The following is a 106,465-nucleotide window of genomic DNA, read 5'->3' as shown; positions in this document are numbered from 1 at the left end:
ATGCGGACCCACCAGGCGACGTTCTGGCAGTGCCACCAGTAGGGTTCGCCGGTGTACTTCCGGACCTGACCGATCCCGTTGTGGGCGCCGATCGCGAAGGCGCGGGCTTTCTCAATCGTCATAGGTAAGCCTCATCGGAACGACCTCCATCTCCTCGGCCTTCCGGTCGGGGGCGGGTTTGGTGTGCCAATCCTCGTTGTAGTCGTCGTACGAGCCGACGTAGGACACGTGGGTGATCCCCTTCAGCCACCACCTCAGGGCGTTCTTAGCGTCCCCCTTCCGACGGAAGAGGCGAGGCGGAACCTTCAAAGGATCCTTCGGCTTGTCGTTGGTATACCCGCGGCGCTTCCGGTTGGACGCCGGCAGGAAATGGCCGGTCGGCTTGTGCTGGATGGCGTAGAGAGTGATCATGCCTGCAGGCTCCACCAGAGGATGGCGGCCATCGCGCTCGCACCGCACATGCAGCCGAGGGCGAAGCGGGTGATGTAGAAGACCAGGACGAGCCAGGGTGGTCGGTGAAGCCGGCCATCGGTGACCAGGTAGACGCCGTTGCAAGGCCGGCGAGAGGCACTCACCATGGCGGGCCAGGACCGCTTCAGTGGATCCTCGAACATGTCGAAGCTGGTGTAACCCTCGGCCTCCGACCCAGCCGCGATCATATCGTTGGAGGGGCGCTCCTGAACCACGACGAACATCACTCGACGTCCTGCTCGCGGTTGAAGTGCATGTAGGCGACAGCGCCAGACACGGCGCCCACGATGAAGATCCAGCCGACGCACTCAGCGACGAGGCGCACAGAGTTCCATAAGGCGGTCAACATTGGTCCCTCTCAGGGATGGTTGTTAAAAAGGAAAATGCCGCCTCGGGGGCGGCATTGCAAATGAGGTAGATATTAACTGCCGAGAATTAGAGGTCGCCTAGTATCTGGCGATGGTTTTCTGATTACGCCTCTCTCAAAATTTCGACCGGTCGTTGGCGGATGTATGCTGCACGTAACACCATTTCCGCACTCTTGACATCGTAGTTTGTCAACCAGATCGATTACCGTGAGAGCTCTCCCACGAATCTTCGCAATGCCAGAGAGATCGAGCGCACCGCGGCGCCCACAATCCCGGCCTTTGCAGTAGACGTAGAGGTCGTGATCGCTGTCGACCAGGTCGCCGATCGTGTTGAGGGTGAGCACGTTCTCCTCCATGCCGGATGAGAACATTATAGGAACATCAGGTCGAATGTCGAGTCGCGAGCTCCAAAACCCGCTTCCGTGCCTTCTCGACGGCGTCCTCATACCGCAAGTGAGGATTTTGCTGGACCACCTTCACCTCCTCCTCGAGGAACCGCTCCGCTCGATCTTCGGAAACACCGAGAGCGATCGCGAACATGTAGAATGCCTCCAGATCGATCCCAGCCTTGTACATCAGCTGGGAGATGGAACTGAGGGATCTTGTCATCGTCTTCTCGCCTTCTCCGCCATATAGGCTCTCCGGCCCTCAGCCGTGGGCTCGAACCACTCGGCCTCGGCAGTGGCCTTCACGTACTTGATCCAGCCGTTGCGGAGGAGGGCGCGCTTGGTGGCGGCGGACACCTTGTGCAGCGGACCAATCCGCCACCCAGCCGAGTCTGAACCCCACAGTTGCGGCTTGAAGCCGCTGGTGTAGAGGTAGTTCAGAGCCTGGAACTGGGGGTCGGTCATGCCTATCCGTACACCACCTCTCCCAGTACCACGAGCTGCATGAAGGTGTCGGCGGTGATCGCGTCGTCGTTGTCCGAAAGGAAGTTGCCGAACTGATAGGGCTCCTCCTTAGCCATCAGCTCGAGGCCCTTGCGGAGGTCCTCGAGCGTGATCGTCTTCTGGCTGGCGAAGGAGCCCTCGTCATCGTCCGGGCCGTCGTAGGTGACGACGATGCCGAACCGCGGCTGCTCGTACAGGAGCGGCTGGGCCCAGAAGACGAGCCCGGGTATCGCGTGCTCGCCGGGCGCCAGGTTGGCGCTGCCGATCCAGGGCGAGTAACTGCCCTCGAAGCAGTTGCAGACGAGGTCGGCGATCCGGCTGATCGGGATGTCGATGCTGATGTTGACGTTCACAGCGCGTATGCTCCTGCAAGAATAGCCAAAACGGTGCCGGCACTGGTAAAGATTGAGAAGCGAAGGTTGGTGGGTTGTTGCACGCCGTGGCATAGAAGCATCACGGCGCCAAAGATCATCAGTCCGCAGCCAAAATAGTTCACAGCTTGCCTTCCTTGATCTCGCTGAGGGAAAAGTCGGTGCCGCTGATGTCGCTGCCGATCCTCTCGGTTTTGCCGGACCAGATGTTGACGACCTGCAGCACGGCCTGATCGGTTTGGGGAGGGAACTTGCCCATCCCGAGCGCGTCACAGACCTGGTCGAGGGTGGGCTTCTCGCTCCACCACGCGACCAGGTTGTTCGGGGGCTGATCGTAGAGGTTGGCGACCGAGGTGAGGGCCCAGATGGTTTTCATGGCCGGATCCTCAGCAGGCGCACGAATACGGCGCTCCGCCGTAAATGTGCTCCGGCTTGGTTCGACCAGTCACCTGCTCCCAGTGAGGCCAGAACTCTTCCCAGTCCCGGTCTTTGTATTTCTCGCTGTTGTCGTAGGTGTAGTCCCACTCATCGTCGGCGAGATCATTGGCCGCCGTCATCACCTCATCGTAGGTGTAGCCCATGCTCGAGGCGAACTCCTCGATCCACTGCCGGGACTCGGTCGCCTTGACCGGGTTCTGCGGGGCGATCTCGCCCAGCTGCTCGTCGGGGAAGGCCGGGTGGGCCCAGGCGTGGCGCAGGCTGGTGATGGTGTTCGGCATCAGGAACAGGAAGAAGCGGTCGCCCTTCTTGACGTTCTCGTCGAGGAAAGGATCGACGATGCCGATCACCTTGTCGGTGGCATTGGTGGCCGTGCCGTCGTCGCGCAACTGGACCCGGTCGCCGGGCCGCAGATGGTGCGCCGCGGTGACGGGAGCCACGGCGAAGTGGATGGCGTCGCGCTTGGCGTCGGGGTTGGTGATGATCTCACCGATCTTGGGGTCATGCATCACATTTGTCCCTTGTGGGATGAGGCCCCCAGCGGAAATACTCCGCTGGATCGATGCCTCTACCGTTGCAGGTCCAGCACTGGACATAGGTCCCGTGGTGCTTGACCCGATGTCGAAACTCGGCGTCTTCCTTGGCTTTAGCGGCGGTTTTCCGCTCGTCCCGGCCGGTGCCGCCGCAGTCGGAGCAGAGGTGCCTCATGCCGCCCCCTCCCTCAACCGGGCGTAGGTGGCGGCTCGATCCTGCTCGAGGCCGGCGATCCGGATCAGGTTGGGGATCCAGAGCTGGGGCTGGAGCTCCATCTCGGCACGCAGACGCTGCTGCTCGGCCTCGATGGCGATGACGCGGTCGTAGTCACTCATCGTCGGGCTCGTACTCCACCTTTACGCTCTCGGCGCCGTTGATCACCGAGAGCAGGGATCGGGTGTCCGCCGCCTGGCGCTCGAACTGCTGGGCCATCGAGACGGCGGCACGGGGGCGGATGAAGTCGTTGCCACCGCCCTCGGCGAGCTCGGTGAACAGCTTGACGTGCTCATCGAAGCGCTCGGCCGCGACCTGGAGGGCGTTGGTGAGGGTCGACTGCTCTGCGTCGGTGAGGTGCTTGCGCTTCATCACACGTACCTCACGAGCTCCGGCCCGACGATCCGGGCGAGGATCTGGCTCGTGTCGACGACGGTGAAGTCCGGAGCCGGCACCCAGATTTCCTCGACCTCACCATCGTCGTTGGTGAACCAATCGAGCTCCGCCTCGGGCTCGCTGATCTGCCAGCACCCGTCCTCAGTGAGGTAGATCGGCCCGACCAGGTCCCGGAGCGCCGTGGAGATCTGGTCGGTGGCCGCCGAGAAGTCGAAGCGCTTCACGTAGGGGTCGAAGCAGGAGCAGGGCTCGCCGCCGGCGTCGAGGTAGACGGGCCCATTGGTCAGGTCCATCCGGGCGAGGGAGATCATGTCCTTAATGTTGGACGGGATCTCGAGCCCGGCGATGTACTCGTCGATGGCTTGGGTCAGCATTGGTCCCTCTCAGGGATGTGGTGGAAAGACTACTCGCCTTCTTCTTCTTCTTCTTCTTCTTCTTCTTCTTCTCGCCGGATCTCGTCGATCAGTTTCTTCGCCAGTTCGGTGGCGTAGGGTGACGGTGGGAAGATCCTGTTCTGCGAAGCGATCAGAGTGGCGCGCATGCCGTGGTCGTGGCCGCAGAGCTCGAGGTCGTAGAGCATGGGGATCGCGATGTCGAAGACCTCGCGGGCGCCGCGTCGGAACGACTCCTCGGCGTTGTCCGGCACCAGGAAGATCGGGCTGTACCGGGTCGAAATGGTCCGCACGATGCCGTGCGGGTTGTCCCATGAGCCGGTCAGATAGAGACGATCTTCGACGGTGATCATGTCGAGGTTGTCGAACTGGAACCGCCGGCGCTGGCGACGCAATTCGAGGTTGACTCGCCGGCGCTCATACAGGTCTTGCAGGAAATCAGGAATTCCCCGATCGACCGCTGCCTGATGCTCGGCCGCGTCTTCGTTAATGTCCCGGAAGAACCTGGAGCGGGCCGTCTCTTCGTCGTCCTCCTTGAAGATGTTGCTCAGCTCGCCGTCGATCCACTCGTAGCCGTGGCCAAAGCCGAGATAGAGGTTCCGCAGAACGTCCCACCTGGTCGCATAGAGGGTCGGATAGCGAAGAAGGCTCATCCGAACCAAGCTGTCGAGCTTGTTCATAGCGAGAACGGGAAGATGAACACCGCATACTCGCGGTGCGCGATGAACACGGTCTCGAGCCAGCCCTGGCTGCCGGTAGCGGCGTGGAGCTCGTTGAACTCGTCGGTGAATTCCGGCTCGACCGAGACGATGTCAGCCATATCGGGCGCGTCCTCGTCCGGCATCTGGCGGGTGATGATGTCTCCATACTCCGTCAGGTAGCCGACCTGAATCAGCTCGACGTGGTGCATGGCGGTGAGGATCTGGATCTGGCCCTTCAGCTTGGCATGAGGGGCGCCATCCGGCCCGATGGGGCGGAGTTCGGGCAGGTTCACCATGCCCCCTCCTCAAGCGCCTGGCCGGCGATGACGCCGTTGTTGCGGATGGCTTCGAGCCGGGCCTCTGCGTCGGCCTGGTTGTAGGCCCAGATGTCGGCGGTCCAGGTGCGGTTCGGCAGGTGATCGTACGAGATCGCGAACCGGTACATCGGCCGCCCCCACTGGTCCTGGGAGACGTGCTCGACCGCAGGCTGATCCTGGGCCGGGAAGGTGAGAACGTTCGACATTGGTCCCTCTCAGGGATGGTGTTTGGTAAAGATGCTCGGGCCGGATGGTCTGGTCAAAGCAAGTTGATATCAACTCTCCGAATTGTAGTGTTCACGGAGCGCGGCGATCACGCGCTCTGCTTCTTCGGCGTAGGCGCGGAGCACCAACGCGACGACGCCTGGCGCCAGAGGTCGGCCGAGCACCTCCCCAACTTGGTTGATCGCCAGCGTCAGAGCACCGCCGAGGACCTCGGCGTCTCGACGGGTCTCGTCGGAGAGTTCGGGGTTCTGGGCAAGCAACTCCAGCGTTTTTACGCGTTCTCTCCTGGCGATCTCTGAGGGTGTCATTCTGCCAGCTCCCACGACGTCGGGTTGCCGATCACGACACGCCTGACCTTCCCGTCCTTCTCCAGTTTCACCAGGATCTTCCGGATGAAAGGTGTGGACTCTCGCAGGCCGTAGGCGATGTCGGCCGTCCACATGGCGCCGATCTCCTTCTTATATCGGCTGAGGTAGGTGAGGATCCGGCGTTCGATGTCACTCATCTCTTCCTCCGCGACTGCTTTGTGGTTCGGTCTTGCCGACGCCGGTGCCCCGGTAGGCGATAGCACATTCGGCGTGCTGGGTAAGCCAGCCTCGGCCCCACTTCTCGAAGTGGCCCTCGCCGGCGAGGACGACCTCGCCGCAGCGGTAGCAGGGACCTGGGTGGCGGTTACGCATGGCGCATCAGCAGCCAGTGGACGAGGTCGACCAGGGCGTACTTCGAACGCTTGGCCGAGACCATCCGGAGCGCTTCGGCGTAGACACCATGGACGTTCGGTGCCTCGGAGATCATCGGATGGGCGGCCTCGATCTGGGCGTCCTCGGGAATGGGTTGATCGTCTTCGGCCCACTCCATCTTTGGGCGCCAGCCGGTGGGGGTTGCATGCTTGAGAACGAACTCAGCTGTTTCCTTCCAGAGATCTCGTGATCGCTGGAGCGCGTCGCCCTCGTTGAACCGGGCTTCGATCAGCTTCGCCCGGCGCTCGTCGGCCTCGGGATCCTCGCTGGTGAGGACGATCGCGACGATGCTGGTCTCACCCGGCTTGCACCACTGGTCATGGCAAAGCTGCCACCGGCCGAGGCGCTTGTTGTGGACGGCCTTGAGTTTCATTTCAGAACCGCCTCGAGCTTCCGGATGGTCTCCCGGGCGACGAACCCGCCGCCCGTCTCCGGGAAGTTGTCGTAGATGTAGCGGAGATCCCGAAGGGCATCCTTCGCGAGATCCTCGAGCTGCTTCCCCCGTTCCGCGAGTGACTGCACTAGGCCGGCGTCGATGTCGGCCTGGAGCGCCGTGCTGCGGAAGAAGTCGGCAGCGTCGGGGTTGTCACACCGATCAGCTGTGTGGCGGTAGCTCTTGGCCTTGTCTTCCAGCCGATCGAGGAGGAGATCGATATCTTCTCGCAGAGGCGCCCGAGCGGCGAGAGCCGCTCGGATCACCGTGACGCGCGGGTCGTAGTTGGGGAGCCCGCCGGACAGGGCGATCAGCAGCTTGCCGTCTCGGCGCTCGTGGACCTCGCCACAGACCTGCTCGAGGAGCTGGAGGGGGGTGGGGGTCATGGAACGGGCCTTGTGTTGAAGACTGCGTGCCGAATTTCATCCGCCTTGGCCTGGCGTCCCGCCTCGTAGGCACGTTCGAGGAGGCTGAGAAGACTGCGAGACGTGCCGTCTTTCACGGGCACGACCACGCGGTCGTACACACCGTGCCGACTGAACTCTGCACGATCGACGTCAGCACAAGCTTCGCTGGCGGGTTCGTCTCCGATGAAGTAGCGCAACTGCCAGGGTTTGCTCACGGAAGCACCCCCGTCTCCACGTACCGCTCGATCACGTCGGCGACGGTCTCGGGGCGGTGAGGCCGGGGCCCGTAGAGGTCGTCGTCGGGGTAGAAGATGCGCTCGGCATGATCGATCGGGATTTCGAAGAACTCAGCCCCGGCATCGTAGCTGTTCGAGTTCTCGAAGTAGACGTTCCCGCCGGACAGGTGGAGGCCAGCGGTCTGAAACTCGGGGTCGAGGGCAGCCAGACCCAGCGCGCAGCAGACCGTGCCGCAATTGAACCCAGGGCGCCACACTGCGTTGTCCGCGCCGAAGTCGTTCAGGTCCACGTTGGTCCTGAAGAAACTCATTGAGAACCCGCTGAGCTCGTCGGGCAGCGGGGCGCGCAGCAGCTGGACGAGGCGGAGGAGGCGGGGCTTGTTCACGGCAGGCTCCCGTCGACGATGTAGCGCTCGATGACATTGGCGACCTGTTCGGGGCTGGGGTCGCTGGTGCCGTAGAGGCTGTAGTGCGCGTCAAAGATCGCTAGTGCGTCATCGAACGGGATGTCGAAGAAGATCGCGGCAGCATCGAAGCCGTTGGACCGGCGCCCATCGACGGCGAAAATGGCCCTCTCCGGGTCGTAGGTGAGGCCTTGGTCCTGAAAGGACTTGTGCAGCCCGGCCAGGCCCATCGCGCAACACGTCGTGCCGCAGTTGTTCTCCTCGTCGTAGGCTTCGGCGTTGACGACGTGCTCGACGCCTGAAAACTGCTCGTACCAGGTACCCATCCAGAACCCCCACACGCCGGGGACCTGGGAAGGCTCGCGCAGCAGGCGCACGAGCTCGGTGAGACGTTCGACGTTCATTGGTTCCTCGCGGGAATGTGGGAGAGAGCGACCTTGCCGCCCTCGATTAGGTCGGCGATGTCGCCGAACGAGTATTTGGCGCTGTCGTTCAGGTCGGTGAGGTCTCTGGCGACCCGGATGCTGTTGTAGTCGATCTCCTCGGTCAGGCGGCCGAGCGAGGACGAGAGGCCGAGCCATTCGGCGACGGGATCGGGGAGGGCAGTGCTGCTGTCATAGTCGCCGACGACGAAGTAGTCGTCGCAGTCCCACTCGCCTCGGCCCTCGAGCTTCAGGAACACGTCGCAGGCGACGCCGAGGCAACAGAAGCTGCTCTTCTCGGTGTGGTAGTTGACGTCACGCAGGGCGCCCTGGCTCTGCTGATAGGCGTCGGAGCGCAGGGCGGCGACCCAGGCCGCACGCGCCTGTTCGGGGGTGTGCTTGAAGTCAGGCATTGGCCTGGCCCTGCTCAATGACCTTCGCCAGATCGGCGAAAGAGGCTCCGCGATCGTTCATGCCGGCAAGAGAGGTCTCGTCACTGAACAACTCCCCGTTCACCGTCCGGAAGTTGAGCCAGCGGCGAACGGTGTCCGGCAGTAGAGCGTCACCCCATCCGCCATCGGCGGTCCGGAAGATTTCCTCGTCCTCGGGATCCCAGTGGCCTGTCTCCTCCAGTTTGGCGAACAGGTCGCACGCGACGCCAAGGCAGCAGAAACGATCGCCTCTGCGCAGTTGACCTTCGGCCTGCTTGTAGTCGCCGGAACGCAGCGCGGTGACAAGCGCGGATCTCGCCTGCTCAGGGGTGTGCTTGAAATCGGACATGGATTGGTCCCTCTCAGGGATGTGGATGGATCAGGTGGGCAGGCTCTCGATCACGGCCCGGTAGTGGTCGAGCTCGATGGGCTCGCCGATGAAGGGGGTGAGGACGGGGAAGGCCGCGGCGTGCTCGGACGCGATCATGTCGCCGCGGGCGAGGGCGTCGTGGACGCTCTGCAGCCGGCAGGCGAGGGCGACGTCCTCGACCTGGAGGAGGTCGGGCTCCTCGAGCAGGATGACGAGACGGGTGGCGTCGAGCAGATCGTTGGTGATCTTCTGGCGCGTCTCATCGTTGAGAGCGCACCCGATGGCACATCCTCGGATGTAACTGCAGCCGTCCTTGCCCGGGTGGGCGATCGCGGCGAGGGTGCCTTCCTCGATGGCACGAAGGTTGGCGGCCCGGATCTGGGCGGTGGTCAGGTGTTGCACTGGACCTTCCCTCCCTCGATCAGGTCGGCGATGAAGTTGAAGTCGCCGATGCCGCGGTCGTTGACAGCGATCAGGTCTTCGGCGGGGTCGTCATCTTCGCTGCTGGCGGCGATCACCTCGACGAGATCCCCGCCCTCGCTGGTCAGGCCGAGCCAGCGCATGACGGAGCGTGGCAGAATGGTGCCCGCGCTGTCACCGCTGACATCGAACACGGTATCGAGCCACTCGCCCCGTTCCTCAAGCTTGAGGAACACATCGCAGGCCACGCCGAGGCAGCAATAGGAGGGCGCGTGGTAGCTTCGCAGCCTCCCCTTGCCCTGCTTGTATTCGCCCGAGCGGAGAGCGGCGACCCAGGCCGCACGGGCCTGGTCGGGAGTGTGCTTGAACTCAACCACGGAGCACCACTCCCTTGTTCTCGATCACGTCCGCCAGCTGGGCGAACGTGAAGCCCTTGTCGTCGTTGAGATTGGCGAGAGAGGCGGCGCACGTCGCCAGGGTGGCCTCACGCGTCAGGGGACCACTGAAGCCGTCGAGGCCGAGCCAATTGCGCACGAGGGTGGGCAGGGTGGCGTCGTTCTGGTCGTCGTCGTGGTTGGGGGTGACAAAGGTGTCGCCGTCCCAACTGGCACCGGTTTCCGGCTCCAGCTTGGCGTAGACGTCGCACGCGACGCCGAGACAGCAGAAACCGTAGTCGTCCTTGAGGGTGTCGGTGGTCTGTTTGTACTGGCCGGAACGCAGGGCCGCGACCCAGGCCGCTCGGGCCTGCTCGGGGGTGTGCTTGAACATTGATTCCTCGCGGGAATGAGGGAGGGTTAGGGATTGGTCCTGGCGACCAGGACGTTGGGATTGATGGCTCTGGCGATCGACGGAAGCACGATGCCGTCGATGGCGATCTGGCCGAGGATCTCGATGGCGCGGTCGCGGGAGAGCCGAACACCGGTGATCATGCGCTCGGGACGGATGCTCAAGGTGTGGAGAGCGTCCCAGTGCTTGTCGTGATCCATATGGAGAACGACGTCGGTGGGATGCTCATCGCTCCTATCGACTTCGTAGTGCTCGAACTGGTCGTGGACCGGCTCGCCGATGCGGATCCGGTTGGGGAAGGCGACCAGGAGCTCATTGAGCTGGGTGACCGAGAGGATGACGTCGTAGGCGACGCCCTCGATCATGTCCTTGGAGTGCTTGAGGCCGAAGCCCGTGATCTCCCGCAGCGTCTTGATGTCGGGAATCCTCTGGGCCATAGGATCCGGGTTGACGAGGATGGTCAGGTGGATCTGCATTGGTCCCTCTCAGGGATGTGTCGAAGTGGAAGATGACCGGAGTCCGGCCACGGGGCAAACGGGGTAGATATCAACCGGCCAGAATTTTCGCGGCCTGGTTGCGCAAGGCCCGGACGTCGTTGAAGAGGGTGTGGTTCCGGGTGGTGAGGGCGAGGTCCTTCAGGACCTGGGCACGGCGGATCAGCCGCCGCGCCAGGGTGCGGCGCTCGGTGCGAGACATTGGTTCCTCTCGGGAATGGGGTTGTCGAACACGAAGTTGTTCGTGCTAGATTTAGGGCATGGCTACGAAGTACACCTTCGACGTGACATGCTTGATTTGTGGGAAGCAGGTGCAGTTTATCCAACATTGGACGCGCCCAAAGAAAACCTGCGGGCGTCGTGCCTGCATAAACGAGCTCAAACGGCGTTCACGAGTGTCGACTCCGAACGATCAGAAGCGTCTCGAGGCCGTCCACTGCTCGCCGATCGCAGGTCCTTTCGAGACACACTTCGCTGCTCGTGAGTGGTCCCTGCTCAGTCCAGATGGAACCGTCTATAGGTTCAAGAATCTGTCTCTGTTCATCCGCAAGCACGCCGATCTCTTTGATCCGGCTGACGTAATAGTTAGAGGGCGCGGGTCGTGCAACGCGAACGTTTACTTGGGCAAGCTCCGACCACGGTTTGATGCACCGTATTGGAAGCAGTGGCAAGGTTGGCGCTGGTATGATGGTCGCTAGTGGTTGGCTCGTGCTGGTGGGGCTGACCGGCGTTCGCCGGCATCAAACTGCCCAGACGGTCCCCGCCGCGGCTCCCGTGTTTGTTCGAGAGTGGTTCCGCGTCGTCGCGATGGGAGACGAGTCAACACCCCGCCCAGGGTGAGGTTGTGGATCAGGGCGGGGACTTGACTGGTCTTAGGGGTCCTGTTCGATGATCACGTCGGCAGTGACGCCGAACAGCTCCGCTGCCAGGTCAACGGAACCGGAGATCGTCACCAGAATGTGGGTGTCGCCGCGGAGCTTCGCGGCATAGAGACGGTGGTTGCCGTCCTCGATCGGCCATCGTGGTGTGAAGCCGAGGGAAGGGACACCGACATCAACGTGGATCGGCTGGTGCCATCCGTTGACGATGAACCAGGCGATTCGACGGGCGTGAACCTGCAACGTCGCGGCTCCGGGCTCGACCAACTGGTCGAGCAAATCTCCATCCGCTGCCAGCATCCGGGGCAGGCCGGGGTCGAGGCTGTGACACCCTGACCAGGGTGGTGTCTGGACGGGGTCGGCGAGTTGCAGCACGCGCGGGAGTTCAACCCGAAGTGGCATTGTCGTCCCCGACCAGGTGGATGCGGTAATCGTCGATGATCCGATGGGCGACGGCGATCGGCAAGGTGTTGAGCAGCCGGCCCATCATCTTGGTGAGCTGCTCGACCTCGAACTCGAGGGGATCACCCTCGTATCTCGGGCCAGGCGAGATAGCTTCCTCGACTGCTTCCTGGACGCTGATGTCGCGGCCCTCATATTTGAGCTTCATTTTGTGTTGGCCCAGTTCACGATCTGATCGGCAACATCGAGATCCAGCCTCAAGCCCTCAGTGGCATCGACCACGACATGATCGATGCAGTAGGGCGCGTCTTCGACGTAGGCGGCATCCACAATGGCTGGAGGGTTCTCATTGTGGATGTTCTCGGTGAACCACCGACGATACTCGTCCGTGACACGCCAAGGGCGGGGATGCTTCTCGAAGATGTCCGACATGTTGTTCTCCCGCCCCACCCAGGCACTGGTTGTGAGCCTGGGTGGGGCACTGTGTTCGCTCATACCCAGTTGTCCCATCCGCGCCGGCGCAGGGCAACGGACGGGGGAGGTGGTACATCGCCATGTCTGCTTGCGGCAGAGCCGGACGAGGTCGTTGGGGCGACCGACCCCCTGCGCCGGGGTCCGGTCCGGAGTAGGGCTAGGACCTACTCGGCGAAAGGCTGGCGATCCACCACACACTCGGTGACCACGTACTGGTCCCCCGGGAGCGCGAGGTAGGTCAGGTGCGGGACGCAGTCCTCGAAGGTGAGGCCCGTGTCGACGACCTCGACGGTGGAGGGGCCGGCGCCGAGGTGGGTGACGAGGACGAGGGCGTAGAGGATGTTCACGGCGTGACCTCCGTGATGCTGTCGATCTCGTCGCCGAACACGTCCGGCTCGGGCCAGTTGGGTTCGATGATATGCAGCGCCTGATATCGGGCGTCGTGCTCGTCCCGTGCCTCGACGTCGATGGTCGCGGTCGAGTAGTACATCCGGCGGACGTCGACCCGATAGGTCTTGAGCACGGGTGTCTGGGTGGGGGCAGGCTCCTCGAACGGCTTGAGGGCCTCTCTCAGAGGGTCGAATTTCTCCCCGATGTAGGGAAAATCATCGAGGATCTCGCGCACGGCGCCGACGAGGATCTTGATCTGGTCGGGAGTGGGGGCGGTCATGCGTCGCGATCCCTCAGTCCAACGATGAGTCGGACATCCCCGTCGGAACCGACGTCGGACCAGTCGAGACCGCGGATCCACTGCGCCGCGAACTGGGCCGCTTGCTCGATGGTGTCGAAGGTGTCACCGCCGCCGTTGCCGTTGAACTCGGTGCCGATATCGATAACGCAGTTGGAGGGGATGTCGTCGGGGTTTGCTCGGCCCGGGGGTATTCCCCCGAGCTTGATGATCGCATCGACCATCGCTTGATGGAGCGGAAGGTTGGCTGCATGAGGTTCGGTTCGATGCAGCTCTCGAGCCGCGGTGAGTGCGGCGTTGAGATCATCACGAGTGAGCATGATAGGCCGCCTTTGTCCGCTTCCGGCCGCCGGGGATGATCCGGATCCGGTAGAGGGCGTCGGGGGTGTCGAAGCGCATGTCGAACACCGTGCCCGGGCACCGGGTGAAGTCGGGGTTGTCGGGCTCGTAGATGTTGACGATGCCGGCCTTGATGTCGGCGTCGTGTTGGAAGATCGGGATGTGTTCGGGGGCGTTCATGCGATCAGGTCTCCCGGCTTCTCCTCGATCACGTCGGCGAGCTCCGCGAAGGAGTAGCCGCGGTCGTTGAGGGAGGTGAGGCACTTGGTCGGGTTGATGTCCCCGGTGTTGCTCTGGAGGCCGAGCCAGGTGCGCACGGGCGTGAGCAGGACGCCGAATTCGCGCTCGTGCTGGATCTTGAAGTGGCCGTTGTCCCACTCGCCGATCCCCTCGAGTTTGGCGAACAGATCGCAGGCCACGCCGAGGCAGCAGAAACCGTCGCCGTCGCGCAGCTGGTGCTTGCCCTGCTGGTATTCGCCGGAGCGGAGGGCCTCGACCCACTTGGTGCGGGCCTCTTCGGGAGTGTGCTTGAACTGGGTCATTGGTTCCTCGCGGGAATTAGATCGTGGCCCTGTGTATGAAACTGGGCCAGGACGTGGGCGGGTAGTCGCTGATGATGAATTTGCCCGACGGCGTCTCGTAGACGTACCAGGTGTAAGGCGCTGGATGGGCCTTGGCGTGGTTGATGGCGTCGTCGAGGGTGTCACGCATTCAGAGCGCCTCGATCACGGACCGGTAGTGCTCGATCGTGATGCGCTGGCCCTCGTAGGGGGCAAGGGCGCGGAACCACGCGATGGTCCAGTCGTCGATGAACCCGCTGAGGGCGAGCTTGTCGTGGAGGCCCTGCAGCCGGTAGGCGAGCGTGGTGTCCTCGACGGACACGACGCCCATATCAACGAGCTCACGAATGTTCTCGCCGTCGGAGCGCTCCTCGCGGATGACCGAGAGGGTCTCGGGTGACATGGCGACACTGATGGCGCAGCCGGCGAGGTAGCTGCACCGGCCGGTGTTGTCGAAGTTGGGCTTGATGGCCGCGAGAGTCTGGTTCTCGATGGCGGCCAGGTTCGCCGCCTTGATCTGGGCGGTGGTGATCAGCTGGGTCATTTGTCCCTCTCAGGGATGGGTTGCAGGGTGGGTCCACTGCTCCTCGATCGAGAAGCCGCCGTAGTAGCCGTTGTGCTCGTTGTGGTTGGCGACGGTGAAGGAGCCCTGGGAGGTGTTCACGACCAGGAACTGGATCTCGTGAACGTCGTAGTCGTCACCATCGTAGGTGACGTCGCGGATCTCCCACCCGAGCAGGGTGGCGCCGATGATGGGCTTGAGGTCGTCGTCACAGGTCATGTAGCGGGATTCGCAGCACGACTGACCGGTGTCCCGCAGTTCCAATGTGGAACCGTTGGTGAAGGAGAAACGAAGCACATCGTTGTCGAGGCCGCTGATGCTGGCGATTTGCATTTGTCCCTCTCAGGGATGGGTTGTGGTCTCGGGGGGAGTGTGGGCGGGGGCGGGGTTGAGTGCAAATGTGGTTGGTATCAACCTCGGCAATAGTGTTTCTGCTTGCGCGCCTCTATCGCGTTTAGAAGCCCGCTGAGGGCGGGGGAGGCGGCTGGGCTACGCAGGTAGCGGGGAGGGTCGGCGAGTCACGCAGCGTCGCCGCAGACGTCCTCCAGGGCCCGGATGAGGGCGGGGATGGCGTTCCGGGGGATGATGGTGCCGTGGGAGGCTATCCTACCGTCGCTGTAAGTGGGCCTGAGGGTGTACTCGCCGTTGCCGACATATTCGATTGCCACCCCCGCAGGGTGGAAGTAGCCACCTTCGGCGAAGCCCTCTTCCTTGGTGGGCTGATCGAACGAGATTCTGATGGTCATCTCACGTCCTCAGGCAGGATGACGCCGGTCTTCCGGAGGTGAGTGAGGGCGGCGCGCAGAACCTGGGTGTGGCGATCCTCGGGGCGCTGCTCGACGAAACACCTGGCCGCGGCTCTGTCCATGTGGATGGTGCGATCGTGGGGGTCGTAGTGCGGGCCGAAGATCGCGCGGAGGGCGGCGTCGACGTCGCCCATGGTGTAGGTGATCATCGGATGTTCCTCAGGATGCGTTCCACGGCCTGGATGAGGTCCCGGTCCTGGATGTGGGCGAGGGCGGCGTGATGCTCGGGGATGTCGCTGGGTCGGAGGCGGTTCGTCAACCACGCGGAGAACTGGTCCGGGGTGAACGAGTTCCAGTAGGAGACCAGCTCCTCGGCGGTTTCCTCGGCGAGTTCCTCGTCGGAGAAGACGGGGACTCCGTCCTCATCCAGGTCGTGGGCCTGAACGATCTCCCGCTGCAGCTCGGCGAGCAGAGACCGAGGGCGCAGCTTCATGCAGAAGGGGTTGATGCAGTCGGCATCGTGCCCGTGATACTTGATGCGCCGGATGGCGAGGTGGGCGGGGATGGGGCCGACGAACTGCTCGTAGAGCACGCGTGACGCGGCGCGGTAGGTGCCGTCGATGTAGAATTGCTCGCGCTTGAACCGACCACCCACGTAGGTGACCAACTCCTCATACTGGTTGAAGGTCCGGCGCTTCTTGAGCCCGGACTTCTCGACAGGGCCGACCCATAGCCAGTCGGTGTCCTCGAGGCCCAAAGGCCAATCTGGGCGGGGACGGAGCAGGTGCTCGACGTCGTAGTTAGGGATTTCGAGGCACTTCAGCAACCTGTTGATAATAGGGAGTTTTGGTCGACCACGTTTGGTCTTGACCAGGGGGGCGTCATGGGGCATTAATTCAGGCATTCTCACGCCTCAGGATCATCAATGTTTACTTCCCGTCCTCCTAACACGTTGTTTCCATATTTCTAACCTCTTTTTCTATACTTTATATATACCTACCTAGACGTTTAAACGTATAGAAAATAGTCACTAGAGGGGAAGGAAGTAAATTCAAGGCCCAAAAAAGCCAAGCGATTTCAACCGCTTGGCCACCCCCACCCGGAATCACGTCCACTTCTCACAACCCCGTGCGGTTCGACCCAAATTCGGGGTCCTCTCCGTCTGCCGCTCATTCTCGCTGGTATCTCGGGTTCGGGGTCCTCACCCTCTCCCACTAACCCACCACCAGAAGCGACATGATCACTCCGAGCGCGAGGGTCAGCATCACCATTCCATAAGCGATCACATACATTGGTTCCTCCTCGGGAATCGTATTGCCATCCAGGCCCAGAGCGGCACTCTGGGCCTGGATGGCAACGCGAAAACCCCGGCTGGAGCGACCAGCCGGGGTAAACCACGCGTGTTCATGTCAAGCCTTGGGCAGGCCCCGTCGGTCTAGCTCGCGACGGGGCGGTGGGTAATAAGAGTCGCCTAGAGAACCTAGCTCACCTCCTTTCAGGTCGCGGACCACACCTTGCGGCGCCGCGTGTCGGCGGTCACCGGCGGTTCCCAGCGCGTGCCGGGCTTGTCCGCGTTGAAGAAAATTCTTCGGTTGTGCGACCGGACCACCGCATCGGCCCGCCGCTGTTCCCGAATTTGCATGCCGGCGCGCATCAATTGGCCATGCCCGGCCTTCGGGTTGCTGCACCAGTCAGAGAACATCGCACGCCTCCCTGCGCGAACGGGTGAACGCCTCCGGCCCCGCCCGGAAGCCGGGCGGGGTCGTGAGTGTGGGTGTGGACGGGCGCGGGTCAGGCGGCCTGACGCTGTTCCTCGTCTTCGGCGTCAAGTTCCGCGGCCAGACGCTCCGCGTCGCCTTGCGCCACGGTCGCCGCGCGCCGCGCCACGATACGATCGATGATGCCGGGATCGACATTGTCGATCAGGGTGGACAGGGCCGTTTCCAGGTCGGCCAATTCCTCCCCCGACGGCCCGCCGTCTTCGGCCAGCTTCTCGACGCGGGTGACCATCGCTTTCGCGAGGCGGACCCACGGCGACTCCGGCGCCTTCGCCGCCTTCGCCGGGAACAGCACACCATCCAGGTCCGCGACCGTGGCGATATGGCGGGCGGGGTGCTCGGCGTCCAGCGACGTCATGAGCAACGCCATGCCGTCCTGCACGCTGGCCGACTGTGCCAGGGTGGCACGGAATGTCGCGTCCGCCTTCACAACGCGGCTGGCGACGGCCTTCGCACGCTTGAACGTCGCCTTGTCGGTGCCGGACATCTCGGCCTTGTCCTGACCGGTGATGTACGCCCGGGCCCGTTCCACCGCCTCGACCAGACCGACCGACTTTCCGTCGACCCATCCGGCGGCGGTTGCCACGATCGCGAAACCGATCGCGGTGCATGCCAGCACCTGTGACCGGCGGGAACCGGTGAACGAAGCCGTGGCCACGTCCATGACGGCCGCGAAAGTGTCGATCCTCTTGTCGGCTGCGGCTTCCGCCGCCTGCCGGTCCAGCGCGTCGGCCTTCGCCTTCGCCTTGTCGGCCGCTTCCTTCGCCTTCGCGGCCCGTTCTGCAATCGTCTGCGCCATTGTCTTGCCTTTCCGTGTCTAGCGGCCGTTTCGGCCGGGTTTCCGGTTTCCGGTCGCACCTGTGGCGTTGAGCCCCGAAGGTCTCTTGCGGCGGTGGTCTGCCCGGTCCCCGAAGGGAGTTTCATCAAGCGCGTTTCGGACGATAAACTCAATAAGTACATATTCCTAACAAGAAGTGAGTGAATACAGATAGTTAGCAGATGTTCCTTATTTGTTCTCTTTTCCCGCGAGAGGGAAGGAACGCGCGCGTAGGGTGGTGCCCTTTTCTGGCCGGGAAAGGGACGGCCTGGGGCGATGATGTCGGAAATGCCTCGGGAAAATTTTCAGAATTTCAGGTACTAGTATTCATGCTAGCAAATAAAAAAGGCGGCCGAAGCCGCCCCCAAACCCATCCAGACCTTCGCTCTAACCCTCATCGCGAACAAAATCCGCAGCATCATCCAGGTTCTTGAAGGTTCTGCCCTTCGACGTCTTCCACTGGTTCCGGGACTTGTCCCAACGAACGTCCTTCACGCCGGACGACCCGATCCGGTTGCGTTTCCGTCCAGATCGGTCACCACCGACCCCTTGCAGGTTGCTGCTTGTGCAGTTGAAGGGGTCACCATCAACAAATTTCGCCCGTTTCCGGCCGTATAGACCGAAATTCACCATCCCACCCTCATTGATGACCTGGCCGGCGACCCAGCGCCAACGCATGCGATCAGCCTGGTCGGCGACCTCATCGTCGACCAGCATCACCCGGTCAGTGCCGGCAACAGGAATCTCAATCACGATCCCACCAAAACTTAGCTATCCACATGAATATCACGAAGAAGATGAGAAAGCCGATCACCCACAGGAAGTCTTGCGGAGAGCCGGCCCCTGGATCCCCTCCGATATCGTACTGGGGATTGTACATTTCACCCCTCTATCTCAGGCGAAAAATCACCAGTAGGTCTCCAACATCCTCGCCGGCGATGTCCTGGTCGTCCACCTTAGCATAAACCCTATCGACCTGGTCACCAAAGAGCGCGAGGATCTCCTCCGCCGATCTTAGTCTGGTGGCGGAGCCGACGATGTATCCGGTCCTCTCCGCGGCCACCTCCTCAGGACTCTTGCGACCCCACTCCACACCGACGGCGACGATCCCACCCGGCTTGGTCACCCGAGCAATCTCGGCCGCGGCGGTCTTCTTCCGGTCTGAGTACGAAAGCACCCAGCCGGCGAGCACAACGTCGAAGCTGGCGTCGGGGTAGGCCATGGCGTGCATGTCACCGAGGTCAACGATGGGCGAGTAGGAGATCAGATCGAGCCCGGTGATGTTCCGCCGGCGGAAACCGTGCGCTACCAGGGTGTATATCTCGCCCTCGGTTCGAGGACCCACCGTCAGAACCTTGAGGTTGGCAAGAGACACTCTGCGGGCCGCGGCCCACATGGCGATCGGGTAGATCAAGCGGGTGGAACGCTCCGCATGGAGATCGAACATGCCTCTAAGGTTGTGCTTCAGGGTCGTCTTCGCGACCCCCTCTCCTCCGCTCGTAACGCGCAGCCGTCGCAGTGCGAGCACGAACCAAGCGTATCGAGCAGAACAGAGAGCGAAGCGAGCGAACCGAACCCGCAGTAGCTCACGCGGCATCTCCGAAAACATCGGAAATAGCCAGTTCTGAAGCGCTCTCCTCAGAGAGCGTCGGTGTTTGGTCTTCGAGGCATCAGCGAACTCGTTGATCATGATCGCCTTTCTGCTAGGAGGCCCGGTGCAGAGAGAACATCGTTGATGGCCTTCGCCCAGAGGAGATACGCGGGAGCGCGCAGGTGCGTCCCGTCGCTAGTGAGGTCATCCGCCAATACCCCATCCGGCGCGATGGTCTCGTTGAGATCGAGGAACACCAGGCCGCGCTTCTCCGCGATGGCGCGGATCCGCGCGTTGACGTCGCTGATTGCATCGTTCCGCCGATTGTACCAGAAACGCTGTATACCAACCGTATTGCGATCCTTGGCAACGTGCAGAACCGGCTGAACCACCACCTTCGCACCTGTACTTTGCAGGCGATCGAGGATAAGTCTGTAGGACTCGGCGACCTCATTAGGCGTCTGGCCGACCATCAGATCGTTCGTTCCGGCCATCAGAAACACGACGCGGGGGTGGAGTCGGCCCACGGCATCCACCCGGGCTGAAATTTCCCTGATGGTCTCACCCGCAACTCCTCGGTTCACGACGTCCCAATTCGGCAGAAGCTCTCTCCAATCGGCGGCAGCCGTCAGGCTGTCCCCCAACATCACGATGTCGGCTTTGCGAGTTGGGTAGACCTCTTGGAGCTCGGCGGCAGCTTCGTCCACATACCGCGCCGGCCCCATCACCTCTGGCCACCACCCAAACCGGGCCGCGATCCGCTGTGGCAACTGGCTTTCAAGGGCGACTCCGCACAGTGCCAGTGCGAGGACGCCACAAAACACATAGCTGAAACGGATCATGAAAATTGCCTAGGAAAACTGACGCTCGGGAGGCTCCATAATAGGAAGGGTGGACCTAGCGGTCCACCCTCGTATCAGCCCAGTTCCAGTCCGAAACACCCTTCTCGACCCTTCGATCGAGCTCGCGCACGAGCTCTTCGGGGATCAGAGTCGAGCCTGGCCGGCCACATCCTTGACTGTGAGGCCACTCCACCCACCCGGGACCTCCTTGAACCCCAGGTCGCCCGCCAAGTCCCGAACTCGACGAGTGAATTTCGTCGTAGTGACAGGCCGCGCACCCACCCCCGAGATGCAGAAGGACCAGTAGGCGGCGTAGAGTTTCTTTTCGGAGGTCACGTCCGTGATCGTAGGATCGACCGTCACGCGACCCCCCGTCATAAAAAAATGGCGCACGCTATTATTCCCTGCCGCCATCTCGTCGATCATCTTCTTGTGGGACTCCGGGAGAGTGAAATCAGGGATCTGACGGACCCGAGGCAAGGCCTCAATCACCCATGAGACGATCGCCTCACGCTCCTCGGCGGCGACGATGTCGCCGAAATCCAGGATCCGCTCGGAATTGTCGATCGGGCTGTTGAACGTCAGCACCAGCCAGCGCCGGTTGAAGCCCCCTGAGGTGTCGTCGGTCTTCGGCATGTGGTTCGAGGCGAACCAGTGCATGCAGCGCGGTCGGAAGTGGAAGATTTGCTGGCCCTTGTACTGGCCCGCCATCTCCTCGCCGTCGATCGTCTGCTTGAACCGCTGTCCGTCGACGTTCTTCGTTTCCGATAGCTCGCCGCAGACGTTGATCAGCTTGCCGTACATGGTCGCCGGCGCGAACTTGTCACCCCACATGTCCGGAGGGCAGGCCGATCGGGCCTCCGACGGCATCAGGTTCTTGACGATCGTCAGCAGCTGGGACTTGCCGGTCTTCGCGACCCCGTAGCAGAGCACCGCGCGCTGGAATCGGGGCCCCATGCCGAACATCGTCGCACACATGGCCTCCTGGAGGGCTCGGACCTTGTCCTCGTAGTCCTCGTCGGCGCCCCAGACGCGCTCCAGGAAGGCGTGCCAGCGCGTCGCCTCGCGGCCGATGTTCGGCACGAAGCGGTAGGGCAGGGTGTACTGCATGCCGAAGGCCGGGTTGTGCTCCACCACCGCGCCGTTTTCGAGAAGCACGCCATTGGCGAAGTTGATGCCGCGGACGTCATCGGTGGTCAGCTGCTGGGGCAGCAGCGATCCGAGAATGTCGAGCACACCCTTATGGTCGCCGGCACGCTTGGCCGCGATGTAGTTGCCATAGCGCTCGGCGACGATGCGCAGCAGCTCGCTGCGGTCGACGATCTCCCAGTGGGAGCCACCATAGCGCCAGAAATTTCCCCCAACATGGGCGTGGGGGGTGATCTCCTCGAGCTCCTTCTTGATCTGGGCTGCGATCTCGGTGTGGTTGATGCCCTGGAAGTCGCCCTTCTGCAGCTCGACCACACGCCGACGCAGGTTCGATAGGTTGAGCCGCATGCCGCCGACGTCGACGATGTACCGGAAGATCCGGTCAGCATCGAGCGAGGTGATGCGATCGCTGGAAGAGATCTTGCGCAGCACGTACTCGACCGCGTTCATGCGGCCCTGCGTGTCCGGCTCGAACTTCTCGAACTCCTCCTTGAGGTAGTCCCGGATCCGCTCGTAGTCCCACTCCTCGTTGTCGACGGTGAACTCGAGCCCCATCGCCTTCTTGTCGACGTCCGACAGGCCGGCGTCCCACCCGATCGGCAGCATCTTGCCCTTGTCGAGCACGTCGCCGATCAGGAACTTGATGAGGTTGTTGACGCCCTTCTCGATGTCGACGTCATCGCCGGCGATCTTCTCGGTGCAGGTGCTGTGCCAGGCGCGCATCCGCTCCATGGCCTCGAGCACGGTCATCTCACCTCGGGTCACACCCTGGGCGAAGAAGCCGGCGACCGATGTCATCTTCACGTCCCGGCTGCCGACCGAGACATAGTCGGTCACCCGGGTCCAGCCCGAGTGACTGAGCTCGATTCCGCGGTCCTTGAACAAGCCGCGGAGGAGGCTCTCCACCTGGCTCGGCAGCTCGACCAAGTCGCCGACCACGTCGAAGAGGTTGCAGTTGGCCTCGTATGGCCGCTTTGTGTCCGGGTGGATCGACGGGGGCAGGACGATCTGGGTCTTGCTGCTCAGGCACTCGACCAGCATCTTGCCCGACGCTTCCTTGATACGGAACGTCTGGATGCCGGAGAATTTGTAGGCGAGCATGACGCCCTTGCGCCCCTTTCGGTGCCAGGGCGAGGGGGGCAGGATCTCGAGGATGTCCTTGATCAGACCCTCATCCTCGGTGTCGATGTCGATCATCGTCAGACCGGATTGGGGGCCCAGGACGATGCCGATGTTGTTGTCAAAATACCGCCTCGTCCACTCCTCCTGTTCCTGATCGGTCGGGAAAACCTCGGAAAAGCGAGACCAATCCTGAATGATCGGCCGCTTGTCCTGGTACATCAGCGGGATCGCGGGAAGGCCGTTGGCCCAGTAAATCGGCGCGTAGTCACCAAAAATGCGCTGGGTCATCGTGCCACCTCGATTTCAGCCGCCAGACGATTGTCGAACTCGATCCTCTGTTCGTCGTCGAGGACGTCCTCAATGAACTGGAGGATCTTCTTCTTCCAGGCGACGTTCTCCTTGAGGTTGTGAGCCCGCTCGCGGATGTTGAGCAGCTTTTCCAGCAGAGAGTTGGCCACACGCAGGGCCGCGGCCTGGTCACCGACCTCGCCGCTGCTCTGGGCGCGGGCCCGGAACTCCTTGGTCTCCTGGTAGAGCGCGATCGCCTCGCTCTCGATGTCGAGCTTCTCGACCTCTGCGTCCGTTACCCCGATCGGATGGTGGTTCACATTCGTGACAAGACCCCGCAGTGCAGCCTTCGTCACCTCGTCATAGGGGCAGTTCGGTCCCTCCAGATACCCAACCGGGTCGTCACCGACGAACCCGAGCACAATGTTCAGCCCGTCCAGCTTCGGATAGTAGTCGTATGGCTGCATTAGATCCTCATGGGATGAATTTGTTGGGGCATATGTAGGGGGTGGATCGAAATTCAGAAAGACCGAATTTGGTAGGTTGATATGTACTCATCAGGCCGCAGATCTAGTTCGCATGTACTGTAGAAATACCTTCAAAACAGTGGCTGACCACCGTATATAGGACGTCTCACTCCTGCGTGGAGCAAATGCATGTCCAATGTCGCGTCGCTGCGAACCCCCCTGGCCATCGCTCAGGATTCGATCGTCAAGGGTCTGGAGACCCTCCTAGCCGAGGCCAAAGAGGGGAAGATCGAAGGGGTTCTGGCCTTCGTCTTCAACAAGGAAGGCGACTACGACGTCTTCGAGATCACCCCCACCATCCCAGAAACCAACCTCGTCGGCGTCCTCGAGGTCCACAAGACCCAGATCGCCATCTCCGCGGCGTCGGACGAAGAGTGAGCTTCGGCACGGACTTCCAGTCGGATTTCCGGTCCAGGTTCACCCTGGACAGTGCTGCCGTATCAATGACCGACTGGGTCGAGAAGAACACCACGATCAAGGGTCGCCCATTCTCGATCAAGGGGTACGAGTTCCAGCGGGCCATCCTTGACGACATGCACCCCAACCTGGACGTCATCAAGTGCTCCCAGGTGGGGCTGACCGAGGTGCAGATCCGGAAGATGCTCGGCTTCCTGGTGCGCAACCAGGGCCTGTCCGCGTTGTTCACCCTGCCTGAGGAGAAGCTCTACAAGCGCGTCAGCCAAACCCGCGTGAAGCCGATCGTCGACGCCGATGCCATCTTCAACCGGGAGCACGACCAGGGCGCCGTCCGGTCGATGAACATCATGCAGTTCGGCCGGTCGTTCCTCTACCTGACCGGCTGCACCGAGGCGGACGCGACCTCGACATCGGCCGACGCGATCTTCAACGACGAGGTGGACCTATCCCCGCAGGACATGCTCGTGCTGTTCAACAGCCGCCTGCAGAACTCCATCCACCGCATCTCGCAGCGCTTCTCGACCCCAACCTTTCCTGGGTTCGGGATCGATCTGAGTTACCAGGCCTCGGACCAGTTGCACTACATGGTCCGCTGCTCCCGCTGTAACCACTGGTCCTGGCCGCAGTTCAACAGGGATTTCTGCCTCATCCCGGGGCTCTCCGACAACATCGAGAAGCTCTCCGACATCACGCAGTCGATCGCCGACGAGATCGACATCATGGAGTCCTACATCTGGTGTCCGAAATGTCATCGGGCGCTGGATCTCACCGATCCCTCGTTTCGCCAGTGGGTCGCCAAGCACCCGAGCCGGAAGCACGCTCGGGGTTACTACGTCACGCCGTTTTCCACCGGCAAGCTCGATCTGCCCTACATCCTCGGCCAGCTGCTGAAGTACCGCCAGCGCGACTACCTCCGAGGCTTCTTCAACACGGTGCTCGGCGAGACCTACTCGGACGGCAACATCCGGCTCGAGGAGGAGGTGATCCGTGCCTGCTTCCGCGATGAGCAGCCCGGTGTACCGGACGTCGGCCCGGATGTGCCCGTGTCGATCGGCATCGATATGGGCCTTGTCGCCCACGTGACATTGGCGACAGGTCCGGTCGAGCAGCTCGAGGTCTTTCGGTTCGAGGCCGTTCCAGTTCAGGAGCTGCCCGACTTCGTTCGTGCTCTCTGCAAGCAGTACAACATCGTCGCCGGCGGCATCGACCGTCATCCCTATACCCCCACGGCCGAGGAGATCCGTGACATCTCCGAAGGGAAGATCCTGCCGCTGGAATACCGCGGCACCAAGGAGTTCAACCCGGTCAAGGATCAGTACGACAACATCACCCACGGTCAGATCAACCGGACCATGGCGCTGGACGCGGTCGCCAAGGACATCCGTCGACGCAGCATTCGGATGTCCGGGTATGGCCATTACAGGCAGACCATCATCGAGCACCTGCGGGATCAGGTTCGTGACGAGCAACCGGAGAAGCCCGCTGAGTGGAAGAAGCTGACGGGTCAAGACCACTTCCATCACAGCCTCGCGTTCCTCAAAGCCGGGCTTCAACTTCGGAACCTGATCATTGCTCTCAGCAACACCGAGGTCAGGACGAACTTCGGCATTCTGACCGCTACTGTGCCTATGCACAATTCGCCGCTGATAGGGTCAAGCAAAAGAAGGGTTGAAAACGGGTTGTACTTTCCATATTAGTAGCCTTAATCCTGCGAGGATCTAATGTATGGCCGGCGGCATTCTTAGCGTCATCTTCCCAAAGAAGAGGACGAGTGATAAGGGCAGTTCGTTCACTTCGACCTATAATGCGTCGTCGAACACCGCCGTTCTGTCGAAGCCAGCCTACCGCGACCACCTCGACGACATCTACACGACCCGCCTGGCCGGCAACAGCCAGTCCCTCATTCAGCAGCTCGCCAAGGTCGACCCGGATCTCAGCGCGGCACTAAACGCCTACCTGACGTCCGCCGACACCGAGCCCTACTTCTACGTTCGCGACCTCGAAGGGAACATCGATCGCGAGGGTCACAAGACCCTCCAGCAGATCCTCCTCTCGCTGACGACCCGCACCGACTACACCAAGCCGGCCAACTTCCTCATCAAGAAGTCTCTGGTCGCCTTGTGCGAGCAGCTGCGGTGGTTCGCCCTGATCCGCGGCGCGTGCGCGGCCGAGCTGGTGGTCGACAAGACCCTGCTGCCGACCGAGCTCCGCCTGGTGGATCCCGGCACCCTCGAGTTCACCGAAAAGTCGCCCGGCGTGTATTTCCCGGAGCAGGTGCCGACCGGGTCCTCGGAGCGCATCTCGCTCGACCTCCCGAGCTTCTTCCTGACCTTCTACCGGCAGGACCCGACCACGATCTACTCGACCAGTCCCTTCACCGCCGCGATCAACACCATCGCCGCGCGTCAGGCTGTCATCAACACCCTCTACCGGATCATGCAGGTGACGGGCTTCCCTCGCCTGGAAATCTCGGTGCTGGAGGAGGTGCTTCGGAAGAATGCCCCTCCGGAGTGCAAGACCAACGAAACCAAGATGAAGGAGTTCCTGGACGCCCGGCTGTCCGAGCTCCAGGGCGTCATCTCCGGCCTGAGCCGTCCGGATCAGGCCTTCATCCACTACGACTCCGTCGAAGCGAAGATCCTCAACGACAAGAACCCTGGCGCGAGCCTCCAGATCAAGGAGGTGATCGAGACCCTCAACGCTCAGAACCAGGCGGCCCTGAAGACCATGTCCTCGGTCATCGGCCGCGGCGAGAGTGGTGTTAACACCGCCTCCGTCGAAGCCCTGATCTTCAGCCGGAATGCCGAGCAGCTGAACGGTCCGGTCGCCGACCTGCTGAGCCAGGCCTTTACCTTCGCCCTGCGCCTGACTGGATCCGAGAGCATCGTCACCGTGGGGTTTGATAACGTCGAGCTGCGTCCTGACCTCGAGCTCGAGACCCACCTCACCCAGAAGCAGGCCCGCTACCTGACGCTCCTGTCCTACGGCCTGATCTCGGACGACGACTTCCACATCGAGATGTTCAACCGGATCCGCCCGGACGCCGTCCCTGAGCTGTCTGGCACTGGTTTCATGAGCCCAGCTCCGGCCGACGGCGCCACTGACGGACCGTCCAGAATATCGTCGATGGATCGGGCGCTCGCTCCGAAAGACAAGAACGCCTCCAAATCAAATGCTGTGAAGAAGTGATTCTTCAAGAGTCTGAGAATAGTGGATGTGTCAATGTTAAACACAGCATCGGATATTTGAGGCAGGGCCAGATGGCGAAGTCGATCGAGATCACTCCCAAGGTTGAGCAGCGGATCAAGGCCGTTGCCGGGGATGATATCGACGTCTCGAAGCTGACTGTCTTCGAAGCCGCCGCCGTGGCGACCAAGCCGCTGAACAAGCGAGGCTCGATCTTCGAAGGCGCCCGGTTCACTCGGTCCACTCTGGTTGAAATGGCCTCGCAGCTGAACGCCGGCACGATGTCGGTTCCGCTCCATACCCTGCACCAGCAGGGTATGGAGCTGCCAGTCGGCCGGGTGTTCTACGCCGAGGTGTTCGACCTCCCGAACAGCAACGATTCCGAGCTCCGGGCCCAATTCTACATCCCGAACGAGGAGGGCAAGGACCTAATCGCCAGCATCAACAACGCGGTGCTGGACGAGGTCAGCGTCGGTGTCCTGGGCAAGCATCTTCTCTGCTCGGAGTGCGGATACGACTACCGCGCGGGCGATTACTTCCACATCTGGGAGCGCACCTGCGCCGAGGGCCACGAGGTCGGCAAGGATGGCGTCTACGTCACCATCGCCGGCCTCGAGAACTGGTCAGAGATGTCCTTGGTGAGCCGCGGTGCTTCCAAGGATCCCAAGATCGTTTCCCGTGCCAAGGCCAAGCTGGCCGAGGGCTCGCGGGAGCGACTAGCCGCCTCGGGCATCCCGTTCGAGGCCCAGATGCTCATCGCATCGTACAAAGAGGACCCTTCCATGGACCTGTCTGAACTCGTCGCCGGGCTGACCGAGGCCACCACGGCCAAGGCCACGCTCACCGTCGAGCTCAAGACGGCCACTGCCGAAATCGAGCGCCTGAAGGCGGAGCTTGCCGAGGTCACCACCGAGCGTGATGGCCTGAAGGCCGCTGCGGGTACCTCCACCACCGAGGTGCAGGCGAAACTCGATGCGGCCGAGGCCGAGCTGGAGCTCGCCCGCCCCTTCCTGGCGGACCACGCCAAGAAGGCTCTCATCGCCGCCGGGACCAAGGACCCGGAGGAGCCCAAGGACATCGCCGCGAGCATCGAGGCGATCAAGGCCAGCCAGCTGAACCTGGTGAACCTGCTTCCCGAGGGCGGAGCGTCCAAGCCCGCCACCACCGTCGAAAAGCCGGAGGTCAAGCTGACCGCCAGCTACGACGGCTTCAAGTCGCGCCGCTAAGGAGGATCAATCATGGCGTCGGTTTCTTTTGGGGTCAGCCTTCGCGGCTTCAAGTTCAATGACTGGAACCTGACCTTCAATCTGGCAGCGGGCATCACCGCCGCCGACATCGGTAAGGCCGTCTCGCTCGATGAGTCGGCCCCCAACCAGGTCAAGCTGGCTGTCGCGGATGAGTTCGTCCTGGGCCGCCTCGAGGTGGTCGAGAACCGCAGCGCTTCCGGTGGCCTGGTCGGCACCGTCGCGCTGAAGTTCATCGACAAGCTGCCGACGACCGGAGCCATCGCCATCGGCGATCGCATCACCGGCAGCGCCACCGCCGGCGTGGTCAAGAAGGCCACCACGGAGGCGGACACCATGCCCATCGTCGTCGAAGTCGGCACCGGCTTTGCCGTCGTGCTCAAGCAGTAAGGAGCCCCTGAACTATGTCGCATATCCGTTCCCTCACCGAGATCAAGCGGGAAGGCGTCGAGTTCCTCGGCTCGCTGCGCTCGGACAGCCCCCACGCTTCCAAGGAAGCTGGGCTGAAGCTCGTCGCGGAGGCCTCCAGTTTCGGCCTCAACCTGCGCGACTACCTGACGGTCAAGATCGACCCTCGGCTGTCGGCCGACGAAGGCATCAAGGCTTCCGGCCTGAGCGGCTATGAGGCCGCCCTGGCCCACCTCGGCCTGCCGGTCAAGGACGACCTGAAGCAGGGGGTGTTCCTGCAGGCCGCGGCGGAGACCTTCCAGACCTTCCCGGGAGTGCGTGCGCTCTTCCCGGAGGTCATCGACGATGTGGTCCAGTGGAAGTACAAGCAGACCAACTTCGAGCAGGTCGCTCCGATGCTGGCCGGCTCCCGGACCATTTCGGGTATCGAGCTGCTGTCGACCGTGGTCGATGACGCCGCCGGTGACTATGACATCACCCGCGAGATCGCCGAAGGCGCCCGCATCCCGGTGTGGTCGATCCGTGCCTCCGAGAAGACCGTGAAGTTCTACAAGCACGGCGTCGGCTTCCGGACCACCTACGAGTTCAATCGCCGGGTGTCGCTGGACATCATGACCCCCTATATCAACCGGGCCCTGCGCCAGGCGGATATCAGCAAGGTCAAATGGGCCACCAGCGTCCTGCTGAACGGCGACGGCCTGAACGCGGCTGCGACCGAGGTGGACCAGTCCTCGTTCAACAGCACCCTGATCGGCAATGCCACCAACGGCCTGCTGAGCTACAAGCACCTGCTGGCGTGGCTGGTGGCACGGGCCAAGACAGGTTACCCGATCGACACCGTGGTCGGCAACTACGACTCCTACCTGCAGTGGCTGATGCTGTTCGCGGTACCGACCAGCAACAACACCCGCACGGATGCCGAGAACCTGGCCGCCACCGGCTTCCGGATGCAGGGCGTGCCGATGCTGACCGGCACGGTGGACTTCGTGCTCTCCACCACGGCGCCCGCCAACAAGCTGGTCGGCTTCAGCCGCGGCGATACCCTGGAGGAGCTGATCGAGAGCGGCTCGCTGATCCAGGAGTCGGAGCGCTCGGTGCAGAACCAGACGGTCGACGTCTACCGGACCCAGAACTCGGGCTACCGGATCGTCTTCCCGGGAACCCGCGAGGTCTTCGACTACAGCGCCTAACGAAGGGACGGGGGGCTCCGGCCCCCCGAACTGCTCATGCTCATTGTGAAAACCACCGGCCCGTTCACGCTCTACGACCCGGCTGGTCAGATCATTCAGCGCCGGCGCCCTTCGGTCGTTCGCAACACCCGTTTCATCAACGACCGTTGTGCAACCCAACAGGTCGAGATCCTCAGAACCGACCTCCCCGAAGCGGCCAACGACGCCGACTTCGCCAAGTACTGGGAGGAGGCTCCGGAGATTGCGATCGAGGCCTACGTGGCATCGTTTGCGCCTGAGGCCGAAGCACCGGCGCCGACGCCCGCTCCTGCACCCAAGGCTCGAGGCCGTTCCAAATGAAGCGCTTCCCCGCTGACCAGAACGTCACGCTGCGGTTCGACCTGATGGTCGGCGGGGAATTCGTCGTGCCCGAGATCGGGTCGGTGGTCTGGAGCCTAAACGGAACCTCCACGCCGATCGGCACGGATGCCACGACCACCTTCGTCACCGTCACCGTGCCGGCGTCCGAGAACGCCAAGACCGATGCGGTCGAGAAGCGGACGATAACTGTCTCCTTCACCTATGCCGGCTTCGGCTACAGCCAGAGGCAGACCTACCTCCTCGTCGACGAGCCTCCGCTGTTGGTCGGGCCCGACGAGGTTCGTGCTTTCCTCGGCTTCTCCGCCGACGAGCTGGCCGATGGGGACATCGATCTCCTCGGCGCGTACTACGCTGTTCCGGAAGAGATCCGCACGGCGCTGGCCAGCGCCGACGCTCACATCCTGCTGCAGGCCAATAACGCTGTCCTGTACCGGTCGATCATGAGCTTCAGCGCCGAGGCCCTGAAGCTGCGGGTGAACCAGATCGAGAAGTCGGACCAATCCAGCTTCCAGCGCTTCGCCGACATCGACTTCCGGGCGCTGATCGACACCGCCACCTCCGCCTACAACGATATCATCGACGACCTGGTGCCCGGTGACAGCACCGGCGACCGCTCCTACTTCCTGCTCTCGACCCCGGCCGACGTGTTCACAGGGGTGTAACCATGCGCCTGAAGAACGTGATGAAGCGCTACCGCAGCACCTTCGTTCGAGACGACGGGCTGCGGTTCCTCGGCGAGCTCACCAGCCCGGCGCCGGACAAGGTCTTCCTCAAGGTCGATCCGGCCTCAATGGTCGCCGCGGGGAACGTGTTCGGCACCGAGGTCGGCCGCCATTACCTGGTCCTGTCGAGAGGGGAGAGTGATCTCGCCACCACAATCTACCGGCTGTTCGAGCTGGTCGAGGTCGACCGCAAGCTGGCCTGGAGCCGCATGCAGAAGATCGTGGATCCGGTGACCGGGCTCGAGACCGACACCGTTCCGGTCGCTCTCGGTGATGTTTGGGTTCACATCGAGAAGCAGGATCTGATCACCGACATCACTCATATCGACGAGCGTCGGTATACGGTGACCACACCGGTGACTCTCCAGGTCAACGACAAGTTGGGGGACTACACCGTGGTCGAGGTCTTCTTCGCCTACGGTGTCTGCCAGGCGCTCGTGAAGTGATCCGCGCCAAGCTCACTCAGCGAGGCAATTTCGGCAACGTGTTCAGCCGGGTGCTCGAGCACACCCGTGACATGGCGACCCTAATCGGGCTGCAGGCGGCGATCGCCGTGGAGAAGGCCAACAAGGACTTCTTCCGGGTTTTGTCGTCGAAGATCATCGGTTCGAGCGGGCAGCCGTCGCTGGATGGCGTGCCGGTGCCTCGTTGGCGTCCCCTGACGGAACGATACCTCCGCCGAAAGCAGAAGCGACGCAATCCGGGCTTCTATCGGTATGAGGGCAAGCTGAAGCAGGCCCTCGATCATATGAACGCGACGACCTTCCTCGGCACCGTCGCCGTCCAGACCAACTTCCAAGGCACACGGGCTCCATTCACGCTCGACAACGGGACCAAGGAACTCCGACAGGGTTATCGCGTCACGCTCCGCCTTACCGGGCTCCAGCGGATTGCCGACAACGATCCGGAGGGGACGCTGCCCTCGAGGCTCGCTGCCTACCGCCTGACCAATTGGAGAGGTCAGCGGAACCGCAGCATTCTCGGGCCCTACATGCGCTGGTGGACGAGGGTGCGGCTGAAGAAAATCATCGATGAGGTGCTGCAATGACCGACCTGTATGAAAGCGCACAGGCGTCCGTGCTCAATATTTGTAAGAATTTCGCTACCGAAACCGGCGGCGGCATGGCCGTATTCAAATTCGATGCCCACGCCGAGACCAACAGCTGGCCCAATAACGACGTAATCGGGCCTGCCGAGTTTCAGGTCGAAGTCAACGTCGGCATCCTGGAGATCGAGACCCTGATTGGGATCAGCACACTCAACGACACGAACATCGTTCGTCTCGACAAGCTGATCAGTCGCCTCTTCACCAAGCTGCAGCCGGACAAAATGTTTCCGTTCCTGGACGCCGGCAACGGAGCCCCAATGGGAATGATGAAGGTGAAGAGCCCCGTGGTTGTTCTTCCGGTCGCCCGGACGGAGACCCGTCCGGTGAAGTTTATTGGACTTTCGCTTGGAACCGATCGTGCATTTGGCGCATGAGCTCGATGTCCTTCCGAGCTTGCTCGTCAATGTAGCTCTCAACGATGTAGGTAATTTCCTTATTCACGTCCCTTCGATTCACGGTTGCTCTATCCTTCACCTGATCAAATAGAGACTGAGGAAGTCTAAGAGTGAATTGACGAACCGGTTCCATTGGTAAGAGTCCCATAGATTCTTAGAATCCAAGTTATGTCACGACTAAAAGAGAACAGCAAGTGCTTTCTCTTTTAGGAGTGCCGATTAATGGCCGGTGAAGCCCGTACTGACAACTTTATGCTCGGAACCGCGACGGTCATGATTGGCGCGCAGGATGCGCTCTTCGATCTGAACGCGACCGACCACTCGATTGGACTGGTGAAGAACTTCACGATCACCAGCCAGCCGACCTACACCAACCTGACCCAGGGCGTGAAGAACCAGAACGTCGCGAGTGTGATGACCGGCAATACCGTCAGCGCAACGATGGAGGCCTATGAATACACCTCGAAGAACATCTCCTACGCGCTGGGGCTGGAGGGGTCCACGCTGGCTCCGATCACGACCGAGACCACGACCTCGGCCGTCATCGCCGGCACCGACGTGGCTCCGGAAGACGAGGTCACCGTGACGTCGGCTACCGGCATCACCGCCGGCAGCTACATCATGATCCAGGTCGGCAACGACGACCAGGTCACGATCCGCAAGGTGTCGTCCGTCGCTTCGAACGTGCTGACCGTTTCGCCGGGGATCAAGCAGAACATCGCCGTCGGCGCCCGCGTGTCGAAGGTGAACGTGGTCGATATCGGTTCGCTGGCCGATCAGCCGTACCTATCGGCCAAGGTCGTCGGCACGATCGCGAACGGCAAGGAGATCACCCTCCTGCTGCCGAAGATCCGCGTGACCGCGGGCTTCAGCCTGGCCTTCACGAGCTCCGATTTCGGCAACATGCCGATCGAGTTCACGCTGTACAATCTGGTGTCGACGGATCCGAACTACTCCGAATTCCAGAACGCCCAGGCGAAGCTGTTCTCGAGGGCGTAATAACCCTTGTATTAGATAACTCCCGGGGTAATACTCCGGGAGTTTTTCATTGGGGTTCCCAATCAATGCCAAGCGATAAGCTCCTCGTTACGATCAATGGACAGCCACACGAGCTGTTCATGTCCTTCGCTCTTCTCAATCGACTTGTGGCGATCGTCGGTGAGATCAACGGGGTCTCCTCGGCCGAGATGGATCCGGTGGTTCGTGACGTGATCCTCAAGGAGGTCCTCGTCAAGCGGGGTAAGAGCGGTCTGGTCGAGGACGAAAACTTCGACCTGGACAACTACGACATGTCGATCGACGACGGCATCGCCATTCTCGACTGGGTGTCGGATCACTGCCTCGATTTTTTTATCAGGCAGATCGAGAAGGCAAAGGCGACAGCCGAGGCGATCGCGCCGAGACTCAAGAGCTTGTCGCCTTCCGAAACTGGTTCACAGGCCTGAGTTTTGAGGAGTCGGTCTGCTGGGTCTTGAAGTGTAAGCCGAGCTCCATCTCCGAAGTCTACTGGAGCCATTCTCTTCGAGACCTGCGGACGCTCACCAAGATCACCTACGGCTTCCATGCCGCACAGGTGGTCCAGCAATACGAGACCTTCGCCAGCGTGGTGTCTGCTGCACTGGGAGGGAAGAAAAAGAAGACCGAGGCGCCGCAGTACAACAGCGTTCAGGAAGCCCAATTGGCGCTTGCTCGAGTGCTGGGAGGGTAGAGTTTGAATGGCCGACGATACCGTCTACAACATTGACGTCACCACCGGGAACTCGACAGCTCAGGTCGATAAGCTCGCGAAATCGTTCGAGCTTCTGGCGGCGAAGATCGAGGACGTCACTCAGGCCTTCACCGGCCAGATGCGTCGGTCCACCAACGCGGACGGGATCACCAGCCAGAACCCTCGGTTCAACCAAATCCTGAAGGAGCGGGTGGAGCTTCTCCGCGAACTGTCCGTCGTCACGCGGACTTTGAGCAGCGGAAGCCCGAACGCCACGGTGAACCGGGCCCGGCTGCAGGGGCAGGGCATCGACCAGGCCTTCACCGGTACCGGCCTCGCTGCCCGCGAGATCGAACAAGTCCAGAAGCAGATCCGGGACTTCCAGAAGGCGAGTGCCTCTGCCGAAGCGGTGACCGCTGCCCGTCGCAAAACCGACTTGAAGGCGGTCACCGACGCCAGCCAGGCCGAGCTCGCTATCCAGGCCCAGATCCTGAAGATCATCAGGCAGAAGGGTGACATCGAGACCAAGGGAGCGACGAAGTCGCGCCAGGCCACCCTGGACCGGTATCAGGACGAACTCCGCCAACTGGTCAACCTCCAGACCCAGTTCCGGAAGCAGGACGACACCGCACGTCGAAACCTGCTGTCTTCCCGCGGCAACGTCTCCGCGGCGAATAGCCAGGTGGGCCTGCAACGTTCAGCACTGACCGGTGACATCTCGGCGTTCCGCTCGCAGATCTCCCAGATGAACCTCCTGGACGAGGCCACTCGGAAGTCAGCGCAGGACCAGATCTCCCAGTTCAAGCAGGTCGCCGAGGCCGCCGGCCTCTACTATGGCCGCACCGAAGCGACGATCCGGAACGTCGAGAACTACCTCAACAACCAGTCTCGCCGGCAGATGCGCGGCACGGGGCCGAGCTCCTTCGACAAGCGTCAGGACTGGTTCGGTCAGGCGATCTCGGCCGCGCCTGACGACAGCCAGAAGCTCGATCTGCAGATCCGTCAGGTCCGCGATCGCCTGAAGAACGAGCAGATGACCACCGCAGAAATGCGGGAACAGCTCCGGGTCCTTAACCAGCTCACCGATCAGCGCCAGAAGCTCAATCTCAGGGACGTGCGGGATCCAGCCAAGATCACCGAGCGGAACCAGACGGCCAGCGCCTACCGAAACGACATGGTGTTCGGAAGCGGTGCTTCGGACTTCTTCCGGTTCCAGGGCGGTCTGATGCTCAACTACGCCATCCTGAGCAAGGCTCAGCAGGGTGTGTCGGCGCTCTCTGGTTCGGTCGTGAGCCTTGATGAGGCAATGCACGACCTGGCTGCGATCACCGGCTCGAACGACGAGCAGATGGGGCTGCTGGGTGCCGTTATTCTCGACGTCTCGACGAAGACCAAGTTCCTCTCCACTGAGACGGCTGAGGGGGCGAAGATCCTCGCCCAGGCGGGTCAGTCCGTTGAGGAGATCAAGGAGTCCCTCGGCGGTGTGGCGCTGTTCGCCTCTGCAACCGGGACGGCGTTCAAGGATTCCGCCGATCTGATGACGTCGACCCTGTCCGTCTTCAACATGCGGGCAAGTGAGAGCCTCAACCTCGCCAACCTGTTCACCGCGGCCCTCAACCAGACGAAGCTCAACTCGGAGCAGCTCAGCCTGGCAATCCAATATGTCGCCAACACGGCGGCTCAGGCCAACATCCCGATCGAGGAGCTCGTCGCCGACGTCGGTTCGCTGGCGAATGCCGGCATTCGGTCGGGCTCGACCATTGGTACCGGTCTTCGAGCCCTGTTCATCGATCTGATGAACCCGACCCAGAAGCTCCAGGCGGAGATGAAGAAGCTCGGCCTGACCTTCGCCGACATTGACATCCAGACCCGTGGCCTCAACCCTGTCATTCAGACGCTGACCGAGAAGGGCTTCGGCGTGTCGGAGGCATTCCGGTCCATGGAAACCCGGGCCGCGGCTGCCTTCGTGGCCCTCCAGGGCCAGAAGGACATCTACAACGATCTTCTCGCCAGCATCGTGGGAACCAACGCCGCTGTCGACGCGAACCAGAAGCAGATGGAGGCCCTATCCAATACCGCCCGGAACACGGCATCCGTTTTCACGGCGTTGGCGTCCGAGGCTTTCGCGCCCGTCGTGTCGATCCTTCAGAAGGCACTGGCCGGTTTCAACGAGTTGGCGGGATCTCTCACCGGGCTCGGGCCTGTGCTCGGTTACATTGGGGTGGCCGCTGCTGGTTTGACGACCGCGCTTGGCGTCACGCTCCTTGCCCGTCTGCTGGGTGTCGGAGCCGCCGTCGCCGGCGTGGGCGCATACTTCACGAACGCCCTCGCCGCGCTCGGAGCGTTCCGCGCGGGCATCACCACCTTGGGCACCACGATGGCGGCTGTCATCGGCCCGACCGGATGGATCGCGCTTGCCGTCATCGGTGTGATGGGCCTGGTGACGTGGCTAGGCAGCATGAAGTCGGCGGGTGAAGAGGCCGCGGAAGCGGTCGACCATATTCAAGCCTCCCTGGCGTCGGCGAAGGCCAAGTACGACGACAATCAGAAAGCGCTCCAGAACGTCAACGAAGAGCTCGAGCGGATGTCCCGCCAGGAGAAAACCCTCCGCGGTGACAAGGACGCTCTCGGCAACATGGTCTCCCGGCTGAACGACCGGTTCGGAGACCTGGGGCTTTCCATCGACGGAACGGCGGACACCTTCGACAAGGTGCAGGAGCGTCTTGAGAATTTCCGCAAGGAGATCCAGGGGCAGACCATTCTCGCAATTCGCGAGCTCCAGGTCGAACTCGACAAACTCAATCGCGCCCAGCAAAGGCAGCTCCAGGTCGACAATCCCCTGTTGCAGGGGCTGCGCCAAGGCTTCTCGCCTCGAGGATTTCTCGGCTTTGGTAGCAATCCGTTCACGGGCCTCGATAAGGAGCAGCAGTACCTCTACAGCACCGGCGGGCGAGACGCTGTGATCACTCGTCAGATCGAGGGATTGGCCGGGATCGGGTTGCCTGCCTCTGTTGTCCAGGCATTGCGTGACTCCCAACGGTTCCGGGAAGGCCTGGGCAGCGGTGATCTGCAGGCCATGCGGAACACGACGCTGCAGGCGCGTTCCTCACTGGTCGACATGCTCAACAACCCGGAAGGGTTGCAGAAGATGGCCGACGATCTCGGCATGTCTGTAGAGGATCTCACGGGTGCGTTCGAAAACCTTCTCGCGTCCATGAAGGCACAGAGCGACAAGATTGCCGAGAACCTCAAGACGCAGAAGGCCCAGGAGGATCAGAAGGCCAATGAGCGCATCGAGCGGATGTCGCAAAACCCCTACAACCCAGCATTCTGGCTCGGTCGGACGGCTGTTGGTTTGAACTCGGCGTTCCGCGGTGTTCAGTCGGCAGCACCGATGGATTCGATCGATAAGAACCGGTACCTGCAACAGAACGGCAACCTTCTCAGCCTGGGCATGCAGGGTGTCTCCGGCCTGGCCGGCATGCTCGGGCCTGAGTTCAAGGAGGCTGTGAACCGGGCTGCCAACGGCGCTCTCGTCGAGATGGAGACCAACATTTCGAAGGCGATGGAGGAGAGTGCCGTCGCCTCCTTGGAGGAGTGGAAGACCTTCCTGCCCGAGGCTCTCAAGGCCGCCGAGGGCATGGTCAAGATGTCCCAAGGTGGAGTGCAGAAGGCGCTCGGAACTGGCGGGTTCCAGGAGGCCCTCAGCGCCTACCGCGACAGCCTGCAGATCACCCTAGGCACCATGACCAAGGAGTTCGTCGCCAAGGAGCTGGGCAACGATCCGACCAACGTTGGGTTCGACCTTGGCAAGTTTGCTCCGACGGATGTTGGGCCTCTGTCCGATCAGCAGGCCAAGCAGCTCGCGGTGTTCCTGTCCGGCCAGGCCACCGACTTCATGGTGCAGTCGGCCGCGGCGATCGCCGAGCAGCTGAAGGACAAGGCCGGCGACGCCACCAGCCCGGAGGAGATCCTGGAGCTCAACAAGCAGGCATCGAAGGCGGTCAACGATCTCCTGCTTCCGCTCGTCGAGGCGCTGAAGACGCTGCGCGATGGCGCGACCGACCCATCGATCAAGCAGCAGATCGACAGCCAGCTGGTGGGTTTGATGGCAGCTCGGGACTCCATGGTTCAGGGCTACACGACCACGACGACCGAGGCACTGCAGACCTTCAACGACAGGGTCAACGAGGCCGGCCAGAAGGTCTTCCAGGATATGACCCAAGCCGCCTCTGGTCTGCCAACGCAGGTCATGTCCAAGGCCGAGCGCGAGAAGTGGGCCTCGACCTTCCAGGGGATTCTTGATGCGAAGAAGAACGCGCTGCTCCGGGAGTACCTGGCCGCGCTGATGACCCTGCCGGGTATGGTGGAGCAGAAAGGCTTCATCAAGATGCTGACTCCCGAGGGGGAGAAGGCGTTCGACTTCATGAACTCCATGCTCACAGCTCAGAACAACGACGACCTGAAGAGCTTCCTCAATCCAAAAACCAAAAAATACGGCGGAGGTGGGGGGCGAGACCGCACGAACGAGAAATTGCTCAAGCCTTGGGAGCAGTGGAACGACCGCCAGGCCGAGATCGACCGGGAATACGATCGGTCGACGCGTGACATCCAGAACCCTAGTCGGATCCTCGACATTGCCCTCGGCGCCAACGACTTCATGAAGAGCTACAGCTCTGTTGAGCGGAAGGCGCTCGAGATGCTGAAGAGCCAGCAGGAGGCGGCCGAGCTGCCGAAGGTTCTCCAGGCCGAGCAGGCTCGACGCGACCGACTGCAGGAGCTTCTCACGGACTTCAACAAGGTCAACGACGATCGGCTCGTTGAGTTGAAGAAGGTCTATGATGACCCGAAGTTCGACAACGCCAAAAGGAACAGTGCTCTCAGCGAATACAACAAGATCCTGTCAGAACGTCGGGATATCCAGGACAAGCTGACCGAAAGCACCAACACGCTGGCCGACGCTCAGGAGAAGTACAACGTCTCGGTGGGTCAGGGCACTGGTTCGAACATGACTCTCGGCCAGCAGCTGTCAGCGGCAGTTCAGCAGATGGCTGAAGAGGCCGGGATGTTGACCAGCCTCACGGACCAGATCGGGAACGAAATTCCAGGCACCTTGGACAACGTGCGAGGGTCCTTCTCGACCTTTCTGAGTGACATCTCGGCGAACACCAAGTCGGTTGGCGCGGCCTTCCGCGACATGGCCTCCTCGATCATCCAGAGCCTGTTGAAAATCGCCTCCGAGAAGGCCGCCACGGGGATTCTGGGATCGCTGCTGGGCTTGTTGGGTGGTGGAGCCGATGGGATCACCAACTTGGGTAAAGGGGTATCGGCCATGGATTTCTACACTGACCCCGCCGGCGGTGGTGGAGGCGGTTTCGGAGGCTTCCTATCCAGCATTGGCAGTTGGCTCGGCTTCAATGGTGGCGGCATGATCCGGGCCGCCATGGGCAAGCACATCAAGACCCGTGACGCTGTGCCCGTGTGGGCCCGAGATGGTGAGTTCATCCTTCGCAATTCGGCGGTCTCGGCCATCGGCGCCGACAATCTGAAGGCCATCAACGCCATGGGCAACAGCCGGATTTCTCAATCCGCCCCGCCGGTGTTCCAGCCCGCGAACCAGAACGGGGGCAAGGTCAACGTCTATGTGGTAGCGCCGGACCAGAAGCCGTCCCTCGGTCCCAATGACATCATCGCCACGATCAATGATGACATTCTCAAAGGTGGGTCGACCAAGAAACTGATCAAGCAAATCAATATGGGGACTATTTAAAAAAGCCTACGATCCGATCCGCTCGTGAGGTAAAAAGACTGGATGGAGACTTTCAACTTTCCCCGCCACAAATTTAGAACTCAGTATCCTGAGTCTAGTTTCCGTGTTCAGTTCGGGAACTCCTACACGTTCGTTTCAAAACCCTCCGCTCCAGATCAGAGGCTCTTCATACTCACATTCCAGCTTGTGAAATACTACGTTAACGGTGCTGGGCAGGCGGATGCCTCGATAGTAGGGGAAGCCACGAATGCCGCGGCCCTCGACGGCTTCTACGCACGGCATAGGCTCTACGAGAAGTTCATCTACCCTCACCCAGTTTACGGCAACGTCGTTGTTCGGTTCCAAAAGCCGTTGGAGATCCCCGATGGGATCGAAGGGGGAGACGGCGCGATCGAGAACCTCGAGGTCCAACTGTTGGAGCATCCATGACCGACCATCGCGTTGATGCTCAGAAACTTACCGCGGACGGCATCGTCTACCTCTTCAAGATCGAGCTGGCCTCAGGTGGCACGATCTATCTGAAGGCGGACAACACGGTGACCTGGCAGGGGAACGTGTATGAGGGGACCGCCATCAAGATGGACGGCGTGTCCAACAGCGTCGACGATGGCAACTCTCGACCCAAGCTGCAGTTCGCCAACCCCGATGGCGCCTTCTCCCCCTTCATCAGCCAGGGGTCGCTCGATCGAGCGAAGGTCACCCGCACGCGGGTGCTCTACGACGACTTGGTCAACAACCGGAACGTCTCCAGTTCTCAGAGCTGGTACGTCAGTCGGACCATCGCCTTGAACCGTCAATACGCCTCGTTGGAGCTGCGATTGACAATGGACGGTCCATTCTTCGTGGTCCCCGCTCGTATATTCGCTCCCCCGGACTTCCCGAGCGTGAGCATCCGATGATCCCTGATTATCTACACCTCACCGGAAAGCAGTGGATCGGGGGATCGGATGACTGCTATGGCATCATCCAGCACTACTACGATGATAGCTTCGGCATCAAGCTCACCAACTATGCTCGTCCGGATTACTGGTGGAACAAAGGCCTCGACCTCTATCGAGACAATTTTCGGGCTGAGGGCTTCTCTGTCGTCGATATCGAGCTTCATGAGATGTGGATCGGCGACTTGATCCTAGTGTGTGTCGGATCGGAAGTTCCGTGCCACGCCGGTGTCTACGTCGATCAAGGCAAGATCCTGCACCACTACCGTCACCGCCTGAGTGAGGTGGTTCCTCCTCGGGGGATCTGGCGAACCGCTCGGTCCTGCATCATCCGCCATAAGGATGTTCCCGAACTTCGAGAGGAGGGTAAGCCTCTCGACCTGATGTCGCTCATGCCGAAGAGGTTTCGTGATGCTGCTGCAACTGCATCGTCCTGACGGCCCGGAGAGGGTCGGTTTCATCCTCAACGGCGACAAGGTCGTCGAGGTGGAGAATATCGCCGACAAGCCGAATGATGCGTTTCAGGTGAGGGGTGAAGATCTCGTCAGGTACGAGGATGATATAGTCGGGACGTGGCACACGCATCCATTCGGGACGTCCCAGTTGTCTACGGAAGATTACATTGCTTTTCTGAACTACCCAATGATAGAACACTGGGTGATTGGCCGCGACGGCGCACGTTGTTACAAGGTACAGGGCCGCGCAATTGTCGAATGCGAAGACCGTTATACTCCACGGGTACCTGAGGGATCTTCATCCCGGCCCGATTAAGATCGTCGGGGACACGGTCGCTGAGATCGTCCACGCCTTCACCACTCAGATCAAGGCGTTCCGCCCGGTGCCGGGTCAGGACAGGCACACCATCTCGGTTGTCGGGTTCGACACGGTCGGGAGCCTTTATGAGAAAACGGACCAGGAGGAGATCCACATCGTTCCCGCGTTCGTGGGAGGCGGCGGCAATGGTGGCTTCTTCAAGATCATCATCGGTGCCGTGCTGATCGCCGCGGCCTTTGTCGTCGCTGGCCCCGCTGGCGTACTGGCTGCTGGATCTCTGTCGGCAGGGCTGTTCTGGGCCGGCGTGACGTTCGCCCTGGGCGGCCTGCTCGAAGTCATCAGTCCGGCACCGACCATCGATGTCAATTCCGCCAAAGATCCTGAGGCGTCCAAGTATCTTGGCTCGCCCCAGAACACGACGAAGATCGGCACGCGAATTCCGCTTCTCCTCGGTCGCCACCTGGCCTTCGGTCACATCTTGAGCATGGACATCGACGCCGTCGACGTGGCCGTCGGCGACAAGGATGGTGATGACCTTCCACCGGATTGGCCGTTCTAATGGGACACATGGATTTCAAGGGGGCCGGCGGTGGCCTCGGTGGTGGAGGAGGGGGGAGTTCTCCCAAGCGGACACCGGACAACCTCCGTTCCAAGGACACGATGGAGATCCTGCTCGGCCTGTGCGAAGGGCCGATCAAAGGGCTGACGAGAGGTGACAAGGACTTCCGCATCGGCGAGACCTCTCTCCAGTCCGAGGCGGGCGACTATAATTTTCAGAAGTACACACTAGACATTCTGCCGGGCGAGCATGCTCCACCGCCCGTAAAGCTGGTTCTCGGTGGCTCGTCGCAACCTACGACGGTCAACGTCAACCTGATGAAGGATGTACCGGTCACGCGAGAGACCTCGACCGGTCAAATTGATGCGATCGAAGTTCGACTGCGTATCGACCAGCTATATCATCAGAACGATGATGGTGTCTTCGAGCAGGATATCGAGTTCAAGATTGAGTTCAAGCCACTCTCGGCTGCCACCTGGGCAAACTTCTACGATGACGCCGAAATCAACATCACCGGCAAGACGACCCAAGCCTATGTGAAGGAGTTCCGGCGCACCGTCCCGCGCATCAACGAGCCCTACCTGATCAGGGTTACCAAGGTCGATCCGGAGAGCACCTCCGAGCGCGTCAGAGAAATGGTCTGGGAGAGCTTCCAGGAGGTGGACGCAATCCCCCGGACCTATCCGGACACCGCCCTGGTTCATTTCGTTGCCGAAGCATCGGACCAGTTCTCCAGCCTGCCCACCTTCTCTGGTGTGTACGACGGCCTGATCGTGCAGGTGCCGAGCAATTATGACCCGATCGCCCGCACCTACTCGGGGATCTGGGACGGCACGTTCAAGATGGCGTGGACCAACAACGGTCCTTGGATTCTGTACGCCGTCCTGACCAACGACCGCTGGGGTTGGAGCTCCTACCAACCAGTCACGGTCGACAAGTACGTGTTTTACGAGGCGGCCCAGTGGTGTGACGGTCGAATCGGGCCGAACCAGAGGCCTCGATACACCTTCAACGCCTACATCCAGGATCCGATGAACGGGCGCGAATTCGCCCGCTATATCGCCGGATCGTTCAACGGCGCCGTGGTCGAGGATGACAACAACGTCGTCCACCTGCTCGTTGATAAGGAAGAGGCGGCTGTCGCCATCTTCACGCAAGAGTCGATCGACGGGGATTTCCAATACAGCTACACGGATGTCACTTCCCGCATCAATGATCTCACCGTCGTCTACCTGAACCCGGAACTCAACTGGGCTCAAGACCGGCGCCGAATCTTCGATCAAGCCGACATTGATCTCAACGGGAGGGTGCCGCTCGACTTCGTCGCAGTGGGCTGCACCAACACGGAAGAGGCGATCGGACGAGCCTATTACAAGATGCTCACGTCTCTTACTGAGACGGAGATGGTGACGTTCACGACCAACCGCCGCGGCCTGTTCGTTAACCCGTGGGAGATCATCCTCATTGCCGACCCCAACATGGGCTACGGCATCAGTGGGCGTATTAAGACGCTCTCCCCGAGCGGCACCGTCATCGGGCTGCGCGACCCCGTCTTCCTTGAAGCGGGGGTCACCTATGCTATCCGGGTCCAGTATCATGACCGGGTCGAGACCCGGACCATCACAACGCCACCGGGGTCAACCACGACCCTCAGTGTCGCCGGTGGTCTGCCGACGGCAGACTACGTCGAGGACGCCGTATTCACGCTGGAGAGCGACCACGATGGCCTGCCCAAGGCCTATCGCGTCATCAAGCGTGAGGAGCTCGACGGCAATCCGGACCAGATCCAGATCTTCGCCACGGAGGTCAACCGGTCGAAGTGGGCGCTTGCCGATAACCCGCCAGTCGTTGGAGGAGACGTCGACATCATCGATCTGCCGGTGAGCGTCGTCTCCCCGCCGATTAACCCCCGCGTAACCTATTCGAAGCGCTACGACCACCTCGGTGGTCACATGGTCTTGACCGTCGACTGGGATAGAAGCCCGAGCAAGTTCGTCACCAAGTACCTGGTCGACTATACCCGCAACGGCTCGGAGCGGCAGTTGCTGACCGAGACGACCACCACGATCGCCGAGCTGGTCGACGCTCCTCTCGGCGATTATGTCTTCTACATCAGGGCCCGGACCGTCTCCAACATCACGTCGGAGCCAGCGGTCGCGACCTTCAAGCTCGGCAACACCACGCGCCAGGTCGACCCGGTGACCAACGTCCGGGTTCTGAACGGCGTCACCAACACCGAGTTCGACGTCGCCGAGCCGTTCTTCACCTGGGACGTCCCGAAGCCCGATCCGGCGTTCCACCACTTCGAGGTGGTGATCCGCGACATCGACAACGAGATCGTCATCAGCACGCACACGACGACCTCTCGGGAGTGGCAATACACAAGCTCGATGTCGGACGAGGACGGGAAGAAGCGCTCGTTCATCGTCGGCGTCACCGTCTGTGATCCGTGGGGGAACCGCTCGATCGAAGTTCAGACCACCGCGTCGAATCCCCCGCCACACATCCCCTTCCAACTGAAAGTCGAGCAGACGTTCGAAGGGTTTCGGATCAACTACGACAGGCCGTCGATCCGGGACTTCGGCGGAACGAAGGTGTGGGCGTCCACCGAAGAGAACTTCACGATCAGCGACGAGACACTGGTCTACCAAGGACCGAACACGGCCTACGAACATCATCGGCCGGAGTTCTGGTACATCCGCGTAGCCTCGTTCGACACCTACAACCCGAACGACTTCTTGGTCTCGCCCCAGATGACCGTTCGGTCTTATCTCGAGGGCTTCGAACCAATCCCGAGCTTGCTGGACAAGATCGGTTTCGGTGAGGAGCGCAACGAGTGGCTGGCCAATGCGCTGGCGAATGCCCAGTTCGCTCTCTACAAGGAGACCGGCAACGCCCGTGCGGCGATCATCGAAGAGCGGAACATCCGGGTCACCGAGGATGAGGCTCTAGCTCAATCCATCGACACGATCGCGGTTCAGGTCGGCGACAACGCAGCTGCCATTCAGAACGAGGCGACCGCTCGAGCAACTGCTGACAGCGCCATGGCCACCCAGATCAGTACCATGGACGTTCGGGTCGGCGATGCGGAGACCAAGATCCAGACCCAGCAGACGATCATCGACGGTGTAAGCGGCCAGTATGTCGTCAAGATCGACAACAATGGGGTGATGTCGGGATTCCAACTCGTCAGCGACTATACAGGCGGGACGGTGGAGTCCTCGTTCATTGTCAGCGCCAACAACTTCCTGATTTGGGACGGGTCCCTCGGACGAGCTCCGTTCACGATCGAGAGTGGCGACATCAAGATGGACGCCGACGTCTGGATCAAGAACCTGTCGGTGGACACTCTGAAAATCAAGGACGGAGCGATCTCGAGCATAACTGCGGCCCAGCCGGCCGACGTTGTAGATATTCCAGCCAAAGACGAGGGTATTTCCGGATACAATGAGAATGATCCGAGCACTTGGAGATGGACTAACATCGGTTCGATTTCTGTAACGGCGTTCGCTGCTGGAAGGACGATGTTCAACGTCTCGTTCTTGGGAAAAACGGCTGGCGACAACCAGGGTCACTACCGGTTGTTGAGAGACGGCAGTTTGCTAAAGGTGTTCACATACATCCAGTACCTGGATAAGTGGTTGACTCAGTCCATGAGTATTATCGACACGGGTGCTCCCGCCGGCGCTCACACCTATACCCTGCAGGCCTGCTCGGATGCGGCGGGAGATAAAGTCGATATGAGCAATATCATCCTCTCATTGATCGAGCTGAAGCGATGATCGACTACGCCGTTTACGATAGCGCGACTGGACGGATCCTTATCGTCGGCCAGTGTCGGGAGGAGGACGTGCCTCTGCAAGCTGGTGGCTACCCGGGCGGGATCTCCGTCGCTGTGTCCTCCAGGCTGTCATACCGAGACCACTACATGGTGGAGGGACAGATCGCCAACCGCCCGGTTCTGCCGATCTTTGACAAGATGGAGATCGCTGCGGACGGTGTCGACGAGGCAACGCTGGTTGGTCTTCCGGACCCTTGCAGGGTCATCGTTGACGACGTCGAGCACGTCGTCGAGGGCGGGTCTCTGTCGATCGCCAGCCCCATGCCGGCGACCTATGTGGTCGAGATCAAGCAGTGGCCCTATAAGGATGCCCGATATGAGATTGTCGCTCACTAAGGACTTGGTGCCGTTGAAGGAGGCGGCGATCGCGAAGATCGACGCGGAGGCCGAAATCGCGCGCTCGAGGTATCTCACCGATGGTGTGGGTCAGACGCTTGTCTATCAGTTGAAAATCGAGGAGGCGACTGCCGTCGTGCGAGCTGACCAAGCGGATATTTCCAGGGGAGCTTTCCCTGTGCTCTTCGCTGAGGTCGGTATCACCGTGCCGGAGACAGGGGTGGAGGCGGATGACATCTACGCTGTCGCTCAAGTCGTGCTGAATGTTCGAGCCCAATGGCAGACCGCTGTCGCCGGAATTGAGGGGCTCCGCCTGAGTGCAAAAAGAAATATCACCGAAGCATCCACTCCACGGGAAATCGAAGTGGCCTGCAACATCGCATGGTGATCAATTAACCCTGGAATGTATGAGCGACGATTTGTATAAATCCAGTTATCTCTGCTGGAGACTAATGCATGGCGTCCGGATGGTATAGTGAGGGAACCGTTTCAGTCGCGGCTGGATCCCAAGTCATCGCGGGAACTGGTACGGTCTGGCAGAAAAACATTCGCGTTGGAGACATTTTTACCGCTACTGGAAGTCCAGAGCTTTACCAGATTGTCGAAGTCGGTTCTGATACAAGCTTGAAAATCGATCCTGCTTGGGGTGGAGCGTCAGGATCGAACCTCGCCTATTCCATCATCATGTTTGCCGGTGCAGCAGCGTCGGCCGAGGTGGTTCGAGCGACTTCAGATCTGCTTGTAGAGGTGCAGAACCGCATCTCCGATCCGCTAACGCTCCAGCAGCAGATCGAGCAAACGTCGGACTTGGTGGAGGACGCTCAAGAGGTATTGGCGGGGGCTCAAGCAGCAGCCGCGAACGGCAGTTGGAGCATCGGCTACGACACCTTTGCGCTTATGTCTGCCGATCTGAAGCCGGCTGACAAGGTGATCGCGCGGGTCGGTCCTCTGGAGCCCGACGTTAACAAGCGCGGCCTCTATCGCAAGAACGGCGCCGGTGCATCCACAGGCAATCCGAATGGTACCGGCACTTGGGTCTACTGGGGGCCTGACGCCACAGGCGAGCTGTCGGACGAAATTGCCGCCCACGACAGCCGCCTGGTAGCCCTGGAGCAGGACTCGCTGACGATCGATTTTGCCGATCCGACGCAGTTCACGGTGTTCAATACACCGATCACGAACCCGACGACCCGATATTCCTGGAGCGTCGTCGATGGCAAGTTGGTTATCAGCCAGACCTACAATGCCAGCGCTTTCCTTACCGGATATCTGACTGGGCAAAAGAGCCCGGCGAACCGAACATTCAAGGTCAAGTTTAAAACTGACGGACTCAACAGCACCGACAGCTTCGGCATTTGCTGGAATCCTACCAGCGCCTCTACCCCCGACTCCACGACCTTCGTCGCCATTCTCTGGCAGCAGAACGGACTTGTTGTTGCCCGCAAGCTCGATGCCACTACCTTGATCGACACATACACGGCACCGGGGTCTAGCACCGGCGTCGTGATTGGGCCGACCGTGCCGCGGACGGCACTGCAGGCGAGTGTCGAGCACGAGATGTCGGTCGCCCTCGACGCCGACCAGACCACCGGCCTGTTCACCCTGACCCAGAACGGTGTGCAGGTCTCGAGCTTCACCGTGTCAGGCTTGCCGATCGGGTTCATGGGCGCCGTCGGCCGGGCCGGCGGGTTCACCCCGACCCCGCGCGTGATGACGCACTCGCCGTCGTCTTTCGAGAAGGTCAACCCGTGGGCCAAACGGGTCTACATCAATCCGGCGGTCGGTCAGGACGGCGTCGGAACCGAGAGCAGCCCATTCAAGACGCTGCGCGCGGCCATCGCGCATGTCACCGAGACCAGTGAAGAGCTGGATATCGCGCTCAAGGGTGGCATCTACAGCGGCACGATCGACATCCCCTCCAACGCTTTCCGCAAGATCCGCATCGTCGGCGACCGCAACTTCAAGAGCATCATCAGGCCCGGGACGATGCTCGCCGGCGGCTGGACGAAGACCGCCGGTCTCAACAACGTCTGGGAGCGGCCCAACGTCTTCGCGGGCATCACGAATTCGCTCGTGGCCAACGGCTCGATCCACGACTACAGCCAGCCCGACGGCTTCTGGGGCTTCTGCACCTATACGCGCCTGAGTCCGACCACGGGGAGCGCGGCCGCACTCGACGCGCTCCCGGCGACGACCGGCGCCTATTGGAACGGAGGCGCGACCGGCTTGATGTACATCAAGCCGCGAAACAACGCCGATCCGAACGGGCTGCAGCTCTTCAGGTCCGAATACTATGCCGGTCTCAACCTGGCGCCGCCTCCGCGGAATCTCATCGGTGCGACCGAGATCGAAATCGCTGGTCTGCGGATCTGGCACGGCTACGCTCATGGCATCCGGGCTGGCCGTGTCTATGGTAATATCGAGGACTGCGAGATCTGGGGGCCCGGGACCCTGAACTGCATCGCTCCCGACATGATGTCCGGCACGATCGCAAGCGTTCGGGGTGTGCGTCCGTGGAACGATGGTATCAACCACACCCTCTCAGCCGACTTCGCGCCGCCCACCTCCAATGGCACCGGCGATTGGCCTGAGACCCGAGCCCGCCTTCGGGTGATCGACGTCGAAATGACTGATGCCATCATCGGCGACGGCATGAGCCCACACGCTTGGCAGGACGTCGAGGTGATCGGCAGCCGGTTTCACCGCAACGGCAAGTGCGGCTTCGTCCCGGTCGGTCCAGCGATGATCATCGACTCCGACCTGTTCGACAATCACATCGGCATCCAGGCGCTGCCGGACGTCAACATCGTCGACCCGAGCACGTCCTGGAACCAGGTACTCAATGTCCGCAACTGCAATCTGAAGCGGAACAACATCCACTTCCTGAACACCACCACCGACAACTGCCGGTCCCTGATCGACATCGTCGGCGGCATGGCCATTGATGCCCATATCGCCCTCTTCCAGCTCCGCAACGACAGCAATGTCGGCGGGACGGACGACAACGCCTGCCAGATCAAGGCCTACAACCTGACACAGAAGGGGAACGCCAACTACGTCCAGTACCTCCCCGGCATCAACGGTTACGGCAAGCTCGGCTACCTTACCGATGAGAGCGCCTCGAGCACCGCGATCCAGGCCCAGCTAGACGACATCAACGGCAAGATGCTGCCGGTAGCCAATGCTGTGCAGATCGAGGATGCAGCGCGGATCGCCGGCATCGACTTCCTGGCCCGCTTCGCCACGCCCGGCGATGCTACCAAGAGTGGCCGCGTCCTTGGCGGCTTCGGCGCAGACATGCTTTGGCACGTGTTCAAGGGTATGGACATCGCCGGCGACGGGGGCGGCAGCTTCGAGAAGAGCACCGATCCGAACGAGGCGCTCGCCATCCTCTCGAAAAATGGTCGCATCCTCTACCGCAAGACGAAGGACGGCAGCGGTGACGTCGGCCTCGGGGGTGGGTCCACATCACTGACCTCGAACCCGCTCGGAGCGGACATCCTGCACCTGATCGTCTATGGGCAAAGCCTGGGTGAGGGATCCGAAGCCCTCCCAGTGGTCAGCACCAGTGAGACCGGTCATAGCGGCAAGCGGTTCGTTCGGGGTGTGCGGACCTGGAAGCTCGACACCTATGCGCACAATCCAACCGGCCGGCCAGCGTCAGACTTCAATGTCATCCCCCTGACTGAGGTTCAGGACGGCGCCACAGGCGAAACCAGCGCAACAGGCATGGTGGCGATGTTGAAGGAGCTGCTCTGCGGTCCCAATAGCCCGATCCGCCGCGACGGTGCCCCCGAGATTATCGTCACTTTTGCTGGGCGTGGGGGGTGTTACCTTGATGAGTTGTCGAAGACGCCCATTCAGCCCGACACCCGAGATGGTGGTGGTGACTATTTCGGGACGATGGTTGACGACGTCCGTCGGGTAAAGGTTTACGCCGACAGCAAGCAGAAGACTTGCGCGGTGCTAGGCGTCGTGTGGTGGCAGGGAGAGGCCAACAACTCCCAAAAGCGCACCCGCACCGGACCGGTGTTGTCGTATGTCGATGCGGCAAACTTTTATCGGGATGATCTTATCCAACTCGCCGACGACTGCCACAACGCCTTCGCCGCGATCATGGGGCAGAAGGGACGCATCCCGTTCTGGACGTATTCGACCAACGGTGGCCTGGCGGCGCAGGCACAGCTCATGGCTGCTGACAAGGAGCCGACCAAGATCTTCCCGATTGGCCCGGTCTGGCATGTGCCAAGCGCCGTCAACAGCCGCTACCTGAACGGAAGTGGTGTCGAGGTTCACGGTTCGGACGTCCATCGCACCGCCGACGGCGAGTGCTGGATCGGGAGCAACCACGGTAAGGGCATCTACCGTCACGTGATCGGCCGAGAACAGCATCTGGCGCTGCGTTGCGTCAGCGCCCGCTGGGTGGACGACACGACGATCGATCTCATCTTCAACGTGCCTCGGCCACCGATCCGGCTGGATACCACGTTCTGGCCGGCGCGCGGCGCCGACATGGGCTTCAAGGTCATGTATGGGTCTCTGATCAAGGGAGATCTCCCCGGGGCCGGCGGGACCTACGCGAGTGGTCCGGCGATCAGTAGCGTCACGGTGATCGGGCCGGATCAGCTTCGCCTGAAGCTTGCCGCGGCTCGCAGCCCTGCCAAGCTGGCGACGGTCACATTCGGGACCGACCGTGTCGTCGAAACCCTTGCAACACCGGTGGTGGAGTGGCGAGACGGCGCAACGCTGCCGAACGGCCAGGCATCGAAGGAACTTGTCGTCGCCGGCGCGGTTCCTGCCTCGATCTCGCAGCTCCTGACTGAAGGGGCGTTCTACGTCCAGAACCAGACCAAGGCGACAGCGAAGACCTGGATAGCTCGTTCTGCCGCGTTCTCCGGCGGCCAGACGATCCTTATAGGCGAGGCCCGTGACGCATCGGCTGGTGCTGGCGCATTTTCGATCGGAGACACCGTGAACGTCGCCCGCGTCGACACCTACGGGAATGTCTTCGACAGCGACACGCTGCGCTCACCGCTGGTCTTCCGGGATACAGCCTACGGCGCGCGTCAAGGCCAAGCTTACCCCCTGTGGAATCCCCTTCTTCCATTTGTTGATATTGAGGTTCAGGGATGAGGATCATCACCGCAACGGCAGTCGACGATCCGTCCCTGCCTTTCGACGGCCCGCGTGGCTTCTCCGCAGCGCAGCTCGCCGGCCTCTATTTTATGGACGGCTCGGACACGCTCACGTCGATCCGGAACTATTCTACCGCGGTGGGGGCGCAGTCGACCGGTGTCGCCACGCCGGGGAATGCGGGAGCACACTCGAGCGCCGTGTTGATGACAGGGGGAGGGATTCAGCTTCGCGGCACTAAGTATCTCCCCGGGCCGCAGATCGACTATTCCACGGAATGGACCCTCTTCTCTCACATGGCGGTGGGTCTACCGACGCAGCACGACAGCGTGACGAGCTGGACGTCTCCAATCGTGTCGAGCGACGGGCTGGCGGATGGAAAGGCCTCCATCGTCTATGCGACGCGGACATCCGGTCAGGGCTATCCGAGTTCGGCAGCACCCCTGGCTCCTGCGCTGCGCAGGTTTGAGTCCGGAGCACAGCAGGCCGCGACGGCTATAACAGCGCCGACATCGCTTTGCTACACAACCTACTTCACCATCTTCCAAAGTCTCAAAGCGGGGAACCTGCGGGCGCGGTTTTACGTCGGCGGCTCTAAAATCGCAGACACCACCGTGGCCATCAACGTGACGAACATGGTGAATGGAACCCCGCTGCAGAAGCCCTGCGTCGGCACTCCATATATCGCATACAATGAGGCCAACCTGTTGGTTGAGTGCTATGGCGTCTGGACCAGAGAACTGTCGGACGCCGACTGTGAAACGATGGATCTGGCTTCGGTCACGATCCGGCAGAGCCGAGGACGATAGTGTGAAGGGAGGGTGGTGACCCACCCTCCCTTCAAAATCACTCCGCCGTCGCGGCTTCCCAGTACTTTTCGAATAGGGCGCTGTCGTCCCGGTAGCCCTGGATCGAGTCCGGATCCAGGCGGAATTGGACGCAGCGGTCGATCAGGTAGACCGAGAATCCTTCTCCTTTGGCGGCCTTGTTCAGAGCCTTCTCGTCCTCGGAGATCTCCTTCAGCTCCTCGTCGATATCGAGGACCCGCTTGAGGCTCGCCTCCAGGATATGGTCCTGGCTGGTGTCCCGATCGGAACTGACCTCGCCGGCGTAGACCGGGATGCCGAGCAGGGAGCCAGCGAGGGTGAGCCGCTCAGCCTTCTCGGCCAGCTTGTCATCGTCGCGCTTGGACAGGGCGATCAGCTCCACCGCTGGCAGGCCCGCGTCCTTCATGTTCTTGACCTCGTCCTTGCGCTCGGCCTTCAGCGGGATCTTCCGCTGAGCGAGCTCAACCCGACGGTCGACGTAGCTCTTGATCACCAGGGCGGCGTTGCCACCCACACCCATATCATCTGACATCAATCGGTTCCTCGCAGGAATGGCAGTGGGTCGTCATATAGTCGACAGCATATTCAGTTCAAAGAGCAGTATATATCTACTATTAAATTTGCTAGCAGAAATACCCTTCAATCCCAAATCGCACTCTCATATATCTCGCCGAGGCAAAACGTTCGGAGAGAAGCCATTGTCTGTACTTAATATCAACTTGGAGGAGATGAGCCAGGACCAGCTGGCTCTACTCGTCGTCGTTGCGCCAGAAGCGGTCAAGGCCGAGCTCGCTCGCCGAGAAGCCTACCCCGACCTCGGGACAGGTTTGTCGGACCTAGCCCAGGCCGCACTCAACCTCGAGGGCGTGCTGCTGTCGGTCAAGAAGACCGCGGCCACCAGGGCCGTTCTCGACACCAACATCCTCAAGATCATCCGCCGGCTGCTGACGCGGGCTCGGATCGAGGGTCACGACATCAAGGAGCCCAGTCTATGAGCAGGAAGGTGATGATCAGCTGTTACGGTTCGCCTGACGATCGTGACCGGCTTGCCAAGATCGCTGAGTGGACCAGCCGCAGCCAGAGCGAAGTTCTGAGAGAGTTCATCCGCGAAGAATACAAGAGACTCAGTGAGAGTCAGCCGAAGTAAGCTGCTTCTCTGCTAGGTTCCCAGAGATTTTCTCGGAGCCTAACCATGGAAGATGAGCTGACGCCCCGCACCAGTCTGCTCGTGCAAATCACACGACTCACTGAGCAGCTGTCAGCTCTATCGAGTGACATCCGAGAGCTACGCCACGACTTCCGACAGTACAAAGAAGATTCGAAGGCGGACGTCACCCGGCTTCGGGACGAGATCAGCGAGACCCTGAAGGACTACGTCACCAAGGACGCCTTCGATCCGGTCAAGTTACTCGCCTACGGCGCTGCCAGTGTCCTCCTGACGACCATGCTCGGTGGATTCGCACTGTTGGCGCTCAAGCTCCCAACCCTGTGAGGGTCAAATGACACGGAAAATCAATGCTGAGACCGAGGCTCTGATCAAGAGATACGAGGAGCTCCGTCTCGTAGCCTACGACGACAAGCAGCCGAAAAAGGTGCTCAGCCCCGGTGACAAAATCGTCGGCACCCTGACGATCGGATGGGGTCATACCGGGCCGGATGTCTTCATCGGGCAGAAGATCACCCAGGAGCAGGCTCAGGCGTTCTTCGACAAGGATGTGGCCGAGGTGGCCGACGCGGTCATGGACCACGTCGAGGTGACCCTCAACGACAACCAGTTCGGCGCTCTGGTGAGTTGGGCGTTCAACGTCGGCGAGGGCTGGCTCGAGAAGGCCAGCTTCGTCAAGCAGCTGAACAAGGGCGACTTCAGCGCGCCGATCACTGGGCTGCCGCAGTTTCGGCTGTCGGGCGGCGTGGTCATGAAGGGCCTCGTGGCCCGGCGCGCCGCTGAGGTAGCTCTGTGGGCGAAGAGCTACGGCGGCACGATCATCGGCGAGCCGGTCCCGACGCCTCACCTGGCGAAGACCAAGACGGTGATCGGCGCTGCTCTGGCCGGCACCGGTGGCCTCGGCCAGACCATCATCGAGACGGTCCAGCCGGCTCTGCCGATGGCGGAGGGATTCCCGTGGCTCAAGGTCGGCTTCGCCGTCCTGATCGCCGCCGGCGTCGCCCTGACCATCTACGGTCGCTACCAGACCCGGCAGACCACCGGTGCTTGAGACCGCATTCACCTGGTTGGTGGGCACCGCTGCAGGGCGATGGATCCTCGTCGCCCTGCTGGCGATCGCCGCCGGCATCGTGGCCTACCGTGTCGTCTACGCCAAAGGGCAGGACGAGGAGCGGCTGAAGGCCACCCAGAGGACGATCGAGGTCCTCACAACCAAGGTCACCACCGATGAAGAGATTCGTTCTCTGCCTCGCGCTGATCGGCGTAAGCGCCTGCGCACCTACGCCCGCGACTAAGTCACTGCCCTGTTCGGCAGTGCCGATCATCCGCCCCACCAACCACGACGTCGACGTGATCAGCGACCAGCTCACCAACCAGCTGCTCAGCCACAACACGGTCGTCGAACGATCCTGCTGATCGTCCACATCCCTGCGAGGGACTAATGTCGAAAAAGATCATCAACGGAGTCGTCCAGGACAACTATGTCCGCGACGAGCACGGGTACAATTTCCGACCGGAATGGACGGCCCAGCAATGCGTCGACGAGCTCCGCCGGGTGGCCGAGTTGATCCCCGACCAGTTCGTCACGCGAACGTTCTTCCGGAAGAACTCCATCATCTCCGATGCCACCTGGGATCGGTACTTCGGCACGATGGAGGAGTTCCGGCGCCAGGCTGGGATCCAGCTGCACCGCGGTGCGCACCGCATGGAGCTTCACATCGCCCGACACGCGTCCAAGGACCGCTACCGGGCGATGAACGAGGAGAAGGCTGGATACGAGGATAAATATCTCATGCCGGCGTCGGGCCGCTGGCAGACGGTCCTCGGCTGCAACGACATTCACGACATCGAGTGCGACCCCTTCTGGCTCAGGGTCTTCCTCGACACCGTGGAGAGGGTTCAGCCTGATAAGCTGGTTCTGAACGGGGACGGGTTCGACCTTCCGGAGTTCGGGAAGTACAGCGTCGACCCTCGCACCTGGGACGTCGTCAAGCGCATCCGTTGGATGCACACCAACTTCCTCGGCCCGATCCGCCAGCGCGCTCCCAATACCGAGGTCATCTGGATCGAAGGAAACCACGAGTACCGTCTGCTACGGCACTTGGCCGACCAGAGCCCGCAGATGCAGGTGGTCCTGGCCGAGCTTCACGGCTTCACCGTCCCCAAGCTGCTGGGCTTGGACGAGTTTGGGGTGAACTACATTAGCCGGACGGACCTTGCCGCTGAGCACAAGGGCGACATCAAGGAGGAGCTGAAGCGCAACTTCTGGATCGGGTACGACTGCCTGGCCGCCTGCCACTTCCCCGAGGGCGAGCGCATGGGTCTCCCTGGCTGGAACGGTCACCACCACAGCTATCATGCCAAGACCCACTACAGCCCGGTCTTCGGCACCTACCAGTGGTCGCAGTTCGGCGCCGGCCATCGCCGCTGGGCCGAGTACACCACCGGGGAAAAGTGGACCAACGGCTTCGGCCTCCTGCACGTCGACACCGTCAAGAAGCATGTCCTGACCGAGTATATCGACGTGAGGGACTTCGCTGTCGTGGGTGGTCGCTTCTACGAGCGGTCGGCCGCCGAGGCGGTGTTCGCATGAGCACCACCTACTTCGAGTGCCACGTCACGATGGTCGGCGACCCGGCCCAGCTCCGCCCGATGGTCGAGGAGGTGGGGTGGAAATTCTCCCAGATTGACGGCGACCCTGTTCTGGGGGAGGAGGTGAAGTGCTACGCCACCATGCTCTTCAACGCCCGGAAGGATCAAGAGTGGGTCCTGAACCAGCTGCTGGCCACCGCTGACGCCCTGGAAGGGTATGGGGCAACCGTGCTGCGCCGGAAGGTCGAGCGGGTGCTGTACGACGACCGCAGCTCGGCCGTGAGGTTCCAGTGCAACGGGGCGTGTCCCGAGTGTCACCTGGATGATTATGTCGAGCGGAGACCACCTCCGGAAAACCAGCATGTCATCACCGGTGCCAGGTTGCCATGGGTGGATGAAACCAAGATCGACGGAGTGCGGTTGGGGTGAAGAGGGGCGCCTAGGGCGCCCCTTCTCGTTCGAAGGCCTTCACCCACTGCTTCGTCCGATCGGAGCGGACGATGTCGTCGGAGGTGAAGCGGACGAACCCGACGTCGATCCGGTTTTGCATCGCGATCGCGATGATGTCGATCAGCCCGCCCCCATCCCGGAGGTCGCTCTGGGCGGGGTCGCCATTCACGACCAGATGTGATCGTTCACCAAAGCGGGTGACGATCATCATGAGCTCGTGGAGGGTGGCGTTCTGCGCCTCGTCGACGATGATGAAAGCGTCGTCGAACGACCGGCCACGCATCGTCTCGAAGGGCACGATCTCGAGCGTGCCGTTCTTCAGCGCGGTTTCGGTGAAGCCGGCGCTGGCTCGGCCGTTCCAGATGGAGGCGAACTCCATCACCCACGGGCCCATCTTCTCCTCGAGCGATCCGGGGAAGAAGCCCAGGCTGCGTCCCGCCGGCACGTTGGGGCGGGTCAGGACGATCTTGTCGACTAGGCCGGTCTTCAACATGTCAACGGCCCGGCAAGCGATCAGGAAGGTCTTTCCTGTGCCGGCCGGGCCGATGATGAAGGTCTGGTCGTGAGTGTCGAGTGTTTTGAGGCAGGTGGCCTGAGATGCGTTCAGCGGTCGAAGAGTGGGCGGATCATAGTGAGGGCTTGCTGTTCTCTTGCGCCGTGCTGCCATCTCAGGCTCCCGGTGTTGGACACAAGCGAAACCTAGCCGTGCCCAAACCGGAAAGCTCTGAATCTCCTTGATTATTTGACGGGGCAACCACCGGTGGAGCAGCCGTTCTCGTCGAGCTCGAACAGGCTGTTGCCGGCGTCGATGTCGATCGGCAGCAGGGTTGAGGTGTAGGCCTCGAACACTTCCTTGGTGACGACCTCCTGAGGCAGGTAGGGGTAGCCAAGGTCGGCCGCCGTCTTCGTGGGGTCATTGCGGTACATGAAGGACACGCCGACGTAGCTGTCCCAGTTCTCCAGCAGCCAGTCGATGATCGCCGGCACCTCGTCATCCGAGTAGGAGATCGTGATCGAGCAGTTGTGGTCGACATAGTCGGCCATCCAGTCCCGATAGCGATCCAGCTGGTCGACGGCGCTCTCCAGGTTCACTTCCTTGCCGTCGACGACGTCGAACTCGACGTCCTCATAGGAGACGGGAAAGGTGACCAGCACGCCGTCGACCGTGTACGGATCATCGAAGACGCGGTAGCCGGCCTCGGCCAGCATCTGCACCAGCGGGTCGTGCTTGCTGAACTTGATGTTGTTGAGGATGTACCTCCCGAGCGGACGATGAACTCCCTCCGTGGTGTCCATCACCTTGGAGAGCGTGCCGGACGGCTTGATGGTGGTGACCGCCTTGGGCCGCGGCAGACCGAGCTCGTCGGCCATGCTGTTGGCGCCCTCCTGCGCGATCGTGCGCAGGTCCTTCCGGTGCGCGCTGGACTTGTGGTGCTCCCAACGGACGATGCCGGTGACACCCACGCCGCACAGATGCAGGTACTCGTTCAGCTCGTGCCAGCCGGACTGCAGCATGCCGTCCAACAGGTTCACGCAGGTCTGCCGGTAGTTGGCCCGGGCGATCAGCCAATGGGCCCGCTTCAACCCCTCCCAGTCGCCGTTCCAGGCGCCCAGGTTGTTCTCGACCAGGTTGCAGAAGGACCGGTTGCCCAACAGGATCTCGGCGCACGGGTTGAAGCCCTTGAACCACGGCGCCCGGCGCTTCGCAGCCTCGGCATTGGCGATGCCGGGCTCGGAGCCGCCGCCTTCCTTCATGATCCGGAAGAAGTCCACTAGCGCGGCGCGCGACGGCTTGTGGAAGAACAGCACCGTGTTGTTCGATTGGCCGCGGTGCTTCAGGCCTTTTTCGTAGTGGTCCTTCTTCGCGACCGCGAACTCCTCCCACTCTGGATCGCCGTGTGGGATCAAGGCGATCTCAGCCGACCGGCGCGAGGAGAGGGTGGTGCCGAGCAGGTTGAGAATATCCAGCAGGTCGATGCGGCTCAGCAGCTGCATGCGCTTGTGGGACATGATCTCGGCGATCTTCTCGAGCGCCTCCGAGAACGGACCGTAGCCGCTCGAGATCCAGCCGTAGCCGCGCAGACGGATGCCGGCCGGGCGGATCTGCGAGAAGTCCAGCACCAGGCGGCCGACGTTGTGTTTGCCCGTCAGCAGCAGCCCTACCGCGTTCACCCAACCCTCGGCGCTGTCCCCGACGATGATGTGCCAGGTGTCGTCGTGGATCTGCTCCAGAGTGTGCTCGCCGCCCCGATGGCCGGCGTCCCACATCTCTCGGGTCACGGCCGACGGAACGATCGTCACGCGATGGCGCCGGGCGAAGCCGTTGATGTTGCCGGTGATCGGCTCGAAGCCGTAGCCGCAGCCCTGCAGCAGGAGCCAGAAGGCGTCCTTGACGTCCTGGACGGTCTCGACGCGCGCGAAGGCGCAGTTGAACTGGGAGGCCTCTCGGGTCTTGGCGACATCCGTGCCGCCCAGCCAGAGGGTGCGGCCCGACGGGAGAGCCTTGAGCTCCATCATCAGGTTCATCAGGTCGGAGAGCTCCTTGTACTGGTCCGTCGAGAGAGGCCGCCCCTGGGCGCGTTCCCATAACCACTCCTGGTGGCGGCCGACACGGATCACAGTTTCGATCAGGCTCTCGAAGGCAGTACCTTCTTCATTTTTGGGACGGTTGTACGTCCGTCGCATGACGACGTTTGAGCGAACAGAAGGCATTCGATCCCCACGGGATTTGAAAAAGAAAGGGGAGTATTTCTACTCCCCTTGTCGATCAGGCTTCCAGGACTGCTCTCTCCTCTTCGAGATTCCTGTTGAGTGCTTGATCTTCGGTGAATTTCTCGGGGTATCGGATCCGAAGCTTGTTGACCACCTTGTCCGAGGCGGTCGCGAAATCGCTCCCGAGCACCTTGAGAACGAGGGCCTGGTACCAGAGAAGATCGCCGATCTCCTCGACCAGGTTGACCCTGTCGATCTCCTCATCCTTCATCCACTCGTTCACCAGCGGGGTGATCAGTTCGCCGAGTTCGGTGGCCAGACCGACGACCCCATGCAGCAGGTCGACGTCGCCTTCATATTCGGTGGGGATCACACCACCATCGGTGAGGACGTGATCTTTCAGAAACACCACAAGGTCCCCAAAGTCGGCTGTTTCGTAGGGCTTGCCGTAGAAGAGCGACTTCTTGCAGCGATCCAGCTCCTCGGCTGCGATCGCGATAGTCACGAGCAGGACCGCCATGTCCTGGATGACAGCAGGGGCAGGGAAGAAGGTGTCCGCCTTGGTGCGGAGCGCGAGGTCAATGAAGTCGGTTCTCATAGGGCCACCTGCAGCTTGGCGCGGAGATCGTCGATCGTGCCGTCGTTGTGGATCGTGACGTGGACGCGGATCTGGTCCATCTCGGTCTCGGACGGGTGGCTGTCACCCTCCCGGCCGGGGCGGACGACGCGGACCTTCTCGCCATCGAGCTCCTCGATCTTGATTCCCTCGTCGATGAACCGGAGATCGGTGTTCAGGACCAACCCGTTGGGGTAGGTGGCGAAGAACTCCTGGGTGGACCGTTCGAACTTGTTGACCCAGGTGCCCGGCCAGCGGTCCCGGAAGAACATGCCGACGTCCCGGAGAAGGGTTCTGGGGGCCTCGAAGGGCCACCGGTCGAGCTTCGTCTCTTTGAGGACCGGGTCCGTCATCTCTTCCCAGGTCAGGCCGAAAACGAGGGCGCAGATGTGACGGATCGGGTCCGCGAAGTTGTATTCTGCGAGCTGCCGCTCCGGGTTCATTTCGGCGACGAGGTTGGCAGCGGTGTTCTTGCCGCTGCCCATCTTCCCGGTGAAGGCGATGATGCGGCTCATGCGAACACCTCGGCGAACACGTCGAGGTAGTACTCGTGGGCTTCCTCGGGTGTGAGGAAATCCCACGACAGCATCACCTTGTTGGAGCGGGCAGCTGCCGGGTGATCGTCGAACAGGGCGGCGGCCTCATTGGCGCCGCACTCATCGTCGACGTCCTTGATCTGAGCCAGCAGGGAATGATCGACACCAAACTTGGCGAAGATCACCCGGGAAAGCCGGTCCTCGATCTCCTCGTAGGGGGCGCCGAGTTCTTTCTTCAAGGGACGGATGATGTCCTTGATGTAGCCCTCGGTGGCGTCGTGCAGGATGAAGGCCTTGGCCTTCTCGGTCTCGCCGCGCTCCAGCAACTCGACCGCCCCGTCAGCGCTGTGCTGGGCGACGGAGATGAAGTACCGCCCTTGGTTGGAGAACCGACCTTCGCGGGACAGACCGAGGGCGATGTCGTTGATGTCGATCTGGTCCGGATGGGGGTCGAGCAAGTCGAGCCTCCTCCCGGAGTTGGTGACTAAGATGGCGCTCATTTGATCCTCACAGGATGATGGACGTGCTCAGTTGGAGCCGGGTGTTCCCCGTTTCGGGGTTGCGGCCTTCCTCGAAGGAGATGTCTACGCCGAGATTTTCGGCCGTCTCGATAGCTTGGTTGAGGGCCGCTAACAGGCGGGAAACGTCGTCAATCGCGTTGCCCAAGGTGGTCGAGGGGACTTCCATGAAAATCCTCACAGGATATGCCGGTGCTGAACCCATTGCCGGAAGTTTCCCCATTTCGGGGAATTTTGGCAAGAACGAAAAGAGAACATATCGGGGATCGCCTGGTGCTCGAAAGGCGACATGTGCCCGGAGTCGAGGAGCCGCTGCGCGAGCGCCAGGTCCTCCTCGAGGGTGGTCTGCCGACCGTCATGGGTCAGGTACGAGACCCGGGCGCAGCGAGCTGCCGAGATGAACCGGAGGGCGATCTTCTGGTCCAGCGTGACCACGCCGCCACCGTTGATCTCGATCCAGTCGTGTTCGGTAACGTAGGGAAGGTGCCACTGGCCCTCGGTCAGTTCGACCGGCTTGCTCGCCTGCTGGGCCTCCCACATGGCATCGGCGAGCATCTTGATGTGGGGCTCGGCGTCCTCGTGTCGCCGCAGCGCGTAGAAGTTGTTCCAATCGGTTGCGGTGCAAACCACGTTGATGTGCGAGAAGGGCTCGAGCAGCCGGTTCACGATCTGCTTGTGGTAGCCGGCCTTCGCGAAGGCGCGTGCTATTTCCACCATGTCATGGCAGGCCTCTCGCCACGCCTGCTCTCGGGTGAAGGGATCCGGATGTTCTTCCGCATCATGGGCCCAGAGCATGACCGGTTCGTTGTGCTCCTCCCGAGCCTGCATCCCGGGCTGGTTCTTGCCCCAATGCAGCGGGACGTATGGATCCCGCTCGACGTCCTCGATCAGGCGCTGGACGGGGACGGCCCGGCTCGACGACGCGTTCCGAGAGAACACCCGATGCGTCATGAACTCGGCGTGGATCACCCGCGGGTAGCGCAGCTGCATCGTGATGATGGGCGGGCAGCCCTCGGCCACGCTGTGGGCGAGGACCTTGGCGGAGATGGTGGTCACTGAACCACCTCCGCGACGCCCTTCGCCGCCTTCGCGTTGTGCCGCTCGACCCAGTGCTGGTCCGGTTTCGAGACCACGCGCAGGATCTCATCCTGCTCGACCTGGTCGACGTCGATGTTGGCCGAATAGCCGAGCGCGAGCAGGCACACTGCTACGCCGCCGATCTCCTGGCTCAGCTGTCCGACCGGGCGTCCATAGGTGTAGGCGGAGAGGTGGAGAACCTCCTCCAGAGGAACCCCACCGGCCTGGGCCAGCTCCAGGGCCTCCTCGAGGAGACGCTTCGAGCGCTCCTTCACTGCGAGGGTGTTCTCGCCGAAGCACTTCTTGGCCCAGCGACCGACAACTTCCTGTCGGAAAAGCCGTTCCATCATGACGGCCTCCTGCGGAGATCGGCGAGGGCACGGGTCAGGTCCATGCTGGCCCGACGGACAGCGCCAGTTTCCTTGGTACCGGTGATCGGCCATGTGTTGCCGTGGTTGCGGCGCAGCTCTTCGCGGAGCTGATCCGTCTTTTCGAGAAAGCGAGCCGCCTGGGCCTCAGCCTCATCGAGAGTGTCGAAGTCCATCGCTCACTCCTCCGACCGCGAGAAGTAGGGAATCCGCTTCTTGTCCTGATGCTTCCGCGGGATCCGATAGAGGGTGAGGGTGCTGCCCGAGCGGCCAGTCACGATCTCGACCAGGCCGGCGTCGTACTCGTCCTTCGCGGCCTGGATCACGTCGTTGACCGGCCACAGGGCGTCGACGTGCTTGGAGGCGATCGCGTACTGGGCGAGGTCCGGGCGGTCGTTGACGACTGGCTTGTTCTCGACCTTGGCGGCTAGCTCACGAACGAGGCGGAGAGGAACGCCATAGAGCTTGCTGACCCTGAGGGGGTCCTTGCCACGAGAAAGATCTTGGAGGAGCATCTCCTCCATAGGCTCCGATAAATGCATTAGATCCTCGCGGGATTGGGTGCTGGGTAAGAGATACGGCTTGTTGGCCCCAGATCAAAGTTGAGTAGATATTAACTTCGAACTTAAACCGTAATGTAGTTGTCCGCCTCGATTTGCTTGTGGGAGACCAGCAGCATTTCCTTCAGGTACGTGCCGAGCCGACGGATGCAGGCCATCGTCGACGTCGCCCGATCAGCATCCATACTGGCATCGATCTCGTCGCCCATCAGCACCGGGAAGATCCGGGCCGTGAGGACCTGGCCGAGACCGATTCTGATCGCCAGGTTGGCGACCGCCTTGCCGGAGCCGCTCAGGGTGTGCAGCGGCTGACCGTCGATCGTGATCTCGAACTCCTCATCAACCTCGACCGTGGTCCGCGCCCCGTTCGTCATCTCGGTCAGCAGCTTGCTGGCGACCGCGTTCAGGCTGGGTACCAAGTGCTGCTTCACCTTGATTTTCATCTCCCGGATGGCGTCCCGGGCGGCAAGGTAGTTGGCCGCATCGGTCTCCTTCGCGGCGATCGCCACCATCACCTCGTCGAACCGGGTCTTCAGCTGGGTGTAGGGGGCGAGGGCGGCGTCGTAGACGCGGATCTCGGTCAGCAGCTGCCGGAGCGGTTCGAGATCGACGACGGGGGTGGAGGCGACAACAGCCTGAGCTTCCCCGACACGGGCCTTGGCGACGCCATAGGTGGCCGTATCGCGCTCGAACCGAACCAGATCCTGCTCATAGCGCAGGCGCTCCTGGTAGGCCGCCGAGAGATCCGGGCCAATGACCGGGATCGTCGGCAGGGTCTTTCGGAACTCCTCGTCCTTGAGACCCAGCTTCCAGTCGTTGATCTGGTCGAGCCACTCCGGCTCCGGCACCTCGCTGAACTCGGCGAAGGCGCAGCCCTTGTCCCACACAGCGACGCGCTGCAGTTCGACCTGGATCTCCGAGACGGAGAGGGGAGGGGTCGAGTAGGGCGGAAGGGCGTCGACCTTATCCTGCAGCTCGACGATGGCGTCTGAGGCGATCGCCCAGGTGTGATGGCAGGATGGACACTCGTGGTGGCCGCGCCCCTCCAGATCCTCGATCTGGCGTAGGAGATGCCGGTGCTCCTCGGCGGTTTTGTGGTCCGCCAGCCATTTTTCCAGCAGAGCCCGGTCATGCCGCGGCTTCGGGTTGGCCTCGAGCCAGGCCTTGTGCTGTTGCCAACCCAGCCAGGCCGCGAGCTCGATGTCGAGCACCTCCAGCTCGGCCGCCGTCTTCACCAGCGGCTTGAGCATCGAGAGCTGGGTCTCGATCTTGGTCTTGAGGGCGATGTTGGCCTGGCGCTGGTCCTGGAGCTTCTTCAACTGGGCTGCGGTCTCCACCACGGTCGTGGTCGGCATCACCGGCTCGACCAGGTTGGCGTTCGCCGCGATCACCGCCTCGGCGTTCCGGCGCTTCTCCTGCTGCTGGGCGAGGGTGGCGATCTCGGCCTCGAGCTCGGCCGCCGGACGGTAGCCCGTCGGCTTCACCGGCTCCACTGGCTGGGGGACGCTTGAGGCCATCGCCTCGGCCTCACGGTTCAGGGCGTTGCCGGTGTCGGCGGTCCATTTGATCAGGTCGTCAAAGATGTTGAGGCCGATCGTGGTGTCGACCATCTTCCGGCGCGCCGTCGGCCCCATGTTGCCCAGCGCCTCGACCTCGCCCTGCTTGACGCAGTGCGCCGCGTCGAAGACGGCCAGGTCGTAGCCGAACAGCTTCCGGATCGCGGCGTTAACCACGCTGGTCGATTTCGCGACGACCTCGGACCCCTTCAGGAGTGTGGCATTGGCCAGCGTTCGCAGAACCTTGTAGTCGACGTCCTGGATCACGAACTCCAGCTCGATGCTGAGCTTCGTGTAGCTGGACCGGCCGTCGCGCAGGGCATCGACGCCGAACAGGCCGAAGCGGATGAACTCCAGCCGGAGAGACTTCCCAGCCTCGTTCTGGCCGGAGATGGAGGTGAAGCCCTCGGCAAAAGTATGGGCCCCTTTCAGGGCCCGGCCAGTGCTCGCGAATTGGACTTCGAAGGCTAGGCTCTTGATCATGCTGCGTTCTTCCTCTTCTCGTACTCAGCCCAAACCGTCTCGGCGAGGGGGTTGCCCTTGAAGCACTCGTCGAAGATCCCCTTCAGATCGAACTCCCCGAGCTCCACCTGATCGACCTCCTCGCCCTGGTCGGGCCGCACGCGCTGGACCGAGAACTGCAGGCAGTCCACCGGCTCCTCCAGCACCTCGCCGGGCTGCAGCACCAGGCGCACGACCCTGTCCTTGACGGCGTCCCGGTTCGCCTCGAGCTCGGCCAGCGTGAGGGTGACATAGAGATCGCCCTCACCATGGGCGTAGGGCTGCATCGAGCCGACCACGTTCACGGTGATGCCGTTGATCTCGCGCACCTCCCGCTTGTGGATATGGCCGGTGTAGATTTCGATGTGCGGCCGATCCGCGAACCAGGCGTAGGGCAGCAGGTTGTGCGGTGCCTCGCCGCCGAAGGTCTCCAGATCCCAGTGGCCAAAGGCATGGGTGATCTGGGAGGCGTCAACGCTGGCGAGCATCTCGGTCGCCGATTTGAACGGGTCCCATGGACAGAGCAGCAAATCGCCACCGTCGATGTACTGGATCCACGGCCTGTCCCTGACGATCACAATGTTCTCCTCGCCGGCGAGGATGGCCGAGAACAGGTCGAAGGAGGAAACGAACCCGGCCTCCCGTCGCGCGTCGTGATTCCCGAGGATGATGAAGTAGATCACCTCTGGATTGTTCCTGGTCGCCGTCAGGTAAGCCTGGGCGGCTCGCAGCACGACTTCGTTCGACACCTGAAAGCTGTCGAACAGGTCGCCCATGTTGATGTGGTAGGCGACGCCGGCGACGTCGTTCAGGCTGGCCTCGAAGGCCGCCCACTGCGACGCCTCCCTCTCACCGCGGCGGTGAGAGGGGACGCCCAGGCGGAAGTCCTTGCCGAGGTGGGGATCGCCGAGCAACTTGAAGTTCGTCACTTCAGGATCTCCTCGGCGATCGCCAGGTCGAGCGCATCTCGCGCGCCTTCCCAGCTGTCGTGCTCGCTGACGAGATCGCCGGGATAGCCGACGCTCTCGTCGGCGTGGGCGGAGTCGACGAGCCAGAAAACGCTGCTGACTGTGTTGTCGATGTAGAACCGATCGAGGTTCTCACGCAGCTTCTTGGCCAGTTCCTGCGGTGTCATCATTCTTGAGTGTCCCGGAATAGTGGGCGAAGAGGGTCTGGATTTGATGGAGGCTGTCCCACAGGGCGTTGTGGACCGGCCCGTCGAAAGGGATATCGATCTGAGGAACGGGACCCGGGTAGTATCGAGCGCGAATGAACGAATTCATGTCGGTCGCCTCCCGGTAGTGGAACATCTGCGGGAGGTCGAAGTCCTTGAAGTAGGACGACAGGAAGGTGTAGTCGAAGTGTGTCGGCTTGCTCCAGAACCGGAAGCTGTTCGACTGTCCGACCCAGTCGACGAACCTTTGCATCACGATGCGAGGATCTTCCATCCGGGCGAAGATGTCCTGCAGCGTTTCCGGCTTTTGTTTCTTCCAGAAGGCCTCGGTGTCCTTGTTCCAGTAGCGCCAGGCTGGCATCCAGAGGCACTGATCGAAGAACAGGGGATCGACCTGGAAGGTCTGGAGATCGAACTTCCACGCGGCGATCTGGATGATCGCCCCTCGATCCGGCTCAGTGCTCGTGGTCTCGATGTCGACCATTATGTCTTGCAAGCTATACTCCATTGGTATTCGTTCAGAGAGCTCCAGGGCAGTGAGGCCTTCGGAGCATTGAGCACGACACCTGCTGGCACCTTGAACCAAATGTTCTTGGTTAAGCAGTGGATGAACAGGAAGTACAACCCTCCGGCCGCTGTCTGCTTGATCATGGCCGAGCGCTGGCCGCGCTCGATTTGCGACAGGGGGAAGGACGTCGGGTTGCTGCTGGACTTCACCTCGGCGTAGTACATCACGCCGTTCTCCGTCACGATGAAGTCGGACGGCTGTTCCTTCGTGAAGCCGGTCTTGTTCAGGCCGCGAACCTCGGCGGTGTCGGTGATGCGATGAACGTGGGCCGCTTTACCCATGAGGGTGAAGTGATCCTCGAACAAATCTTGGCTGGGTTTCCCGGTATTCTTCGTCATCCCTGCAATTTAATGGTGCAGGGACGACGACTGAAACGGAAAGGCTGAAGTTTATATCAAGCGGCGCACAAGTAGTTCACCACTTCCTGGATGACGTTCTCGTTCGCGGCCTTGTCCACCAACTCAGGCGGGATGAAGTCGAGCTTCGGCAGCTCGTCGAGCTCGATCTGACCGAATGGCACCCGTTCCTTGTGGAAGGGCTCAAATGTCCTCCCGACCGCCGCGGTGCAGTTCATCTTCAGGTCCCGGATGATGTCCGGATGGTCGTTCATGATTGACTTGGCGTAGGCGATGAATGCGACCACGTCGTCCTTGTGGACCGAGAAGACCAGCTCGTCATGGATCGGGGTCAGGAAGCGGAACCGAAGGCCGGGGTTGTTCCGGATGATCTTGATGATCGACCGTTTGGCGATGGTGGCGCAGGTCCCTTGCACCGCCGCGTTGACCACCTGGCGACCGGCCCGCTTCGACACCTTGTTGGCGATCAGGCGGGCGAACGCCACAATCCCAGGATCACCAAGAGCCTGGAACTTGGCGATGAATTTCGTCTGCCACTCCATGGTAGCCTCGTACTTCACCCGTCGATGTTTGTCGGGGAGGGTGACGAACCCGGTGCGGGTTGCCTCGTCGATCAGGTTGAGGCGCCACTCCTCGGCGATGGAGAACCGGGCCCGATAGGCATCGGTCATCTTCCACATCAGGTCGCTGCCCACGCCACGGGCGAGGGCGACCGAGGCCAGGGAGCCCGAGTACCAATACCCGAAATTGGCTCCTTTGCCGCCGGCGGTGCCGCGGTTGTATTTGAAGGCCTCCTTCGGGGTCAGCTCCTTGCCGGTCGCGTCGACGAGGGGGAACCCGAACGGCTCCTTCACGTCGTCCGGCATGGTCTTCAGGCTCTTGAACATCTCCTCGGTGACCGTGGTGTCGTAGATCGCCGAGAGGATGTCGGCCGCAGCGCCGAGGTGCAGGTCGTTGTACGGCAGCTGCCCGTACGCCTTTGCGAACTCCGGGTCGCCGGACTGGTCTCCGATGATGACGAGCTCGATCTGGCTCCAGTCCAACGAGCATATTAGATAGTCGCTCATCTGAGATCCTCATTCGTTCGGGCGTACGGACCGTAGAGCCGGCGAGCCTCAGCGTCGTAAGCGGCGGCAGCCTCTTCTTTCAAATCAAAAGTTCCGAGGTATTTTCTTCCAGCCCGAGCGGTCCACTTTTTGCGCCCGGTCGGCTTGTAAACACCCTTGCAACCGCTGGTGTTGTCGGACCTGATTTTCTGATTGGCGTTGTTCAGTGTTCTGGTGGCTGGTCTCAGATTGTCTGTCGGATTGTGGTCCGGATTGTTGCTTTTATGGTCCAAGTCACCAGTCGGCCATACGCCGTAGGTGACGAACCAAGCCAGTCGGTGCGCATAGTAGAACTGGCCATCGATCGTGATCCTTCGATGCCCCGTGTCGTGAATGTGACCAGCGATTTCACCAGGCTTCTGCCTGCGCCCTCGAGCCTTGACACCTTTCCAGCGAAAAATCCCGGTTTCCGGATCGAACGTGAGTAGTTCGTGGAACCGTTCGAGCGTGAGGCTGTCAGACATCGTCGGCCTCGAAAAATCCGCGCACGTAGGTGCTGTCGCCCTGCTTCGTGAGCTGCATGGGGTTGGGGAACCTGGCTGCCATGCGCCGGGTGGCGAGCATTGAGCTCAGCACCGGGTACAGGTAGCCGGTGTCCGGGTCGGTCAGCAGCACATAGGGGGTGAGGAACAACTTCATCGCCGTCTCGATCGAGGCGAGCTTGCGGATCGAGTGGATGAGGTTCTTCTTCGTGTCCGATGCGCCGTTCTTATCCAGGCGGGCGAGGAGGCGACCGCGGTTGTCCGCGTCCGACTGGACCTTGCCCTCCATCACCATCGGCCGTTCCTGGAGCAGGTCGTAAAGCATGACCCGCATCGGCATGTAGTGATTGAGGTTGACCGCCTGGCTCTCCCGCTTGCCGCGTTCCTTCGCCCAGGCGTTCGAGACCGCCGAGCGCACCTGCTGGCATTGCTCGTAGCTGTCGCTGACGTCAGGCTTCGACGCCCAGTCGATGAGCTTCTTCCGGTAGGACGCCCAGTTTTTCTGGTACCACGCCTCGTATTCCATCAGGCCTTCGTTTGGCTGCTCCGGGAACGGCAGCAGCTCGTTGACGATGGCCTTCAGCTTCCGCAGCTCGGCGGCGAAGTTGTCCCGCTCCTGGGATCGGCGCCTCTCGATGTTCGAGAAGTTGACCTTCATCCCCCCACGCGTGACGCCGGAGAAGACGTGGATCATGGGGTTCTCCTGCTGGAGGAACGTCTCGATCACGGCCTCGTTGGTCTGCGCCATGAACAGCAGGAGTTGGTGGAACACGCGCACTGCCCAGTAGGCGTCGTCGGCACCGTAGGCGACCACCTCCTCGCCGGTGAGCTGCCCCATGTGATCCTTGGCGCCGAGGACCTCCTCGAAGGTCGTCATCCGGTAGCCGAAGAAGCTCTTCACCAGCTTCTTGAGGCCGTAGCCGTAGCAGATCAAATCGACGAACCCGTTGTATGAGAACGACGATCGGCTTTCCTTGGCGATCACCTTGTATAGGAGCTCATCCTGTTCCGACGTCAGCTCCATACCCGCCTGGTAGTTGGCGAACAGCATCGACGCCGACGGCAGCAGCGGCTCGATCCAATCGAGTCCCGTCGCATCGAACGTGTCGATCGAGTATTCGTCCGGGCCATAGGCCGACACTGCCATCTGCAGGGTGCAGAGCACGTTCTCGCCGAGCTCGTAGCCCAGGCAGTTGGCCATCATGGTCAACTCGAACGGGGCGTTGTGGCAGATCGTCGTGCAGCTCGTCTTCCGAGCGTCGAGTACCTGCTTGGCCTCGTGCCACGGGATCCGGTTCTCGACGTCCGCGTGGGCCAGGTTCAGATAGTAGGCGGTGTCATCGCCGTCGACGTAGATCGAGAACCCCGTGACCACCGACCGGCGGTAGTCGAACATCTTGGCGTCGTCGTTCTTCCGATACGCCTTGATGCCCGGATGCGCGTGCTCGTCCTGAGTTTCGATGTCGAACCCGAGAATGCTGGATGTCGACACCGCGTCCAGGAGCTCGGGCTTGACCGCCTCCCAGTTCCGGGCGTCGACGAGGAGGGGCTTAATGGTCAAGGAGCACCCCCAGTCGCAGAGCGTGGTCCCTGACGCCTTGGAGGAGGGCCTTCTCGATCGGCTCGACGAGGGCGGGATCGAGGGCGACACCCTGCTCGGCGAAGGCGCCGGTCGTCAGCTTGCCGAGGCCATAGGCAAAGCCCTCGGCAATCTCCTTCAGGTCGTAGCCATAGGTGATGGCCAGGTCGTAGCCGTACTTGAAGACGGCATCGGATAACTCGGGTTTCGGCATTTGCTCCTCACGGGAGTAGGTATTGGCGGAGGATCTCGTTGGCGGCCGCCGGGTTGGGGCGACCAGGTGTGGTACCCTTCGAGATCAGGTCGGAGGGGACGTCGAGGAAGCCGACGATCTGGTAGAAGGTCCGGATTAGTTCGAGGTTCTCAGGCTCCTCGAGCCAGCTCAGCTGAGCTTTGGAGAACCCCAGACCATCCAGAGCCGGAGCATTGCCGAGGCCATTGAGAAAAGCCTGGAACCCTGGCTTGTCGAGCTTGGGCCAGCTGCCCTCACCGAACCCCTTGATGCCTGGGATGCTGTCACTGTCGTCACCGACAGTCACCTTGTAGAGGCGCACCCACTCGGGTTCGCAGGGGATCTTCTCACGGTCCAGTTTCACGTTGGGAAACTGGGCGAAGTCCATGTCGTTGCTGCGGATGTGGACAGGCTCGGATCCGAGCTGTCGGACGATCGCCGCGATCACGTCGTCGGCTTCGAATTCGGGGACCAGAATGGTGGTGTGGCGGGTCAGCTTCAGCAGTTCCCGAAGGAGCTCCTGGCTCGCCCGCATGTCCTCCATCATGCCCTTCCGCTTTCCCTTGTAACCGGGAAACAAGCGGCGACGCTGCTGATTGCCGAAGGGGCCATCCCACACCAGGATGACCGGGTTCGGATCCTGGTTAATCATGTGATAGATGGTGGAGACCGACTGCCCGCGCTCGAAGTTGCGCCGGCTATGGTTGTTCATGTCGTAGATCGTGAACACGGCATTGGTCCCGCGCAGGGATGAAAGAAGAGGGGCGGGCCGAAGCCCGCCCCGTCGTCTTAGTTGATCGTGACCGCGTACGGCCCGACCAGTTCGAAGACGATCTCCTTCCACTGGTTGCCGTTCCGGGCCTTCGGCTCGCCGTCCAGCTTCAGCTCGACGTCCGCGGTGCGCGGGTCGATGCCGAGGGCGTGGATCTCGCTCAGCAGCTTCTTGAACTTCTGCGACGCGTTGTACGGCGTCGAGTAGCCCCAGCGGGTGCCGGACGCGGCGATCACCTGCTTGCTCTTCGGGTCGACCGCATCCTCGAGCAGCTCGAAGACGAGCTCGGCCGACTCGTACGGGCGCTTGCCGCCGGCGCGGGCCAGGGCCTGCTCCCACGAACCGCCCTCGACGCAGGTCACGCCGTCGGCGGTCTTCAGGTACTGCGCCGGGTTGCCGAACGACACCACCTGGAAGTACCGGATCTCGGCGACCTGCAGGCGGAACCGCAGACCGCTGAAGCGGGTCAGGTTGTTGCCGAACGAGATGCCGGACTCGCCGATCTTGATCCAACCGTCGACCGCCGGGCCGCCGGAGTTCAGGAAGTCGTCGAGACCCATGCGCCGGCCGGGCATCGCCGGGACCCCGGTGTTGTGGACGACTGCAGCCGGAACGTTGGCGGCAGCAGCACCGGCAGCACCAGCCGCGGCCTTGGCAGCGGCGATCGAAGCATTGATATCCATAGATATATCCTTTGTTCAGGGTTCACATTGCATCAGTACCACTCAGGTACGATGGCCAATATAGTCGGTCTCCCTCCGTTTCCCAGAAGTAATCTGAGAAGTAGATATCAACCGACTAACTCGCGAGCTGGAGTTGCTCGCGGGTGGGGTCGACGAGCTTCGCGTCCTTCGACTTCTGCTCGACAATCTGGAAGATGCGTTGATCGATGCTCTTCTCGTATTCGAGCACCGTCACTCGGAGCGGCTTCTCGCGCTTGCCTCGGATAGCGCGGCCCCGAGCTTGCACGTAGTTGGTGTCCTTGTAGTCGATCGAGGCGAAGATGATGTGATCGACGTGGCCCCAGTTGAAGCCGACCGCAGCGGTGGCAGGGGAACATACAACCACGTCGAGCTCGCCGTTTCGGAACTGCTCGTCGATGACAGCGCGCTTCGCCGCGGAGACACCACCATGGATCAGGCCAGTCCGGAGCCCGACGGACTCGGCCAGCTTGGCCATGCGCTCGAGGGACTTCACCAGGGAGCCGAAGATGATCAGCGGCTTGCCGCTGTTCCAGTGGTCGGTCAGGTGGATCAACAGGCGCTCGTCCTTGCCGTTCACCTCGCCGTTCATCAGGTCCACCGGATCGCCGGTGACAGGGTGGGGCATCGCCTCCGGATGCTCCATCAGCTGACGGAGACGGATGACGTGAGTGCCCGGGAAGCCCGCTTCGAGGAACGCGTCCTCGAGCTCGATCAGCGCGTTCTTCTCCATCTCCTTGTACAGCTCCCGCTGCTTCGGAGACATCGCGACGCGCTCGACATGGGTGACCACCTCCTGCTTGCCATAAACCATCTCGAAGGTCCGGCGGATGCAGTGGCGGCCGAGGATGGCCGAGATCTTCTCGTGCCCGGTCCAGCCGATCCGCTTGCCGTTCCAGTCCTTCACCTCGTGCTGGTAGAGGAAGGCCTCATAGCTCGCGTAGTAGAGCGGCTCGATGATGTGGACCGCCGGGTAGACGCTGTCGAGGCGACCGTCTACCAGGGTGCCGGTCATGGGCAGGAAGTGCTTCATCCGCCGGCAAGCGGTCACCAGCTGCTGGGTCCGCTTGCTCTTCCACCCCCCGAAGCCCATGTGGAATTCGTCGACCGCGACGCAATCGAACCCGGGGTGGGCCGCCATGAGGTTGGCCCAGTCATCCGCGAACCGGGTGAAGCCCATAAGCCAGACCTTGTACGGCTTGGCCATCAGCTCGGCGCGCTGCTTTGGGTTTCCATCAAAGATGACGATGTCGTCCGGCTCGAACTCGGAGAACTTCAACAACTCCCAGTAGTTCTTTTCGAGCAGGCTTTTCGGCTGCGGCCACATGGACCGGATGCCAAATTCGGACCAGAGATACCAAAGGTAGGCGCAGACGGAGGGGGTTTTACCCGTCCCTGGGTCTGACAGGTTCCCCTTCTTCTCCTCCTGCATGTAAAAACAGAGGTCCGCGACCTGATAGTCGCGGAGCGTCCCTCGCTCGATTTGCATTTGTCCCTCTCAGGGATGGTCGCCTCGAAATGAAAATGCCGCCCAGAGGGCGGCATTTCAACCGTACTTCATATGAACTTCATAGTTCGAGTTCCCTGCGCATGTACTTCCTCAGCACATAGGCGCCCAAGCTCTCCCAGGGAAGGGCCAGGATCTCGTTGAAGTCCCTGTTGCTCGGGATCACGCGGGTAGTGATTCGCTTCGCCGCCCGCGGGACCACGACGTCCTCGGATCCGGAGAAGATCAACTTCGACGGAGAGGTAGCCGCGGCCTGAGCCAGGTCGACCATCTTGTCCGTGTCGGCCGGACGGACGCCGTGCAGCACCTGGGGCTGGATGTTGCTGTTGTAGAGCCGCTTCACCCACACCTTCGGGTCGATCGACCACATCGGGCTCACGACGTTGAAGATCGGGCTCGACATCGTCGACAGCATTACCAGCAGTTCGACCATGTTGGGATCGGTCTCGGCGACGAAGTAGACCCCTGTATCGGTCTTCGGGATCGGCAGCATGACCCGGACGAGCGGGTCGTCGAGGATGGAGTCGAAGAACGCCGTGTGGGTGAGGTTCGGGATCGGCGCCTGCAGGGGGATCTGGTGGTTGCAGTGATGACCTTTCGTCGGGAGTTGTACCTGGAACGGGCTCGGCTTTCGCCACCCGATCGCATTCCCGCCGACCTTCCCCTGCTCGAGGAAGGCTATCCCCTCGGGGTCCCAATGGACGCCATAGTAGGATACGGTCTGTTTCGACATGTAGTTCATGACTCGATCGCGGCGGTGATACGAGATCGCAGGGGCTCCGCTGGGTCCAGTTTCAAAAGACTTTTCAACCCTTCTCGGAATCGTTCATCACGGAAACGTCTCCAGGCTGAAGAGAGCCGGAAGTATTTTTCTGTCATGCTGCTTTTGGACATACGGTCCTCTCGCCCAGTGGTAACATTATATCTTCAAGCTTGAACTCCAAGATCTTGGAGAGCTTGACTAGATCAGAGATGGTGAGATCGACGATCCCGTTCTCGGCCGCAGATAACCGCATAGCAGGAATCCCGGTGAGTTGCGAGAGAGTCGCATATTCGAGGCCCTTTACCTGAACGCGATAGTACCCTAATCGGGCACCTATCGTGCTGTGGAAATTTGACAAGGGCCGGCGCTCCGCGAATGCCTTCCGCGCGGGGGTCGCTGCTTTCCGATCCGGGTGATTGAGAACGTCGAGCCGTTTGAGGAGGGCGTGGACGTAGGCGTAAGACAGGTGGAACTGCTTTGCGACCTGGGAGACCGATCCTCCGTCGAGGTAGGCGGCCGCCATCGCTAAGTTGCGCGCTTCGATAGCTTCACTGGTCGACATTAGTCCCTCGCAGGGATGTGGCACTGTCAGGGTTTTGTCATGCAGGCAGCGCGCCTCTATCGCGTCTAACTGCTTGAAATGCTTGATATGGCTGGGCCGGCTTCGAACTACGGATCAGAAGGTTAGGAGTTCGAATCTTCTCGGGCGCGCCACTATCTCGCTGAGATAGCTTTCCAGTCTCCATCCCGAATATCACGCCGATGGCCTTGCAGATGAGCTTCGTCATCGCGAGGCGTGCAGGCGTAATGTGATTGCCGGCTGTGCGTAGGAGCGCGGGCAACTGCCCCGCATCATCGGGCGTCCTTCTGCCGGCGCGTCCAGTCGGGGTCGTCGAGAAGACAAAAAGCCACAACTCGAGTGGGAATTTGAAATTTAATTATCTAAAAAAATGCACTTATTCAAAATGCATTTCAGTAAATATCTATCTAATATCATTCCCAAGTGTCTCAAGGCACGTGTGGCAATGCAGAACCTGCATTGCAGCCAGGGCGGTTCGTTCATCCTCGAATGAGCGGAGTATCGTTCAAGTGTCCACTATATACGGCTCCAGACGGAGCGACGTGATCCATGTCCGTCATGACGGAACACAGATCCCTCATGGCTTCTGCGATATCCCATGCGCCACCAATGGCGATGATCAGCTCTATGGAAATTCCGGCAACGACATCATCGTCGCCGGCAATGGAGTCGACCTCCTCAATGGCGGCTCAGGCAATGACGTGTTGTTTGGACAAGACGGAAACGACACCTTGAACGGCGGGCGCGGCGCCGATCATCTCGATGGTGGCAGCGGCGTCGATATCGCCGATTATTTCCAGTCTTGCGGCGGGGTCTCGATTGACCTTTCCGCCGGGACCGCGAGCGGCGGCGATGCCTTTGGCGATGAGCTGACCAACATCGAGCGGCTGCGCGGCAGCGCCTTCGCCGACCATCTGACCGGTGATGCCGGCGACAATCTGCTCTCGGGCGAAGGGGGCAATGATGTCCTGTCCGGCGGCACTGGAAGTGATGCGCTGTACGGGGAAGCCGGTGCCGACAGGCTCGACGGCGGTGACGGTGATGACCGGCTCGTGGGTGGCGCCGGAGCCGATGTCCTGGTCGGAGGTGCAGGCCGGGACGGCGCCTATTACGATAACGCCTACATCTCAGGCGTGACGGCGAGTCTGGCTGATCCGTCCTGCAACACCGGCGACGCCGCCGGTGACACCTACAGCGGCATAGAGAACCTGATCGGCAGCCGCTTCGACGACATCCTGTCGGGAGATGCCGGCAACAACATTGTGTCGGGTTGGATCGGCAACGACAGGTTGTTGGGTCTCGACGGCGGCGACCAAGTGTTCGGCGGCGACGGCAACGACGTCATCGATGGCGGCGCCGGGCAGGACACGCTCTACGGCGGCGCCGGGGCGGACCGCTTCGTTTTCTCCGCCCTGGGCGACAGCGGCATCGGCGCTAAGGCCGACCTGGTCACCGATTTCTCCTCAGCCGAAGGGGACAAGATCGACCTGTCGGCGGTCGATGCCGACACTGGCGTCATCGGCAACCAGGCGTTCGCCTTCATCGGCACGGCCGCTTTCACCCACAATGCCGGCGAGCTGCGGATCGTGACTGGCGGCGGCCAGACCAACGTCCTGGCCGACGTCAATGGCGACGGCGTGGCCGATTTCCAGATTCACTTCGCTGGATCGCCGCCCCTGACGGCCGGCGACTTTCATCTCTGAACCGGTGAGCGAACAGGGCCGTTCCGATAGGGGCGGTCCTTTCCGGCGCGTGCCAATCGTGATGCATAAAATGCTTGCTCGCGGATCCCATGTCGCGGCAGACCGCAGATGTCGGCGCCTCGCTTCCGCTCGCCCGGCATGTCGAGTAAGGGAGCTTCCTGGACCCGATCTGCACACTGCCGCCGCGACGCCGGAGCGCTACCCCGCCACCGGCCCCGGCTGGCCCGGGCTGGCCGGCAGGGTCGGGTCGACATGCCCCCAGCTCGGGGCCGATGCGGTCCAGATCACGCTCTCCGGCCGGGCGATCTCGCGGTCGTCCAGGGCGCCGGCCCGCACCACCATGTAGTCGGGCTCGCCCAGCGCCTCGCTGAACAGCGGCGTGCCGCAGGTCGGGCAGAAGCGGCGGCGCATCGTGGCGCCGCTGTCGGCCCGGCTCAGATACTCGCCGGTCGCGCCGGTGACGGTGAAGCCCGCGGTGCGGAAGATCACGCCGATCGAGGCGTTGCCGGTGGCGAGGTACTGGCAGTCCCGGCACCAGCAGGCGCGCGCGACGATGGGCGGCTGGTCGAAGCTGAAGCGCACGGCGCCGCAGAAGCATCGGCCGGTGATGGGCATCGCGCTGTCCTCCCCGATGGTGCCGCCGGGAAGTGAAGGCGATCCCGGCGGCCTTGGCAATCGTCGGCAGAAAATGCTTTAAGCCTAAAGTAATTCGCCGTACTCTCACGAGCAGGGTCGGGGATCGCATGGCCGGCCCGAGACGGGAGACGGACGGGATGCGGATCACGGTCATCGGCGGCGGTCCGGGCGGCCTGTACTTCGCCCTGCTGACCAGGAAGGCGCGGCCGGACTGGCAGGTCGCGGTGGTGGAGCAGAACCGCGCCGACGACACCTTCGGCTTCGGCGTCGTCTTCTCCGACGACACGCTGGACGAGTTCCTGTCCCGCGACCCGGAGTCCTATGAGCGGATCCGCGACCGCTTCGCCTATTGGGACGACGTCGCCATCCACTACAAGGGCGAGGAGATCCGCTGCGCCGGCAACGGCTTCTGCGGCACCTCGCGGATGACGCTGCTGCAGATCCTGCAGCAGCGCTGCCGCGAGGTCGGGGTCGAGCTGTCCTTCTCCGACCGGATCGACCCGGCGGCGCTGGACGAGCGCTTCGCGGAGTCCGACATCATCGTCGCGGCCGACGGCATCAACTCGGCGATCCGCGAGCATTTCCGCGATGCCTTCCGGCCGGAGGTCTCGGTCAAGGCCAACCGCTTCTGCTGGATGGGCTCGACCCGGCCGATGGGCGAGTTCAACTACTTCTTCCGCCAGACCGAGCACGGCGTGATCTGCGCCCACACCTACCAGTACGAGGCCGGCGGAGAAGGCCCCAATCAGCAAAAGGGCGGCCGGTCGACCTGGGTGTTCGAGATGGACGAGGCCTGCTGGCAGGGCCACGGCTTCACCGAGGCCGACGAGGAGGGCTCGCGGACCAAGCTGGCCGCGATCTTCGCCGAGGAGCTGCAGGGCCACCCGCTGCTGCTGAACCGGTCGATGTGGCGGCGCTTCCCACGGATCTTCTGCGAGCGCTGGTGGCACCGGAACATCGTGCTGCTGGGCGACGCCAAGGCCTCGGCGCATTTCTCGATCGGCTCCGGCACCAAGCTGGCGATGGAATGCGCCATCGCCCTGTCGGACGCGGTGGTGGCGCATGGCGAAACCAGCGTCGAGACGGCCTTCGCCGCCTATGACAAGGCCCGCCGCACGCCGTGCCAGGTGACCCAGCACAACGCCGACGTGTCGCTGGCCTGGTTCGAGCACATGAACCGGTCCTTCGACATGGACCCGATGCAGTTCGCCATGGTGGTGATGTGCCGGGCCAAGTCGATCACCTACGACAATCTCAGGATCCGCGACCCGGATTTCGTGCGCCGCGCCGACGACGCCTTCTACGAGCGGCTGTGGCGCGAGACCGGCGACGACTATCGCGCCAGCCGGCCGACGCCGATGTTCACCCGCTTCCGGCTGCGCGGCATGGAACTGGCGAGCCGGGTGGTGATGTCGCCGATGGCGCAGTATTCCGCCGACCGCGACGGCAACCTGACCGACTGGCATTTCGTCCACTACGCCTCGCACGCCCTCGGCGGCATGGGGCTGATGTTCGTGGAGATGACCTGTCCGTCGCCGGACGCCCGCATCACCCTCGGCTGCCCCGGCCTGTGGACCGACGCGCATGAGGCGCAGTGGAAGCGGGTGGTCGATTTCGTGCACGCCCATGGCGACACGAAGATCGCCATGCAGCTCGGACATTCCGGCCGCAAGGGGTCGACCCAGCTGGGCTGGCAGAAGGCCGACCACCCGATCGCCGAGCCGGCGGACAACTGGCCGGTGGTCTCAGCGTCAGCGGTGCCCTGGATCGAGGGCATCAGCCCGGTGCCGCGGGAGATCGACCGGGCGGAGATGGATCGGATCAAGGCCGATTTCGTGCAGGCCACCGGGCGCGCCGCCCGGGCCGGCTTCGACCATCTCGAGCTGCACTGCGCCCATGGCTACCTGCTGGCGTCGTTCCTGTCGCCGCTGACCAACCGGCGGACGGACGAATACGGCGGGGCGGTGGAGAACCGGCTGCGCTATCCGCTGGAGGTGTTCCGGGCGATGCGGGCAGTCTGGCCCGAGGACCGGCCGATGTCGGTGCGCATCTCCGCCTCCGACTGGGCGGAGGGCGGCATCGGCGAGGACGACGTCTTCGCCATCGCCGAGGCCTTCCGCGACGCCGGCTGCGACCTGATCGACGTCTCGGCCGGCCAGACCGTGCCGGACCAGAAGCCGGTCTATGGCCGAATGTTCCAGGTGCAGTTCGCCGAGGCGATCCGCAACGTGCCGAAGCTGGCGACCATGGCGGTGGGCGCGATCACCGAGCCGGGGCAGATCAACACCATCCTGCACACCCGCCGCGCCGACCTGGTGGCGCTGGGCCGGCCGCATCTGTGGAACCCGACCTTCGTCCGCCAGGCCGAGGCCTGGTACGGCGTCAAGACCCAGTCCTGGCCGCAGCAATACTGGCCCGGCCGCGACCAGGCCTTCCGCGAGATTGCCCGGGCCGCCGACAAGCAGGCCGAGCTGCAGATCAAGGCCAAGCCGCGGCGGCATGGACGGTAGGAGAGATCTTTTCAGATACCGTCATTGCGAGCGCAGCGAAGCAATCCAGGGCCGCTCGCATCGGCCCCTGGATTGCTTCGTCGGCTTCGCCTCCTCGCAATGACTGCGAGAGACGGGAGTTGTGAAGGGATCTTGCTAGGAGCGGGCCGCCGCCACCGCCTCTGCCAGCCGGTCCAGCTCCGCCTCCGTGTGTAGGTAGGAGACGGCGGCGCGGCAGATGTCGCCCAGGCCGCGGGCGGTCATGTCGAGCGGCGTGTACATCACGCCGTTGACCGCGATGGTGATCCCGTCCGCCGCCAGGCGCCGGCGCAGCGCCGAGGGTTCCACCCCCTCCACCGCGAAGGAGACCAGCGCGGCCTGCTCGACCCCGCGGTCATGCAGGGTGACGCCGGAGACCGCCGCCAGCCGGGCGCGCAGCCCCTGCGCCAGCCCGTCAAGCCGGGCACGGATGGCGTCGATGCCGATGGCGCCGGCATAGCGGATCGCGGTGCCGAGGCCGAGCCGCAGCGCCATCGGGAAGTCGCCGGCCTCGAAGCGCAGGGCGCCGTCCTGCAGCCGCGCGCCCTCTGGTGTCCAGGCTGCGGTGCGGGCGTCGTGATAGGGCGGGTCGAGCCGGTCGAGGAAATCCCGCCGGACATAGAGCAGACCGGTGCCGCGCGGCCCGCGCAGATGCTTGCGGCCGGGCGCGATCAGCACGTCGCAGCCCAGCGCGGCGACGTCGATCGGCAGCTGACCGATCGCCTGCGAGGCATCGATGTAGTAGGGGACGCCGGCGGCGCGGGCGACCCGGCCGATCTCCGCCGCCGGATTGATCAGCCCGCCATTGGCGCCGATCCAGGTCAGCGACACCAGCCTCACCCGGTCGTCGATCATCGCGGCCAGCGCCTCGGGCGAGGCGCGGCCGGTGTCGTCGCAGGGGATCGCCTCGATCACCGCGCCGGTGCGGGCGGCGGCGCGCTGCATGGTGGTCAGGTTGCCGCCCCATTCCTGCCGGGCGACCAGGATGCGGTCGCCGGCCTTCAGCGCCTGACCTGATGAAACAAGGCCGGCGAAGGCCAGCCCCCAGCCCTGGGTGGCGCTGCCGGTGAAGGCGATCTCGGCCGGCGTGGCGCCGATCAAGGCCGCGGCGTCGGCGCGGGCCTCCTCCAGCGCCGGCGCGGCGGCCTGCCCGGCCTCGATCGGGCCGGACACCGCCTCGCGCTGCAGATGGGCCAGCACCGTGTCCAGCACCGGCTGCGGCGGCAGCGAGCTGCCGGCATGGTTGAAATGCAGCACCCGGTCGATGCCGGGCGTCTCCGCCCGCAGCCGTGCCAGGTCCATGGTCAGCCCTCGAGCTCGACGATCGCCTCGACCTCGACCGAGACGCCGCGCGGCAGGGCGGCGACGCCGACGGCGGCGCGGGCGTGCTTGCCCTTGTCGCCGAACACCGCGGCGATCAGGTCCGAGGCGCCGTTGCCGACCTGCGGCTGCTGGGTGAAGCCGGGGGCCGAGGCGACGAAGACGCCGAGCTTGACCACGCGGCGGATGCGGGCGAGCTCGCCGCCGGTCGCGGCCGCCACCTGGGCCAGGATGGCCAAGGCGCAGGCCTGCGCCGCCTTCTGCCCGTCCTCCAGCGAGACGGTGTCGCCGAGATGGCCGAGCCAGGCCGGGCCGTTGCGGTCCTGCGAGATCTGGCCGGAGATGAACAGCAGGGTGCCGGCCTGGACATAGGGCACGTAGTTGGCGGCCGGGGCTGGGGCGGCGGGCAGCTCATGCCCCAGGGCGGCGACGGCTTCGGCGATGGTCTTCGGCATGGTCGGGATCCTCGGTGTCGGAAGCCCGGATGCTAGCCGCCGCCGGCCCGGCCGACGAACGCGAAGTTTTCGCGCTATGAGTGACTCTAGGTCACCTGCAGGCCGAGCACCAACCGGCCGGAGCCGTTGACCGTGACCGTCAGGTCTTCGTAGTCGGCGATCACCGGGTGGCGCGTCGCCATCGGGCGGTGATGGGTGGCGCCGACGACCATGACGGTCGCGCCGGACGCCTCGGCCGCGGCGATGCCGGCCGGCGCATCCTCCCACACCAGGCAGTCCTCGGGGTCGGCGCCCAGCCGCCTGGCCGCGGCCAGGAAGCCGTCCGGCGCCGGCTTGCCGCGGACGACATCCTCGGCGGTGACCAGCACGGCGGGCGGGATCAGGCCGGCGGCGGCGAGGCGCTTGGCCGCGAGATCGCGCGGCGCCGAGGTGACGATAGCCCAGCGGTCCGGCGGCAGGGCCTGCAGGAACCGCTGCACCCCGGCGATGGCGACCACGCCGTCGACATCGTCGATCTCGGCCTGGGTCAGCTCCGCGGCCTCGCGCGCCACCTCCGCCTCCGGGATGCCCCAGCGGCGGATGGTCTCGACCGCGCGCACGCCATGCATGGTCTCGACCACCGCGGCGGCGTCGAGCCCGTGCCGCTCGGCCCAGCGGGTCCAGACGCGGACGGCCGAGGCGATGCTGTCGATCAGCGTGCCGTCCATGTCGAACAGGAAGGCGGCGTAGCTTCGCTGCATCAGCATCGGATCATCCATCATGGTACGGGGCGGCGGGCACGATGCCCCAGCGCAGCGAGGCGTGCCAGCGCCGCCCGCGGCATAGGCGCCATTCGTTTACGCGGCCCCCTGCCGCCTCGCCGCGAATCCAGTCGAGGAAGGCGGTCGACGGGCGGGGGCAGGGGGCCGGGCCGGGTCACCAGCCAATAGCCGAGGCCGGGCGGGGCGAAGGGCGGGCCGCCCAGCGGCTCGACCAGCGCGCCGCCGCGCAGCTTCTCGCCGATCAGCGCGTGCCGGCCCATGGCCACGCCCTGGCCGGCCAAAGCCGCCTCCAGCACGATGTTGTAGTCGTGCAGCATCAGGGTGCGGGCGCGGGCCAGGTCGAAGCCATGCGCCGCCGACCAGGCCGGCCATTCGATCGGCTCGCGTGCATAGGACAGCAGCAGGGTATGCCGCAGCAGGTCGGCTGGTTTCTCGATCGGCGAACCGTGCTGCAGCAGCGCCGGGCTGACCACCGGGGCGATGCGGTCGGCCAGCAGCAGCGTCGCCTCGACCTCCGGCCAGCCGCCGGTGCCGTAGCGGATCGCCAGGTCCGCCTCGCCATTCTTCACATCGACCAGGGCGTTGGACGGCTCCAGCCGCAGCTCGATCTCCGGATGGGTGGCGGCGAAGCGGCCGAGGCGCGGCACCAGCCAATGGGTGGCGAAGGAGGCGAGCAGGCTGACCCGCAGCACCGCCCGCTCCGGCGCCCGCGCCACGCGCGTCTCCTCCGCCAGCAGGTCGAAGGCGCGGCGCACCCCGTCGAGATAGCGCTCGCCGGCCGGGGTCAGGGCGATGGCGCGGGTCCTGCGGATGAACAGGGCGGTGCCGAGCTCCTGCTCCAGCCGCTGCACCTGGTGGCTGATCGCGCTCGGCGTCACCAGCAGCTCCGCGGCGGCGCGGCGGAAGCTTAAGTGCCGGCCGGCGGCCTCGAAGGCGCGCAAGGCGGGCAGGGAGGGAAGGCGCCGGGCCATGGCGCCTCACGGCCCGAACACGGACCAGCCCATGGCTTTCGCGAGCCGCTCCAGCGCCAGGGTGCCGAGCAGGGAGTTGCCGTGCTGGTTCAGCCCGGGCGACCAGACGGCGACCGAGGCGCGGCCCGGCACGATCGCCAGGATGCCCCCGCCGACGCCGCTCTTGCCCGGCAGGCCGACGCGGAAGGCGAAGTCGCCGGAGCCGTCGTAATGGCCGCAGGTCAGCATCAGGGCGTTGATCCGCCGCGCCCGCTCGGGCGACACCACGCGGTGCCCGGTCGACAGCCGCCCGCCACCATCGGCCAGGAAGCGCCCCGCGGTGGCCAGCTGCCGGCAGGTCATGGCGATGGCGCATTGGTGGACATAGACGCCCAGCGTCAGCTCCACCGGGTGAGCCAGGTTGCCGAAGGACTTCATGTAGGCGGCCAGCGCCTGGTTGCGGTAGGCGGTGCCAGCCTCGGACCGCGCCACCTTCTCGTCGATGACGATGCCCTCGTCATCGGCCAGCCAGCGGATGAAGCGCAGGATCGACCCGATCGCCTCGCGCGGCTGATGCCCGGCCAGGACGACGTCGGTCACCACCAGCGCACCGGCATTGATGAACGGGTTGCGCGGCACGCCCTGCTCGTGCTCGAGCTGGACGATCGAGTTGAAGGCGTTCCCTGACGGCTCGCGCCCGACCCGGCGCCACAGTGCGTCGCCGACGGCGCCCAGCGCCAGGGTCAGGGTGAAGACCTTGCTGACGCTCTGGATCGAGAACGGCACCTCGGCGTCGCCGGCGACATGGACGCCGTCGTCTAGGGTGGCCACGGCGATGCCGAACTGGCCGGGATCGACCTTCGCCAGCTCCGGGATATAGGTCGCGACGTCGCCGCGATGCCGCTCCCGCGCCATGGCGTCGGCGATGCCGCCGACGACGTCGCCCAGATCCGGCATGCCGGTTCAGCCCTCGCGGTCGATGGTCATGTACAGGGCGGCGCCGTCCGGCGTGTCGATCGGGCCGCGGCGCTGGAACCCGGCCTTCTCATAGGCGCGGATTGCGGCGGCGTTGGCCGGGGCCGGGTCGACCTGGATCCGCGCCGTCTCCGGCAACGCCAGCAGGCGGCGCAGAATGAGCTTGATCAACCGGGTGCCCATGCCGCGGCCGATGACATCGGTCTCGCCCAGGAACAGGTCGATGCCGAAGGTCTGCTGCGGCAGCTCATGCGCGGCCCAGAAGGCGTCGGGATTGGCATGATAGACATGCATGTACCCGATCGGCCGACTGCCCTCGCACGCCAGGAACGGCGCGATGTTCGGCTCGACCAGATGGGCGGCGATCTGCGACAGCTCCTCCTCCGGGTCGCCCCACCAGCGCATCACATGCGGCCGGTCCAGCCAGCGGGCGATGATCGGCAGGTCCTCCAGGCGCAGCGCGTTCAGGCTGATCGACGGATCGACCACATCGCCGATGTGCTCGTCCGCCAGCTTCAGCGCGACCGGCTCCGGCCCCGCCGCGGGCAAGGGATGGTCATCGCTCATGCCGCGCCGGGGAGGGCGATGTCACGCCGTGTCGGGAAAGGAACAGACTCATGGACCGCATCGATGCTGCGAACGCGTCAAGAACCTGTACCCGATCACGGCGAACGGTCAAAGGGGCAACAAGCGAAACTCTATACCGGGGAGAGAACGTTGCCGCCGTATCGCGCAGCCGTTCTCTCCGCTAGCGGTCAGCGACCACTGCGAGCTAGCTTATCTGATTGTGAGGAAGGTGCTTGATCCTGCGACCATAAAGAGAAGCACCGATATGTGTTAATGATCTGACAAAAGGCGGACGATGATATCTTGTCTATAAGATCGTGGGTAGGATGCTCTGATCTGGCGAGCCGAAGTTGGGGCGTGCAGAAATTCCGTAATTTTCATATCTATCCCGGAATCGTCCGAAATTGGCGTTGGGTCAGATGGAGGTGATGGGTGGTAGCGATATATGAAATCAAAAAAATATTCGTATATTATGAGGGGTGATAATGATTATTGAAATTCCTACTGCTGAAGATTTTGCGGATGCTAGTTTGAATCTTCTGCTTTTAGCTTGGCAGATTGTACTAGGGCCAATTAATCGCTTAAGTGCAATTAATCAAGAAATAGACAGTTTTCCCGATGATGGAGGGCAATTTCTCGACGAACTCCATGAGGAGCGCAATTCACAAATGCGCCGTATGCAGCCGTCCTTGGGTAATTGCTTGACGTTGGTTCAGCAATCGATCGAGTTATCGATCAAGGGAAGAATCGCCTCTGTAAGCCCATATTTGTTGATCGTACGCGATAATAGAGAGAGCTTGAAAATAAAACCTGGAAATGATATCCTATTTTCGGATTTTAGAACTGTAGACGCGACAGATCTATTTAGATTGCACAATGTGGTTTGTGATTCTCCTCTAAATGGTGACTTTAACCGGTTTTCAGATGAGATCAGAAGGCAGAGAAATAAAATAATGCATTCCGCACCAGGAAACAAATTAATAGAACCAAAAGAGATATTATTGCATATACTTAAGATAAATAATGAATTGTTTTCCGATAAAATGTGGGCAAATAGGGTTTTAGATCATTACAAGAAAGATAAATATTCATCTCTGATTTATGGAAGGGATTTTAGCTACGGGAGTGCTCTAGAGGATATCGATATGGCAATCGGTGCGCTTGCGCCTAAAGATGTAAAGAAATATTTTGCATTCGATAGAAGGGTTCGTTCTTATATCTGCCCAATTTGTCTTGATGAGGTTGATAGAAAGTATCAGAGAGATCAGGTCCCGGCATTCGCTCAATTGAAAACAAAAGAACCGAATTCAGAATATTTGTACTGCTTTGTTTGCAATAAAAATAGTAAGGTAGTTCGCAGGCGATGTTTATCTCCGGGGTGTAAGTCAAATGTCATTTCGGCGGAGCATGATACAGCCGGAATGTGTCTGATATGTTGTGAAGAATCTGAATGACAGTTATGCGAGGCGGTGCAATTTTATTGACTGAAAACCAATTTTGGTTTGGCACAAGATGCTACATGCGAATGCATGGCGCAAGAAATATTCCATTCTCGCATGACGGACTAGAAGCGCCTTTGTCTTACATGGAACGAGAGGCTGACTCTCACAATTCAGTCCGTCAGATCGTAGGGCAGTTCCTCGTCCCGCTGGTTCAGGAACAGGAGGACGATGCCGGCGATGGTCAGGAACAGATGGGCGGGCGCCTGGCCGTTCCATTCCTTGGACTGCCACATGGCGAACCATTCGCCGCCGATGGCGACGAAGCCGAAGGCGTAGAGCAGGAAGGCCATGCCGACCCCGGCCAGCGCCGGCGACTTGGCCCGGGCGAAGACCGCGGCGGGCGCGTCCCAGCGCATCGCCATGCGCAGTGCGCCGATCCAGCACATGATCGCCGTGGCGACCTGCCAGGCGATGATCAGGGCATAGGCCAGATGCGCGGCCCATGGAACGTCAATCGCCCGCCACATCAGGGCGGGCGATCGGAAGGTCGTGTCCATCGCCAGCACATGGCGGACGAAGGCGAAGTTGGAGCCGTAATCGGTCAGGTTGCCGAAGGCGACCAGCGTGAAGAACAGCGCAACGCCGGCTGTGGCCAGGATCTTGAGGACCCTGGCCGTCAGCACGTCAGTGGGCCATCGCCGGTTCGCGGCCGATATCGGCCATCGGGTGCCGCTCCGCCCGCTGCAGGGCCTGGCCCTGGGCATCGAACAGGTGGCAGGTGTCGGCCGAGAAGCCGATCTGGATCTGGTCGTTGGTCTTGACCCGGCTGTCGCCGCCGGCCTGCACCGTCAGCATGCCGACCTCGGTCTTGACGTAGAGATAGGTCTCGCCGCCCAGCCGCTCGACCACCAGCACCTGGCCGGGGATGGTGGCGGCGCCGGTGCCGTGCTCGTTCATGTGCTCCGGCCGCACGCCGAGCGTGACCTTGTCGCCCACCTTGGCCCGGCCCGGCTGCACCGGCACGGTGACCGCGCCGCCGCCCGGCAGGCTCACCGTCGCGGTGGCGCCGTTGGCCGCGGTGACCCCGGTCTCGATGAAGTTCATCTTCGGGCTGCCGATGAAGCCGGCGACGAACAAGTTGTCCGGGTGGTGGTACAGCTCGAGCGGCGACCCGACCTGCTCGATCCGGCCGGCGCTCAGCACCACGATCTTGTCGGCCAGCGTCATCGCCTCGACCTGGTCGTGGGTGACGTAGACCATCGTCGCGTTCAGGTCGTTGTGCAGGCGGGCGATCTCGATCCGCATCTGCACGCGCAGGGCCGCGTCGAGGTTCGACAGCGGCTCGTCGAACAGGAACACCTTGGGGTTGCGCACGATGGCGCGACCGATGGCGACGCGCTGGCGCTGGCCGCCCGACAGCTCCTTCGGCTTGCGCTTCAGCAGGTGCTCGAGCTGCAGGATGCGGGCGGCGTCGCCGACCTTGCGCTCGATCTCGGCCTTGCTGGTCTTGGCGAGCTTCAGGCCGAAGGCCATGTTCTCGTAGACCGTCATGTGGGGGTACAGCGCGTAGCTCTGGAACACCATGGCGATGCCGCGCTCGGCCGGGGGCAGGTCGTTGACCCGCTGGCCGTCGATGGCAAGGTCGCCGGCGGAGATGTCCTCGAGGCCGGCGATCAGCCGCAGCAGGGTCGACTTGCCGCAGCCCGACGGGCCGACAAACACGACGAATTCGCGGTCGCGGATGTCGAGATCGACGCCTTTGATGATCTCGAGATCGCCGAACGACTTACGAATGCCACGGAGCGTAACGCCAGCCATGTTTCCTCCACTGCGCAAACTTTGCCCGCACCATATCCAGCGCGGGCGGTTGAGGCCAGCATTTTGGAACCTCCGGGGCTAAATAGTCTGATGTTTGAACGAATCTGAGCCGAAGCGGCCGTCCGCCGGAGCCCGCGGCGGGGCAGCGTCCAATTGACAGGCAGCGGCCCGGCGGTGTTAATCCGCGCGCCCGTCAGGAGCCCTCCAGGCATGCCGATCCAAGATCGTTTTCCGCCCGTCAGGACCGGCGCCGCATCGTGACATCACCCTTCGAAGCCCGCCTGGCCTTTGCGCGGCCTGTTCCGCTTGCTGGACCTTTCGGGATTCTGAACACCGTCATTGCGAGCGCAGCGAAGCAATCCAGGGGCCGGTTCGCGCTGACCCCTGGATTGCTTCGTCGGCTTCGCCTCCTCGCAATGACGGTGAGGGAAAGGCTCGGTGAAAGGACCTCTCTCGCCAGGCGGGAGAGGCCATGCGCTCCGGGGCGGGGGCGCGCATGAACCGGCCTGCGATCAGGATTGTCACGGCCGTGGTCGGGCTGGCCGGGCTGTGCGCCATCATCTGGCTGGTCGCCGCACAGAACGCCGATGCGGTGCTCAAGCTGCTGCTCGGCGCCAGCGGCGGCATCCTGCTGGTGGTCGCCTCACATTTTCTGGCGATGGGTTGCTCGGCGCTGGGGTGGCGCGAGGCGATGCGGCCGCTGTGGCCGGCCGGGCCCGGCATCTTCCTGTGGGCGCGGCTGGTGCGGGAATCGGCCAATGCCGTGCTGCCGGTAGCCCAGGTTGGCGGCAATGTGCTGGGCGCCCGGGTGCTGGCGCTGCACGGGGCCGGCACGCTGCCGGCCGGCGCCGGCATGCTGGTCGACCTGACCCTGGAATTCCTGACCCAGATCCTGTTCTTCGCCATCGGCCTGGTGGTGCTGATCGCGATCGGCGGCGGCGACGCGCTGGGCTGGGCCGCGATCGGCCTCGGCATCGCCGTGCTGATGGGCCTCGGCTTCATCCTGGCGCAGCGCTGGGGCATGTTCCGGCTGTTCGAAAAGCTGCTGGGCCGCATCGCCCGGGAGTTCGACTGGCCGGCGCTGAACTCGCTCTCCGGCCTGCACGACACGGTGCTGGCGATCTATCGCGACCGCGGCGCCATGGCCCGGGCGGCTGCCCTGCATCTCGCCTCCTGGGTGTGCGGCGCCGGCGAGGTCTGGCTGGCGCTGCATGTGCTGGGCGCCGATATCGGCTTCGCCGAGGCGCTGGTGATGGAGAGCATCGGCCAGGCCGTCCGCACCGCGGCCTTCCTGGTGCCGGGCGCGCTCGGCATCCAGGACGGCAGCATCCTGGCGCTGGGCGTGATGTTCGGCCTGCCGCCGGAACTCGCCTTGTCGGTGGCGCTGGTCAAGCGCATCCGCGAGCTGCTGCTGCATGCGCCGGCGCTCCTGATCTGGTACCTCATCGAAGGCCGGCGCCTGCTGCGGGCGCCGGATATCGCACGCGAGCAAGCCTCCTGATGTCGATCTACACCCAGCCCCACACCTCCTGGACCCATCGCCTGACCCGGATGATGGTCCGGCCCCTGGTCGGCACCCGGGTCACGCCGAACCACCTGACCACGGCGCGCCTCATCACCGGCCTGGCCAGCTGCGCCGCCTTCGCCGTCGGCGACGAGAGCTGGACCGTCTGGGGCGGGGTGATCTGGCTGGTCTCCTGCCTGCTGGACCGGGCGGATGGCGAGCTGGCGCGGCTCGGCAACAGCTCCTCGCCCTTCGGTCATCTCTACGACACGATCTGCGACCTCTCGGTCAACGCGCTGATGTTCCTGGCGATCGGCATCGGCCTGCGCACCAGCTGGCTGGGCGAGGCCGGGCCGCTGCTGGGCCTACTGGCCAGCGCCGGGGTGCTGGCGGCGTCGATCCTGTCGGCGAAGCTGGAGGCGGCGGGGGCAGTCGAGACCAAGGCCTATGTCGGCATCCTCGGCTTCGACTTCGACGACGCCCTCTACCTGTTCGCGCCGGCGGCCTGGTTCGGGCTGTTCCCCTATATCCTGATCGGCGCCGCGATCGGCGGGCCATTCTTCGCCATCCTCACCGCGCTGCGCCTTCGCGCCGCACGGGCGGCATCGCGGGCAGGATAGAGCGCCTATTGACACTCATTCGCAATCTCATCTAAATCCGGCGGACCACACCGGAGCCCGCCGACGCATGTATATCTGCATCTGCAACGCCCTGAACGACACCCAGGTCCGGTGTGCCGTGGATGCCGGGGCGAAGAATGCGGGTCAGGTCTATGCCGGGCTCGGCTGCTCCCCCCAATGCGGCAAATGCGTCACCGCCATCCGCCGGATGGTGCACGAGGCCAGCCGCGAGCAGGACGACGTGGCGCCGGTTCTGCTGGCCGCCGAGTAGCGCCGCTCCGCAGCCCCTGTACGCCGCCGCGTCGCGGTGCTAGCCAGCCTCCCGAGAGAGTTCCGAAGGGGAGGCCGCGATGGCGGAGACCAGGCGCATCATCATCGACACCGATCCGGGCCAGGACGACGCCATCGCCATCCTGCTGGCGATGGGCTCGCCGGAGCTGGAGATCGCCGGCCTGACCACCGTCGCCGGCAACGTGCCGCTGCACCTGACCACCGCCAATGCGCTGAAGCTGTGCGAGCTGGCCGGGCGCAGCGACATCCCGGTGGTCCAGGGATCGATCCGCCCCCTGGTGCGCCCGCTGGTTACCGCCGAGGCGGTGCACGGCAAGACCGGGCTCGACGGCTCCGGCCTGCCGGACCCCACGACCAGGCCGGTCCCCGGCCATGCGGTCGACTGGATCGTCGACACGATCATGGCGGCGCCGGAGGGCACCTATACGCTGTGCCCGTTGGGGCCGCTGACCAACATCGCCGCGGCGCTGGTGCGCGAGCCGAAGATCGCGCCGCGCATCCGCGAGATCGTGTTCATGGGCGGCGGCTTCTTCGAGGGCGGCAACACCACCCCGGCGGCCGAGTTCAACATCTATGTCGACCCGCACGCCGCGCATGTGGTGCTGACCAGCGGCATCAAGCTGACCATGGTGCCGCTGGACGTCACCCACAAGGCGCTGATCTCCCGCGCCTGGCTGGACAAGGTGGCGGCGCTGGGCACGCCGGTGGCCAAGAGCGTCCACGGCATGCTGGATTTCTACGAGCGCTTCGACATGGAGCGCTACGGCACCGCCGGCGGTCCGCTGCACGACCCCTGCGTCATCGCCTATCTGCTGCGGCCGGAGCTGTTCGGCGGCCGCGACTGCCATGTGGCGGTCGAGCTGGCGGGCGAGCACACGCTGGGCATGACGGTGGTCGACTGGTGGGACATGGCCGCGAAATGGAACCGCCCGGACAAGAAGCCGAAGAACTGCCACGTGCTGCGCGACATCGACGCCGACGGCTTCTTCGAGCTGATCTACCAGGCGCTGCAGCGGGTGTGAGGCGGGCGTGACCGAATCCCTCGAAAGCATCTTCACCATCGAGGCGGCGCCGCTGAAGTTCGGCGCCGGCGCGGTCGAGGAGCTGGGGTGGGAGCTGAAGCGCCTCGGCGTCTCCCGCGTCCTGCTCGTCGCCGACCCGGCGCTGCACGACTTCAAGCTGGTCGATCGGGTGATCGGCATCATCCAGCGCGCCGGCATCGGCGTGACCCGGTTCGAGCGCATCGCGGTCGAGCCGACCCTGGAGTCGCTGGAACTGGCGGCCGAGGTCGCGCTGGCGGCGGAGGTCGACGGCTTCGTCGCGCTGGGCGGCGGGTCGACCATCGACACCGCCAAGGTCGCCAACCTGATCAAGCGCCATGGCGGCGCGATCATGGACTATGTCAACGCGCCGATCGGCGGCGGGCGCAAGCCGCCGGGACCGCTGTTCCCGCTGGTGGCGGTGCCGACCACCTCGGGCTCGGGGTCGGAGGCGACGACGGTCGCCATCCTCGACATCCCCGACCTCAAGCTGAAGACCGGCATCTCGCACCGGTACATCCGCCCCAGCCTGGCGCTGGTGGACCCGGAGCTGGCGCGCACCACCCCGGCCGGCGTCACCGCCTCGGCCGGGCTCGACGTCGTCTGCCACGCGGTCGAATCCTACATCTCCAAGCCCTTCGATGCGCGGCCGCGCCCGGCCACGCCGGACGACCGGCCGCCCTACCAGGGCAGCAACCCGGTGGCCGACCTGTGGTCGCTGCGGGCGATCGAGTTCGGCGGCCGCTATCTGACCCGGGCGGTGGCCAGCGGCGATGACCTGGAGGCGCGCGGCACGATGATGCTGGGCGCGACCATGGCCGGGATCGGCTTCGGCACCGCCGGGGTCCACATCCCGCACGCCTGCGCCTATCCGATCGCCGGGCTGAAGCATGTGTTCCACGCCGAGGGCTACAGCCGCGACCACGCCTTCGTGCCGCATGGCTATTCGGTGATCGTGACCTCGCCGGCGGCGTTCCGCTTCACCTTCGATTCGGCGCCGGAGAAGCACATCCGGGCGGCGGAACTGCTGGCCGGCCGTCGGGTCGAGGATCCTGGGCCGGACAGCCTGCCCAAAGCGCTGATCGCGCTGATGCGGGAGGTCGGGGCGCCCAGCGGCATCGCCGCGCTGGGCTATGGCGAGGCCGACATCCCGGCCCTGGTCGAGGGGGCGTTGAAGCAGCAGCGGCTGCTGGTCGGCGCGCCCAAGCCGGTCGGGCCGGCCGATCTGGAGCGGATCCTGCGGGAGTCGCTGGCGAACTGGTGAAAAGAAGAGGCCGCCGGATCGCTCCGGCGGCCCTGGTTCATGCATGGCGCCGGCTCAGGCCGCTCGCAGCACCACCTCGGTCGGCACGTAGTTCAGGCCCAGCGCCTCGGCCACCGGCTTGTTGGTGACCTGGCCGGAATGCACGTTCAGCCCCTCGCGCAGATGCGGGTCGTCCAGGCAGGCGCGGCGGTAGCCCTTGTCGGCCAGCGCCAGGGCGAAGGGCAGGGTGGCGTTGTTCAGCGCGAAGGTCGAGGTCCGCGCCACGCCGCCCGGCATGTTGGCGACGCAGTAATGCACCACGCCGTCGACCACATAGGTCGGGTTGTCATGGGTGGTCGGCTTCGACGTCTCGAAGCAGCCGCCCTGGTCGATGGCGACATCGACCACCACCGAGCCGGGCTTCATCTTCGCGATCATCGCGCGAGTCACCAACCGCGGCGCCGCGGCGCCCGGCACCAGCACCGCCCCGATCACCAGGTCGGCGCCGGTGACATGCTCCTCGATCGCGTCGACGGTCGAGTAGATGGTGTTCAGCTCGGCGCCGAACTGCAGGTCCAGCTCCTTCAGCCGCTGCAGCGACTTGTCGATTACCGTGACATGGGCCTCGAGGCCCATCGCCATGCGCGCCGCGTTGGTGCCGACCACGCCGCCGCCGAGGACGACGACCTTGGCCGCCGGCACGCCGGGCACGCCGCCCAGCAGCATGCCGCGGCCGCCCTGGATCTTCTCCAGGCAATGGGCGCCGCACTGGATCGACATCCGGCCGGCGACCTCGCTCATCGGGGCCAGCAGCGGCAGGCCGCCGCGGGCGTCGGTCACCGTCTCATAGGCGATGGCGACGGCGCCGGACTTCATCAGCAGCTCGGTCTGGCGCGGATCGGGTGCGAGATGCAGATAGGTGAACAGCACCTGGCCGCGGCGCAGCATGCGGCACTCGTCGGGCTGCGGCTCCTTGACCTTCACCACCATCTCGGCGCGGTCGAAGATCTCCTGGGCGGAGGCCACAATCTCCGCCCCCGCCGCGCGGTAGCGGTCGTCGCCGAAATCGATCCCGGCGCCGGCATTGGTCTGGACGATGACGCTGTGACCGTGATGGACCAGCTCGCGGACGGAGCTCGGGGTCAGGCCGACACGGTACTCGTGGGTTTTGATTTCCTTCGGCACGCCGATGAGCATGTTTCCCCCGGGTTTCGTTGCCGGCGGCCGCCCTGCGGGCGGCGCCTTACCCGATTCCTACATCAGCCGTGCGGGGAATGACATCACTCGTCGGTGCCGGGGCCGCCCTGCCATGGCACGGAACGACAAAACCGCCGCGAGGCGGGGCCTCCGGCGGTTATCCGGTCAGTCATCCGCGGCGGGCCGCGGACGGGCGTCGTCAGAAGCCTTCGCGCTCGAGCCGCTTGCGCAGCATCTTGCGGGCACGGCGCACGGCCTCGGCCTGCTCGCGGGCCCGCTTCTCCGACGGCTTCTCATAGTTGCGACGAAGCTTCATCTCCCGGAAGATGCCCTCGCGCTGCATCTTCTTCTTCAGCGCCCGCAGCGCCTGATCGACGTTGTTGTCGCGGACATGGACCTGCACGTTCGGTCAAAGCTCCTTTCACCGCCGGAACGATTGCCGGCACAGGGGTTTGTCAGGGTGTGTCTTGTATCATGTCACTTTTTTCTTGCCAAGCCGGGGTAATTCAGGGCCGGCCGTTTTGCCAGGAGACAAGGCTTTGACTCTGTTGAAGATCACCGGCATGGGGCACCCTGTGCTGCGCCATATCGCCGAGCCGGTGACGGACCCGCTCGACCCGGAGATCGCACGGCTGGCCGCCGACATGATCGAGACGATGCGGGACGCGCCGGGCATCGGCCTCGCCGCGCCACAGGTCTATCGGCCACTGCGGCTGATCGTGTTCGAGGTGCCGCCCGGCCGGCAGGAGGAGGGCGAACCGCCGGCGCCAGAGGGCCCCACCGTGCTGATCAATCCGGAGATCGTGCCACTGGGCGACGACACAGCGCTGGGGCTCGAAGGCTGCCTGTCGATCCCGGGCTTCCGCGGCCTGGTGCCGCGCTGGCGCCGGATCGCTTATCGCGGCCTCGGCCTCGATGGCGAGGTGATCGAGCGCGAGGCCGAGGGGCTGCACGCCCGCGTGGTGCAGCACGAGGTCGACCATCTCGACGGCGTGCTGTATCTCGACCGGCTGCGCGACCTGGCCGACCTGGCGCTCGACGCCGAGGCCCGCCATCTCGCCGACCGAGCCTGAAGGGACGCATCATGACCGACCCGACACCGAACGATCGAACCCCTGGTGACCTGGCGGGCGAGCGCGACGCGCTGCTGCTGGCAGTCCTGCCGCATGTCGCCTTCGACGGCTGGACCCGGCAGGCCCTGCGGCTCGGCGCCGAGGATGCCGGATTCGGCCTCGACGAGGCGGCCATCCTGTTCCCCGGCGGAATCGCGGCGCTGGCGGACCATCTCCACGACTGGGCCGATCGGGCGATGCTCGATCGGTTGGCGGAGGAGGGCGAGGCTTTCGACGGGCTGCGGGTGCGCGAGAAGATCGCGCGGGCGGTGACCGTGCGGCTGGGCCTGCTGGCGCCCTACCGCGACGCGGTCCGGCGCGACCTGTCGCGGCGGGCGCTGCGGCCGCTGTCGCGGCGCGGGCTGCAGCAGCTGCACCGCACCGTCGACGCGATGTGGCGGGCGGCAGGCGACCGGTCGACCGACATCAACTACTACACCAAGCGAGGGCTGCTGGCCGGGGTCTACGCCTCGACCCTGCTGGTCTGGCTCGACGACCGGTCGGAGGGGCAGGAGGCGACGCAAGCCTTCCTCGAGCGCCGTATCGGCGAGGTGCTGGCCTTCGGCCGCCAGATCTCCGGGCTGAAGCGGCTGGGCGACCTGGCCGAGGCGCCGTTCCGGCTGGCCGCCCGGCTGCGCGAGGGGCGCGGGGCGACGGCCGGATAGGTCCGGGACGGCTTGTATCACCGGCTTGACCCGGCGATTCAGGCCCCACCGAGCAGCATCGGGAATTCCTGGATACCCGGGTCAGGACCACGGCTGTACGGTTCAGACAGAATCGCAATCGAAGCGCGCGGATCTTTATTGTCATCCTCGGGCTTGGCCCGAGGATCCAGGGGTGGCCAGAGCGGTTCTTGGTGGCCCCTGGGTTGCCGGGTCAAGCCCGGCAATGACAACAAAAGGTGAGAACAGGGCCTCCATCCACAGCCTCGACGGCTTGACCGGACGGCAGTGAGTCAAGACCGGGCATCGAGGTTTGCCGGGTATCGCGGCTACTTCTTGCGGAACGCGTCCAGCGCCACGACCTTGGCGCCATCGGCCGGTGCGGCCTCGGCCGCGATCTTGGCGTCGGCTTCGGCCGGTTCCTCCGCCGCCTCGGCGGCGTCGTCTTCCTCTTCCACCCCCTCCTTCGCGGACTGGAACTGCAGGGCGAAGTTGACCGACGGGTCGGCGAAGGTGGTGATCGCGGCCAGCGGAATCACCAGGCGCTCGGTCTTGCTGGAGAAGCTGAGCGAGACCGAGAAGCGGTCCTCGCACACCTCCAGCCCGAAGAACTGGTGCTGCAGGACGATCGTCATCTCCTGCGGGTATTTCTGCCGCAGATAGTCCGGAATCGTGACCCCTCGATGATTGGTCACGAAGGTCAGGTAGAAGTGGTGGTCACCCGGCAGCCCCTTCTCGGCCACCTGGGCCAAGGCTTCCCTGACCACGCCCCGCAGGGCGGATTCGACCATGCGGTCGTATCGGAGTTCGTCGTCCATCCGATCACACTAGACCGGGGCCGGCGGGTTGAAAAGGGAGACACGCGGCGCCCGGCCGCCCAAGTCCGACATTCCAAGGGGGAGGAAGCGGGGCGTTCTGTTGCTGGGTGCCCCTGACCCCACCTCGACGGGGCTAACCGCCGAGGGATTGAGAGAGGACGCTTAGCTGCTTACGCAGCCGCGCGAACCTCAGCAAAGTTGTCGTTGGCAACTATTGCTATGGCCCGATAACGGCGGAACCATGCCGGACGAAAACCTTCCCTTTACTACACGCGTCGATCCTATTTCGCCCCCGCGCTCCGTCCACGACCGGAGATTTGGTGGAGGCGCCGGGTACCGCCCCCGGGTCCGCAGCGTCTATTCCAAAAGGCGTTTATCGTCATAGTCGGTTGCCCGACACTCCTAAGATAGGGGCTCGGCGGCGCGGATGGAAGGGTCGAAACCGTCATCGGCCCGTCACAGAACGAAATCGGCGGCGACCAGCGCGATCGTGCCGGTCAGGCGGACGTGGAAGTCCGTGATGCCGTCGCCGTTGATGTCGCCGCCGATGATGGTCTCGCCGTCGAACTGGGCGAAGCGCAGCTCGCCAGCGTGATGGGTATAGAGGCTGACACCGATGAAGCTGAAGGCCTGGCTGCCGGCGACGGTGCTGGCGGCGTCGATCGGCGACAGGTCGATCCGGTCGCCCTGGGCGTGGCTGAAATCGGTGATCCGGTCGGAACTGGCGCCGACCACGCTGTCCCCCGGAATCGAGAACACAAACCGGTCGGCGCCGGCGCCGCCGGTCAGCACATCCTTGCCCCCGAGGCCGTTCAGGATATTGACGCCGCTGTTGCCGATCAGGGTGTCGGCGCCCTTCGAGCCATTGAGATTCTCGATGCCGGAATAGGTATCGCCCTGGGCGTCGCCGCCGCTGCCCGTGCCGGTGGCGAGGTTGGCGACAATGCCGATCGAGCTGGAGTAATAGCTGGCGGTGTCGCTGCCGACATCGCCTTGCAGCACGTCGCCCCCGGCGCCGCCACGCAGGATGTCATCGCCGGCGAGGCCGTTCAGGGTGTTGGCGCCGCCGTTGCCGGTCAGGGAGTCGGCGCCCATCGAGCCGTTGATGTTCTCGATGCCGGAATAGGTGTCGCCCTGGGCGTCGCCGCCGCTGCCGGCGCCGCCGGCCAGGCTGACCGTGACGCCGATCGCGCTGTAATAGTAGCTGACCAGGTCCTTGCCGATGCCGCCGTCCAGCACATCGGCGCCGGCGCCGCCACGAAGCACGTCGTCGCCGCGGCCGCCGGTCAGGTGGTTGACGCCGGCGCCGCCGGTGAGCTGGTCGTTGCCGTCGCCCGTGATCGCATTCTCGATCGCCGTGCCGGCGGCGAAGGCGATGGCGCGGCCGGCGATGGTGGCGGTCCCGGCGAGGAGATCGATCACGGCGTTGCCGGTCAGCGCCGCCCCGTTGATCGTGTCCACTCCGCCGGCATCGGCCAGGGTGCGGCGTGCGGCGTCGGCGCCGACGGTGGTGAACTCGTCGGTATAGACATAGGTGTCGTTGGCGCTGGCGGCATCGCCGTAGAGGCGCAGGCTCCAGGAGTTCAGCACCCCGACATCGCCGCTGACCAGGTCGCGCAGCGTCAGCGACCATACGCCTTGGCCGGATTCGCCCCAATCCTGCACGGTGCTGAAGGTGAAGGCGATGTTGTCCTGACTCGATCCGTCGACGGCGGTCTCGCTCAGCCCCGGCCGGTTGACGAGGACGCTGTCGGTGCCGTCCGGCGAGGTCAGGACGATCTGCAGGTCGCCGATCCAGGTGTGGCTGAGGTTCAGCGTCACCTCGACCCGGTCGATCTCGATCCCGGTGGCGATTGTCAGGCTGGTGGTCACGCCGGTCGCATTGCCATCGGGAATGGCGAGGCCGGGCGAGCCGGAAGCGGAGACGCTGGTCTCGTTGGCGCTGGTGCGGGCCGAACCGCCCCAGCTCTCGGCCAGGCGCACCGCGGCATGGGCGTCGACCAGGCCGAAGCCGATGTCGTGATTGACCGTCAGCCCGCCGCCGTTCCAGTTGGTCGCGCCGTTGGTCTGGTCGGTGGTCGCGCCCGAAGCGGCGGAGCGGGCGGTGTAGGCCAGGATCTCCTGCACGTCGCGCCAGCCGAGATGCGGGTTGGCCTCGAGCATCAGGGCGACGACGCCGGACACCATCGGCGTCGCGGCCGAGGTGCCGTTGAAGCTGGTGGTGTAGTCCCCCGCGGCATAGCCGCTGCCGCCGACCCGGTCGGTGGTCACGATGGTGCCGGCGCTCGGGCTGCCCGGCGCGCCGATCAGGATCGAGGCGCCCGGCGTCGAGTAGTCGGAGATAGTGCCGTCCTGGTTGGTGGCGCCGACGGTGATGGTCCAGCGATTGTTCTGGAAGCTGTGCAGGTTGGTGTCGTCGCCGTAGGCATAGGTGTTGCCGGCGGCCTGGACGATGATCGTGCCCAGCCCGCCGCGCCCGTTGGCCGCCGCGTTGAGGGTGGCCGCCCGGGCCGCGGCCCAGCCGGACTCGGCGAAGTTGTCGAGGAAGGCCGAGTTGGGGTCGTCGAAGAAGGTATTGCCGAAGCCCCAGCTGTTGTTGAGCACGTCGGCATGGGTCGCGGCATAGTTGCGCGCGTTCACCACCGCGGTCTGCAGCGTACTGAAGAACAGCGGGTCGTAGTAGGACTGCAGCGTCGCGCCATAGGCGACGCCGACCACGCCCGTGCCGTTGCGCTCGGCGGCGATGATGCCGGCCACGGCGGTGCCGTGGTTGTCGTCGGCCGTCACCGGCGCGCCGCCGGAGCCGCCGGTCGAGGCGTTGAAGCTGTGGGCGCTGTCGATGTTGTCGTTCAGGTCGGAATGGCTGAAGTCGATGCCCTGGTCGTGCACCGCGACGACGACGCCGGCGCCGGTGTACTCGTCCCAGATATTGCCGAGATGGATGCCCCACGGGCCGGTCAGATGCCACTGCTGGGCATAAAGCGGATCTGTCGGAGCCGGCATGACGAAATATCCTGCAATGGAAATGCGGAAGCATGAACTTAGCAGGGAAAGATGGCTGTTCCACGACGCAATTGTCTTAAAAGCTTGCGGCGTTGGTAGCCGTAAACCCAGCCGTTGGCCATACCAACCCTTGGTCCCGGAACCGGTCGGGGCTACACTATCTGGAGATTCTCCGACAGAAACCTGGCCTCATGACGATCACCGCCGACCAGCGCGCCGAGCTGGACCAGATCCGCTCCGCCACCTTCACCACCCGCCGCGCCACGGTGCCGGCGCTGGAGGAGATCCTGTTCGAGCCGCTGCCCGTGCTCGACCACGGCTTCGTGCGGGTGATCGACTACATGGGCGACGACTCGGCGGTGGTGCAGGCGGCCCGGGTCTCCTACGGCCGCGGCACCAAGAAGGTGTCGGAAGATGAGGGGCTGATCCGCTACCTGATGCGGCACTGGCACACCACGCCCTTCGAGATGTGCGAGATCAAGTACCACGTGAAGCTGCCGATCTTCGTGGCCCGGCAGTGGATCCGGCACCGCACCGCCAATGTGAACGAGTACTCCGCCCGCTACTCGATCCTCGACCGGGAGTTCTACCTGCCGGCGCCGGAGCATCTGGCGGCCCAGTCGAGCAAGAACCGCCAGGGCCGCGACGCGGTGCTGGAGGGCGAGGAGGCGTCGCGGGTCCTCGACCTGCTGCGCGAGGATGCCGGACGCTGCTGGCGCGACTATGCCTGGATGCTGAACGAGGAGATCGACGGCGCCGGGCCGGTCGACCCTTCTCGCCAGGGCCTGGCGCGCGAGCTGGCGCGGATGAACCTGACGCTCAACACCTACACCCAGTGGTACTGGAAGACCGACCTGCACAACCTCATGAATTTCCTGAGGCTGCGGGCCGATGCCCATGCGCAGTACGAGATCCGGGCCTATGCCGATGTAATGGTGGAGTCGATGGAACGCTGGGTGCCGCTGGCGGCCCGGGCGTTCCGCGACTACCGCATGAACGCCGCGACGATCTCGGCGCCCGGCCTCACCGTGCTGCGCCGCATGCTGGCGGGCGAGGCGGTGGCCCAGCCGGACAGCGGCCTCAGCCCGCGCGAATGGCGAGAGCTGATGGCGGTGCTGGGCCGGGAGGCCTGATCCGGCCGGAGCGGGAGCAACGGGCGGCGCCCAGCCAGGTCGCCGGGTCACTTCGGCCGGCCCGGGCTACGCTCCCTGGCCGCCTGGCCGGCGGAATCAACCCACTTTCAATCCGCGCTCCTGCGCGGCCTTGGTGACGTCGTTCTTGATGGCGTCGGCGTTGTCGGGCCATTTCTGGGCGAGCAGCTGATCGACCATCTGCTGCTGCGCCCCCTTGTCGTTGCCCAGGGAGCCGAGGACGTTGTCGATCACCAGGGTGCGCGTATAGGCCGTGTCCTCGGTGAAATCCTTGTAGCCGATCAGGTCGAAGGCGCCCTGGATGAAGTCGTCGCCCGAAAGCGAGTTCAGATAGGTCTTGATATCGCCGTTGACCGCGTCCCATTTCTGGCCGGCGGTGCCGGAATCGGCATTTGCGGCCTCGTTGGAACGGGATTCGATGCTCTGGGCGAAGGCGTCCCGGCCCTTGGGGCCCAGGGCCGCAGCGGCTTCGGGAGTGGGCGCCGGCGCGACCACGACCTCGCCGATGTCGATCAGGTCGTCGTCCTTGAAGCGGTTGAAGTCGACCATCTCGCCCCAGGGGCTGCCGATCTGCTGCGCCATCGACCACTGCGAATCGCCCTTCTCGGCGACCATGAACCGCAGGTTCGACGCGTCGGTGATGCCGTTCCGCTGCATGGCCTGCTTGACGGCGGCCGCCCACTGCGCCTGGTCGGCGGTAGGCACATAGGTCGTGACGCCGTTCTCGACCTTGACCATGCGTCCGTCCTTGTCGACCTCGATCGCCATTCCGGCCTCCGTCCTTTCCATCCGGGGGCGGCACCATAGGCGACAGACCTCTCCGGAAAGATGACGGTTCAGTGAAGATCTCAATCGTTTAGGAGTTGTGGGAATAAAATCTCATAAACAGCGCTCCGTCCTCTTTGTCATACAAATGAAATAACGCCGTCACGCAATGTCCCTAGGTTTACCGACCGGTCAACGAAGGGCGGCGGGACGTCATGCTGAAGCCGATCGAGCGCAACTCACGTCCGGTCAATCCGGTCCGGCCCGGCACCGATCCCGACTTCCAGGCGGCCGTCCGCCGGGCCCTGGCCGCCCGCGCCGCGGCGGAGGGGCGCCCGCCCGAATCGCATGGCTATGAGACGGCGGGCGAGGTGCGCCCCGGCGACGCGCTCGAGCGTCTTGTCGGGCCCGACGGCGTCGCCAACAACGGCCAGTTCCAGGACCCGAACACCATCTATCCCGGCGAGATCTATTTCCAGCAGGGGCCGTCGCCGGTCAGCGCCCAGACGGAATCGGTGATCGACACGGCGCTCGCCTATGACCGCGAGCACGACCCGAATTCGGCCGACAGCCAGCGCAACTGGGATGCGGTGCAGTCGGCGATCGCCGGCGAGCTGCGCCAGACCGTCCATCTCGATGCCGACGGCAAGCTCGACCTCACCGCCGACCAGCAGGCGAAGCTGCAGGCGCTCAACAGCTGGGCCGTCGGCACCGACCGGCTGTCGCAGGAGACGCAGCAGGCGCTGACCCAGGTCGATGGCGAGGTGCAGAAGCAGTCGCGGGACAAGGCGCTCGACCAGACGATCAGCGCGCTGCAGGGCAATCTCGATCAGGTCAAGCACAAGCTCGATGACCAGAGCTTCGTCCGCAAGGGCTGGGGCTGGATCACGCCGGGCAAGAGCGCGGGCGAGAAGTTCGAGGACTTCCTCCAGGACAAGCTCGACGACGTGAAGGAGCTGAAGGCCAACGACACCGGACTGCCGGACGCGCAGTACCAGCAGAAGCTGACCGCCGTCCTCGGCAACTTCGACCAGGAGTTCCAGGACCATGCCAAGGACATGGAGGACAGCGACAAGACCTGGGATACGATCGGCGAGGTCGGCCGGGTCGTCGCCGCGACGACCGTCGGCATCATCACCACGGCGGCGACCGGCGGCAACGTCGTGGCCGGCTTCGCCGCGGGATTCGGCACCTATCAGCTGATCGACACCGTCGGCGACGTCAGCGCCGTGGTTCAGGGCAAGGACATGTATGCCGACGGCCACACCTCGCTGATCGGCTTCGGCATGGACGCGGTCAACCTCGACGGCGACAAGGGCGACGGCTGGGGCGTCAGCTGGGACCATACCAAGGCGGTGCTGAAGGACACCGCGATCGACGCGGTGTCGTCGATCAGCACCGCCGGGGCGACCACCGCCGGCCTGAAGGTCAGCGCTGCCGTGACCTCCCGCCTCGCCGGCACGGCACTGCCGGCGCTGGGCACGCGGGTCGTGGCCACATCGGCCGCGGGCACCGTCGGGCAGGTGGTGAACGGCACCGGCCAGCTCGCCACCGACGCCACGCGGCTGGCCTTCGACAACAAGCTGTTCACCGCCGAGGGCGGGCAGCAGATGCTGCACTCCGCCAAGGCTCAGGGCATCTACCTGGCCACGGCCCCCGTCACCGGCGCGGTCTCGGGCGCCATCCCGGTGCAGCGGCTGGTCAGCTCGGCCTCGGCCGGAACCACCCAGGCGACGCAGCGGGCGACCCAGCAGGGTGCGTCGCAGGCGACCACGGCATCGGCGGGCGACGTGACCCGGCTCTCGCGGCTCGGGGTGACCGCGCAGTTCGGCAACGACATGGTCAGCAATCTCGGCGGCGCCGAGCTGGTGGCGCAGCTGACCGAAGGCCGTCACATGAACCGCGACGAGGCGATCTCGGCGGCGATGGGGGCGGTGCCGGGCACCGCCCAGAACCTCGCCCTGCACCCGCAGATGATGCAGCGGGTCGCCGACCGGCGCGACATGCTGCAGGCCAATGGCGGGATGCGGGGCAAGGACACGATCCCGAGCCTGTGGGGCTGGCAGGGCAAGATCCCGGAGTTCCGCCTGGGTGCCCAGATCCGGATCCTCGGCAATCCGGATCCGGTCACCAGCCTGGTCGACGGCGCCCCGAAGGGCGGCCAGCCGACCCTGGCGTCCTTCGGCGGGGCCGTCAGCACCAAGATGAACATCAGGGCGATGGGCCAGTCCGTCATCGACAGCTTGGTGATGGGGTCGACCAAGCCGCTGCGGCTGACGCTGGGCAAGGAGCTGACGGTATCGCAGCGGCCGCGCGAATACCGCAACGTCACGGGGAAGGAGGCCGGGCTGCTGCCCGCCTCCGACCAGACGGTCTTCCAGATCAAGGGGTCGACCGTGGTGGGGAAGGGCCACGACCTCGTGCTCGGGACCGACCCCGCCGAGGTGAAGGCCGATTTCATGCCGACGGTGCAGAAGGTGCGCGACGTCGGTGCGCCGCGGGACGAGAACGGCGAGGTGCTGCCCGGCACGGTGATGGAGCTGAGCTGGAGCGGCATGCTGCCGGACGCCCAGCGGGTCACGCTCCACCCGGGCGAGATGGACCTGTTCGGCACCGTCGCCGGTCAGGACGCTCCCCTCGGCGCCTTCGTCACGCTGCCGCAGGACATGACCTTCACCAAGCTGATGGAGGAGCAGAAGGTCGGCCTGCGGCCTCGCGCCTGGACCAATTTCATCCCGGTGCTGAACAAGATCTGGCGCGTCGGCGGCGAGCGGCGGCCGGAGGACAACATCACCATCACCATCCCGAAGGGCACCAAGGTCTCCGAGCAGGCCTGGGACAACATGAGGGGCACCTATGAGAGGGTGTCGATGCGGACCCGCATCGTGGTGGACGACGCGACCAGGCAGCTGCTGCTGGACTCCGAGCCGGATCTCGCGACCGTTCACGACCTGGTCGGGGACGGGAAGATCGACCCTGCCCGTGCGGTGTCCTACGTGCCCGGCCGGAAGAGCGGCATGCGCCTTTCGGCCGTCACCGGCAAATACGCCGAGCAGCACGTCGACCTGCTGACCGGCAGGGAATACACGTGGCATCCCGATGCGGCCAATGCCGACTTCATCTTCAACGACCGCTTCCCGACCGGGAGCATTCCCGGCCTGCCGGACAGCGTGCCCAATCCCGACCAGGCGGTCTCCAACGCCGCATACCGGGCGCGGAAGGCAGCGAATAACGGGTTGCCGGATCCCGTGACGGGCATCCTGCCGAAATCGCTGAGCGGGGACGAGGGCATGACGCCGCTGGCGCGCGGGGTGCCGTCCAAGCTGAACATGTACCGGCGGTTCACCGGCCCGAACGCCTCCTTCGTGGCGGAGGCGACGCGATACACGGGGTCGTTCAAGCTGCAGACCGCGTTGAGCTCTCTGAAGACGGTCGTCCCCTGGCTGCAGCGGATCATCCCCTTCGACCTGTCGCTGGAGTTCCGCGGCCAGGTCAAGATCGACCCCCCCGGCGTGTCGAAGCAGACGCCGCGCGGCGTCTCCAGCGCGGTGCGGAAGAGCGAGACGACCGTCCAGACCTATACCGCGGCCGACGGGTCGGTGAAGCAGTTGCCGGTCCCGGGCTGGCTCGACACCTTCCTGACATGGTCGGAGCAGGGTCAGGGCGTGCTGTTCCCCGAGGGCGGCGTCCACGCGATGAAGCAGTATCTGAAGGATCTGCACGGCCTGCCGACGACGCGGCAGCAGCAGGAGGCCCTCGTCGATTTCCGGCGGAACGTGCTGCCGAAGCTCGGCAACGAGACCCTGACGACACCGGAGACGGCCCGGGCGATTCGCGATTTCCTCGAGGGGCAGGCCAAGCCGGTCCGCGTGTCGGCGTCGGGCACGCCGATGCCGTTGTGGACCCAGGCGAACCAGGCCGGCGGCACGCCCTGACCGGCCGCCCGGTCAACCGGAGCCGGTCACCCGTGATCGATCAGTCCAGGTCGATCACGGGGCGGCTGCACAGGTTGAGGCTCCAGTATTCGGCCTCGGCGCCGTCATTCTGGCGCACCTTGACGTCGAAGTAGCAGCCGCCGCGCAGGTCCTCGGTCGGAATCCGGGCGGAGGCGCCGGGCGCCAGCGGCGAGACGCGCAGCCGGTTGTAGCCCCAGGAGCTCTCGAAATCGGGCGAGACGCGCAGATCCTCGATCGCGGCGCTGCGCCGATTCTGGATCTCGACCGAATCCGGCAAGGCCTGGGCCAACGCCGCCGCCGGCACCCCGGCAGCGGCCGCGGCGAGGACCGCGATCCGGCAGAAACGTCGCATTACTCTCCCACTCCGAGGGCTGGCACCGGGCCTTCTCCCGGTGCCGCAATCGCGCTCGTTATCGGATCGATTTGTGGCGAGGTGGTGACGTCGTGACCGGTCACTCGATCACGATCCGGGGGGCGGCCGGGCCGGCGCCGGAGCGCAGCTTGTCCCACACCCGGGCGGCGATGCCGCGATAGGCCTCAGCATGCGCGCTGTCCGGCGCCGAGACCACGATCGGCTGCCCGGAATCCGAGGTCTCGCGGATGGCGATGTCGAGCGGGATCTCGCCCAGGAAGTCGCAGCCCAGCTTCTCCGCCTCGGCCCGCGCGCCGCCATGGCTGAAGATGTCGGTGCGGTGGCCGCAGTTCGGGCAGCAGAAATAGCTCATATTCTCGATAATCCCGAGCACCGGGACATCGACCTTGCGGAACATGTTCAGGCCCTTGCGGGCATCCAGCAGGGCGATGTCCTGCGGCGTCGACACGATCACGGCGCCGGCCAGCGGCACCTGCTGCGCCATGGTCAGCTGGGCGTCGCCGGTGCCCGGCGGCATGTCGACCACCAGCACGTCGAGCTGGCCCCAGTTGACGTCGCGCAGCATCTGCGACAGCGCCGATTGCACCATCGGGCCGCGCCAGATCATCGGCGTCTCCTCGTCGATCAGGAAGCCGATCGACATCACCTTCAGGCCGTAATTCTCCTTCGGATCCAGGCTCTTGCCGTCGGGCGAGCTGGGCTTGCCGGTGATGCCGGTCATCCGCGGCATCGACGGGCCGTAGATGTCGGCGTCGAGCAGCCCGACCTTGAGGCCGTTGGCCGCGAGGCCGAGGGCGAGGTTGACCGCGGTGGTCGACTTGCCGACGCCGCCTTTGCCCGAGGCGACGGCGATGATCGAGCCGATGCCGGTCACCGGCAGCTTGCGGCTTTGTGCCCCACCCGGGGCGGCGGCCCGGGGCGCAGCGGCCGGTGCGGCGGCAGGGGCCGAAGAACCGGCGCCGCGAT

General features: G+C 63.4%; 133 protein-coding genes and 1 other RNA gene (1 of these 134 cut by a window edge). 43 read left to right on the top strand and 91 right to left on the bottom strand.

The window, feature by feature from the left end; genetic code table 11:
- The 48 genes from P409_RS00620 to P409_RS00405 all read right to left on the bottom strand — a co-directional run.
- Positions 1-122: the start of an HD domain-containing protein gene (locus P409_RS00620; RefSeq protein ID WP_034830648.1), read on the bottom strand. Its footprint begins 382 nt before the window's first position; the window shows 122 of its 504 coding nt (coding positions 1-122); it begins with the start codon at positions 120-122; its stop codon lies beyond the left edge, outside the window.
- Positions 112-411, bottom strand: a complete 300-nt coding sequence (locus P409_RS00615) for a hypothetical protein (RefSeq protein ID WP_034830644.1) — start codon at positions 409-411, stop codon at positions 112-114. Before P409_RS00615 ends, P409_RS00620 begins: the two co-directional genes overlap by 11 nt.
- Complete coding sequence (locus tag P409_RS00610) at positions 408-695, bottom strand: hypothetical protein (protein WP_034830642.1); 288 nt, start codon at positions 693-695, stop codon at positions 408-410. Before P409_RS00610 ends, P409_RS00615 begins: the two co-directional genes overlap by 4 nt.
- Before the next feature lie 525 nt (positions 696-1,220).
- Entirely contained in the window at positions 1,221-1,448 is a 228-nt protein-coding gene (locus tag P409_RS00605) for a hypothetical protein (RefSeq protein ID WP_034830639.1), read from the bottom strand.
- Complete coding sequence (locus tag P409_RS00600) at positions 1,445-1,690, bottom strand: hypothetical protein (protein ID WP_034830635.1); 246 nt, start codon at positions 1,688-1,690, stop codon at positions 1,445-1,447. The genes P409_RS00605 and P409_RS00600 overlap by 4 nt, the downstream gene beginning before the upstream one ends.
- A 2-nt stretch (positions 1,691-1,692) precedes the next feature.
- Positions 1,693-2,082 carry a hypothetical protein gene (locus P409_RS00595; protein WP_034830631.1) on the bottom strand — a complete coding sequence of 130 codons (390 nt, stop codon included), beginning with the start codon at positions 2,080-2,082 and terminating at the stop codon, positions 1,693-1,695.
- 139 nt (positions 2,083-2,221) lie between these two features.
- A complete protein-coding gene (locus P409_RS00590) occupies positions 2,222-2,476 on the bottom strand; it encodes a hypothetical protein (RefSeq protein ID WP_034830629.1) in 255 nt (84 codons plus the stop codon).
- Between the two features lie 10 nt (positions 2,477-2,486).
- A complete protein-coding gene (locus P409_RS00585) occupies positions 2,487-3,047 on the bottom strand; it encodes a hypothetical protein (RefSeq protein WP_034830626.1) in 561 nt (186 codons plus the stop codon).
- 195 nt (positions 3,048-3,242) lie between these two features.
- Positions 3,243-3,407: a hypothetical protein gene (locus P409_RS38585; protein ID WP_161790311.1), complete on the bottom strand. Its 165-nt coding sequence runs from the start codon at positions 3,405-3,407 to the stop codon at positions 3,243-3,245.
- Positions 3,400-3,657 (bottom strand): hypothetical protein, encoded by a 258-nt coding sequence (locus P409_RS00580; protein ID WP_034830622.1) that lies wholly within the window; start codon positions 3,655-3,657, stop codon positions 3,400-3,402. The genes P409_RS38585 and P409_RS00580 overlap by 8 nt, the downstream gene beginning before the upstream one ends.
- Positions 3,657-4,055 (bottom strand): hypothetical protein, encoded by a 399-nt coding sequence (locus tag P409_RS00575; protein WP_034830618.1) that lies wholly within the window; start codon positions 4,053-4,055, stop codon positions 3,657-3,659. Before P409_RS00575 ends, P409_RS00580 begins: the two co-directional genes overlap by 1 nt.
- 29 nt (positions 4,056-4,084) lie before the next feature.
- On the bottom strand, positions 4,085-4,753 hold the full coding sequence (locus tag P409_RS00570; RefSeq protein WP_034830614.1) for a hypothetical protein: 669 nt from the start codon (positions 4,751-4,753) through the stop codon (positions 4,085-4,087).
- A complete protein-coding gene (locus P409_RS00565) occupies positions 4,750-5,070 on the bottom strand; it encodes a hypothetical protein (protein ID WP_034830611.1) in 321 nt (106 codons plus the stop codon). The genes P409_RS00570 and P409_RS00565 overlap by 4 nt, the downstream gene beginning before the upstream one ends.
- Positions 5,064-5,297 carry a hypothetical protein gene (locus tag P409_RS00560; protein WP_034830608.1) on the bottom strand — a complete coding sequence of 78 codons (234 nt, stop codon included), beginning with the start codon at positions 5,295-5,297 and terminating at the stop codon, positions 5,064-5,066. Before P409_RS00560 ends, P409_RS00565 begins: the two co-directional genes overlap by 7 nt.
- Positions 5,298-5,366: 69 nt before the next feature.
- The gene (locus P409_RS37635; RefSeq protein ID WP_152613169.1) at positions 5,367-5,624 is read right to left on the bottom strand and encodes a hypothetical protein; all 258 of its coding nucleotides are present in this window, start codon (positions 5,622-5,624) and stop codon (positions 5,367-5,369) included.
- Positions 5,621-5,821, bottom strand: a complete 201-nt coding sequence (locus P409_RS00550; RefSeq protein WP_034830599.1) for a FaeA/PapI family transcriptional regulator — start codon at positions 5,819-5,821, stop codon at positions 5,621-5,623. Before P409_RS00550 ends, P409_RS37635 begins: the two co-directional genes overlap by 4 nt.
- A 167-nt stretch (positions 5,822-5,988) precedes the next feature.
- Positions 5,989-6,429, bottom strand: coding sequence for a hypothetical protein (locus tag P409_RS00545; RefSeq protein WP_034830596.1), 441 nt, complete (start codon positions 6,427-6,429; stop codon positions 5,989-5,991).
- Positions 6,426-6,875: a hypothetical protein gene (locus P409_RS00540; RefSeq protein ID WP_034830593.1), complete on the bottom strand. Its 450-nt coding sequence runs from the start codon at positions 6,873-6,875 to the stop codon at positions 6,426-6,428. The genes P409_RS00545 and P409_RS00540 overlap by 4 nt, the downstream gene beginning before the upstream one ends.
- Entirely contained in the window at positions 6,872-7,111 is a 240-nt protein-coding gene (locus P409_RS37630) for a hypothetical protein (RefSeq protein WP_152613168.1), read from the bottom strand. Before P409_RS37630 ends, P409_RS00540 begins: the two co-directional genes overlap by 4 nt.
- Positions 7,108-7,518, bottom strand: a complete 411-nt coding sequence (locus tag P409_RS00535) for a hypothetical protein (RefSeq protein WP_034830590.1) — start codon at positions 7,516-7,518, stop codon at positions 7,108-7,110. Before P409_RS00535 ends, P409_RS37630 begins: the two co-directional genes overlap by 4 nt.
- Complete coding sequence (locus tag P409_RS00530; protein WP_034830587.1) at positions 7,515-7,940, bottom strand: hypothetical protein; 426 nt, start codon at positions 7,938-7,940, stop codon at positions 7,515-7,517. Before P409_RS00530 ends, P409_RS00535 begins: the two co-directional genes overlap by 4 nt.
- A complete protein-coding gene (locus P409_RS00525; RefSeq protein ID WP_034830583.1) occupies positions 7,937-8,371 on the bottom strand; it encodes a hypothetical protein in 435 nt (144 codons plus the stop codon). Before P409_RS00525 ends, P409_RS00530 begins: the two co-directional genes overlap by 4 nt.
- Positions 8,364-8,738: a hypothetical protein gene (locus P409_RS00520; protein ID WP_034830581.1), complete on the bottom strand. Its 375-nt coding sequence runs from the start codon at positions 8,736-8,738 to the stop codon at positions 8,364-8,366. Before P409_RS00520 ends, P409_RS00525 begins: the two co-directional genes overlap by 8 nt.
- A gap of 30 nt (positions 8,739-8,768) precedes the next feature.
- The gene (locus P409_RS00515) at positions 8,769-9,161 is read right to left on the bottom strand and encodes a hypothetical protein (RefSeq protein ID WP_034830578.1); all 393 of its coding nucleotides are present in this window, start codon (positions 9,159-9,161) and stop codon (positions 8,769-8,771) included.
- Positions 9,149-9,556, bottom strand: coding sequence for a hypothetical protein (locus P409_RS00510; RefSeq protein ID WP_034830573.1), 408 nt, complete (start codon positions 9,554-9,556; stop codon positions 9,149-9,151). Before P409_RS00510 ends, P409_RS00515 begins: the two co-directional genes overlap by 13 nt.
- Positions 9,549-9,947: a hypothetical protein gene (locus P409_RS00505; RefSeq protein WP_034830572.1), complete on the bottom strand. Its 399-nt coding sequence runs from the start codon at positions 9,945-9,947 to the stop codon at positions 9,549-9,551. Before P409_RS00505 ends, P409_RS00510 begins: the two co-directional genes overlap by 8 nt.
- Positions 9,948-9,973: 26 nt before the next feature.
- On the bottom strand, positions 9,974-10,441 hold the full coding sequence (locus P409_RS00500; RefSeq protein ID WP_034830569.1) for a hypothetical protein: 468 nt from the start codon (positions 10,439-10,441) through the stop codon (positions 9,974-9,976).
- A 70-nt stretch (positions 10,442-10,511) separates the two neighbouring features.
- Positions 10,512-10,661, bottom strand: a complete 150-nt coding sequence (locus P409_RS38580; protein ID WP_161790310.1) for a hypothetical protein — start codon at positions 10,659-10,661, stop codon at positions 10,512-10,514.
- A 670-nt stretch (positions 10,662-11,331) separates the two neighbouring features.
- Positions 11,332-11,712: a ParB/RepB/Spo0J family partition protein gene (locus P409_RS40010; RefSeq protein WP_193366465.1), complete on the bottom strand. Its 381-nt coding sequence runs from the start codon at positions 11,710-11,712 to the stop codon at positions 11,332-11,334.
- 10 nt (positions 11,713-11,722) lie between these two features.
- Positions 11,723-11,947, bottom strand: a complete 225-nt coding sequence (locus P409_RS00490) for a hypothetical protein (protein ID WP_034830566.1) — start codon at positions 11,945-11,947, stop codon at positions 11,723-11,725.
- On the bottom strand, positions 11,944-12,171 hold the full coding sequence (locus tag P409_RS00485; RefSeq protein WP_034830563.1) for a hypothetical protein: 228 nt from the start codon (positions 12,169-12,171) through the stop codon (positions 11,944-11,946). The genes P409_RS00490 and P409_RS00485 overlap by 4 nt, the downstream gene beginning before the upstream one ends.
- 206 nt (positions 12,172-12,377) lie before the next feature.
- Positions 12,378-12,560: a hypothetical protein gene (locus P409_RS00480; RefSeq protein ID WP_034830561.1), complete on the bottom strand. Its 183-nt coding sequence runs from the start codon at positions 12,558-12,560 to the stop codon at positions 12,378-12,380.
- A complete protein-coding gene (locus tag P409_RS00475) occupies positions 12,557-12,883 on the bottom strand; it encodes a hypothetical protein (protein ID WP_034830558.1) in 327 nt (108 codons plus the stop codon). The genes P409_RS00480 and P409_RS00475 overlap by 4 nt, the downstream gene beginning before the upstream one ends.
- Positions 12,880-13,221, bottom strand: a complete 342-nt coding sequence (locus tag P409_RS00470) for a hypothetical protein (protein WP_152613167.1) — start codon at positions 13,219-13,221, stop codon at positions 12,880-12,882. Before P409_RS00470 ends, P409_RS00475 begins: the two co-directional genes overlap by 4 nt.
- Positions 13,208-13,420 (bottom strand): hypothetical protein, encoded by a 213-nt coding sequence (locus P409_RS00465; protein ID WP_034830553.1) that lies wholly within the window; start codon positions 13,418-13,420, stop codon positions 13,208-13,210. Before P409_RS00465 ends, P409_RS00470 begins: the two co-directional genes overlap by 14 nt.
- On the bottom strand, positions 13,417-13,782 hold the full coding sequence (locus P409_RS00460) for a hypothetical protein (protein ID WP_034830550.1): 366 nt from the start codon (positions 13,780-13,782) through the stop codon (positions 13,417-13,419). Before P409_RS00460 ends, P409_RS00465 begins: the two co-directional genes overlap by 4 nt.
- 169 nt (positions 13,783-13,951) lie before the next feature.
- Complete coding sequence (locus P409_RS00455; protein WP_034830546.1) at positions 13,952-14,344, bottom strand: hypothetical protein; 393 nt, start codon at positions 14,342-14,344, stop codon at positions 13,952-13,954.
- Positions 14,345-14,353: 9 nt separating this feature from the next.
- Positions 14,354-14,695, bottom strand: coding sequence for a DUF7448 domain-containing protein (locus P409_RS00450; RefSeq protein WP_034830543.1), 342 nt, complete (start codon positions 14,693-14,695; stop codon positions 14,354-14,356).
- 185 nt (positions 14,696-14,880) lie between these two features.
- On the bottom strand, positions 14,881-15,108 hold the full coding sequence (locus P409_RS00445; RefSeq protein ID WP_034830541.1) for a hypothetical protein: 228 nt from the start codon (positions 15,106-15,108) through the stop codon (positions 14,881-14,883).
- The gene (locus tag P409_RS00440; protein WP_034830537.1) at positions 15,105-15,317 is read right to left on the bottom strand and encodes a hypothetical protein; all 213 of its coding nucleotides are present in this window, start codon (positions 15,315-15,317) and stop codon (positions 15,105-15,107) included. Before P409_RS00440 ends, P409_RS00445 begins: the two co-directional genes overlap by 4 nt.
- On the bottom strand, positions 15,314-16,000 hold the full coding sequence (locus P409_RS00435; RefSeq protein ID WP_152613165.1) for a hypothetical protein: 687 nt from the start codon (positions 15,998-16,000) through the stop codon (positions 15,314-15,316). Before P409_RS00435 ends, P409_RS00440 begins: the two co-directional genes overlap by 4 nt.
- Positions 16,001-16,603: 603 nt before the next feature.
- Positions 16,604-16,810, bottom strand: a complete 207-nt coding sequence (locus tag P409_RS00430; protein ID WP_034830532.1) for a hypothetical protein — start codon at positions 16,808-16,810, stop codon at positions 16,604-16,606.
- Between the two features lie 89 nt (positions 16,811-16,899).
- The gene (locus P409_RS00425; protein ID WP_034830529.1) at positions 16,900-17,685 is read right to left on the bottom strand and encodes a hypothetical protein; all 786 of its coding nucleotides are present in this window, start codon (positions 17,683-17,685) and stop codon (positions 16,900-16,902) included.
- 405 nt (positions 17,686-18,090) lie between these two features.
- Complete coding sequence (locus tag P409_RS37625; protein WP_152613164.1) at positions 18,091-18,420, bottom strand: hypothetical protein; 330 nt, start codon at positions 18,418-18,420, stop codon at positions 18,091-18,093.
- A 172-nt stretch (positions 18,421-18,592) separates the two neighbouring features.
- The gene (locus P409_RS00420; protein ID WP_081991066.1) at positions 18,593-19,393 is read right to left on the bottom strand and encodes a class I SAM-dependent methyltransferase; all 801 of its coding nucleotides are present in this window, start codon (positions 19,391-19,393) and stop codon (positions 18,593-18,595) included.
- Complete coding sequence (locus tag P409_RS00415; protein WP_081991064.1) at positions 19,390-20,136, bottom strand: GDSL-type esterase/lipase family protein; 747 nt, start codon at positions 20,134-20,136, stop codon at positions 19,390-19,392. The genes P409_RS00420 and P409_RS00415 overlap by 4 nt, the downstream gene beginning before the upstream one ends.
- Positions 20,137-20,280: 144 nt before the next feature.
- Complete coding sequence (locus tag P409_RS00410; RefSeq protein WP_034830520.1) at positions 20,281-22,695, bottom strand: bifunctional DNA primase/polymerase; 2,415 nt, start codon at positions 22,693-22,695, stop codon at positions 20,281-20,283.
- Positions 22,692-23,162 (bottom strand): hypothetical protein, encoded by a 471-nt coding sequence (locus P409_RS00405; RefSeq protein ID WP_034830518.1) that lies wholly within the window; start codon positions 23,160-23,162, stop codon positions 22,692-22,694. Before P409_RS00405 ends, P409_RS00410 begins: the two co-directional genes overlap by 4 nt.
- Positions 23,163-23,351: 189 nt before the next feature.
- Here P409_RS00405 and P409_RS38575 point away from each other — a divergent pair, with 189 nt between their 5' ends.
- The 11 genes from P409_RS38575 to P409_RS37620 all read left to right on the top strand — a co-directional run bounded on the left by P409_RS38575 (position 23,352) and on the right by P409_RS37620 (position 32,231).
- A complete protein-coding gene (locus P409_RS38575) occupies positions 23,352-23,600 on the top strand; it encodes a hypothetical protein (protein ID WP_034830516.1) in 249 nt (82 codons plus the stop codon).
- Complete coding sequence (locus P409_RS00395; protein ID WP_034830513.1) at positions 23,597-25,336, top strand: phage terminase large subunit family protein; 1,740 nt, start codon at positions 23,597-23,599, stop codon at positions 25,334-25,336. Before P409_RS38575 ends, P409_RS00395 begins: the two co-directional genes overlap by 4 nt.
- A gap of 28 nt (positions 25,337-25,364) precedes the next feature.
- Positions 25,365-26,828 carry a hypothetical protein gene (locus P409_RS00390; protein WP_034830511.1) on the top strand — a complete coding sequence of 488 codons (1,464 nt, stop codon included), beginning with the start codon at positions 25,365-25,367 and terminating at the stop codon, positions 26,826-26,828.
- A gap of 71 nt (positions 26,829-26,899) precedes the next feature.
- Entirely contained in the window at positions 26,900-28,051 is a 1,152-nt protein-coding gene (locus P409_RS00385; protein ID WP_034830509.1) for a hypothetical protein, read from the top strand.
- Between the two features lie 12 nt (positions 28,052-28,063).
- Entirely contained in the window at positions 28,064-28,459 is a 396-nt protein-coding gene (locus P409_RS00380; protein ID WP_034830507.1) for a hypothetical protein, read from the top strand.
- Positions 28,460-28,473: 14 nt separating this feature from the next.
- A complete protein-coding gene (locus tag P409_RS00375) occupies positions 28,474-29,667 on the top strand; it encodes a hypothetical protein (protein WP_034830506.1) in 1,194 nt (397 codons plus the stop codon).
- A 36-nt stretch (positions 29,668-29,703) separates the two neighbouring features.
- Complete coding sequence (locus P409_RS00370) at positions 29,704-30,006, top strand: hypothetical protein (RefSeq protein WP_034830505.1); 303 nt, start codon at positions 29,704-29,706, stop codon at positions 30,004-30,006.
- Positions 30,003-30,689, top strand: a complete 687-nt coding sequence (locus P409_RS00365) for a hypothetical protein (protein WP_034830504.1) — start codon at positions 30,003-30,005, stop codon at positions 30,687-30,689. The genes P409_RS00370 and P409_RS00365 overlap by 4 nt, the downstream gene beginning before the upstream one ends.
- 2 nt (positions 30,690-30,691) lie before the next feature.
- Positions 30,692-31,195: a hypothetical protein gene (locus P409_RS00360; RefSeq protein WP_034830501.1), complete on the top strand. Its 504-nt coding sequence runs from the start codon at positions 30,692-30,694 to the stop codon at positions 31,193-31,195.
- On the top strand, positions 31,192-31,797 hold the full coding sequence (locus P409_RS00355) for a hypothetical protein (RefSeq protein WP_152613162.1): 606 nt from the start codon (positions 31,192-31,194) through the stop codon (positions 31,795-31,797). The genes P409_RS00360 and P409_RS00355 overlap by 4 nt, the downstream gene beginning before the upstream one ends.
- A complete protein-coding gene (locus P409_RS37620; protein ID WP_034830493.1) occupies positions 31,794-32,231 on the top strand; it encodes a hypothetical protein in 438 nt (145 codons plus the stop codon). Before P409_RS00355 ends, P409_RS37620 begins: the two co-directional genes overlap by 4 nt.
- Here P409_RS37620 and P409_RS41450 read toward each other — a convergent pair.
- Positions 32,188-32,385, bottom strand: a complete 198-nt coding sequence (locus P409_RS41450) for an Arc family DNA-binding protein (RefSeq protein ID WP_161790309.1) — start codon at positions 32,383-32,385, stop codon at positions 32,188-32,190. The two genes, P409_RS37620 and P409_RS41450, sit on opposite strands and share 44 nt — an antisense overlap.
- A gap of 89 nt (positions 32,386-32,474) precedes the next feature.
- Here P409_RS41450 and P409_RS00345 point away from each other — a divergent pair, with 89 nt between their 5' ends.
- The 14 genes from P409_RS00345 (at position 32,475) to P409_RS00290 (ending at position 52,120) form a co-directional block, all read left to right on the top strand.
- The gene (locus tag P409_RS00345; protein ID WP_152613161.1) at positions 32,475-33,251 is read left to right on the top strand and encodes a hypothetical protein; all 777 of its coding nucleotides are present in this window, start codon (positions 32,475-32,477) and stop codon (positions 33,249-33,251) included.
- Between the two features lie 119 nt (positions 33,252-33,370).
- A complete protein-coding gene (locus P409_RS00340; RefSeq protein WP_034830486.1) occupies positions 33,371-33,697 on the top strand; it encodes a hypothetical protein in 327 nt (108 codons plus the stop codon).
- Between the two features lie 26 nt (positions 33,698-33,723).
- A complete protein-coding gene (locus tag P409_RS37615; RefSeq protein ID WP_152613160.1) occupies positions 33,724-33,960 on the top strand; it encodes a hypothetical protein in 237 nt (78 codons plus the stop codon).
- A 7-nt stretch (positions 33,961-33,967) separates the two neighbouring features.
- A complete protein-coding gene (locus P409_RS00335; protein WP_034830482.1) occupies positions 33,968-39,730 on the top strand; it encodes a phage tail tape measure protein in 5,763 nt (1,920 codons plus the stop codon).
- Positions 39,731-39,772: 42 nt separating this feature from the next.
- A complete protein-coding gene (locus P409_RS00330; protein WP_034830478.1) occupies positions 39,773-40,159 on the top strand; it encodes a hypothetical protein in 387 nt (128 codons plus the stop codon).
- On the top strand, positions 40,156-40,629 hold the full coding sequence (locus P409_RS00325) for a phage minor tail protein L (RefSeq protein ID WP_034830473.1): 474 nt from the start codon (positions 40,156-40,158) through the stop codon (positions 40,627-40,629). Before P409_RS00330 ends, P409_RS00325 begins: the two co-directional genes overlap by 4 nt.
- On the top strand, positions 40,626-41,105 hold the full coding sequence (locus tag P409_RS36765) for an NlpC/P60 family protein (protein WP_081991057.1): 480 nt from the start codon (positions 40,626-40,628) through the stop codon (positions 41,103-41,105). Before P409_RS00325 ends, P409_RS36765 begins: the two co-directional genes overlap by 4 nt.
- Positions 41,080-41,439 carry an MPN domain-containing protein gene (locus P409_RS37610; RefSeq protein WP_152613159.1) on the top strand — a complete coding sequence of 120 codons (360 nt, stop codon included), beginning with the start codon at positions 41,080-41,082 and terminating at the stop codon, positions 41,437-41,439. The genes P409_RS36765 and P409_RS37610 overlap by 26 nt, the downstream gene beginning before the upstream one ends.
- Positions 41,375-42,001, top strand: a complete 627-nt coding sequence (locus P409_RS35880) for a tail assembly protein (RefSeq protein ID WP_161790308.1) — start codon at positions 41,375-41,377, stop codon at positions 41,999-42,001. Before P409_RS37610 ends, P409_RS35880 begins: the two co-directional genes overlap by 65 nt.
- Positions 42,002-42,102: 101 nt before the next feature.
- A complete protein-coding gene (gene gpJ / locus P409_RS00310) occupies positions 42,103-45,783 on the top strand; it encodes a TipJ family phage tail tip protein (protein WP_034830464.1) in 3,681 nt (1,226 codons plus the stop codon).
- A complete protein-coding gene (locus tag P409_RS00305) occupies positions 45,780-46,178 on the top strand; it encodes a hypothetical protein (RefSeq protein ID WP_034830460.1) in 399 nt (132 codons plus the stop codon). The genes gpJ and P409_RS00305 overlap by 4 nt, the downstream gene beginning before the upstream one ends.
- On the top strand, positions 46,159-46,566 hold the full coding sequence (locus P409_RS35875; RefSeq protein WP_052119851.1) for a hypothetical protein: 408 nt from the start codon (positions 46,159-46,161) through the stop codon (positions 46,564-46,566). The genes P409_RS00305 and P409_RS35875 overlap by 20 nt, the downstream gene beginning before the upstream one ends.
- 68 nt (positions 46,567-46,634) lie before the next feature.
- A complete protein-coding gene (locus tag P409_RS00295) occupies positions 46,635-51,311 on the top strand; it encodes a hypothetical protein (RefSeq protein WP_152613157.1) in 4,677 nt (1,558 codons plus the stop codon).
- Positions 51,308-52,120: a hypothetical protein gene (locus tag P409_RS00290; RefSeq protein WP_034830456.1), complete on the top strand. Its 813-nt coding sequence runs from the start codon at positions 51,308-51,310 to the stop codon at positions 52,118-52,120. The genes P409_RS00295 and P409_RS00290 overlap by 4 nt, the downstream gene beginning before the upstream one ends.
- Before the next feature lie 37 nt (positions 52,121-52,157).
- Here P409_RS00290 and P409_RS00285 read toward each other — a convergent pair whose 3' ends face one another.
- Entirely contained in the window at positions 52,158-52,670 is a 513-nt protein-coding gene (locus tag P409_RS00285; protein WP_152613156.1) for a DUF2312 domain-containing protein, read from the bottom strand.
- Between the two features lie 196 nt (positions 52,671-52,866).
- On the opposite strand from P409_RS00285, the gene P409_RS00280 reads away from it, so the two are divergent.
- The 6 genes from P409_RS00280 to P409_RS00255 all read left to right on the top strand — a co-directional run bounded on the left by P409_RS00280 (position 52,867) and on the right by P409_RS00255 (position 56,324).
- Positions 52,867-53,133, top strand: coding sequence for a hypothetical protein (locus P409_RS00280; RefSeq protein WP_152613155.1), 267 nt, complete (start codon positions 52,867-52,869; stop codon positions 53,131-53,133).
- Positions 53,134-53,330: 197 nt separating this feature from the next.
- Positions 53,331-53,630, top strand: a complete 300-nt coding sequence (locus P409_RS00275) for a hypothetical protein (protein WP_034830450.1) — start codon at positions 53,331-53,333, stop codon at positions 53,628-53,630.
- 7 nt (positions 53,631-53,637) lie between these two features.
- Complete coding sequence (locus P409_RS00270; RefSeq protein WP_052119850.1) at positions 53,638-54,354, top strand: lysozyme; 717 nt, start codon at positions 53,638-53,640, stop codon at positions 54,352-54,354.
- On the top strand, positions 54,347-54,598 hold the full coding sequence (locus P409_RS00265) for a hypothetical protein (RefSeq protein WP_034830449.1): 252 nt from the start codon (positions 54,347-54,349) through the stop codon (positions 54,596-54,598). The genes P409_RS00270 and P409_RS00265 overlap by 8 nt, the downstream gene beginning before the upstream one ends.
- Positions 54,599-54,744: 146 nt before the next feature.
- Complete coding sequence (locus P409_RS00260; protein ID WP_034830446.1) at positions 54,745-55,896, top strand: metallophosphoesterase; 1,152 nt, start codon at positions 54,745-54,747, stop codon at positions 55,894-55,896.
- Entirely contained in the window at positions 55,893-56,324 is a 432-nt protein-coding gene (locus P409_RS00255) for a hypothetical protein (RefSeq protein ID WP_034830444.1), read from the top strand. Before P409_RS00260 ends, P409_RS00255 begins: the two co-directional genes overlap by 4 nt.
- Positions 56,325-56,334: 10 nt before the next feature.
- Here the strand turns inward: P409_RS00255 and P409_RS00250 are convergent, their stop codons facing one another.
- The 24 genes from P409_RS00250 to P409_RS37605 all read right to left on the bottom strand — a co-directional run bounded on the left by P409_RS00250 (position 56,335) and on the right by P409_RS37605 (position 74,591).
- On the bottom strand, positions 56,335-57,012 hold the full coding sequence (locus P409_RS00250; RefSeq protein WP_034830441.1) for a PhoH family protein: 678 nt from the start codon (positions 57,010-57,012) through the stop codon (positions 56,335-56,337).
- A 71-nt stretch (positions 57,013-57,083) separates the two neighbouring features.
- Positions 57,084-59,057, bottom strand: coding sequence for a ribonucleoside-triphosphate reductase, adenosylcobalamin-dependent (gene nrdJ / locus P409_RS00245; RefSeq protein ID WP_034830439.1), 1,974 nt, complete (start codon positions 59,055-59,057; stop codon positions 57,084-57,086).
- Between the two features lie 55 nt (positions 59,058-59,112).
- Positions 59,113-59,655 (bottom strand): MazG nucleotide pyrophosphohydrolase domain-containing protein, encoded by a 543-nt coding sequence (locus tag P409_RS00240; protein WP_052119849.1) that lies wholly within the window; start codon positions 59,653-59,655, stop codon positions 59,113-59,115.
- Complete coding sequence (locus P409_RS00235) at positions 59,652-60,188, bottom strand: nucleoside/nucleotide kinase family protein (RefSeq protein WP_034830436.1); 537 nt, start codon at positions 60,186-60,188, stop codon at positions 59,652-59,654. Before P409_RS00235 ends, P409_RS00240 begins: the two co-directional genes overlap by 4 nt.
- Positions 60,185-60,667, bottom strand: a complete 483-nt coding sequence (locus P409_RS35870) for a hypothetical protein (protein ID WP_052119848.1) — start codon at positions 60,665-60,667, stop codon at positions 60,185-60,187. The genes P409_RS00235 and P409_RS35870 overlap by 4 nt, the downstream gene beginning before the upstream one ends.
- 49 nt (positions 60,668-60,716) lie before the next feature.
- Positions 60,717-60,896 (bottom strand): hypothetical protein, encoded by a 180-nt coding sequence (locus P409_RS00225; RefSeq protein WP_152613154.1) that lies wholly within the window; start codon positions 60,894-60,896, stop codon positions 60,717-60,719.
- Between the two features lie 8 nt (positions 60,897-60,904).
- Positions 60,905-61,783: an FAD-dependent thymidylate synthase gene (locus tag P409_RS00220; protein ID WP_034830430.1), complete on the bottom strand. Its 879-nt coding sequence runs from the start codon at positions 61,781-61,783 to the stop codon at positions 60,905-60,907.
- The gene (locus P409_RS00215) at positions 61,780-62,154 is read right to left on the bottom strand and encodes a hypothetical protein (protein ID WP_052119847.1); all 375 of its coding nucleotides are present in this window, start codon (positions 62,152-62,154) and stop codon (positions 61,780-61,782) included. The genes P409_RS00220 and P409_RS00215 overlap by 4 nt, the downstream gene beginning before the upstream one ends.
- On the bottom strand, positions 62,151-62,348 hold the full coding sequence (locus P409_RS00210; RefSeq protein WP_034830427.1) for a hypothetical protein: 198 nt from the start codon (positions 62,346-62,348) through the stop codon (positions 62,151-62,153). Before P409_RS00210 ends, P409_RS00215 begins: the two co-directional genes overlap by 4 nt.
- Positions 62,349-62,351: 3 nt before the next feature.
- Positions 62,352-62,696 carry a hypothetical protein gene (locus P409_RS00205; protein WP_034830424.1) on the bottom strand — a complete coding sequence of 115 codons (345 nt, stop codon included), beginning with the start codon at positions 62,694-62,696 and terminating at the stop codon, positions 62,352-62,354.
- Between the two features lie 101 nt (positions 62,697-62,797).
- A complete protein-coding gene (locus P409_RS00200; protein WP_034830421.1) occupies positions 62,798-64,771 on the bottom strand; it encodes an AAA family ATPase in 1,974 nt (657 codons plus the stop codon).
- The gene (locus tag P409_RS00195; RefSeq protein WP_034830419.1) at positions 64,768-65,718 is read right to left on the bottom strand and encodes a metallophosphoesterase; all 951 of its coding nucleotides are present in this window, start codon (positions 65,716-65,718) and stop codon (positions 64,768-64,770) included. Before P409_RS00195 ends, P409_RS00200 begins: the two co-directional genes overlap by 4 nt.
- A complete protein-coding gene (locus P409_RS00190) occupies positions 65,715-65,927 on the bottom strand; it encodes a hypothetical protein (protein ID WP_034830416.1) in 213 nt (70 codons plus the stop codon). The genes P409_RS00195 and P409_RS00190 overlap by 4 nt, the downstream gene beginning before the upstream one ends.
- A complete protein-coding gene (locus P409_RS00185; RefSeq protein WP_034830413.1) occupies positions 65,890-66,447 on the bottom strand; it encodes a 3'-5' exoribonuclease domain-containing protein in 558 nt (185 codons plus the stop codon). Before P409_RS00185 ends, P409_RS00190 begins: the two co-directional genes overlap by 38 nt.
- The gene (locus P409_RS00180) at positions 66,447-66,869 is read right to left on the bottom strand and encodes a Holliday junction resolvase RecU (RefSeq protein ID WP_081991053.1); all 423 of its coding nucleotides are present in this window, start codon (positions 66,867-66,869) and stop codon (positions 66,447-66,449) included. The genes P409_RS00185 and P409_RS00180 overlap by 1 nt, the downstream gene beginning before the upstream one ends.
- A 56-nt stretch (positions 66,870-66,925) precedes the next feature.
- On the bottom strand, positions 66,926-67,954 hold the full coding sequence (locus P409_RS00175; protein WP_081991051.1) for a DNA polymerase: 1,029 nt from the start codon (positions 67,952-67,954) through the stop codon (positions 66,926-66,928).
- On the bottom strand, positions 67,951-68,457 hold the full coding sequence (locus tag P409_RS36760; RefSeq protein WP_034830404.1) for an HNH endonuclease: 507 nt from the start codon (positions 68,455-68,457) through the stop codon (positions 67,951-67,953). The genes P409_RS00175 and P409_RS36760 overlap by 4 nt, the downstream gene beginning before the upstream one ends.
- Positions 68,450-70,036, bottom strand: a complete 1,587-nt coding sequence (locus P409_RS00165) for a DNA polymerase I family protein (RefSeq protein ID WP_034830401.1) — start codon at positions 70,034-70,036, stop codon at positions 68,450-68,452. Before P409_RS00165 ends, P409_RS36760 begins: the two co-directional genes overlap by 8 nt.
- Complete coding sequence (locus P409_RS00160) at positions 70,026-70,268, bottom strand: hypothetical protein (RefSeq protein WP_034830398.1); 243 nt, start codon at positions 70,266-70,268, stop codon at positions 70,026-70,028. The genes P409_RS00165 and P409_RS00160 overlap by 11 nt, the downstream gene beginning before the upstream one ends.
- A 7-nt stretch (positions 70,269-70,275) precedes the next feature.
- Complete coding sequence (locus P409_RS00155) at positions 70,276-71,016, bottom strand: hypothetical protein (RefSeq protein ID WP_034830393.1); 741 nt, start codon at positions 71,014-71,016, stop codon at positions 70,276-70,278.
- Positions 71,017-71,075: 59 nt separating this feature from the next.
- Complete coding sequence (locus P409_RS00150) at positions 71,076-71,741, bottom strand: hypothetical protein (protein ID WP_152613153.1); 666 nt, start codon at positions 71,739-71,741, stop codon at positions 71,076-71,078.
- Positions 71,742-71,856: 115 nt separating this feature from the next.
- Entirely contained in the window at positions 71,857-73,248 is a 1,392-nt protein-coding gene (locus tag P409_RS00145) for a helicase-related protein (protein WP_081991048.1), read from the bottom strand.
- Positions 73,249-73,327: 79 nt separating this feature from the next.
- Complete coding sequence (locus P409_RS00140) at positions 73,328-74,008, bottom strand: hypothetical protein (protein WP_034830379.1); 681 nt, start codon at positions 74,006-74,008, stop codon at positions 73,328-73,330.
- A gap of 133 nt (positions 74,009-74,141) precedes the next feature.
- Positions 74,142-74,591: a helix-turn-helix domain-containing protein gene (locus tag P409_RS37605; protein WP_152613152.1), complete on the bottom strand. Its 450-nt coding sequence runs from the start codon at positions 74,589-74,591 to the stop codon at positions 74,142-74,144.
- Between the two features lie 560 nt (positions 74,592-75,151).
- Here P409_RS37605 and P409_RS00135 point away from each other — a divergent pair.
- Positions 75,152-76,312 carry a calcium-binding protein gene (locus P409_RS00135; RefSeq protein WP_161790307.1) on the top strand — a complete coding sequence of 387 codons (1,161 nt, stop codon included), beginning with the start codon at positions 75,152-75,154 and terminating at the stop codon, positions 76,310-76,312.
- Positions 76,313-76,510: 198 nt separating this feature from the next.
- Here P409_RS00135 and P409_RS00130 read toward each other — a convergent pair whose 3' ends face one another.
- Positions 76,511-76,927 carry a GFA family protein gene (locus P409_RS00130; protein ID WP_034830375.1) on the bottom strand — a complete coding sequence of 139 codons (417 nt, stop codon included), beginning with the start codon at positions 76,925-76,927 and terminating at the stop codon, positions 76,511-76,513.
- Between the two features lie 158 nt (positions 76,928-77,085).
- Between P409_RS00130 and P409_RS00125 the strand changes: the two genes are divergently transcribed.
- Entirely contained in the window at positions 77,086-79,458 is a 2,373-nt protein-coding gene (locus P409_RS00125; protein ID WP_034830371.1) for an oxidoreductase, read from the top strand.
- A gap of 135 nt (positions 79,459-79,593) precedes the next feature.
- Here P409_RS00125 and P409_RS00120 read toward each other — a convergent pair whose 3' ends face one another.
- The 6 genes from P409_RS00120 to P409_RS00095 form a co-directional block, all read right to left on the bottom strand.
- Positions 79,594-80,778: an aminotransferase class V-fold PLP-dependent enzyme gene (locus tag P409_RS00120; RefSeq protein ID WP_034830368.1), complete on the bottom strand. Its 1,185-nt coding sequence runs from the start codon at positions 80,776-80,778 to the stop codon at positions 79,594-79,596.
- A 2-nt stretch (positions 80,779-80,780) separates the two neighbouring features.
- On the bottom strand, positions 80,781-81,251 hold the full coding sequence (locus P409_RS00115; protein WP_034830366.1) for a RidA family protein: 471 nt from the start codon (positions 81,249-81,251) through the stop codon (positions 80,781-80,783).
- An 86-nt stretch (positions 81,252-81,337) separates the two neighbouring features.
- Positions 81,338-81,997 (bottom strand): HAD-IA family hydrolase, encoded by a 660-nt coding sequence (locus P409_RS00110; protein ID WP_034830363.1) that lies wholly within the window; start codon positions 81,995-81,997, stop codon positions 81,338-81,340.
- Positions 81,998-82,008: 11 nt separating this feature from the next.
- Complete coding sequence (locus P409_RS00105; RefSeq protein WP_152613151.1) at positions 82,009-82,983, bottom strand: LysR substrate-binding domain-containing protein; 975 nt, start codon at positions 82,981-82,983, stop codon at positions 82,009-82,011.
- Positions 82,984-82,989: 6 nt separating this feature from the next.
- A complete protein-coding gene (locus tag P409_RS00100; RefSeq protein WP_034830361.1) occupies positions 82,990-83,919 on the bottom strand; it encodes a glutaminase in 930 nt (309 codons plus the stop codon).
- A gap of 6 nt (positions 83,920-83,925) precedes the next feature.
- Positions 83,926-84,504: a GNAT family N-acetyltransferase gene (locus P409_RS00095; protein ID WP_052119845.1), complete on the bottom strand. Its 579-nt coding sequence runs from the start codon at positions 84,502-84,504 to the stop codon at positions 83,926-83,928.
- 485 nt (positions 84,505-84,989) lie between these two features.
- On the opposite strand from P409_RS00095, the gene P409_RS37600 reads away from it, so the two are divergent.
- Positions 84,990-85,958: a hypothetical protein gene (locus P409_RS37600; RefSeq protein WP_152613150.1), complete on the top strand. Its 969-nt coding sequence runs from the start codon at positions 84,990-84,992 to the stop codon at positions 85,956-85,958.
- Between the two features lie 158 nt (positions 85,959-86,116).
- On the opposite strand, the gene P409_RS00090 is transcribed toward P409_RS37600, so the two are convergent.
- Together P409_RS00090 and P409_RS00085 are read right to left on the bottom strand one after the other, a co-directional pair.
- Positions 86,117-86,629 carry a DUF2165 family protein gene (locus P409_RS00090; RefSeq protein ID WP_238578559.1) on the bottom strand — a complete coding sequence of 171 codons (513 nt, stop codon included), beginning with the start codon at positions 86,627-86,629 and terminating at the stop codon, positions 86,117-86,119.
- Position 86,630: 1 nt separating this feature from the next.
- On the bottom strand, positions 86,631-87,764 hold the full coding sequence (locus P409_RS00085; RefSeq protein ID WP_034830357.1) for an ABC transporter ATP-binding protein: 1,134 nt from the start codon (positions 87,762-87,764) through the stop codon (positions 86,631-86,633).
- Between the two features lie 496 nt (positions 87,765-88,260).
- On the opposite strand from P409_RS00085, the gene P409_RS00080 reads away from it, so the two are divergent.
- The 5 genes from P409_RS00080 to P409_RS00060 all read left to right on the top strand — a co-directional run bounded on the left by P409_RS00080 (position 88,261) and on the right by P409_RS00060 (position 92,483).
- Positions 88,261-89,265: a lysylphosphatidylglycerol synthase domain-containing protein gene (locus P409_RS00080; protein ID WP_052119844.1), complete on the top strand. Its 1,005-nt coding sequence runs from the start codon at positions 88,261-88,263 to the stop codon at positions 89,263-89,265.
- Positions 89,265-89,888: a CDP-alcohol phosphatidyltransferase family protein gene (locus tag P409_RS00075; RefSeq protein WP_052119843.1), complete on the top strand. Its 624-nt coding sequence runs from the start codon at positions 89,265-89,267 to the stop codon at positions 89,886-89,888. Before P409_RS00080 ends, P409_RS00075 begins: the two co-directional genes overlap by 1 nt.
- 67 nt (positions 89,889-89,955) lie before the next feature.
- On the top strand, positions 89,956-90,159 hold the full coding sequence (locus tag P409_RS00070) for a (2Fe-2S)-binding protein (RefSeq protein WP_034830353.1): 204 nt from the start codon (positions 89,956-89,958) through the stop codon (positions 90,157-90,159).
- 79 nt (positions 90,160-90,238) lie between these two features.
- Positions 90,239-91,201 (top strand): nucleoside hydrolase, encoded by a 963-nt coding sequence (locus P409_RS00065; protein ID WP_034830348.1) that lies wholly within the window; start codon positions 90,239-90,241, stop codon positions 91,199-91,201.
- A gap of 7 nt (positions 91,202-91,208) precedes the next feature.
- The gene (locus P409_RS00060) at positions 91,209-92,483 is read left to right on the top strand and encodes a hydroxyacid-oxoacid transhydrogenase (protein WP_034830343.1); all 1,275 of its coding nucleotides are present in this window, start codon (positions 91,209-91,211) and stop codon (positions 92,481-92,483) included.
- Between the two features lie 54 nt (positions 92,484-92,537).
- On the opposite strand, the gene ald is transcribed toward P409_RS00060, so the two are convergent.
- Together ald and rpsU are read right to left on the bottom strand one after the other, a co-directional pair.
- Positions 92,538-93,659, bottom strand: a complete 1,122-nt coding sequence (gene ald / locus P409_RS00055) for an alanine dehydrogenase (RefSeq protein WP_034830339.1) — start codon at positions 93,657-93,659, stop codon at positions 92,538-92,540.
- Between the two features lie 199 nt (positions 93,660-93,858).
- On the bottom strand, positions 93,859-94,062 hold the full coding sequence (rpsU, locus tag P409_RS00050; RefSeq protein ID WP_026873525.1) for a 30S ribosomal protein S21: 204 nt from the start codon (positions 94,060-94,062) through the stop codon (positions 93,859-93,861).
- A gap of 136 nt (positions 94,063-94,198) precedes the next feature.
- Between rpsU and def the strand changes: the two genes are divergently transcribed.
- Together def and P409_RS00040 are read left to right on the top strand one after the other, a co-directional pair.
- Positions 94,199-94,732 carry a peptide deformylase gene (gene def / locus P409_RS00045; protein WP_034830335.1) on the top strand — a complete coding sequence of 178 codons (534 nt, stop codon included), beginning with the start codon at positions 94,199-94,201 and terminating at the stop codon, positions 94,730-94,732.
- Positions 94,733-94,743: 11 nt separating this feature from the next.
- Entirely contained in the window at positions 94,744-95,436 is a 693-nt protein-coding gene (locus P409_RS00040) for a COQ9 family protein (RefSeq protein ID WP_052119842.1), read from the top strand.
- A 326-nt stretch (positions 95,437-95,762) separates the two neighbouring features.
- Here the strand turns inward: P409_RS00040 and P409_RS00035 are convergent, their stop codons facing one another.
- The 3 genes from P409_RS00035 to P409_RS00030 form a co-directional block, all read right to left on the bottom strand.
- Positions 95,763-96,224: an SspB family protein gene (locus tag P409_RS00035; protein ID WP_238578558.1), complete on the bottom strand. Its 462-nt coding sequence runs from the start codon at positions 96,222-96,224 to the stop codon at positions 95,763-95,765.
- Positions 96,225-96,337: 113 nt separating this feature from the next.
- Positions 96,338-96,688, bottom strand: a transfer-messenger RNA (tmRNA) gene (gene ssrA / locus P409_RS36755).
- A 19-nt stretch (positions 96,689-96,707) separates the two neighbouring features.
- Complete coding sequence (locus P409_RS00030) at positions 96,708-99,254, bottom strand: S8 family serine peptidase (RefSeq protein WP_052119841.1); 2,547 nt, start codon at positions 99,252-99,254, stop codon at positions 96,708-96,710.
- A 191-nt stretch (positions 99,255-99,445) separates the two neighbouring features.
- Here P409_RS00030 and thyX point away from each other — a divergent pair, with 191 nt between their 5' ends.
- Complete coding sequence (gene thyX / locus P409_RS00025) at positions 99,446-100,387, top strand: FAD-dependent thymidylate synthase (protein ID WP_034830333.1); 942 nt, start codon at positions 99,446-99,448, stop codon at positions 100,385-100,387.
- Positions 100,388-100,483: 96 nt separating this feature from the next.
- Here the strand turns inward: thyX and P409_RS00020 are convergent, their stop codons facing one another.
- The gene (locus P409_RS00020; RefSeq protein WP_034830331.1) at positions 100,484-101,173 is read right to left on the bottom strand and encodes a LysM peptidoglycan-binding domain-containing protein; all 690 of its coding nucleotides are present in this window, start codon (positions 101,171-101,173) and stop codon (positions 100,484-100,486) included.
- 212 nt (positions 101,174-101,385) lie between these two features.
- Here P409_RS00020 and P409_RS00015 point away from each other — a divergent pair, with 212 nt between their 5' ends.
- Positions 101,386-105,105, top strand: a complete 3,720-nt coding sequence (locus tag P409_RS00015) for a hypothetical protein (RefSeq protein WP_034830329.1) — start codon at positions 101,386-101,388, stop codon at positions 105,103-105,105.
- A gap of 40 nt (positions 105,106-105,145) precedes the next feature.
- Here P409_RS00015 and P409_RS00010 read toward each other — a convergent pair whose 3' ends face one another.
- Together P409_RS00010 and apbC are read right to left on the bottom strand one after the other, a co-directional pair.
- Positions 105,146-105,478 (bottom strand): hypothetical protein, encoded by a 333-nt coding sequence (locus tag P409_RS00010; RefSeq protein ID WP_034830326.1) that lies wholly within the window; start codon positions 105,476-105,478, stop codon positions 105,146-105,148.
- A gap of 100 nt (positions 105,479-105,578) precedes the next feature.
- Positions 105,579-106,379: an iron-sulfur cluster carrier protein ApbC gene (gene apbC, locus P409_RS00005; RefSeq protein ID WP_193366466.1), complete on the bottom strand. Its 801-nt coding sequence runs from the start codon at positions 106,377-106,379 to the stop codon at positions 105,579-105,581.
- Positions 106,380-106,465: the final 86 nt, after the last annotated feature.

Origin of the sequence: Inquilinus limosus MP06, from assembly GCF_000767795.1 — a bacterium.
Taxonomy (GTDB): Bacteria; Pseudomonadota; Alphaproteobacteria; order DSM-16000; family Inquilinaceae; genus Inquilinus; species Inquilinus limosus_E.
The sequence above is the reverse complement of the archived record's forward strand: the minus strand, read 5'-3'. Positions and strand labels throughout refer to the sequence as shown.

What these genes read in the sequence shown, in the direction of transcription:
- P409_RS00615 (WP_034830644.1), bottom strand. Translation starts at nt 411, where the DNA reads ATGATCACTCTCTACGCCATCCAGCACAAGCCGACCGGCCATTTCCTG.
- P409_RS00610 (WP_034830642.1), bottom strand. Translation starts at nt 695, where the DNA reads ATGTTCGTCGTGGTTCAGGAGCGCCCCTCCAACGATATGATCGCGGCT.
- P409_RS00605 (WP_034830639.1), bottom strand. Translation starts at nt 1,448, where the DNA reads ATGACAAGATCCCTCAGTTCCATCTCCCAGCTGATGTACAAGGCTGGG.
- P409_RS00600 (WP_034830635.1), bottom strand. Translation starts at nt 1,690, where the DNA reads ATGACCGACCCCCAGTTCCAGGCTCTGAACTACCTCTACACCAGCGGC.
- P409_RS00590 (WP_034830629.1), bottom strand. Translation starts at nt 2,476, where the DNA reads ATGAAAACCATCTGGGCCCTCACCTCGGTCGCCAACCTCTACGATCAG.
- P409_RS00585 (WP_034830626.1), bottom strand. Translation starts at nt 3,047, where the DNA reads ATGCATGACCCCAAGATCGGTGAGATCATCACCAACCCCGACGCCAAG.
- P409_RS38585 (WP_161790311.1), bottom strand. Translation starts at nt 3,407, where the DNA reads ATGAGTGACTACGACCGCGTCATCGCCATCGAGGCCGAGCAGCAGCGT.
- P409_RS00580 (WP_034830622.1), bottom strand. Translation starts at nt 3,657, where the DNA reads ATGAAGCGCAAGCACCTCACCGACGCAGAGCAGTCGACCCTCACCAAC.
- P409_RS00575 (WP_034830618.1), bottom strand. Translation starts at nt 4,055, where the DNA reads ATGCTGACCCAAGCCATCGACGAGTACATCGCCGGGCTCGAGATCCCG.
- P409_RS00570 (WP_034830614.1), bottom strand. Translation starts at nt 4,753, where the DNA reads ATGAACAAGCTCGACAGCTTGGTTCGGATGAGCCTTCTTCGCTATCCG.
- P409_RS00565 (WP_034830611.1), bottom strand. Translation starts at nt 5,070, where the DNA reads ATGGTGAACCTGCCCGAACTCCGCCCCATCGGGCCGGATGGCGCCCCT.
- P409_RS00560 (WP_034830608.1), bottom strand. Translation starts at nt 5,297, where the DNA reads ATGTCGAACGTTCTCACCTTCCCGGCCCAGGATCAGCCTGCGGTCGAG.
- P409_RS37635 (WP_152613169.1), bottom strand. Translation starts at nt 5,624, where the DNA reads ATGACACCCTCAGAGATCGCCAGGAGAGAACGCGTAAAAACGCTGGAG.
- P409_RS00550 (WP_034830599.1), bottom strand. Translation starts at nt 5,821, where the DNA reads ATGAGTGACATCGAACGCCGGATCCTCACCTACCTCAGCCGATATAAG.
- P409_RS00545 (WP_034830596.1), bottom strand. Translation starts at nt 6,429, where the DNA reads ATGAAACTCAAGGCCGTCCACAACAAGCGCCTCGGCCGGTGGCAGCTT.
- P409_RS00540 (WP_034830593.1), bottom strand. Translation starts at nt 6,875, where the DNA reads ATGACCCCCACCCCCCTCCAGCTCCTCGAGCAGGTCTGTGGCGAGGTC.
- P409_RS00530 (WP_034830587.1), bottom strand. Translation starts at nt 7,940, where the DNA reads ATGAACGTCGAACGTCTCACCGAGCTCGTGCGCCTGCTGCGCGAGCCT.
- P409_RS00525 (WP_034830583.1), bottom strand. Translation starts at nt 8,371, where the DNA reads ATGCCTGACTTCAAGCACACCCCCGAACAGGCGCGTGCGGCCTGGGTC.
- P409_RS00520 (WP_034830581.1), bottom strand. Translation starts at nt 8,738, where the DNA reads ATGTCCGATTTCAAGCACACCCCTGAGCAGGCGAGATCCGCGCTTGTC.
- P409_RS00505 (WP_034830572.1), bottom strand. Translation starts at nt 9,947, where the DNA reads ATGTTCAAGCACACCCCCGAGCAGGCCCGAGCGGCCTGGGTCGCGGCC.
- P409_RS00500 (WP_034830569.1), bottom strand. Translation starts at nt 10,441, where the DNA reads ATGCAGATCCACCTGACCATCCTCGTCAACCCGGATCCTATGGCCCAG.
- P409_RS38580 (WP_161790310.1), bottom strand. Translation starts at nt 10,661, where the DNA reads ATGTCTCGCACCGAGCGCCGCACCCTGGCGCGGCGGCTGATCCGCCGT.
- P409_RS00490 (WP_034830566.1), bottom strand. Translation starts at nt 11,947, where the DNA reads ATGAAGCTCAAATATGAGGGCCGCGACATCAGCGTCCAGGAAGCAGTC.
- P409_RS00485 (WP_034830563.1), bottom strand. Translation starts at nt 12,171, where the DNA reads ATGTCGGACATCTTCGAGAAGCATCCCCGCCCTTGGCGTGTCACGGAC.
- P409_RS00475 (WP_034830558.1), bottom strand. Translation starts at nt 12,883, where the DNA reads ATGACCGCCCCCACTCCCGACCAGATCAAGATCCTCGTCGGCGCCGTG.
- P409_RS00470 (WP_152613167.1), bottom strand. Translation starts at nt 13,221, where the DNA reads ATGCTCACTCGTGATGATCTCAACGCCGCACTCACCGCGGCTCGAGAG.
- P409_RS00465 (WP_034830553.1), bottom strand. Translation starts at nt 13,420, where the DNA reads ATGAACGCCCCCGAACACATCCCGATCTTCCAACACGACGCCGACATC.
- P409_RS00460 (WP_034830550.1), bottom strand. Translation starts at nt 13,782, where the DNA reads ATGACCCAGTTCAAGCACACTCCCGAAGAGGCCCGCACCAAGTGGGTC.
- P409_RS00455 (WP_034830546.1), bottom strand. Translation starts at nt 14,344, where the DNA reads ATGACCCAGCTGATCACCACCGCCCAGATCAAGGCGGCGAACCTGGCC.
- P409_RS00450 (WP_034830543.1), bottom strand. Translation starts at nt 14,695, where the DNA reads ATGCAAATCGCCAGCATCAGCGGCCTCGACAACGATGTGCTTCGTTTC.
- P409_RS00445 (WP_034830541.1), bottom strand. Translation starts at nt 15,108, where the DNA reads ATGACCATCAGAATCTCGTTCGATCAGCCCACCAAGGAAGAGGGCTTC.
- P409_RS00440 (WP_034830537.1), bottom strand. Translation starts at nt 15,317, where the DNA reads ATGATCACCTACACCATGGGCGACGTCGACGCCGCCCTCCGCGCGATC.
- P409_RS00435 (WP_152613165.1), bottom strand. Translation starts at nt 16,000, where the DNA reads ATGCCCCATGACGCCCCCCTGGTCAAGACCAAACGTGGTCGACCAAAA.
- P409_RS00430 (WP_034830532.1), bottom strand. Translation starts at nt 16,810, where the DNA reads ATGTTCTCTGACTGGTGCAGCAACCCGAAGGCCGGGCATGGCCAATTG.
- P409_RS00425 (WP_034830529.1), bottom strand. Translation starts at nt 17,685, where the DNA reads ATGGCGCAGACGATTGCAGAACGGGCCGCGAAGGCGAAGGAAGCGGCC.
- P409_RS37625 (WP_152613164.1), bottom strand. Translation starts at nt 18,420, where the DNA reads ATGCTGGTCGACGATGAGGTCGCCGACCAGGCTGATCGCATGCGTTGG.
- P409_RS00420 (WP_081991066.1), bottom strand. Translation starts at nt 19,393, where the DNA reads ATGATCAACGAGTTCGCTGATGCCTCGAAGACCAAACACCGACGCTCT.
- P409_RS00415 (WP_081991064.1), bottom strand. Translation starts at nt 20,136, where the DNA reads ATGATCCGTTTCAGCTATGTGTTTTGTGGCGTCCTCGCACTGGCACTG.
- P409_RS00410 (WP_034830520.1), bottom strand. Translation starts at nt 22,695, where the DNA reads ATGACCCAGCGCATTTTTGGTGACTACGCGCCGATTTACTGGGCCAAC.
- P409_RS00405 (WP_034830518.1), bottom strand. Translation starts at nt 23,162, where the DNA reads ATGCAGCCATACGACTACTATCCGAAGCTGGACGGGCTGAACATTGTG.
- P409_RS38575 (WP_034830516.1), top strand. Translation starts at nt 23,352, where the DNA reads ATGTCCAATGTCGCGTCGCTGCGAACCCCCCTGGCCATCGCTCAGGAT.
- P409_RS00390 (WP_034830511.1), top strand. Translation starts at nt 25,365, where the DNA reads ATGGCCGGCGGCATTCTTAGCGTCATCTTCCCAAAGAAGAGGACGAGT.
- P409_RS00385 (WP_034830509.1), top strand. Translation starts at nt 26,900, where the DNA reads ATGGCGAAGTCGATCGAGATCACTCCCAAGGTTGAGCAGCGGATCAAG.
- P409_RS00380 (WP_034830507.1), top strand. Translation starts at nt 28,064, where the DNA reads ATGGCGTCGGTTTCTTTTGGGGTCAGCCTTCGCGGCTTCAAGTTCAAT.
- P409_RS00375 (WP_034830506.1), top strand. Translation starts at nt 28,474, where the DNA reads ATGTCGCATATCCGTTCCCTCACCGAGATCAAGCGGGAAGGCGTCGAG.
- P409_RS00370 (WP_034830505.1), top strand. Translation starts at nt 29,704, where the DNA reads ATGCTCATTGTGAAAACCACCGGCCCGTTCACGCTCTACGACCCGGCT.
- P409_RS00365 (WP_034830504.1), top strand. Translation starts at nt 30,003, where the DNA reads ATGAAGCGCTTCCCCGCTGACCAGAACGTCACGCTGCGGTTCGACCTG.
- P409_RS00360 (WP_034830501.1), top strand. Translation starts at nt 30,692, where the DNA reads ATGCGCCTGAAGAACGTGATGAAGCGCTACCGCAGCACCTTCGTTCGA.
- P409_RS37620 (WP_034830493.1), top strand. Translation starts at nt 31,794, where the DNA reads ATGACCGACCTGTATGAAAGCGCACAGGCGTCCGTGCTCAATATTTGT.
- P409_RS41450 (WP_161790309.1), bottom strand. Translation starts at nt 32,385, where the DNA reads ATGGAACCGGTTCGTCAATTCACTCTTAGACTTCCTCAGTCTCTATTT.
- P409_RS00345 (WP_152613161.1), top strand. Translation starts at nt 32,475, where the DNA reads ATGGCCGGTGAAGCCCGTACTGACAACTTTATGCTCGGAACCGCGACG.
- P409_RS00340 (WP_034830486.1), top strand. Translation starts at nt 33,371, where the DNA reads ATGTCCTTCGCTCTTCTCAATCGACTTGTGGCGATCGTCGGTGAGATC.
- P409_RS00335 (WP_034830482.1), top strand. Translation starts at nt 33,968, where the DNA reads ATGGCCGACGATACCGTCTACAACATTGACGTCACCACCGGGAACTCG.
- P409_RS00330 (WP_034830478.1), top strand. Translation starts at nt 39,773, where the DNA reads ATGGAGACTTTCAACTTTCCCCGCCACAAATTTAGAACTCAGTATCCT.
- P409_RS00325 (WP_034830473.1), top strand. Translation starts at nt 40,156, where the DNA reads ATGACCGACCATCGCGTTGATGCTCAGAAACTTACCGCGGACGGCATC.
- P409_RS36765 (WP_081991057.1), top strand. Translation starts at nt 40,626, where the DNA reads ATGATCCCTGATTATCTACACCTCACCGGAAAGCAGTGGATCGGGGGA.
- P409_RS37610 (WP_152613159.1), top strand. Translation starts at nt 41,080, where the DNA reads ATGCTGCTGCAACTGCATCGTCCTGACGGCCCGGAGAGGGTCGGTTTC.
- gpJ (WP_034830464.1), top strand. Translation starts at nt 42,103, where the DNA reads ATGGAGATCCTGCTCGGCCTGTGCGAAGGGCCGATCAAAGGGCTGACG.
- P409_RS00305 (WP_034830460.1), top strand. Translation starts at nt 45,780, where the DNA reads ATGATCGACTACGCCGTTTACGATAGCGCGACTGGACGGATCCTTATC.
- P409_RS35875 (WP_052119851.1), top strand. Translation starts at nt 46,159, where the DNA reads ATGAGATTGTCGCTCACTAAGGACTTGGTGCCGTTGAAGGAGGCGGCG.
- P409_RS00295 (WP_152613157.1), top strand. Translation starts at nt 46,635, where the DNA reads ATGGCGTCCGGATGGTATAGTGAGGGAACCGTTTCAGTCGCGGCTGGA.
- P409_RS00290 (WP_034830456.1), top strand. Translation starts at nt 51,308, where the DNA reads ATGAGGATCATCACCGCAACGGCAGTCGACGATCCGTCCCTGCCTTTC.
- P409_RS00285 (WP_152613156.1), bottom strand. Translation starts at nt 52,670, where the DNA reads ATGTCAGATGATATGGGTGTGGGTGGCAACGCCGCCCTGGTGATCAAG.
- P409_RS00280 (WP_152613155.1), top strand. Translation starts at nt 52,867, where the DNA reads ATGAGCCAGGACCAGCTGGCTCTACTCGTCGTCGTTGCGCCAGAAGCG.
- P409_RS00275 (WP_034830450.1), top strand. Translation starts at nt 53,331, where the DNA reads ATGGAAGATGAGCTGACGCCCCGCACCAGTCTGCTCGTGCAAATCACA.
- P409_RS00270 (WP_052119850.1), top strand. Translation starts at nt 53,638, where the DNA reads ATGACACGGAAAATCAATGCTGAGACCGAGGCTCTGATCAAGAGATAC.
- P409_RS00260 (WP_034830446.1), top strand. Translation starts at nt 54,745, where the DNA reads ATGTCGAAAAAGATCATCAACGGAGTCGTCCAGGACAACTATGTCCGC.
- P409_RS00255 (WP_034830444.1), top strand. Translation starts at nt 55,893, where the DNA reads ATGAGCACCACCTACTTCGAGTGCCACGTCACGATGGTCGGCGACCCG.
- P409_RS00250 (WP_034830441.1), bottom strand. Translation starts at nt 57,012, where the DNA reads ATGGCAGCACGGCGCAAGAGAACAGCAAGCCCTCACTATGATCCGCCC.
- nrdJ (WP_034830439.1), bottom strand. Translation starts at nt 59,057, where the DNA reads ATGCCTTCTGTTCGCTCAAACGTCGTCATGCGACGGACGTACAACCGT.
- P409_RS00240 (WP_052119849.1), bottom strand. Translation starts at nt 59,655, where the DNA reads ATGAGAACCGACTTCATTGACCTCGCGCTCCGCACCAAGGCGGACACC.
- P409_RS00235 (WP_034830436.1), bottom strand. Translation starts at nt 60,188, where the DNA reads ATGAGCCGCATCATCGCCTTCACCGGGAAGATGGGCAGCGGCAAGAAC.
- P409_RS00225 (WP_152613154.1), bottom strand. Translation starts at nt 60,896, where the DNA reads ATGGAAGTCCCCTCGACCACCTTGGGCAACGCGATTGACGACGTTTCC.
- P409_RS00215 (WP_052119847.1), bottom strand. Translation starts at nt 62,154, where the DNA reads ATGATGGAACGGCTTTTCCGACAGGAAGTTGTCGGTCGCTGGGCCAAG.
- P409_RS00210 (WP_034830427.1), bottom strand. Translation starts at nt 62,348, where the DNA reads ATGGACTTCGACACTCTCGATGAGGCTGAGGCCCAGGCGGCTCGCTTT.
- P409_RS00205 (WP_034830424.1), bottom strand. Translation starts at nt 62,696, where the DNA reads ATGGAGGAGATGCTCCTCCAAGATCTTTCTCGTGGCAAGGACCCCCTC.
- P409_RS00200 (WP_034830421.1), bottom strand. Translation starts at nt 64,771, where the DNA reads ATGATCAAGAGCCTAGCCTTCGAAGTCCAATTCGCGAGCACTGGCCGG.
- P409_RS00190 (WP_034830416.1), bottom strand. Translation starts at nt 65,927, where the DNA reads ATGATGACACCGCAGGAACTGGCCAAGAAGCTGCGTGAGAACCTCGAT.
- P409_RS00185 (WP_034830413.1), bottom strand. Translation starts at nt 66,447, where the DNA reads ATGGTCGACATCGAGACCACGAGCACTGAGCCGGATCGAGGGGCGATC.
- P409_RS00180 (WP_081991053.1), bottom strand. Translation starts at nt 66,869, where the DNA reads ATGACGAAGAATACCGGGAAACCCAGCCAAGATTTGTTCGAGGATCAC.
- P409_RS00175 (WP_081991051.1), bottom strand. Translation starts at nt 67,954, where the DNA reads ATGAGCGACTATCTAATATGCTCGTTGGACTGGAGCCAGATCGAGCTC.
- P409_RS36760 (WP_034830404.1), bottom strand. Translation starts at nt 68,457, where the DNA reads ATGTCTGACAGCCTCACGCTCGAACGGTTCCACGAACTACTCACGTTC.
- P409_RS00160 (WP_034830398.1), bottom strand. Translation starts at nt 70,268, where the DNA reads ATGCCGAAACCCGAGTTATCCGATGCCGTCTTCAAGTACGGCTACGAC.
- P409_RS00150 (WP_152613153.1), bottom strand. Translation starts at nt 71,741, where the DNA reads ATGGATATCAATGCTTCGATCGCCGCTGCCAAGGCCGCGGCTGGTGCT.
- P409_RS00145 (WP_081991048.1), bottom strand. Translation starts at nt 73,248, where the DNA reads ATGCAAATCGAGCGAGGGACGCTCCGCGACTATCAGGTCGCGGACCTC.
- P409_RS00140 (WP_034830379.1), bottom strand. Translation starts at nt 74,008, where the DNA reads ATGAACTACATGTCGAAACAGACCGTATCCTACTATGGCGTCCATTGG.
- P409_RS37605 (WP_152613152.1), bottom strand. Translation starts at nt 74,591, where the DNA reads ATGTCGACCAGTGAAGCTATCGAAGCGCGCAACTTAGCGATGGCGGCC.
- P409_RS00130 (WP_034830375.1), bottom strand. Translation starts at nt 76,927, where the DNA reads ATGCCCATCACCGGCCGATGCTTCTGCGGCGCCGTGCGCTTCAGCTTC.
- P409_RS00125 (WP_034830371.1), top strand. Translation starts at nt 77,086, where the DNA reads ATGCGGATCACGGTCATCGGCGGCGGTCCGGGCGGCCTGTACTTCGCC.
- P409_RS00120 (WP_034830368.1), bottom strand. Translation starts at nt 80,778, where the DNA reads ATGGACCTGGCACGGCTGCGGGCGGAGACGCCCGGCATCGACCGGGTG.
- P409_RS00115 (WP_034830366.1), bottom strand. Translation starts at nt 81,251, where the DNA reads ATGCCGAAGACCATCGCCGAAGCCGTCGCCGCCCTGGGGCATGAGCTG.
- P409_RS00110 (WP_034830363.1), bottom strand. Translation starts at nt 81,997, where the DNA reads ATGCTGATGCAGCGAAGCTACGCCGCCTTCCTGTTCGACATGGACGGC.
- P409_RS00105 (WP_152613151.1), bottom strand. Translation starts at nt 82,983, where the DNA reads ATGGCCCGGCGCCTTCCCTCCCTGCCCGCCTTGCGCGCCTTCGAGGCC.
- P409_RS00100 (WP_034830361.1), bottom strand. Translation starts at nt 83,919, where the DNA reads ATGCCGGATCTGGGCGACGTCGTCGGCGGCATCGCCGACGCCATGGCG.
- P409_RS00095 (WP_052119845.1), bottom strand. Translation starts at nt 84,504, where the DNA reads ATGAGCGATGACCATCCCTTGCCCGCGGCGGGGCCGGAGCCGGTCGCG.
- P409_RS37600 (WP_152613150.1), top strand. Translation starts at nt 84,990, where the DNA reads ATGATTATTGAAATTCCTACTGCTGAAGATTTTGCGGATGCTAGTTTG.
- P409_RS00085 (WP_034830357.1), bottom strand. Translation starts at nt 87,764, where the DNA reads ATGGCTGGCGTTACGCTCCGTGGCATTCGTAAGTCGTTCGGCGATCTC.
- P409_RS00080 (WP_052119844.1), top strand. Translation starts at nt 88,261, where the DNA reads ATGAACCGGCCTGCGATCAGGATTGTCACGGCCGTGGTCGGGCTGGCC.
- P409_RS00075 (WP_052119843.1), top strand. Translation starts at nt 89,265, where the DNA reads ATGTCGATCTACACCCAGCCCCACACCTCCTGGACCCATCGCCTGACC.
- P409_RS00070 (WP_034830353.1), top strand. Translation starts at nt 89,956, where the DNA reads ATGTATATCTGCATCTGCAACGCCCTGAACGACACCCAGGTCCGGTGT.
- P409_RS00065 (WP_034830348.1), top strand. Translation starts at nt 90,239, where the DNA reads ATGGCGGAGACCAGGCGCATCATCATCGACACCGATCCGGGCCAGGAC.
- ald (WP_034830339.1), bottom strand. Translation starts at nt 93,659, where the DNA reads ATGCTCATCGGCGTGCCGAAGGAAATCAAAACCCACGAGTACCGTGTC.
- P409_RS00040 (WP_052119842.1), top strand. Translation starts at nt 94,744, where the DNA reads ATGACCGACCCGACACCGAACGATCGAACCCCTGGTGACCTGGCGGGC.
- P409_RS00035 (WP_238578558.1), bottom strand. Translation starts at nt 96,224, where the DNA reads ATGGTCGAATCCGCCCTGCGGGGCGTGGTCAGGGAAGCCTTGGCCCAG.
- P409_RS00030 (WP_052119841.1), bottom strand. Translation starts at nt 99,254, where the DNA reads ATGCCGGCTCCGACAGATCCGCTTTATGCCCAGCAGTGGCATCTGACC.
- thyX (WP_034830333.1), top strand. Translation starts at nt 99,446, where the DNA reads ATGACGATCACCGCCGACCAGCGCGCCGAGCTGGACCAGATCCGCTCC.
- P409_RS00020 (WP_034830331.1), bottom strand. Translation starts at nt 101,173, where the DNA reads ATGGCGATCGAGGTCGACAAGGACGGACGCATGGTCAAGGTCGAGAAC.
- P409_RS00015 (WP_034830329.1), top strand. Translation starts at nt 101,386, where the DNA reads ATGCTGAAGCCGATCGAGCGCAACTCACGTCCGGTCAATCCGGTCCGG.
- P409_RS00010 (WP_034830326.1), bottom strand. Translation starts at nt 105,478, where the DNA reads ATGCGACGTTTCTGCCGGATCGCGGTCCTCGCCGCGGCCGCTGCCGGG.